At 72.1% G+C, this 113075-nt stretch carries 108 protein-coding genes and 1 pseudogene (1 of these 109 running past the window's edge); 71 read left to right on the top strand and 38 right to left on the bottom strand.

Annotated elements, in window-relative coordinates:
* A protein-coding gene (locus tag ASD90_RS19015) for a 1-acyl-sn-glycerol-3-phosphate acyltransferase (RefSeq protein ID WP_056759922.1) crosses the window boundary here: on the top strand, positions 1 to 359 show its 3' end. 1540 nt of this gene lie to the left of the window's left edge; only the last 359 of its 1899 coding nucleotides appear in the window; the start codon falls outside the window, past its left edge; the stop codon is at positions 357 to 359.
* A gap of 82 nt (positions 360 to 441) precedes the next feature.
* Here ASD90_RS19015 and ASD90_RS19010 read toward each other — a convergent pair whose 3' ends face one another.
* Together ASD90_RS19010 and ASD90_RS19005 are read right to left on the bottom strand one after the other, a co-directional pair.
* A complete protein-coding gene (locus ASD90_RS19010) occupies positions 442 to 1743 on the bottom strand; it encodes a DUF5667 domain-containing protein (RefSeq protein WP_056759920.1) in 1302 nt (433 codons plus the stop codon).
* 347 nt (positions 1744 to 2090) lie between these two features.
* A complete protein-coding gene (locus ASD90_RS19005; RefSeq protein WP_056760292.1) occupies positions 2091 to 2828 on the bottom strand; it encodes an RNA polymerase sigma factor in 738 nt (245 codons plus the stop codon).
* Positions 2829 to 2993: 165 nt separating this feature from the next.
* Here ASD90_RS19005 and ASD90_RS19000 point away from each other — a divergent pair, with 165 nt between their 5' ends.
* The 7 genes from ASD90_RS19000 (at position 2994) to ASD90_RS18970 (ending at position 9613) form a co-directional block, all read left to right on the top strand.
* Entirely contained in the window at positions 2994 to 3296 is a 303-nt protein-coding gene (locus tag ASD90_RS19000) for a glutaredoxin family protein (protein WP_082588867.1), read from the top strand.
* Between the two features lie 143 nt (positions 3297 to 3439).
* Positions 3440 to 4123, top strand: a complete 684-nt coding sequence (locus tag ASD90_RS18995; protein WP_056759918.1) for a redox-sensing transcriptional repressor Rex — start codon at positions 3440 to 3442, stop codon at positions 4121 to 4123.
* Positions 4120 to 5502 carry a glutamyl-tRNA reductase gene (hemA, locus tag ASD90_RS18990; RefSeq protein WP_056759916.1) on the top strand — a complete coding sequence of 461 codons (1383 nt, stop codon included), beginning with the start codon at positions 4120 to 4122 and terminating at the stop codon, positions 5500 to 5502. The genes ASD90_RS18995 and hemA overlap by 4 nt, the downstream gene beginning before the upstream one ends.
* Complete coding sequence (gene hemC, locus ASD90_RS18985) at positions 5499 to 6467, top strand: hydroxymethylbilane synthase (protein ID WP_056759914.1); 969 nt, start codon at positions 5499 to 5501, stop codon at positions 6465 to 6467. The genes hemA and hemC overlap by 4 nt, the downstream gene beginning before the upstream one ends.
* Complete coding sequence (locus ASD90_RS18980; RefSeq protein WP_056759912.1) at positions 6464 to 8113, top strand: bifunctional uroporphyrinogen-III C-methyltransferase/uroporphyrinogen-III synthase; 1650 nt, start codon at positions 6464 to 6466, stop codon at positions 8111 to 8113. The genes hemC and ASD90_RS18980 overlap by 4 nt, the downstream gene beginning before the upstream one ends.
* A gap of 13 nt (positions 8114 to 8126) precedes the next feature.
* Positions 8127 to 9092, top strand: coding sequence for a porphobilinogen synthase (gene hemB, locus ASD90_RS18975; RefSeq protein ID WP_056759910.1), 966 nt, complete (start codon positions 8127 to 8129; stop codon positions 9090 to 9092).
* 59 nt (positions 9093 to 9151) lie between these two features.
* Complete coding sequence (locus tag ASD90_RS18970; protein WP_082588866.1) at positions 9152 to 9613, top strand: MarR family winged helix-turn-helix transcriptional regulator; 462 nt, start codon at positions 9152 to 9154, stop codon at positions 9611 to 9613.
* Between the two features lie 58 nt (positions 9614 to 9671).
* Here ASD90_RS18970 and ASD90_RS18965 read toward each other — a convergent pair whose 3' ends face one another.
* Positions 9672 to 10283: a GNAT family N-acetyltransferase gene (locus ASD90_RS18965; RefSeq protein ID WP_056759906.1), complete on the bottom strand. Its 612-nt coding sequence runs from the start codon at positions 10281 to 10283 to the stop codon at positions 9672 to 9674.
* A 92-nt stretch (positions 10284 to 10375) separates the two neighbouring features.
* Between ASD90_RS18965 and hemL the strand changes: the two genes are divergently transcribed.
* A complete protein-coding gene (gene hemL, locus ASD90_RS18960) occupies positions 10376 to 11713 on the top strand; it encodes a glutamate-1-semialdehyde 2,1-aminomutase (RefSeq protein ID WP_056759904.1) in 1338 nt (445 codons plus the stop codon).
* Positions 11714 to 11909: 196 nt separating this feature from the next.
* On the top strand, positions 11910 to 12530 hold the full coding sequence (locus tag ASD90_RS18955) for a hypothetical protein (protein ID WP_056759902.1): 621 nt from the start codon (positions 11910 to 11912) through the stop codon (positions 12528 to 12530).
* A 12-nt stretch (positions 12531 to 12542) separates the two neighbouring features.
* Here ASD90_RS18955 and ASD90_RS18950 read toward each other — a convergent pair.
* A pseudogene (locus ASD90_RS18950) lies at positions 12543 to 13161 on the bottom strand (LysE family transporter).
* A gap of 198 nt (positions 13162 to 13359) precedes the next feature.
* On the opposite strand from ASD90_RS18950, the gene ASD90_RS18945 reads away from it, so the two are divergent.
* From ASD90_RS18945 to ASD90_RS18920, 6 genes are read left to right on the top strand one after another with little or no spacing between them, the layout of a single operon-like run.
* Positions 13360 to 14028, top strand: a complete 669-nt coding sequence (locus ASD90_RS18945; RefSeq protein ID WP_056759900.1) for a histidine phosphatase family protein — start codon at positions 13360 to 13362, stop codon at positions 14026 to 14028.
* A complete protein-coding gene (locus tag ASD90_RS18940) occupies positions 14028 to 14642 on the top strand; it encodes a TlpA disulfide reductase family protein (RefSeq protein ID WP_082588865.1) in 615 nt (204 codons plus the stop codon). Before ASD90_RS18945 ends, ASD90_RS18940 begins: the two co-directional genes overlap by 1 nt.
* A gap of 9 nt (positions 14643 to 14651) precedes the next feature.
* Complete coding sequence (locus ASD90_RS18935; protein WP_056759898.1) at positions 14652 to 15395, top strand: cytochrome c biogenesis CcdA family protein; 744 nt, start codon at positions 14652 to 14654, stop codon at positions 15393 to 15395.
* 1 nt (position 15396) lies between these two features.
* Positions 15397 to 17130: a cytochrome c biogenesis protein ResB gene (locus ASD90_RS18930; RefSeq protein ID WP_082588864.1), complete on the top strand. Its 1734-nt coding sequence runs from the start codon at positions 15397 to 15399 to the stop codon at positions 17128 to 17130.
* On the top strand, positions 17127 to 18125 hold the full coding sequence (gene ccsB / locus ASD90_RS18925; protein ID WP_056759896.1) for a c-type cytochrome biogenesis protein CcsB: 999 nt from the start codon (positions 17127 to 17129) through the stop codon (positions 18123 to 18125). Before ASD90_RS18930 ends, ccsB begins: the two co-directional genes overlap by 4 nt.
* A 2-nt stretch (positions 18126 to 18127) precedes the next feature.
* Complete coding sequence (locus tag ASD90_RS18920; RefSeq protein WP_056760284.1) at positions 18128 to 18454, top strand: DUF4229 domain-containing protein; 327 nt, start codon at positions 18128 to 18130, stop codon at positions 18452 to 18454.
* 32 nt (positions 18455 to 18486) lie between these two features.
* Here the strand turns inward: ASD90_RS18920 and ASD90_RS18915 are convergent, their stop codons facing one another.
* The 5 genes from ASD90_RS18915 to ASD90_RS18895 all read right to left on the bottom strand — a co-directional run bounded on the left by ASD90_RS18915 (position 18487) and on the right by ASD90_RS18895 (position 23924).
* Positions 18487 to 19716, bottom strand: coding sequence for an NAD(P)/FAD-dependent oxidoreductase (locus ASD90_RS18915; protein ID WP_056759894.1), 1230 nt, complete (start codon positions 19714 to 19716; stop codon positions 18487 to 18489).
* A 114-nt stretch (positions 19717 to 19830) separates the two neighbouring features.
* Positions 19831 to 20706 (bottom strand): 1,4-dihydroxy-2-naphthoate polyprenyltransferase, encoded by an 876-nt coding sequence (locus tag ASD90_RS18910; protein ID WP_056759892.1) that lies wholly within the window; start codon positions 20704 to 20706, stop codon positions 19831 to 19833.
* 18 nt (positions 20707 to 20724) lie between these two features.
* Positions 20725 to 21042 carry a PLD nuclease N-terminal domain-containing protein gene (locus ASD90_RS18905; RefSeq protein ID WP_056759890.1) on the bottom strand — a complete coding sequence of 106 codons (318 nt, stop codon included), beginning with the start codon at positions 21040 to 21042 and terminating at the stop codon, positions 20725 to 20727.
* Positions 21043 to 21054: 12 nt separating this feature from the next.
* A complete protein-coding gene (menE, locus tag ASD90_RS18900; protein WP_056759888.1) occupies positions 21055 to 22239 on the bottom strand; it encodes an o-succinylbenzoate--CoA ligase in 1185 nt (394 codons plus the stop codon).
* Entirely contained in the window at positions 22239 to 23924 is a 1686-nt protein-coding gene (locus ASD90_RS18895; RefSeq protein ID WP_235506796.1) for an MFS transporter, read from the bottom strand. The genes menE and ASD90_RS18895 overlap by 1 nt, the downstream gene beginning before the upstream one ends.
* Before the next feature lie 130 nt (positions 23925 to 24054).
* Here ASD90_RS18895 and ASD90_RS18890 point away from each other — a divergent pair, with 130 nt between their 5' ends.
* The gene (locus tag ASD90_RS18890) at positions 24055 to 25032 is read left to right on the top strand and encodes an alpha/beta hydrolase (RefSeq protein WP_056759884.1); all 978 of its coding nucleotides are present in this window, start codon (positions 24055 to 24057) and stop codon (positions 25030 to 25032) included.
* Positions 25033 to 25056: 24 nt separating this feature from the next.
* Here ASD90_RS18890 and ASD90_RS18885 read toward each other — a convergent pair whose 3' ends face one another.
* Positions 25057 to 26016, bottom strand: coding sequence for a 1,4-dihydroxy-2-naphthoyl-CoA synthase (locus ASD90_RS18885; RefSeq protein ID WP_056759883.1), 960 nt, complete (start codon positions 26014 to 26016; stop codon positions 25057 to 25059).
* A gap of 35 nt (positions 26017 to 26051) precedes the next feature.
* Here ASD90_RS18885 and ASD90_RS18880 point away from each other — a divergent pair, with 35 nt between their 5' ends.
* From ASD90_RS18880 to ASD90_RS18865, 4 genes are all read left to right on the top strand, one after another.
* The gene (locus tag ASD90_RS18880) at positions 26052 to 26552 is read left to right on the top strand and encodes an NUDIX domain-containing protein (protein WP_056759880.1); all 501 of its coding nucleotides are present in this window, start codon (positions 26052 to 26054) and stop codon (positions 26550 to 26552) included.
* A gap of 135 nt (positions 26553 to 26687) precedes the next feature.
* Positions 26688 to 26948 carry a hypothetical protein gene (locus ASD90_RS18875; RefSeq protein ID WP_056759878.1) on the top strand — a complete coding sequence of 87 codons (261 nt, stop codon included), beginning with the start codon at positions 26688 to 26690 and terminating at the stop codon, positions 26946 to 26948.
* 21 nt (positions 26949 to 26969) lie between these two features.
* Complete coding sequence (locus tag ASD90_RS18870; RefSeq protein WP_056759876.1) at positions 26970 to 27974, top strand: o-succinylbenzoate synthase; 1005 nt, start codon at positions 26970 to 26972, stop codon at positions 27972 to 27974.
* On the top strand, positions 27971 to 28711 hold the full coding sequence (locus ASD90_RS18865) for a 3-keto-5-aminohexanoate cleavage protein (protein ID WP_056759875.1): 741 nt from the start codon (positions 27971 to 27973) through the stop codon (positions 28709 to 28711). Before ASD90_RS18870 ends, ASD90_RS18865 begins: the two co-directional genes overlap by 4 nt.
* Before the next feature lie 115 nt (positions 28712 to 28826).
* On the opposite strand, the gene menD is transcribed toward ASD90_RS18865, so the two are convergent.
* The gene (gene menD, locus ASD90_RS18860) at positions 28827 to 30572 is read right to left on the bottom strand and encodes a 2-succinyl-5-enolpyruvyl-6-hydroxy-3-cyclohexene-1-carboxylic-acid synthase (protein ID WP_056759873.1); all 1746 of its coding nucleotides are present in this window, start codon (positions 30570 to 30572) and stop codon (positions 28827 to 28829) included.
* A 10-nt stretch (positions 30573 to 30582) separates the two neighbouring features.
* Positions 30583 to 31878 carry an isochorismate synthase MenF gene (locus ASD90_RS18855; RefSeq protein WP_056759871.1) on the bottom strand — a complete coding sequence of 432 codons (1296 nt, stop codon included), beginning with the start codon at positions 31876 to 31878 and terminating at the stop codon, positions 30583 to 30585.
* Positions 31879 to 31972: 94 nt separating this feature from the next.
* On the opposite strand from ASD90_RS18855, the gene ASD90_RS18850 reads away from it, so the two are divergent.
* From ASD90_RS18850 to ASD90_RS18760, 19 genes are all read left to right on the top strand, one after another.
* Positions 31973 to 32665 (top strand): demethylmenaquinone methyltransferase, encoded by a 693-nt coding sequence (locus ASD90_RS18850; RefSeq protein ID WP_056759869.1) that lies wholly within the window; start codon positions 31973 to 31975, stop codon positions 32663 to 32665.
* A gap of 129 nt (positions 32666 to 32794) precedes the next feature.
* Positions 32795 to 34114 (top strand): geranylgeranyl reductase family protein, encoded by a 1320-nt coding sequence (locus tag ASD90_RS18845; protein ID WP_056759868.1) that lies wholly within the window; start codon positions 32795 to 32797, stop codon positions 34112 to 34114.
* Between the two features lie 128 nt (positions 34115 to 34242).
* A complete protein-coding gene (locus ASD90_RS18840; RefSeq protein ID WP_056759866.1) occupies positions 34243 to 34602 on the top strand; it encodes an NADH-quinone oxidoreductase subunit A in 360 nt (119 codons plus the stop codon).
* Positions 34603 to 34671: 69 nt separating this feature from the next.
* On the top strand, positions 34672 to 35226 hold the full coding sequence (locus tag ASD90_RS18835; protein WP_056759864.1) for an NADH-quinone oxidoreductase subunit B family protein: 555 nt from the start codon (positions 34672 to 34674) through the stop codon (positions 35224 to 35226).
* Positions 35223 to 36005 carry an NADH-quinone oxidoreductase subunit C gene (locus ASD90_RS18830; protein ID WP_056759861.1) on the top strand — a complete coding sequence of 261 codons (783 nt, stop codon included), beginning with the start codon at positions 35223 to 35225 and terminating at the stop codon, positions 36003 to 36005. Before ASD90_RS18835 ends, ASD90_RS18830 begins: the two co-directional genes overlap by 4 nt.
* Complete coding sequence (locus ASD90_RS18825) at positions 36005 to 37393, top strand: NADH-quinone oxidoreductase subunit D (protein WP_056759859.1); 1389 nt, start codon at positions 36005 to 36007, stop codon at positions 37391 to 37393. Before ASD90_RS18830 ends, ASD90_RS18825 begins: the two co-directional genes overlap by 1 nt.
* Complete coding sequence (nuoE, locus tag ASD90_RS18820; RefSeq protein ID WP_056759857.1) at positions 37390 to 38160, top strand: NADH-quinone oxidoreductase subunit NuoE; 771 nt, start codon at positions 37390 to 37392, stop codon at positions 38158 to 38160. Before ASD90_RS18825 ends, nuoE begins: the two co-directional genes overlap by 4 nt.
* Entirely contained in the window at positions 38157 to 39488 is a 1332-nt protein-coding gene (nuoF, locus tag ASD90_RS18815; protein WP_056759856.1) for an NADH-quinone oxidoreductase subunit NuoF, read from the top strand. Before nuoE ends, nuoF begins: the two co-directional genes overlap by 4 nt.
* Entirely contained in the window at positions 39485 to 41926 is a 2442-nt protein-coding gene (locus ASD90_RS18810; RefSeq protein ID WP_056759855.1) for an NADH-quinone oxidoreductase subunit G, read from the top strand. Before nuoF ends, ASD90_RS18810 begins: the two co-directional genes overlap by 4 nt.
* On the top strand, positions 41923 to 43344 hold the full coding sequence (gene nuoH, locus ASD90_RS18805) for an NADH-quinone oxidoreductase subunit NuoH (protein ID WP_056759853.1): 1422 nt from the start codon (positions 41923 to 41925) through the stop codon (positions 43342 to 43344). Before ASD90_RS18810 ends, nuoH (ASD90_RS18805) begins: the two co-directional genes overlap by 4 nt.
* Positions 43337 to 44152, top strand: coding sequence for an NADH-quinone oxidoreductase subunit NuoI (gene nuoI / locus ASD90_RS18800; protein ID WP_082588862.1), 816 nt, complete (start codon positions 43337 to 43339; stop codon positions 44150 to 44152). Before nuoH (ASD90_RS18805) ends, nuoI begins: the two co-directional genes overlap by 8 nt.
* Positions 44149 to 44937: an NADH-quinone oxidoreductase subunit J gene (locus ASD90_RS18795; protein WP_056759851.1), complete on the top strand. Its 789-nt coding sequence runs from the start codon at positions 44149 to 44151 to the stop codon at positions 44935 to 44937. The genes nuoI and ASD90_RS18795 overlap by 4 nt, the downstream gene beginning before the upstream one ends.
* Positions 44938 to 44942: 5 nt before the next feature.
* The gene (nuoK, locus tag ASD90_RS18790; protein ID WP_369793636.1) at positions 44943 to 45233 is read left to right on the top strand and encodes an NADH-quinone oxidoreductase subunit NuoK; all 291 of its coding nucleotides are present in this window, start codon (positions 44943 to 44945) and stop codon (positions 45231 to 45233) included.
* Positions 45234 to 45248: 15 nt separating this feature from the next.
* The gene (nuoL, locus tag ASD90_RS18785; protein WP_082588861.1) at positions 45249 to 47234 is read left to right on the top strand and encodes an NADH-quinone oxidoreductase subunit L; all 1986 of its coding nucleotides are present in this window, start codon (positions 45249 to 45251) and stop codon (positions 47232 to 47234) included.
* Between the two features lie 8 nt (positions 47235 to 47242).
* Entirely contained in the window at positions 47243 to 48844 is a 1602-nt protein-coding gene (locus tag ASD90_RS18780) for an NADH-quinone oxidoreductase subunit M (RefSeq protein ID WP_056759847.1), read from the top strand.
* A complete protein-coding gene (gene nuoN / locus ASD90_RS18775) occupies positions 48841 to 50454 on the top strand; it encodes an NADH-quinone oxidoreductase subunit NuoN (protein WP_056759845.1) in 1614 nt (537 codons plus the stop codon). Before ASD90_RS18780 ends, nuoN begins: the two co-directional genes overlap by 4 nt.
* 34 nt (positions 50455 to 50488) lie before the next feature.
* The gene (locus ASD90_RS18770) at positions 50489 to 51508 is read left to right on the top strand and encodes a polyprenyl synthetase family protein (protein ID WP_056759844.1); all 1020 of its coding nucleotides are present in this window, start codon (positions 50489 to 50491) and stop codon (positions 51506 to 51508) included.
* Between the two features lie 177 nt (positions 51509 to 51685).
* Entirely contained in the window at positions 51686 to 52867 is a 1182-nt protein-coding gene (locus tag ASD90_RS18765; protein WP_056760278.1) for an alanine racemase, read from the top strand.
* A gap of 13 nt (positions 52868 to 52880) precedes the next feature.
* Complete coding sequence (locus ASD90_RS18760; protein ID WP_235506794.1) at positions 52881 to 54203, top strand: D-arabinono-1,4-lactone oxidase; 1323 nt, start codon at positions 52881 to 52883, stop codon at positions 54201 to 54203.
* Positions 54204 to 54224: 21 nt separating this feature from the next.
* Here ASD90_RS18760 and ASD90_RS18755 read toward each other — a convergent pair whose 3' ends face one another.
* Positions 54225 to 54539, bottom strand: a complete 315-nt coding sequence (locus tag ASD90_RS18755) for a hypothetical protein (protein ID WP_056759843.1) — start codon at positions 54537 to 54539, stop codon at positions 54225 to 54227.
* A 117-nt stretch (positions 54540 to 54656) separates the two neighbouring features.
* Here ASD90_RS18755 and ASD90_RS18750 point away from each other — a divergent pair, with 117 nt between their 5' ends.
* Positions 54657 to 55523: a VOC family protein gene (locus ASD90_RS18750; protein WP_056759842.1), complete on the top strand. Its 867-nt coding sequence runs from the start codon at positions 54657 to 54659 to the stop codon at positions 55521 to 55523.
* Positions 55524 to 55580: 57 nt separating this feature from the next.
* Here the strand turns inward: ASD90_RS18750 and ASD90_RS18745 are convergent, their stop codons facing one another.
* Positions 55581 to 56993, bottom strand: coding sequence for an aspartate ammonia-lyase (locus ASD90_RS18745; RefSeq protein ID WP_056759834.1), 1413 nt, complete (start codon positions 56991 to 56993; stop codon positions 55581 to 55583).
* Between the two features lie 150 nt (positions 56994 to 57143).
* Between ASD90_RS18745 and ASD90_RS18740 the strand changes: the two genes are divergently transcribed.
* Positions 57144 to 58883 (top strand): sialidase family protein, encoded by a 1740-nt coding sequence (locus ASD90_RS18740; protein ID WP_157623232.1) that lies wholly within the window; start codon positions 57144 to 57146, stop codon positions 58881 to 58883.
* A 53-nt stretch (positions 58884 to 58936) separates the two neighbouring features.
* Here the strand turns inward: ASD90_RS18740 and ASD90_RS18735 are convergent, their stop codons facing one another.
* From ASD90_RS18735 to ASD90_RS18720, 4 genes are all read right to left on the bottom strand, one after another.
* Positions 58937 to 60499 carry an MFS transporter gene (locus ASD90_RS18735; RefSeq protein ID WP_056759832.1) on the bottom strand — a complete coding sequence of 521 codons (1563 nt, stop codon included), beginning with the start codon at positions 60497 to 60499 and terminating at the stop codon, positions 58937 to 58939.
* A 77-nt stretch (positions 60500 to 60576) separates the two neighbouring features.
* Positions 60577 to 61578 (bottom strand): EamA family transporter RarD, encoded by a 1002-nt coding sequence (gene rarD / locus ASD90_RS18730; protein ID WP_056759831.1) that lies wholly within the window; start codon positions 61576 to 61578, stop codon positions 60577 to 60579.
* Positions 61575 to 62654 carry a 2-oxoacid:ferredoxin oxidoreductase subunit beta gene (locus ASD90_RS18725; protein WP_056759830.1) on the bottom strand — a complete coding sequence of 360 codons (1080 nt, stop codon included), beginning with the start codon at positions 62652 to 62654 and terminating at the stop codon, positions 61575 to 61577. Before ASD90_RS18725 ends, rarD begins: the two co-directional genes overlap by 4 nt.
* On the bottom strand, positions 62651 to 64549 hold the full coding sequence (locus ASD90_RS18720) for a 2-oxoacid:acceptor oxidoreductase subunit alpha (protein WP_056759824.1): 1899 nt from the start codon (positions 64547 to 64549) through the stop codon (positions 62651 to 62653). The genes ASD90_RS18725 and ASD90_RS18720 overlap by 4 nt, the downstream gene beginning before the upstream one ends.
* A 283-nt stretch (positions 64550 to 64832) precedes the next feature.
* Here ASD90_RS18720 and ASD90_RS18715 point away from each other — a divergent pair, with 283 nt between their 5' ends.
* The 10 genes from ASD90_RS18715 (at position 64833) to ASD90_RS18670 (ending at position 74523) form a co-directional block, all read left to right on the top strand.
* Positions 64833 to 65192 carry an NADH-quinone oxidoreductase subunit A gene (locus ASD90_RS18715; protein ID WP_056759823.1) on the top strand — a complete coding sequence of 120 codons (360 nt, stop codon included), beginning with the start codon at positions 64833 to 64835 and terminating at the stop codon, positions 65190 to 65192.
* A 113-nt stretch (positions 65193 to 65305) separates the two neighbouring features.
* Positions 65306 to 65872 (top strand): NADH-quinone oxidoreductase subunit B family protein, encoded by a 567-nt coding sequence (locus ASD90_RS18710; RefSeq protein WP_235506821.1) that lies wholly within the window; start codon positions 65306 to 65308, stop codon positions 65870 to 65872.
* A complete protein-coding gene (locus ASD90_RS18705; protein WP_056759821.1) occupies positions 65869 to 66393 on the top strand; it encodes an NADH-quinone oxidoreductase subunit C in 525 nt (174 codons plus the stop codon). Before ASD90_RS18710 ends, ASD90_RS18705 begins: the two co-directional genes overlap by 4 nt.
* Positions 66390 to 67358: an NADH-quinone oxidoreductase subunit NuoH gene (gene nuoH, locus ASD90_RS18700; RefSeq protein WP_056760274.1), complete on the top strand. Its 969-nt coding sequence runs from the start codon at positions 66390 to 66392 to the stop codon at positions 67356 to 67358. The genes ASD90_RS18705 and nuoH (ASD90_RS18700) overlap by 4 nt, the downstream gene beginning before the upstream one ends.
* Before the next feature lie 270 nt (positions 67359 to 67628).
* Positions 67629 to 68540, top strand: coding sequence for an NADH-quinone oxidoreductase subunit I (locus ASD90_RS18695; protein ID WP_056759819.1), 912 nt, complete (start codon positions 67629 to 67631; stop codon positions 68538 to 68540).
* Positions 68537 to 69112, top strand: coding sequence for an NADH-quinone oxidoreductase subunit J (locus tag ASD90_RS18690; protein ID WP_056759818.1), 576 nt, complete (start codon positions 68537 to 68539; stop codon positions 69110 to 69112). Before ASD90_RS18695 ends, ASD90_RS18690 begins: the two co-directional genes overlap by 4 nt.
* Entirely contained in the window at positions 69109 to 69537 is a 429-nt protein-coding gene (gene nuoK, locus ASD90_RS18685) for an NADH-quinone oxidoreductase subunit NuoK (RefSeq protein WP_157610605.1), read from the top strand. The genes ASD90_RS18690 and nuoK (ASD90_RS18685) overlap by 4 nt, the downstream gene beginning before the upstream one ends.
* Positions 69534 to 71447, top strand: coding sequence for an NADH-quinone oxidoreductase subunit L (locus ASD90_RS18680; RefSeq protein WP_056759817.1), 1914 nt, complete (start codon positions 69534 to 69536; stop codon positions 71445 to 71447). The genes nuoK (ASD90_RS18685) and ASD90_RS18680 overlap by 4 nt, the downstream gene beginning before the upstream one ends.
* Positions 71438 to 72943: a NuoM family protein gene (locus ASD90_RS18675; protein ID WP_056759816.1), complete on the top strand. Its 1506-nt coding sequence runs from the start codon at positions 71438 to 71440 to the stop codon at positions 72941 to 72943. Before ASD90_RS18680 ends, ASD90_RS18675 begins: the two co-directional genes overlap by 10 nt.
* Positions 72940 to 74523, top strand: a complete 1584-nt coding sequence (locus ASD90_RS18670) for a proton-conducting transporter membrane subunit (RefSeq protein WP_056759815.1) — start codon at positions 72940 to 72942, stop codon at positions 74521 to 74523. Before ASD90_RS18675 ends, ASD90_RS18670 begins: the two co-directional genes overlap by 4 nt.
* 54 nt (positions 74524 to 74577) lie before the next feature.
* Here ASD90_RS18670 and ASD90_RS18665 read toward each other — a convergent pair whose 3' ends face one another.
* A complete protein-coding gene (locus ASD90_RS18665; RefSeq protein ID WP_235506790.1) occupies positions 74578 to 75177 on the bottom strand; it encodes a hypothetical protein in 600 nt (199 codons plus the stop codon).
* Between the two features lie 195 nt (positions 75178 to 75372).
* Between ASD90_RS18665 and htpX the strand changes: the two genes are divergently transcribed.
* From htpX to ASD90_RS18645, 4 genes are all read left to right on the top strand, one after another.
* Positions 75373 to 76248: a zinc metalloprotease HtpX gene (htpX, locus tag ASD90_RS18660; RefSeq protein ID WP_056759812.1), complete on the top strand. Its 876-nt coding sequence runs from the start codon at positions 75373 to 75375 to the stop codon at positions 76246 to 76248.
* Positions 76249 to 76318: 70 nt separating this feature from the next.
* A complete protein-coding gene (gene pepN, locus ASD90_RS18655; protein WP_056759810.1) occupies positions 76319 to 78817 on the top strand; it encodes an aminopeptidase N in 2499 nt (832 codons plus the stop codon).
* Between the two features lie 5 nt (positions 78818 to 78822).
* On the top strand, positions 78823 to 79647 hold the full coding sequence (locus ASD90_RS18650) for a hypothetical protein (RefSeq protein WP_056759808.1): 825 nt from the start codon (positions 78823 to 78825) through the stop codon (positions 79645 to 79647).
* Positions 79644 to 80186 carry a GNAT family N-acetyltransferase gene (locus ASD90_RS18645; RefSeq protein WP_056759806.1) on the top strand — a complete coding sequence of 181 codons (543 nt, stop codon included), beginning with the start codon at positions 79644 to 79646 and terminating at the stop codon, positions 80184 to 80186. Before ASD90_RS18650 ends, ASD90_RS18645 begins: the two co-directional genes overlap by 4 nt.
* A 171-nt stretch (positions 80187 to 80357) precedes the next feature.
* On the opposite strand, the gene ASD90_RS18640 is transcribed toward ASD90_RS18645, so the two are convergent.
* The 7 genes from ASD90_RS18640 to ASD90_RS18615 all read right to left on the bottom strand — a co-directional run bounded on the left by ASD90_RS18640 (position 80358) and on the right by ASD90_RS18615 (position 87412).
* Entirely contained in the window at positions 80358 to 80756 is a 399-nt protein-coding gene (locus tag ASD90_RS18640; RefSeq protein ID WP_056759805.1) for a VOC family protein, read from the bottom strand.
* Between the two features lie 198 nt (positions 80757 to 80954).
* The gene (locus ASD90_RS18635; RefSeq protein ID WP_056759804.1) at positions 80955 to 82475 is read right to left on the bottom strand and encodes an SDR family NAD(P)-dependent oxidoreductase; all 1521 of its coding nucleotides are present in this window, start codon (positions 82473 to 82475) and stop codon (positions 80955 to 80957) included.
* A 221-nt stretch (positions 82476 to 82696) separates the two neighbouring features.
* On the bottom strand, positions 82697 to 83983 hold the full coding sequence (locus tag ASD90_RS18630; RefSeq protein WP_056759803.1) for a S1C family serine protease: 1287 nt from the start codon (positions 83981 to 83983) through the stop codon (positions 82697 to 82699).
* Positions 83984 to 84051: 68 nt separating this feature from the next.
* Positions 84052 to 85593, bottom strand: a complete 1542-nt coding sequence (locus ASD90_RS18625; RefSeq protein WP_056759794.1) for a cell wall metabolism sensor histidine kinase WalK — start codon at positions 85591 to 85593, stop codon at positions 84052 to 84054.
* A gap of 4 nt (positions 85594 to 85597) precedes the next feature.
* Positions 85598 to 86320, bottom strand: coding sequence for a response regulator transcription factor (locus ASD90_RS18620; protein WP_082588860.1), 723 nt, complete (start codon positions 86318 to 86320; stop codon positions 85598 to 85600).
* A 51-nt stretch (positions 86321 to 86371) separates the two neighbouring features.
* Positions 86372 to 86548, bottom strand: a complete 177-nt coding sequence (locus ASD90_RS24030; protein WP_200958657.1) for a hypothetical protein — start codon at positions 86546 to 86548, stop codon at positions 86372 to 86374.
* Positions 86549 to 86797: 249 nt separating this feature from the next.
* Complete coding sequence (locus ASD90_RS18615; protein ID WP_056759792.1) at positions 86798 to 87412, bottom strand: hypothetical protein; 615 nt, start codon at positions 87410 to 87412, stop codon at positions 86798 to 86800.
* A 132-nt stretch (positions 87413 to 87544) separates the two neighbouring features.
* Here ASD90_RS18615 and ASD90_RS18610 point away from each other — a divergent pair, with 132 nt between their 5' ends.
* Complete coding sequence (locus ASD90_RS18610; protein ID WP_157623231.1) at positions 87545 to 87793, top strand: hypothetical protein; 249 nt, start codon at positions 87545 to 87547, stop codon at positions 87791 to 87793.
* 126 nt (positions 87794 to 87919) lie between these two features.
* On the opposite strand, the gene ASD90_RS18605 is transcribed toward ASD90_RS18610, so the two are convergent.
* Entirely contained in the window at positions 87920 to 89575 is a 1656-nt protein-coding gene (locus ASD90_RS18605) for a DNA repair helicase XPB (protein ID WP_056759787.1), read from the bottom strand.
* Positions 89576 to 89679: 104 nt separating this feature from the next.
* On the opposite strand from ASD90_RS18605, the gene ASD90_RS18600 reads away from it, so the two are divergent.
* On the top strand, positions 89680 to 90612 hold the full coding sequence (locus ASD90_RS18600; protein WP_056759783.1) for a hydroxymethylglutaryl-CoA lyase: 933 nt from the start codon (positions 89680 to 89682) through the stop codon (positions 90610 to 90612).
* Between the two features lie 52 nt (positions 90613 to 90664).
* Here the strand turns inward: ASD90_RS18600 and ASD90_RS18595 are convergent, their stop codons facing one another.
* Positions 90665 to 91036, bottom strand: coding sequence for a DNA polymerase ligase N-terminal domain-containing protein (locus ASD90_RS18595; protein WP_235506787.1), 372 nt, complete (start codon positions 91034 to 91036; stop codon positions 90665 to 90667).
* Between the two features lie 9 nt (positions 91037 to 91045).
* Entirely contained in the window at positions 91046 to 93463 is a 2418-nt protein-coding gene (locus ASD90_RS18590; RefSeq protein ID WP_056759781.1) for a helicase-associated domain-containing protein, read from the bottom strand.
* A 70-nt stretch (positions 93464 to 93533) separates the two neighbouring features.
* Here ASD90_RS18590 and ASD90_RS18585 point away from each other — a divergent pair, with 70 nt between their 5' ends.
* Complete coding sequence (locus ASD90_RS18585) at positions 93534 to 94475, top strand: aldose 1-epimerase family protein (protein ID WP_056759779.1); 942 nt, start codon at positions 93534 to 93536, stop codon at positions 94473 to 94475.
* Between the two features lie 47 nt (positions 94476 to 94522).
* On the opposite strand, the gene ASD90_RS18580 is transcribed toward ASD90_RS18585, so the two are convergent.
* Positions 94523 to 94999 (bottom strand): SRPBCC family protein, encoded by a 477-nt coding sequence (locus ASD90_RS18580; RefSeq protein ID WP_056759778.1) that lies wholly within the window; start codon positions 94997 to 94999, stop codon positions 94523 to 94525.
* A 156-nt stretch (positions 95000 to 95155) separates the two neighbouring features.
* On the opposite strand from ASD90_RS18580, the gene ASD90_RS18575 reads away from it, so the two are divergent.
* Both ASD90_RS18575 and ASD90_RS18570 read left to right on the top strand, forming a co-directional pair.
* A complete protein-coding gene (locus ASD90_RS18575; RefSeq protein ID WP_056759777.1) occupies positions 95156 to 95551 on the top strand; it encodes a cold-shock protein in 396 nt (131 codons plus the stop codon).
* 4 nt (positions 95552 to 95555) lie between these two features.
* Positions 95556 to 96521 carry a DUF3027 domain-containing protein gene (locus ASD90_RS18570; RefSeq protein ID WP_056759776.1) on the top strand — a complete coding sequence of 322 codons (966 nt, stop codon included), beginning with the start codon at positions 95556 to 95558 and terminating at the stop codon, positions 96519 to 96521.
* A 73-nt stretch (positions 96522 to 96594) separates the two neighbouring features.
* Here ASD90_RS18570 and ASD90_RS18565 read toward each other — a convergent pair whose 3' ends face one another.
* Positions 96595 to 96861 carry a DUF2530 domain-containing protein gene (locus ASD90_RS18565; RefSeq protein ID WP_056759775.1) on the bottom strand — a complete coding sequence of 89 codons (267 nt, stop codon included), beginning with the start codon at positions 96859 to 96861 and terminating at the stop codon, positions 96595 to 96597.
* A gap of 59 nt (positions 96862 to 96920) precedes the next feature.
* Here ASD90_RS18565 and ASD90_RS18560 point away from each other — a divergent pair, with 59 nt between their 5' ends.
* The 4 genes from ASD90_RS18560 to ASD90_RS18545 all read left to right on the top strand — a co-directional run bounded on the left by ASD90_RS18560 (position 96921) and on the right by ASD90_RS18545 (position 101089).
* Positions 96921 to 98417 (top strand): NCS2 family permease, encoded by a 1497-nt coding sequence (locus ASD90_RS18560; protein ID WP_056759773.1) that lies wholly within the window; start codon positions 96921 to 96923, stop codon positions 98415 to 98417.
* 200 nt (positions 98418 to 98617) lie between these two features.
* Positions 98618 to 99067 (top strand): MarR family winged helix-turn-helix transcriptional regulator, encoded by a 450-nt coding sequence (locus ASD90_RS18555; RefSeq protein WP_056759771.1) that lies wholly within the window; start codon positions 98618 to 98620, stop codon positions 99065 to 99067.
* On the top strand, positions 99064 to 100350 hold the full coding sequence (locus ASD90_RS18550) for an MFS transporter (RefSeq protein WP_056759770.1): 1287 nt from the start codon (positions 99064 to 99066) through the stop codon (positions 100348 to 100350). Before ASD90_RS18555 ends, ASD90_RS18550 begins: the two co-directional genes overlap by 4 nt.
* A 208-nt stretch (positions 100351 to 100558) precedes the next feature.
* On the top strand, positions 100559 to 101089 hold the full coding sequence (locus tag ASD90_RS18545; RefSeq protein WP_056759768.1) for a ferritin: 531 nt from the start codon (positions 100559 to 100561) through the stop codon (positions 101087 to 101089).
* A gap of 105 nt (positions 101090 to 101194) precedes the next feature.
* Here the strand turns inward: ASD90_RS18545 and ASD90_RS18540 are convergent, their stop codons facing one another.
* Complete coding sequence (locus ASD90_RS18540) at positions 101195 to 102535, bottom strand: lytic transglycosylase domain-containing protein (RefSeq protein WP_056759767.1); 1341 nt, start codon at positions 102533 to 102535, stop codon at positions 101195 to 101197.
* Between the two features lie 163 nt (positions 102536 to 102698).
* Complete coding sequence (gene serC / locus ASD90_RS18535; RefSeq protein ID WP_056759766.1) at positions 102699 to 103823, bottom strand: phosphoserine transaminase; 1125 nt, start codon at positions 103821 to 103823, stop codon at positions 102699 to 102701.
* A gap of 371 nt (positions 103824 to 104194) precedes the next feature.
* Here serC and ASD90_RS18530 point away from each other — a divergent pair, with 371 nt between their 5' ends.
* Positions 104195 to 104476 carry a hypothetical protein gene (locus tag ASD90_RS18530; protein ID WP_056759765.1) on the top strand — a complete coding sequence of 94 codons (282 nt, stop codon included), beginning with the start codon at positions 104195 to 104197 and terminating at the stop codon, positions 104474 to 104476.
* 70 nt (positions 104477 to 104546) lie between these two features.
* Here the strand turns inward: ASD90_RS18530 and ASD90_RS18525 are convergent, their stop codons facing one another.
* Positions 104547 to 105239 carry a helix-turn-helix transcriptional regulator gene (locus ASD90_RS18525; RefSeq protein ID WP_056759764.1) on the bottom strand — a complete coding sequence of 231 codons (693 nt, stop codon included), beginning with the start codon at positions 105237 to 105239 and terminating at the stop codon, positions 104547 to 104549.
* 126 nt (positions 105240 to 105365) lie between these two features.
* Positions 105366 to 106487: a citrate synthase 2 gene (locus tag ASD90_RS18520; protein ID WP_056759762.1), complete on the bottom strand. Its 1122-nt coding sequence runs from the start codon at positions 106485 to 106487 to the stop codon at positions 105366 to 105368.
* A gap of 95 nt (positions 106488 to 106582) precedes the next feature.
* Here ASD90_RS18520 and ASD90_RS18515 point away from each other — a divergent pair, with 95 nt between their 5' ends.
* Positions 106583 to 107209, top strand: coding sequence for a pentapeptide repeat-containing protein (locus ASD90_RS18515; RefSeq protein ID WP_056759761.1), 627 nt, complete (start codon positions 106583 to 106585; stop codon positions 107207 to 107209).
* Positions 107210 to 107526: 317 nt separating this feature from the next.
* On the opposite strand, the gene ASD90_RS18510 is transcribed toward ASD90_RS18515, so the two are convergent.
* On the bottom strand, positions 107527 to 107931 hold the full coding sequence (locus tag ASD90_RS18510) for a hypothetical protein (RefSeq protein ID WP_056759759.1): 405 nt from the start codon (positions 107929 to 107931) through the stop codon (positions 107527 to 107529).
* A gap of 110 nt (positions 107932 to 108041) precedes the next feature.
* Here ASD90_RS18510 and pdxH point away from each other — a divergent pair, with 110 nt between their 5' ends.
* Positions 108042 to 108758, top strand: a complete 717-nt coding sequence (gene pdxH, locus ASD90_RS18505) for a pyridoxamine 5'-phosphate oxidase (RefSeq protein WP_056759757.1) — start codon at positions 108042 to 108044, stop codon at positions 108756 to 108758.
* Positions 108759 to 109003: 245 nt separating this feature from the next.
* Here the strand turns inward: pdxH and ASD90_RS18500 are convergent, their stop codons facing one another.
* Both ASD90_RS18500 and ASD90_RS18495 read right to left on the bottom strand, forming a co-directional pair.
* The gene (locus ASD90_RS18500) at positions 109004 to 109306 is read right to left on the bottom strand and encodes a hypothetical protein (protein WP_056759755.1); all 303 of its coding nucleotides are present in this window, start codon (positions 109304 to 109306) and stop codon (positions 109004 to 109006) included.
* Positions 109303 to 110475 carry a hypothetical protein gene (locus tag ASD90_RS18495; RefSeq protein WP_056759753.1) on the bottom strand — a complete coding sequence of 391 codons (1173 nt, stop codon included), beginning with the start codon at positions 110473 to 110475 and terminating at the stop codon, positions 109303 to 109305. The genes ASD90_RS18500 and ASD90_RS18495 overlap by 4 nt, the downstream gene beginning before the upstream one ends.
* A 3-nt stretch (positions 110476 to 110478) precedes the next feature.
* On the opposite strand from ASD90_RS18495, the gene ASD90_RS18490 reads away from it, so the two are divergent.
* From ASD90_RS18490 to ASD90_RS18480, 3 genes are all read left to right on the top strand, one after another.
* Complete coding sequence (locus ASD90_RS18490) at positions 110479 to 110817, top strand: hypothetical protein (RefSeq protein WP_057586541.1); 339 nt, start codon at positions 110479 to 110481, stop codon at positions 110815 to 110817.
* 78 nt (positions 110818 to 110895) lie between these two features.
* Positions 110896 to 112161: an MFS transporter gene (locus tag ASD90_RS18485; RefSeq protein WP_056759750.1), complete on the top strand. Its 1266-nt coding sequence runs from the start codon at positions 110896 to 110898 to the stop codon at positions 112159 to 112161.
* Between the two features lie 29 nt (positions 112162 to 112190).
* Positions 112191 to 112886, top strand: coding sequence for a metal-dependent transcriptional regulator (locus tag ASD90_RS18480; RefSeq protein WP_056760267.1), 696 nt, complete (start codon positions 112191 to 112193; stop codon positions 112884 to 112886).
* Positions 112887 to 113075 lie beyond the last annotated feature (189 nt).

Genomic DNA, 113075 nt, shown 5'->3' with positions numbered 1-113075 from the left:
TCGGCCGCGGCGGCTTCGTGTCGGCGGCCCTGCGTGCCGGCGTGCCGATCGTGCCGGTCTCGATCGTCGGGGCCGAGGAGATCTACCCCATCCTCGGCAACATGCCGGCGGTCGCGCGGCTGCTGGGGCTGCCCTACGCCCCGATCACGCCGACGTTCCCGCTGCTCGGCCCGCTCGGCCTGGTGCCGCTGCCGAGCAAGTGGCTCATCGAGTTCGGGCCGCCGATCGAGACGACGAGCTTCGGTCCCGACGCCGCCGACGACCCCATGCTCGTCTTCGACCTCACCGACCAGGTGCGCGAGACGATCCAGCAGACGCTCTACAGCCTGCTCATGCAGCGCAAGTCCGTCTTCCTCTGACCGACGCCGGCCCCGGGTCGTGGCGGCACCGCCGCCGCGTGCTGCGACGGGTCGCCTGGGCCGGTCGCCTCGGCCGGCCGCGTCAGGGCAGGATCTTCGTCGGCAGCGGCAACGGCACCGTGGGGACACCGAGGGTCACCGACGGCAGGGGGACGGTCGCGCCGGGCACCGTGACGCCACCGCCGCCGACGCCGATCGTCGAGGACGTGATCCCCACGCCCGGCAGGCTGACCGTGGCGCCGGGCAGCGTGACCCCGCCGCCGCCGACGCCCACCGAGGAGCTCGTAGCCCTGACGCCGGGCAGGTTGATCGTGCCGCCGGGAAGGGTGACGCCACCCGTGACGGTGACGCCCGGTGCCGGCAGACCGCCGGCGAGCGTCGCCGAGACCACCGGTGGGCGCGGAGCCGAACCCGCCGGCCGGCCGGTCGTGGCGCCGGGCCCGGCCGGCGTGCTGCCCGGGGCGGACGTGCCGCTCACCGGGCTGCTGGGCCGGACCGCGCCGGGCAGTCGGGCCAGGATCTGCCGCGCCTGGGCGGACCGGTCACCGCACACGCCGCAGGCGGCCAGCTCCTTGAGCGTCGCCACCTGGCCCGCACCGAGCAGGTCGCGCAGGCGCTGCCACGACGCGAGGGAGCCGGCCGGCACCCGAGGCCGCATCGCGTCGACCTGAGGAATGGCCCGGGTGTAGAAGTCGGCCAGCTCGGTCAGCGCATCGGCGCGCTGCTCCGTGCGGTAGACCTCCATGAGGATCGTCTGGGCCCGCCCCGTGGCGTCCGTGGCGGCGTCGTACGCGGTGTCGAGGTCGTGCGTCGAGGGGGCGCCACGGTCGATGAGGTCGCGGGCGTCGGCGATGTGCTCCTGCGCCTGGTCGAGGTAGGTCAGGCCCTCGTCGTACCGCGAGCCGGCCAGCTGGACCGCGGCCCGGTCGAGCAGCTCCTTGACGCCGTAGAGCGCGTCGCCGGGGACGGCCGAGCGGGACGCGAAGCCCAGGGCACCGCCGATGACGAGGATGCTGGCGGCCGCGGCGGCGATGAACTTCAGGGGCCCGGCCGCGACGCGCAGCACCGACACCGTGCCGCCCGCGTCGCGGCCGTCACCCTCTGTGGCTCGTTCGTCGGCCGACGGCGTCGGGTCCGTGGGGCCGCCGGCCTCGCCGTCGAGGGGCACGAGCGGCACGGCGGGCACGACGGCGGTCGCGTCGTCGGCGAGCAGCCGGGCGCGCAGGTCGGACACGAACTCGGCCCGCGGCGCCAGGCCGGCCTGGTCGACCGACTGGACGGCGTGCAGCACGGCGACGAGCTCGAGGATGCCGGGCTCTGACACCTGCTCGCCGTCGAGGGCACGCTGGAGGAGCTCGCCGTCGGCGTTCGCACCGAGGTCCATGTCTCCTCCTTCGTCTCTCGAGTCCGTTGGTCCGTCGTCTGGCCTGTGGTCTGGTCTGTCGTGCTGGTCGCGCCCGTCGTGCCGGCCGACCTGTCAGGGGGTGGAGGAACCCCACGCCCGACCCGGCGGCCCCGGGGGGCCGGCGACACGGCATACGCCACGGTCTGCGAGGGGTGGGTGGTGCGGGTCGTTCGCCAGGGGCCGCAGCACCGTCGTCGCTGCCACCCCGCCACCTGCGTTCACGCGGTCCACGGTCGCACCGGTCGGCGCGCCGATCGTCGGTCCGGGCCCACACGCACCGTCCCTACGCCATGAGAACGACACCGCTGCCGGTCGGGTTACGCGCCTCACAGCTCGACTCCGTCGAGCGCCTTGCGCAGGGCCCGCGTCGCCCGCAGCTGGAGCTGCTTGACGGCACCCTCGGACTTGTCGAGCACCCTGGCCGTGTCGGCGAGGCTGAGGCCCTGGAGGAAGCGCAGGGTGATGCACTCGGCCTGGTCGGAGCCGAGCTGCTTGATCGCCGACACGAGCCGCTCGTCGCGCAGCCGCGTGAGCACCTCGGTGTCGGGTGCGTCGACGCGCTCGTCGGCGTCGCGCATGTCGGCGGTCGCGACCTCGAAGCGGAACTTCGCCGACTTCACGTGGTCGGCGATGAGGTTGCGCGCGATGGTGACGAACCACGCCGCGATGTCCTTGCCCTGCCACGTGAAGGAGTCGATGCGGCGCATCGCCCGCAGGAAGGTCTCGGACGTGAGGTCCTCGGCGAGCGCGCGGTTGGCGACCCGGACGAGGACGTAGCGGAAGACGGTGTCGACGTAGACGTCGTAGAGCTGGGCGAACGCCTCCTTGTCACCGCGCTGGGCGAGCTCGACCAGCGCGGCGATGCGGGCCTGCTCGTCGGCGTCACGCTCCGGGTGGCGCCGCGGCCCGGGCCCGGAGCGGGTCAGGGCGCCCCGGTCCGTTCCCTCGTCGGCGAGGGCGGCCCAGAGCGCGTCGAGCGCGGAGCGCCAGGTCGGCAAGGCGTATGCCGTGGGCCCGAGGAGCGCTGGGAGCGTGCCCGCGGCGGCCGGGCGGGCAGGCGTCATCGACACCCGCGCCGAGGCCCTTCCCGGTGCGGGGACAGGTGGGGGCCGGCGGGCCGACGTCCTGTTCGCGCGCATTGCGGACAGTCTGTCGGAATGCGCCCCGGCATGGGACCCCGACGACGTTTTGTGGCGCACCCGACGTGTGGCTCCGTGAGCGTGCCTACAGTGGTTCTCATGACGAGCGAGCAGCCCACCGACGCTCCCGGCGGTCACGACGACCCCGCCGCGTCGGTCCCGCCGCGCGTCGTCCTGCTCGGCCGGGCCGGCTGCCACCTGTGCGACGAGGCCCGGGCCGTCGTCGAGCGGGTGACGGGCGAGCTCGGGGTGGGCTGGCAGGAGCAGTCCGTCGACGACGACCCCGAGCTGCTGCGGCGCTACGCCGAGCAGATCCCGGTGACGTTCGTCGACGGGAGGCGCCACGACTTCTGGCGGGTCGACGAGGCGCGCCTGCGTGCCGCACTCCGGTGACCTGCCTCACGGGTGCATCCCATGCCGTGGTAGGCCGTCGAAGTCAACTTTGTGCATGGGTTCACAAACGTCTAGCCTGATCGGGTCCCCACGTGCTCCACGTGTGGGAGAACGCCTCGTTCGAGAGGAGCCGGTGAGCAAGAGTGTCCGCCGACCCAGCACTGCGTCGAGAGATCCCCGACGCGACCGTCGCGCGGCTTCCCGAGTACCTCCGGACGCTCTCGCGCCTCGCTGAGGACGGCGTCCTGTCGGTCTCGTCGGAAGAGCTCGCGGCCGAGGTCGGGGTGCGCTCCGCGCAGCTGCGCAAGGACCTCAGCCACCTCGGTTCCTACGGGGTGCGCGGCGTCGGCTACGACGTCGAGACGCTCGCCCTCGAGATCTCCCGCGCCCTCGGGCTGACCGAGGACTGGCCCGTCGCCATCGTCGGGATGGGCAACCTCGGGCACGCGCTCGCCTCCTACTCCGGCTTCGTCACCAAGGGCTTCCGCATCGTCGGCCTCTACGACGACGACCCCGCCCTCGCCGACGAGAGGATCGTCGGAGTGGCAATCCGTCCGCTCGCCGAGCTCACCGAGCACCACGCCGTCGACCCGATCGCCATCGGGGTCATCGCGACGCCGGCGCCCGCCGCCCAGGCGGTGTGCGACGCCCTCGTCGGCGCGGGCATCAGCTCGATCCTCAACTTCGCACCCGCCGTGCTCTCCGTGCCGAGCGGCGTGGACGTGCGCCGTGTCGACCTCTCGACGGAGCTGCAGATCCTCGCCTTCCACGCCCAGCGCAAGTCCCTCGCGGCGGGCGACCTCCGATCGGCGGTGGCCGCCCCGTGAGCCTCCTCGTCATCGGCCTGTCCCACCACACCGCCCCGCTGGCGGTGCTCGAAGCCCTGTCCGAGCGCCCCGACCGCGCCGAGGCCATCGCCGCCTCCGTGCTCAGCTCGGCCACGGCCACCGAGGCGGTCGTGCTGTCCACGTGCAACCGTCTCGAGGTCTACGCGTCGGTGCCGGCCTTCCACCCCGCGGTCGCGGCCATCGGTGAGGCGCTCGCGCTCGCTGCGGGCATCGAGGAGCCCGACGGTGCGCGCCGCGTCGCCGAGCTGCCGCCGGGCGACCCGGCCGACGCCCTCGCGGCCCGCGCCGAGGCGCTCGCCGACCACCTCTACGTCCGATACGACGACGCCGCCGTGGCCCACGCGTTCACCGTCGCCTGCGGACTCGACTCGATGGCCGTCGGCGAGGCGCAGATCCTCGGCCAGATGCGTGACTCGCTCGCCGGGGCCCAGGGGCGCGACCAGGTGGGGGAGTCGCTCAACGCGCTCTTCCAGGGCGCCCTGCGCGTCGGCAAGCGCGCCCACACCGAGACCGACATCGACCAGCACAGCGTCTCGCTCGTGCAGATCGCGCTCGAGGAGGCCGCCGCGATCCTCGGCCCGCTCGACGACGTCTCGGCCGCGGTGGTCGGCGCCGGCGGGATGAGCGGTCTGGCGGCCGCGACCGCCCGCCGCCAGGGCGTCGACTCGCTCACCATCGTCAACCGCACGCCGGAACGGGCACAGCGCCTCGCGGCCGCGACGTCGGGCGTGGCCCGTCCCTGGACGGAGCTGTCGGACGTCCTCGCCGAGAGCGACCTCGTCATCACCTGCACCGGCGCCGTCGGGCACGTCATCACCGCCGAGATGCTCGCGGCCAGCTCGGCCCGCCGCGACGGACGGCCCCAGGTCGTCGTCGACCTCGCGCTCCCGCGCGACGTCGAGCCCGTCGTCTCCTGGCCGCACGCCGTGCCGGGGGTGTCGCTCGTCGACCTCCAGTCGCTGGGGCTGCTGCTCGAGGGCCGCGCCGACACGACCCAGGTCGTGCGCGTGCGCGAGCTCGTCACCGGCGAGGTCGCCGACTACCTGACGCGGCGCATGGAGAAGTCCGTCGCGCCCACCGTCGCGGCCCTGCGGGCCCGCGCCGCCGCGCTCGTCGCGACGGAGATGGACCGGCTCGACCAGCGGCTGCCGGGACTCGACGAGACGACCCGCGCCGAGGTCGGCCTCGCCGTGCACCGCATCGTCGAGAAGCTGCTCCACACGCCGACCATGCGGGTCAAGGAGTTCGCGATGGAGGGCAGTGGCGACGACTACGCCGCGGCCCTGCGCGAGCTCTTCGACCTCGAGCCCAAGGACGTCGCCAACGTCTCCACGCCGCCGAAGCGGGCCCAGCCATGACCGCCCTGCGTCTCGGCACGCGCCGCTCGGCCCTCGCCACCACCCAGTCCGGGTGGGTGGCAGACCGGCTGCGCGAGGCCGGTCACGAGGTCGAGCTCGTCGAGATCACGACCGAGGGCGACGTCTCCGGTGAGCTGCTCACCGCCATCGGCGGCACCGGCGTCTTCGCCGCCGCCATCCGGCGCGCCCTGCTCGACGGTCACATCGACGTCGCCGTCCACTCGCTCAAGGACCTCCCGACGACGCCCGAGCCCGGGCTCGTCGTGGCTGCGGTGCCGGTGCGCGAGGACAGCCGTGACGTGCTCGTGGCTCGCGACGGCCTGACGCTGGGCGAGCTGCCGGCAGGCTCGGTCGTCGGCACCGGATCGCCGCGCCGCACCGCCCAGATCGCCGCGCTGGGGCTGGGCATCGAGATCCGTCCGATCCGCGGAAACGTCGACACCCGAATCGGGTTCGTCACCTCGGGCGCGCTCGACGGCGTCGTCCTCGCCCGCGCCGGTCTCGCCCGGCTCGGCCGCCTCGACGAGGCCACCGAGGTCATCGACCCGATCCAGGTGCTTCCCGCGCCCGGTCAGGGCGCCCTCGCCGTCGAGTGCCGGTCCGACCGCGACGACGTCGTGGCCGCCGTCTCCGTGCTCGACGACCCCGACACCCGCGCCTGCGTCGAGGCCGAGCGCTCGCTGCTGTCGACCCTCGAGGCCGGCTGCACCGCACCCGTCGGGGCGCTCGCCGAGGTCGTCGAGGGGGAGGAGGGCCTCGAGCTGTCGCTCCGCGCGTTCGCCGGCTCAGAGGACGGCTCCGTCGAGCTGCGCCGCTCTCTCGTCGGGCCCTACGACCAACCGCAGGCCCTCGGCTCGCGCCTCGCCCGGATCCTGCTGGAGGACGGCGCCGCCGACCTCCAGGTCGCCACGTCAGCTGGACCCGTCCCAGACCACGCCCCACACCAACCGGAGCAAGTTTCGTGACTCCTTCCCGCCAGCCGTCAGAGCAGACGGAATCGACCCCCACCCACGCCACGACGCCGGCGCGTGTCGCCTTCGTCGGCTCGGGCCCGGGCGACCCCGGCCTCATGACGCTCCGCGGCCGCGACCTGCTCGCCGCCGCCGACATCGTGGTCCTCGACCGCATCGCCCGTGACGACGTCGTGCTCGAGCACGCCCGTCCCGACGTCGAGATCATCGACGCCGGCCACGGCGAGCAGGGCCAGGAGCTCACCCACGCAGTGCGCGCCAAGCTCGTCGTCAAGGCCGCGAAGTCGGTGGCCCCCGGCGGCCTCGTCGTGCGCCTCATGGACGGCGACCCCGCGACCTTCAACGGCCTCGTCGAGGAGGTGCGCGCCTGCCGCAAGGCCGGCATCACCTACGACGTCGTGCCGGGTGTCTCGGCGCTCACCGCCGGGCCGACGTATGCCGGCGTGCCGCTGACGTCGAAGTCCACCGGCGCCGTCCACGTCGTCGGGGTCGACCGCTCCGGCATCGACTGGTCCGCCTACGCCGCCGACACCGACACTCTCGTGCTCCTCGGCGGCACCGAGGGCATCCGTGTCGCCCTCGCCGCGCTGCGTGCTGCGGGACGTCCGGCGGACGCCCTCGTGGCGCTGACGGCATACGGCACCACCGTCCGGCAGTCGTCCGTCGCGACGACTCTCGGCGACGCGGACTCGGTCTTCGGCGGCAAGGAGCCGCTCCAGGTGTCGCTCGCGGTCGTGTCGCCCAACGTCGGCCTCCGTGACGAGTTCTCGTGGTTCGAGTCCAAGCCGCTCTTCGGCTGGAAGGTGCTCGTGCCGCGCACGCAGGCCCAGGCCGGCTCGATGGTCGACCGCCTCGCCGGCTACGGCGCGACGGCCGACGTCGTGCCGACCATCTCGGTCGAGCCGCCGCGCACGCCGCAGCAGATGGAGAAGGCCGTCAAGGGCCTGGTCACCGGACGCTACGAGTGGATCGGCTTCACGTCGGTCAACGCCGTGCGCGCCGTGCGCGAGCGCTTCGAGGAGTTCGGGCTCGACGCCCGGGCCTTCGCGGGCCTCAAGGTCGCCGCCGTCGGCGGGGTCACCGCCGCCGCCCTGCGCGAGTGGGGCATCAACCCCGACCTCGTGCCCTCCGGCGAGCAGTCGGCTGCCGGCCTGCTCGAGTCGTGGCCCGAGTTCGACGAGGTCCTCGACCCGATCAACCGGGTGCTGCTGCCGCGCGCCGACATCGCGACGGAGACGCTCGTCGCCGGCCTCCGCGACATGGGCTGGGAGGTCGACGACGTCACGGCCTACCGCACGGTGCGCGCAGCCCCGCCGGCCGCGTCGATCCGCGACGCGATCAAGGGCGGCGACTACGACGCCGTGCTCTTCACGTCGAGCTCGACGGTGCGCAACCTCGTCGGCATCGCCGGAAAGCCCCACGCCGCAACGGTCGTCGCGTGCATCGGACCGGCGACGGCCAAGACGGCGCAGGAGCACGGCCTCCGGGTCGACGTCCTCGCGCCGGAGGCCTCGGCCCTGAGCCTCGTCGACGCCCTCGCCGGCCATGGCGTCGGTCTCGCCGTGGCCGCGGCCGAGGCAGGTCAGCCGGTGCAGCGTCCCAGCGACAAGCGTCCGGCCTCGCGCCGCCGCGCCCGCTGAGCCGAGGCACCCGGTGATCGAGCGTCCCCGTCGCCTGCGGCAGAACCCCGTCCTGCGTTCACTCGTGGCCGAGACCCGGCTGCACCCGCGTGACCTCGTGCTGCCGGTCTTCGTCGGCGAGGGCCTGACGCAGCCGCGACCCATCGCGAGCATGCCGGGCGTCGTCCAGCACACCCTCGAGACGGTCGTCGAGGTGGCCCACCGCTGCGTCGCGGCCGGTCTCGGCGGGATCATGCTCTTCGGCGTCCCGCAGGAGAAGGACGCGACGGGCTCGGGGGCCGTCGACCCCGACGGCATCCTCAACGTCGCGCTGCGCACCGTGCGCGAGGCCGTCGGCGACGACCTCGTCGTCATGGCCGACACCTGCCTCGACGAGTTCACCGACCACGGGCACTGCGGCGTCCTCGACGAGCACGGCCGCGTCGACAACGACGCGACCAACCTCCTCTACGCCGAGATGGCCGTCGCGCAGGCCCGCGCGGGCGCCCACGTCGTCGCGCCCTCCGGGATGATGGACGGCCAGGTCGCCGTCATCCGCGAGGCGCTCGACGCCGAGGGGCTCACCGACACGGTGATCCTCGCGTATTCCGCCAAGTACTCCTCGGCGTTCTTCGGACCGTTCCGTGAGGCCGTCCAGTCGAGCCTGCAGGGCGACCGCCGCACCTACCAGCAGGACCCGGCCAACATCGTCGAGTCGCTCCGCGAGATCGACCTCGACATCGCCGAGGGCGCCGACATGGTCATGGTCAAGCCCGCGATGTCATACCTCGACGTCGTCGCCGCCGCAGCCGAGCGGGCGTCCGTGCCGGTCGCGGCCTACCAGGTGTCGGGCGAGTACTCCATGATCCACGCGGCCGCCGCCAACGGCTGGATCGACCTGCGGGCCGCCGCGATCGAGTCTCTGACCTCGATCCGCCGGGCCGGTGCGCAGGTCGTGCTCACGTACTTCGCGCTCGACGTGACCGAATGGACCGCCTGACACCACTACCATCTGTGACATCGCAGGAGGTTGACATGTCAGGTACAGGGGATGACGGCGTGCAGTGGCTCACTGACGCCGAACAGGCGTCGTGGCGGGCCATCCTGCGCGGCACGAGGCTGCTCGAGCGTGCGCTCGACGACGCGCTCGGCGACGCCGGGCTGCAGCTGAGCGAGTACGAGATCATCTCGATGCTCTCCGAGAGCCAGAACCACCGGCTGCGCATGTCCGAGCTCGCGGCCATGGTCGTCCAGTCGCGCAGCCGGTTGACGCACACGGCGAAGCGCCTCGAGGACCGCGGCTGGGTGACCCGGGAGCAGTGTGCCGACGACAAGCGCGGGGTCGAGCTCGTCCTGACCACCGGTGGGCTGGCCGCCGTCCGCGACATCGCCCGGGTCCACGTGCAGAGCGTGCGCGCCAACCTGGTCGACATCATGACCCCGACGCAGTTCACCGCGATCGGCGACGCCATGGCCATCGTGCGCGACCACCTCGACCCGAACGGCACGAGCGGTCACTGAGCACCCGGCCCGGTCCTCGGGATCCGCGCCGGCGCAGGACCCCCACGGTCCGGTTGTCTCAGAAGGTGATACGCACGACGGCACGCCGCAGGCTGGGACGCAGCACCTCGCTGAAGCCGGCGTCGAGGAAGGTCGACAGCGTGCCGACGTGCAGCTCCTGGAGGATGGCGCCCGTCGTCGTCGTCATCGGATAGCCCTCCAGTGCGTGCGCACCACCGCGGCGGGCGTGGTCCACGGCCGCCAGCACGAGGGCGCGACTGATCCCGCGACGCCGGAAGCCCGCGCGGGTGAAGACGCACGTGACCGCCCAGACGGACCCGTCGGACCGGTCCTCGTCGCGCCCGACCCAGGCCGCCCGGCTCGAGTTGCGCACGAGCCCTTCGTAGGCCGGTCGCGGCTCGACGGCGCACCACCCGACGGGCTCCCCGCCCAGCCGGGCGACGAGACCACTGGTGGACTCGGCGTCGGGGTCGCCGCAGGAGGTCTGCTCGCGCAACCGCCGCGCGCGCTCCTCGACGGGGAAGGACCCGAACGACTCACGCTGTGCCAGCTTGAACCGCTGGCACTGGCAGCCCGAGGCGGGGCCCCGGGTACCGAGGACCGACTGGAGCTCCTCCCACGTGGCCTCGTTGGCCGGCACGACGGAGACCTCGACGTTCGCAGCGCTCATGACGGCCCGTGGTGGTCCTGGTGGCCGCGGCCACCAGGACCACCACGGCCCCGGCGGCGCGAGCACCCAGCCTCGGTTGAGAGACTGGGGGCATGAGCTCGCAGCCTGTCACCGTCCAGACCACCATCGACTCCCCGGCGTCCGCCGCGCTCCTCGCCCGGGCCAGCGAGGTCATCCCGGGCGGCGTGAACTCGCCGGTGCGTGCCTTCCGGGCCGTGGGGGGCACGCCGCGCTTCATGGCGAGCGGGAGCGGGCCGTGGCTCACGGACGCCGACGGCAAGCGCTACGTCGACCTCATCTGCTCGTGGGGCCCCATGATCCTCGGCCACGCCCACCCCGACGTGCTCGCGGCGGTGACCGAGGCCGCCGCACGCGGCTTCTCCTTCGGCACGCCGAGCGAGAACGAGGTGCGCCTCGCCGAGGAGATCGTCCGGCGCGTCGAGCCCGTCGAGCAGGTGCGCCTCGTCAACTCCGGCACCGAGGCGACGATGTCGGCCATCCGGCTCGCGCGCGGCTTCACGGGTCGCGACGTCGTCGTGAAGTTCGCCGGCTGCTACCACGGCCACGTCGACGCCCTGCTGGCCTCGGCCGGCTCCGGTGTCGCCACCTTCGCCCTGCCCGACTCCGCCGGCGTGCCGCGTTCGAGCGCGGGCGAGACGATCGTCCTGCCCTACAACGACGTCCCGGCGCTCGAGGCCGCCTTCGCCGAGCGCGGGCACGAGATCGCCGCGGTCATCACCGAGGCCGCGGCCGGCAACATGGGTGTCGTCCCGCCGGGCCCCGGCTTCACCGAGGCGCTGCTGCGCGTCACGAAGGCGCACGGTGCCCTGCTCGTCTCCGACGAGGTCATGACCGGCTTCCGGTGCAGCGCCTCCGGCTTCTACGGCCTCGAGGGTCCTTATGCCGCAGGGGCGCCCGACCTCTTCACCTTCGGCAAGGTGATGGGCGGCGGCTTCCCGACCGCGGCCTTCGGTGGCCGTGCCGACGTCATGGCGCTCCTCGCACCGCAGGGCCCGGTCTACCAGGCCGGCACGCTGTCCGGTAACCCCGTCGCCTCGGCGGCCGGGCTGGCCACGCTCCAGGGCTGCACGCCTGCCGTCTACGAGCGCCTCGACGTGGTCTCGCACGCGATCGCCGACGCCGTCGCGACCGAGCTCTCTGCCGTCTCGGTGCCGCACACGATCCAGTGGGCCGGCTCGATGTTCTCGGTCTTCTTCCGCGACGGGGCCGTCGCGAACTACGACGACGCGAAGGACCAGGACACCGGCGCCTTCCGCCGGTTCTTCCACGCGATGCTGAGCCAGGGGGTCCACCTGCCGCCGAGCGCCTTCGAGTCGTGGTTCGTCTCGGCCTCCCACGACGACGAGGCCGTCGACCACGTGCTCGCCGCCCTGCCCGCCGCCGCCCGCGCGGCCGCCACCCCGGACTGAGCAGACCACCGCGCTCACGCTCGCCGGTCCGACCCTGACCCCGGGGCGCACCGTCGCCGCGCCCACGTCGAGCGGGCGTCCGGGACCGAGCCACACGGCATACGACAGGGGCATTGTGGCCCCGCCCCTCGTGGAGGAGGCTGGTCGGTGACGGCGGCGCCGTCGGGGTGCCGCCCCGACCGAGGGAGGTGGGGTCGTGCACGCACGCTCCACGACGGTCCTGGGCCGTCCCGGCATGATCGAGAGCGGCATCGCACACGTGCAGGACGTGGTGATGCCGCAGGTCAGGGCGATGGACGGCTGCGTCGGACTGTCCATGGTCGCCGACCGTGTCAGCGGCCAGTGCATCGTGACGACGGCGTGGCGTGACGAGGCAGCGATGCGCGCCACCGCTGACACCGTCGTCCCGCTGCGTCGGCAGGCAGCCGACCTGCTCGGCGGTGAGGCCACCGTCGAGGAGTGGGAGATCGCCTACCTGCACCGTGACCACCGCGTGGCCGACGGCTGCTGCGCCCGGGTGACGTGGACCGACGGCGACCCAGCCATGGTCGACCGGATGCTCGACGCCTTCCGGATGGGCATCATGCCGCGGGTCGAGCAGCTCGAGGGCTTCTGCAGCGCCAGCCTCTTCATCGACCGGCCCTCCGGACGGTCGTGCGTCACCGCGACGTACGACTCGCCGCAGGCGATGATGGCGACCCGGAACGCAGCCATGGGCCTGCGGGCCGACCTCGTGCAGGAGACCGGTATGCGGATCACCCAGATCGGCGAGTTCTCCCTCGCCATCGCGCACCTCGACGTGCCGGAGCTCGTCTGACGCCGAGGCGCCCTAGTGGACGGCGGCGAGGAGCACGCCGACGCCGACGAAGAGCCCGCCGAAGACGCGGTTCAGGGTGCGCCGGCCCGACTCTCGCCGGGTCAGCCGCCCGAGCCCGCGTGCCGCCGCGGCGAAGAAGAACCACATGACGACGACGTCGATGGTGACGACCGTCGCGGCGAGCACGGCGTACTGCGGCAGGAGCGGCTGCTCCGGCCGGATGAACTGCGGCATGAAGGCGAGGAAGAAGACGACGGCCTTCGGGTTGGTGAGGTTGACGAGCAGCCCACGGCGGAACATCGAGAACGCCGGCTCGGGCGCCACGTCCGCGACCCCGGCCGCCGCGGCGCGCGAGCGGAACTGCCGCACCCCGAGAACGACGAGGTAGGCCGCGCCGGCGTACCGGATGACGCCGAAGAGCACGGGCGAGCTCGCCACGAGGACACCGACACCCGCGGCCACGACCGCGATGTGGGCGAGCAGCGCGACCTGCTGGCCGAGGATGCCCCAGATCGAGCGGGTCCAGCCCGACCCGAGCGAGTTGGCCATCGTGTTGACGGGCCCCCGCCCCGGGGGTGAAGGAGATGAGCGCGCCCGTCGCGACGAGCGTGAGCCAGAGTGACCACGACACGTCCCGGAGTGTAGGTCGCGGCGGACGGCCGTCGCCCGGCGTTCCACGAAGGGCGTGACGTCCGCCACCCGCGTCGCGCGGGCTCACCGAGGGCGTACGCGTGGGGCGCGGTGAAGCGGCGTCGCAGCTCGTCACAGGGGGTGCACAGGCTCGGAGGCGGATTCGGTCCTGAGCACGACGTTTGAGAGACTGTCGCGCATGGGTGAGAGCACGAGCGGGGCGGCGCCGGGCGCCGACGACCTCACGGTCGTGCACCTCATGCGACACGGCGAGGTCCACAACCCCGACGGCGTGCTGTACGGCCGCCTCGACGGCTTCCACCTCTCGGCCCTCGGCCTCGAGATGGCGGGCTTCGTCGCGGCCCACCTCGAGGTCAACGACATCACCCACGTCGTCGCGTCGCCGCTCGAGCGGGCCCAGGAGACGGCGGCCCCGATCGCGGCCGACCACGACGTCGAGATCGTCACCGACGCGCGCGTCATCGAGTCCGAGAACGTGTTCGAGGGCCGCAGCGTCAGCTTCCGCGACCTGCTCCACCCGCGCAACTGGCACCTCTTCAGCAACATCACGAAGCCCTCGTGGGGCGAGCCCTACGAGGACATCGCGACACGGATGCTCGCGGCCGTCGCCGACGCGCGCGACGCGGCCCGCGGCCACGAGGCCGTCGTCGTCAGCCACCAGCTGCCGGTCTGGACGGTGCGCAACAAGCTCGAGGGCCGGCGCCTCTGGCACGACCCGCGCAAGCGCGAGTGCACGCTCGCCTCGCTGACGTCGCTGACCTACCGCGGCGACGAGCTCGCCTCGATCGCGTACTCCGAGCCGGCCGCGGCCCTGCTCGCGAGGGCGAGCAAGAGCGTGGGCGCCTGATGGACCACCTCGATCGACGCGCCGCGCTGCGGTGGGGCGCCGTCGCCATGGCCGGAGGTCTCGTGACCTTCGCCGCAGCCTGCTCGTCCGACCCGAACTCCGTTGCGGACCAAGCCCGCTCGGGTGACCGCAAGGGCTACGTCGCCGGCGACGGATCCATCGAGCAGCTGCCCGCCACCGACCGCGGCGAGCCCGTGAAGCTCGAGGGCACGACCCTCGAGGGCAAGCCGTGGAGCAGCGCCGAGCGCCCCGGGACCGTGCTCGTCGTCAACGTCTGGGGCTCGTGGTGCCCGCCGTGCATCGAGGAGACCCCCGCCCTGCAGAAGGCGTGGGAGACCGTGCAGGCCAAGGGCAAGAAGGTCGAGTTCATCGGTCTCGACAAGCTCGAAGGCCCCGAGACCGGGCTCGCCTTCCAGACCGCCAACAAGGTCACCTACCCCTCGCTCGCCTACGACGGCGGCATCCCGATCCTCTCCCTCCAGGGCAAGGCCTCGGCCACCCCGACGACCCTCGTGCTCGACCACCAGGCCCGCATCGCGGCCCGGGTCTCCGGTCCCGTCTCCACGACGACCCTGCTCGGCCTCGTCGACGACGTCCTCGCCGAGAAGGCCTGAGGTCGCGCCGTGGGCACCGAGCTCGCCTCCGGGTCGCTCCTCGCGGCCGCGCTCGTCGCGCTCGTGGCCGGGTTCGTCTCGTTCGCGTCGCCCTGCGTGCTGCCGCTCGTGCCGGGCTTCCTCGGCTACGTCACCGGCCTGTCCGACGTGTCGCTCGAGAAGCGGTCGCGCGGGCGGCTCGTCGTGGGGGCAATGCTCTTCGTCCTCGGCTTCACCGTCGTCTTCCTCATCGCGGCGGCCGCGGTCTCGGCCCTCGGCCTCGCGTTCCGCGAGCACCAGAGCGCGCTGCTGCGCGTCGGTGGCGCCGTCGTCCTCGTCATGGGCCTGCTCTTCCTCGGGCTCGGTCGGTCGTATGCCGCCCCGGTGAGCTGGCGACCGCGTGCCGGACTCGCCGGTGCACCCCTGCTCGGCGCCGCCTTCGCCATCGGCTGGTCGCCGTGCATGGGACCGACGCTCGGGGCCATCCAGGCCATGGCCGCCCCGATCTCCGCCGAGTCCGGCTCGATCGGCCGGGGGCTCGCGCTCGCCGCCGTCTACTCCATCGGGCTGGGCCTGCCGTTCGTGCTCATGGCGGCCCTGTGGGAGCGCGCCGGCACGGCGAGCGACTGGCTGCGCCGCCACCGCCGGGCGCTCCAGAACGTCGGCGGACTGCTCCTCGTCGCCGTGGGTGTGCTCATGCTGACCGGGGTCTGGGAAGACGTCATCGTCTGGATCCAGGTCCGGCTCGTCAACGGCTTCCAGGTGGCGATCTGACATGAGCACCGACACCAACCCCACGACCAGCCCCGCCACCGACCCGGCCACGGCGAAGGGCACGCCGGGCACCGGGGCCGGCGAACGCGTACGCAAGGGGATGCGACCCGACCGGCAGGAGCCGACGCTCCCGACGCTCGGCACCGTCGGGATGCTCCGCTGGGGCTGGCGCCAGCTGACGAGCATGCGCACCGCGCTCTTCCTGCTCCTGCTGCTCTCGATCGCCGCGGTCCCGGGATCGATCTTCCCGCAGCGCAACATCGACGCGGGCCGGGTCGCCGACTACATCGCGCAGAACCCGACGAGCTCGCCGTGGCTCGACAAGCTCGGCTTCTTCGACGTCTACGCGTCGCCGTGGTTCTCGGCGATCTACCTGCTGCTCTTCGTCTCCCTCGTCGGCTGCATCGTCCCGCGCACCAAGGTGCACCTCTCGGCGCTGCGCTCGACGCCGCCGCGCGCCCCCGCCCGGCTCCAGCGGCTCGACGAGCACGCCGAGGTCACCACGACCCTCGCGCCCGACGAGGCGCTCGCCGCCGCGCGGGCCGTCCTGAAGCGCAAGCGGTTCCGGCTCCACTCGCACGACGCGACGAGCGTCTCGGCCGAGTCCGGCTACCTCCGCGAGACCGGCAACCTGCTCTTCCACCTGGCCCTGACGGGCATCATCATCGGGATGGCCGTCGGGCACCTGCTCGGCTGGCGCGGCGACATCATCCTCGCCGAGGGCGACAAGTTCGCCTCGTCCGCCGGCACCTACAACACGATCTCGCCCGGACCCTGGGTCGACACCGAGACGCTGCCGCCCTTCGTGTTGTCGCTCGACAAGCTGCACGTCGAGTTCAACGAGACGCCGGGCCGCTCGTTCGGCACGCCGCGGCTCTTCGACGCGCAGACGACGCTGCAGAGCTCGCCCGGTGCCCCGGCCTCGAGCGAGAACGTCTCGGTCAACCACCCCATCACCGTCGACGGCGCCGACATCTTCCTCCTCGGCAACGGCTACACGCCGGTCATCACGGTGCGCGACGCCAAGGGCGCCGTCCTCTACCGGGAGGCGACCCCGTTCCTCCCGCAGGACGGCAACTACCGCTCGGTCGGCGTCATCAAGGTGCCGTCGGCCTCGCCCAAGCAGCTCGGGTTCACCGGCTTCTTCCTGCCGACGGCCGAGCCCACCTTCACCAACGGGCCGGTGTCGATCTTCCCCGACACCAACAACCCCGAGGTCGCGCTCTCGGTGTGGGAGGGCAACCTCTTCCCCGGCGGCGCGCCGCAGTCGGTCTACACGCTCAACACCGACGAGATGAAGCAGGTGACCAAGGCCGACGGCTCGCCCACCCTGATCCGCCTCAAGCCCGGCCAGACCTACCAGCTTCCCGGCGACCGAGGCTCGATCACCTTCGACAGCGTCAAGCGCTTCGCCGGCCTGTCGGTGCGCACCGACCCCGGGGCTCCGATCAGCCTCGTCAGCGCCATTCTCGCGACCCTCGGCCTCATCCTCGGCCTGACGATCAAGCGCCGCCGCGTCTTCGTCCGCGTGCGCCCGGCCGGGTCGGGTGCGGCGGCGGGTGGCAGCACGCCCGACGGCGGCCTCGACAGCCCTGCCGGCGCCGACGGGCGACCGGCTACCGTGGTCACCATCGGTGGCCTCTCGAAGGACTCCGACCCCGGGCTCGCCGCGATCGTCACCGCGATCGCGGCCGGCGTGCCTGACCGCCTTGCAGAACGGACCGACCGCTCGTGAACCTCGCAGCCAACGCCAACGCCGCGCTGTACGCGTCGATGATCGTCTACACGCTCGCCATGCTCGCCTTCACCTGGCACCTGGCCGCGCGGGCACCCACGGTGGCCGACTCGTTGGCCACGGCCGGGGCCGTGGCCAACGAGCGCGAGGGCGTCCTCGTCGGTGCCGGCGCACCCGCCCCGTCCGAGCGTCGCTCGGCGACGCCGTACGCCGCGGGGCCCGGATTCGAGGAGAGCATCAAGAGCCGCCAGCGCGGCAGCATCGCCCTGATGCTGACCTACCTCGCCTCGGCGCTGCTCGTCGCGTCGGTGCTGATGCGCGGCCTGGCCGTGGGCCGGCCGCCGTGGGGCAACATGTTCGAGTTCGCCACGGCCGCCGCCGCCGCGGTCGGCGCCGCCTACAGCGTGCTCGCCAAGCGCAACAACTGGCAGTGGCTCGGCGTCTTCATCGTCACGCCCATCCTGCTCGTGCTCGGCCTCGCGCTCACCGTGCTCTACACCGAGGCCGGCGAGCTGATGCCGGCCCTCAAGTCCTACTGGCTCGGCATCCACGTCTCGGTGGCCTTCCTCGCCGTCGCCTTCTTCACGCTGGCCTTCGCGATCGGGCTGCTCTACCTCGTGCGACTGCGCCGCGAGGAGAAGCCGCCGGCCAAGCCCAGCTTCATCGAGTCGCTGCCCTCGTCCGCCTCGCTCGAGCGGACGGCGTACAGCCTCAACATGGTGGCCTTCATCCTCTGGACGTTCACGCTCATCGCCGGCGCCATCTGGGCCAAGCAGGCGTGGGGCGCCTACTGGCAGTGGGACCCGAAGGAGGTCTGGACCTTCGTCATCTGGACGGTCTACGCCGCCTACATGCACGGTCGCGCGACCGCCGGGGTCGACCACCGCAAGTCGACGTACATCGCCCTCGCGGGCTACGTCGCCGTCATCATCAACTTCACGCTCGTCAACCTCGTGTCGACCTTCGTGGGCATGCACAACTACTCGGGGATGTGACCGTGGTCCGCTACTCGCTCCTGCGGATCCTGATCTTCTTCGGGTTCCTCTTCCTCTTCTGGCTCATCGGCCTGCGCAACAACCCCGTGCTCCTGCTCGGGGCGTCGGCGATCGCCTCGGCCGCGGCGTCCTACATCCTGCTGCGCGGCATGCGTGACGAGATCACGGCCAAGCTCGTCGAGCGGCACGAGGCCAAGCTCGAGGCGAAGCAGACGGTCGACCCGACGAGCGACGAGTTCGCCGAGGACCTCGAGGACGAGCGGCCGCTCCGCGACGCCGACACCACGGGCGCCGCGGCAACCGAGGACCCCCACAACGCCGACCGCTGACGGGGCGCTCACTCGAGCTGGGGAGGGGCGGGTCAGGCGGGGACGCTCAGGCGGCTCGCGACCCGGGTCGCGGTGACGGCCGCGTCCGCGCCGACTCCGAAGAGCAGCGCCGAGGAGCGCCGGCGCAGGAAGTGGACCCCGACGAAGTGCAGGTCGGGGGCCGCGGTGCTCTCGCCGTCGTCGTGCACCGGGAAGCCCTGCTCGTCGACGAGGCCGGGAACGTCCACCCACGACGCGTAGTCGGGCCGGAAGCCCGCGGCGACGACCACCGACCCGAGCTCGCGCACCGGCACGGACTCGACGCCGCGTCGGGCCAGGGGCGGCGGGTCCGGCAGGTCGGGAGCCTCGATGCCCTCGCGAGCACAGAGGTCGAGGACGAACCCACGGATGAGGCGGTAGCCGTCGTCGCCCGCGGCCACCGACGCGTCGAGGTCGGGCGCGAGCCGCACGACGTCGTCGTCGGCACCGACGAGGTGCCCGCCGAGCCGGACACCGAGACCGGCGAGCGTGCGGTAGTTGAGGTCGTGCCCGCCGGCAGCACCGCTCAGCTGCGGGTTCGCGCCGAAGCGCGCTGCGGGGGTGGGCAGGTCCTCGACGCGTTGATCGAAGAACGGCGTGTCGAGCAGCCACTCGAAGACGTCGCGGTCGCCGGCGCGGCGCGGGAACCACGGCGCCCGCCCGCAGGCCATGACGACGTCACGGCCGGCCAGCGCGAGCTCCTCGGCGACCTGGCACGCGCTCTGGCCGCTGCCGACCACGAGGACCGGCCCGTCGGGCATGGCATCCGGGTTGCGGTAGCCCGCGAGGTCGAACACGGGGAGCCCCTCGGGCAGGCTCGCGCAGGCGGGCGGGCGGTGGGGACGCTGGTACGCGCCGGTCGAGGCGACGACGACGCGGCTGACGACCGTCCCCGCGTCGGTGTCGAGCGCGAAGCCGCCTTCGTCCCGCTGCCGCAGCCGTCGCACGGGGCAGCCTGAGCGCACGGGGGCGCGCAGCCGGCCGGCCCAGGCGTCCAGGTGGGCCGCGATCTCGGTGCGTCCCATGAAGCCCTGGGGGTCGTCGCCGGTGTAGGGCGCGCCGGGCAGCCGGACCGTGTGGTTCTGCCCGACGAGGGTGAAGCCGTCCCACCGGCCGAGCCAGGCGGAGCCCGGCACGTCGGCCTCGAGGACGACGTGCTCGACGCCGCGCTGCTCGAGCTCGTGACTCGTCGCGAGACCGGCCTGGCCGGCCCCGATGACGACGACGTCGATCTCCTCGGCCACCCGTTCACGGTGGCACCTCCGCCCGGCTGCGTCAGCCGAATGCCGCACCCCGGGTGGGTATGCCGTCGCGCCGGGCCGGGAGGGGACCACCTCCACCCAGGGCGGCTCAGCGGGTCAGGCGCGCCCGAGCGCGAGACCGACGGCGAGCAGGAGCGACCAGGCCAGCTGGAACTGCCCCGTGCCGGCCAGCGCCGGGATGAGGCCGGGACCGGTGGCGCGCCCGACGACGGCCTGCATCGGCCGCACGACGAGGGGCGCGGCGAGGAGGGAGAGCAGCGCCCACGGCGAGGTGAGCGACGCCAGGCCGGTCATGACGAACGCCACCGCGACGAGCGCGACGTAGAAGGCACGGGTCCCGCTCTCGCCCATCCGCACCGCGAGCGTGAGCTTGCCGTGCTCGCGGTCGGTCGGGATGTCGCGCAGGTTGTTGGCGACGAGGATCGCCGAGGCCAGCGCCCCCACCCCGATGGCGCCCCACCAGCCGGCGGCGGTGGGCGGTGTCATCGTGGCCATCGTGCCGAGGGTCGCGACGAGCCCGAAGAAGACGAACACGAAGAGCTCGCCGAGACCGAGGTAGCCGTAGGGTCGCGAGCCGCCGGTGTAGTACCAGGCCGCGACGATGGCGGCCGCGCCGATGGGGATCATCACCCAGAGCTGCGACAGGCCGACGAGCGCGAGCCCCATGAGGCCGGCGAAGAAGAAGCAGGCGAACGCCGCGATCTTGACCGACCGGGGTTCGGCGAGTCGCTGGCCGACGAGCCGCACGGGCCCGACGCGCACCTCGTCGGTGCCCCGGATGCCGTCGGAGTAGTCGTTGGCGAAGTTGACCCCGACCTGCAGGGACAGGGCCACGACGAGGGCGAGGACGGCATACGCCCAGACGACGTGACCGGTCTGGTAGGCGGCGCCGGTGCCGACGAGGATGGGGGAGACGGCGGCGGGCAGCGTGCGGGGGCGGGCGCCCTCGATCCACTGGGACAGGGTGGCCATGGAGTCGGGAGGGTCCTTCTACAGCTTGCGGAGGAAGTCGGGGTCGTCGTCGGGGCCCATGGGGCCGCGGGGCCCGGGCGGTCGCCGGCCGGGGCCGCGCGAGGCGGGACCGGGTCCACCCCGGGCGTCGCTGCGCCCGGCAACGAGCCAGAAGATCGGCCCGAGCACGGGAACGAGCACCGCGATGAGCCAGACGGTCTTGGGCATGACCCGCACGAGCCGCCGGTCGGTCTGCAGGCAGTCGACCAGGGCGTAGATCGTGGCGAAGACCACGAGGGCGACGAGCACGACGCGCAGCACGACGACCTCCTTCGGCGACGGGTGGGACACCCTCATCTTGCCACCCGTTCAGGCGGGGCCCTGCACGGCGCGTCGGATGGCCGCCCGATCGGGTTTGCCGGGCCCCCGCTGGGGGATCGCGGCGAGCACGAGCACCCGTCGCGGCAGCGCCGCGTCCGGGAGGATGCCGCGGAGCCGCTCGCGCACCTGGCGGGTCGTCAGGTGCCCGGTCGGGTCGACGAGCGTCACTGCGGCACAGACGGACTCGCCCCACTCGGGGTCGGGCAGCCCCAGCACGACGACGTCGAGGACGTCGTCGAGGTGCCGGGTCATGGCGTCCTCGACGACACCGGGGTTGATCTTGAGGCCCCCGGTGTTGATGACGTCGTCGGCTCGGCCGTCGATGACGAGCAGGCCGTCGTCGTCGAAGTGGCCGAGGTCGTCGGTGCGGAACCAGCGGACGCCGTCGGGGTCGACGGTGAACGCGTCTCGGCTCAGGCGGCCCCCGCCGAGGTAGCCGTGGGCGACGGTGTCGCCGCCGAGCACGACGTGCCGGTCGTTGTCGACGTGGACCCGGCTGACGGGAAGGGGCATCCCGTCGTAGACGCAGCCCCCCGCCGTCTCGCTCATCCCGTACGTGAGGCTGAGGGTGACCCCCAGCGTGCGGGCGCGCTCGACGAGGGCCGGTGGGGTGGCGGCGCCGCCGACCAGGACACCGTCGAAGGCACGCAAGGCCTCGAGCCCGACGGCGTCGTCGACGAGACGGGCCAGCTGCGTCGGCACGAGCGCCGTGTAGCGGCGGGGCGCGGCACTCGTGGGGCGCACCAGGTCGGCGGCCCGCGCGAAGCCCGCGACCGAGAAGCCGTCGCGCAGGTCGAGCACCTCGGGCGTGACCCCCGAGGCCAGGGACCGGAGCAGCACCTGCAGCCCGGCGACGTGGTGCGCGGGCATGGCGAGCAGCCAGGCACCGCTGCCGCCGAGCACCTGGTGGGTGGCCCAGGCGGACCGCTCGAGCGCGTCGGCCGTCAGCAGTGCGCGCTTGGGTCGTCCGGTCGATCCCGACGTGCCGATGGCGACCGCGAGGCCGTCGGGCAGCTCGGCGGGGTCGTGGGACGGCAGGGACGGCGGTGGGTCGTCAGCGGCATACGGCAGCACGGGGGAGCGGCCGGTCAGGGCCGCCTCGAGGTCGGGCAGCACGTCGAGGACGGCGGGCCCGGCGGGGACCGCCAGGGGGCGGGGGGACGGCGCGGCCATCAGGCACGTCTCGCTCTCGGGGGTGCGGTGGGTGCGGTGGGGGTGGCGCGTCGGCGCTGCCGGGCGGCCATGAGGACGGTCCAGACGAGCGCGACGGCGCAGACCGGGAAGCCGATGTGGGGGTTGAGGGGGAGCACGATGCCGAGGGTGCCGCCGACGACCCACAGCACCTGGAGCATGGTCTCGGACCACGCGAAGACCGACGTGCGGACGTTCTCGGGGACCTCGCGCTGCACGAGGGCGTCGAAGCCCAGCTTGGACAGCTGCGCCGACATGCCCTGGACGAAGCCGAGGATCACGAGCGTCCACACGGCGTACCAGAGGCCCGTCGCGATGCAGCAGACCGTGGCCGCGAGCACCGACACCATGGCGATGCGTTCGGGCCGCTGGTCGCGCACGACGTTGCCGACGACGCTGCCCATGCCGTTGCCGACGCCGATGGCGACCGCGATGAAGGCGAGGACGAGCTCGCCGCGGACGCCGTCGATGGGGTGCTCCTTGGCGAGGAACGCCATGAAGAGGATGAGGAAGCCGGTGAGCACGCGCGTGCCGCCCGTCGACCACATGGCGTGCATGACGGGCCACGGGATCGCCTGCTTGCGCCGGCGGAAGCGGCCGACGGGTCCCAGCGAGTCGACCGTGAGCGCCTCGCCCTCCGAGGGCGTATGGCGCCGGGCCGGGTCGTCACCCCAGCCGCGCTGGGTGCCGCGGAGCGAGCTGGGCGCGGGCGCGACGCCGCCGTCGGCGCTGCGCACCGGGATCGGGGTCGTGTCCTCGATGGAGACCTCGCCGAGCGAGCTGTCGACGCGCGCCGGCAGGCGGATCGCCTGGACCGTGCCGACGACGAAGACGACGAAGGCCACGCGCAGAGCCCAGGCCGGGCCGGCGAGCAGGGCCATGCCACCGAGGGCGCCCCCGACGACGGCACCGACGACGCCGGCCATCGAGACGCGCGAGTTGGCCTTCACCAGAGTCGTGCCCGGCGGCAGGAGCCGTGGGACGGCCGCCGCCCGCGTGATGGTGTAGGCGCGGGAGGCGACGAGACAGCCGACCGCGGCGGGGAAGAGCCAGCTGCTGTCGGTGGTGATGGCCTCGGCGAGCACCCAGCAGAGGAAGGCCCGCACCGCGAGCGTCGTGCCGATGGCCCAGCGCCGCCCGTGCGAGAAGCGGTCGAGCAGCGGCCCGATGAGCGGCGCGACGAGGACGAACGGGACCATCGTCAGCAGCAGGAACGTCGCGACGTCGCTGCGGGCCTGAGCCGTCTGCGGGTTGAGGAAGAGCGTGCCGGCCAGGGCCAGCGTCATGATCGTGTCGCCCGCGGTGTGGCTGGCGTGCAGCTCGGTCATCCGCGCCAGGCCGCTCTCGCCGGCCCCGCCCGAGTGGGTGTACGCGTGCGCCTTGGCGGCGGCGAAGCGTCCGGAGCGGGCGGTCAGGCGGGCCGTGCCGGAGGCGGCGCGTCCGAGCCCGCGACCGACGGCGCGCGTCGCGTTGGCCACGGTGGTGCGCGGTGGCTGGCGGAAGTCCGCCGGTCGGCCGCCCTCGGGCACGTCCGGGGTCTCGGGGGCGGGAGGGGGAGCGGCCGAACCGTCGGGCCCGTGCGGGGTGCGCGCCGCGGCGGGATCACGCGGCGCGGAACCGGGCGCGCGACGGCCAGCGCTGGCGCGGCGGTCGTCGCTCGGTTCCACTCCAACATCCTGCCTTGTCCCGGTCCCGGTCGTGCGCCCGACACCGGCTTCGGCACAGTCCGCCGTCCCGCCCACGGAACGGCGGCGTCCCCGCCGCCGCTGGGCCCTGCTCCGTGGTTACCCTCAGGTCGTGACGACCGTGCCGGACGAGGGAGTGACGGGCACCGGTTCGACGGCTCCCCGTCGCCCGCGAGCCCGCTTCACCGTCGTGCTCGGGATCCTGTGGCTGGTCGTGCCCCTCGTGCTCTTCCTCCTCGACCGGTCCGTCCTGCTCGCCGGCAACCCGGCCCAGGTCATCGCGCTCGCCGCGAGCGGCCTGATCGGCGTCGTGCTCCTCGTGCGGGACCGCTCGGACGACCCGCGAAAAGCTCCCGTCCGGCCATGGCTGACGGTCGTCGGTCGGGTCGTGGCGGTGCTCGCGACCGTCGTCGTGCTCGGGGCGCTCATCTGGCTGCGCCCGTTCGGTGCGACGCCCGCAGCGGTGTCCGCGATGTCGGGCAGCGCGGACGTCCGCGTCACCGACGCCCCGGCCCACATCGTCATCGAGCCGACGAGTGGCACGCCCACCCGCGGCCTGGTCTTCCAGCCCGGAGCCCGCGTCGATCCGCGCGCCTACGTGCCCATGCTCTCGGAGGTGAGCCGGCAGGGCGTCATCGTGTTCGTCGTCAAGCCGCCCTTCGGCATCGGCTTCCTCGCCATGACGGCACCCCACGCGTTCATCGACCGCCACCCCGAGGTGACGTCGTGGACCCTGGCCGGGCACAGCCTCGGTGGTGTCGTCGCGGCCACCTTCGCCCACGACCACCCGGGCCTCGTCCGGGGACTGGCCCTGTGGGCGTCCTATCCCGTCGACTCGCTCGCAGACCGCGGCGACCTGGCCGTCGCGTCGGTGAGCGGCACCCGCGACGGCTTCACGACCCCCGCCGACATCGAGGCGAGCCGGCCCCTGCTCCCGGGCGACACGGCATACACCCCCGTCGAGGGGGCCGTGCACTCCTACTTCGGCGACTACGGCGAGCAGCCCGGCGACGGCACGCCGACGGTCAGCCGCCCCGAGGCGCAGCGACAGATCGTCGCGGCCACCGTCGCGCTCCTCGACACCCCCTGACGCCCAGCGGCGCCCACGGGCGCCTCAGAAGTACCAGGGGAACGGCGACCAGTCCGGCTCGCGCTTCTCGAGGAACTGGTCGCGGCCCTCGACGGCCTCGTCGGTCATGTAGGCGAGGCGCGTCGCCTCGCCGGCGAAGACCTGCTGGCCCATGAGGCCGTCGTCGGTGAGGTTGAAGGCGAACTTCAGCATCCGCTGGGCCTGCGGGCTCTTGCCCATGATCTCCGTGGCGACCTGCAGGGCCTCGCGTTCGAGGTCCGCGTGGTCGGCGACGATGTTGACGGCGCCCATCCGCTGCATGTCCTCGGCGGAGTAGGTGCGGCCCAGGAAGAAGATCTCGCGGGCGAACTTCTGGCCGACCATCTTGGCGAGGTAGGCGCTGCCGTAGCCGGCGTCGAAGGAGCCCACGTCCGCGTCGGTCTGCTTGAAGCGGGCGTGCTCGCGGCTCGCGACGGTCAGGTCGCAGACGACGTGGAGCGAGTGGCCACCGCCGGCGGCCCAGCCGTTCACGACCGCGATGACGACCTTCGGCATGGTGCGGATGAGCCGCTGCACCTCGAGGATGTGCAGCCGGCCGCCCTGGGCCTTCGTGCGCGCCGCATCGACGGTGTCGGCCGTCTCGCCCTCGGCGTACTGGTAGCCGGAGCGACCGCGGATGCGCTGGTCGCCGCCGGAGCAGAAGGCCCACTTGCCGTCCTTGGGGCTCGGGCCGTTGCCGGTGAGGAGCACGACGCCGACGTCCGGTGTCATGCGGGCATGGTCGAGCGCGCGGTAGAGCTCGTCGACGGTGTGCGGGCGGAAGGCGTTGAGCACCTCGGGGCGGTCGAAGGCGATGCGCACGACGCCCGACTCCGCGTGCGGGCGGCCGGCCACGGGCCGGCGGCGGTGGTAGGTGATGTCGGTGAGGTCGAAGCCCTCGACGGGCGCCCACTCGCTCGGGTCGAAGATCTCGGACACGGCGCTCTGGCCCGGCTCGCTGCTCACGGACCGACCCTATCGGCGGCGTTAGGGTCGGCCGTATGCCGATCCCTCCCTACGTCTCCCACCTGCGCACCATGGTCGGCACCGAGCTGCTGTGGATGCCGGGCGTCACGGCGGTCGTGCTGCGCGCGGCCGCTGACGGCGCCGACGAGGTGCTGCTCGTCAAGCGCTCGGACAACGGCGCGTGGACGCCGGTCACCGGCATCGTCGACCCGGGCGAGGACCCCCACGTCACGGCGGTCCGCGAGGTCGAGGAGGAGGCGTGCGTCGTCGCCGAGGTGGAGCGGCTCGTGTGGGTCTCGGCGAGTGGTGTGGTGACGCACGTCAACGGCGACCTGGGGCAGTACCTCGACCACACCTTCCGGTGCCGCTGGGTCTCGGGGGAGCCGCGCCCGGGTGACGACGAGTCGACGGACGCGCAGTGGTTCCCGCTCGACGCGCTGCCGCGGATGGGGCAGGTCTTCCACGACCGCATCGCCGTGGCCGTCGACAACCCCACCGACGTCCGCCTCGGCCCCCTCCCCGTCCCCCACGAGTGAGCGCGCCGTCCCGACCCGGAAGGGGTGACATCTGTCAGGGGGAGGTGCTGACAGAGGGACGGGTCCAGCGAGCCGCATCGGGCCTACCGTTGAGGGAGCAGGGGCCAGCCGGTCCCACGGACGGAGGAGACCCACGTGTTCTCGCCACGCAACGTCATGATCGCCGGAGCCGTGCTCGTCGCCGTCGCGCTCGGCTCGTCGGGCCACGGCATCTGGTGGCTGTTCGGCCTCCTGTGGGTGCTGCCCCACGCGGGCCGTCGCGGCCACCGCCACGGGTACGCCTGCGGGGGAGCGTCCCGACGGCGTCAGGACCGTGGGCTCCCGCACGACGAGCCCGTGCCCACGTCGCAGCCCGACCCGACGCAGGACCGGCACCAGGCGTTTCCCGTCCGCTGACCGGTCGGTGAGGATGGGGGCATGACGACGCTGCCCCCTGCCGACGAGCTCGTGGCCCGCGCCCACGTCGTCGCCCTGCCGATGCGGGTCCGCTTCCGCGGCGTCGACGTGCGCGAGGCGCTCCTCATCGACGGCCCGGCGGGCTGGGGCGAGTTCAGCCCGTTCGTCGAGTACGCCGACAGCGAGTCCGCGGGCTGGCTGGCCGCCGGGCTCGAGGCCGCGTATGCCGTGTGGCCGGCTCCCGTGCGCGACGCCGTGTCCGTCAACGCGACCGTCCCGGCCATCGGCCCGGATCGCGTGCCCGAGGTGCTCGCCCGCTTCGACGGGTGCACGACGGCGAAGGTCAAGGTCGCCGAGCGCGGCCAGACCCTCGACGACGACGTCGACCGTGTCGCCGCCGTCCGGTCCGCCATGGGTCCGTCGGCGCGCATCCGCGTCGACGCCAACGGCGGGTGGGACGTCGAGTCTGCCACGGAGGCGCTGAGGCGGCTCACGGCATACGACCTCGAGTACGCCGAGCAGCCGTGCGCGGGCGTCGAGGAGCTCGTCGAGCTGCGAACGGCATTGGCGCACAACGGGATCGACGTCCTAATCGCCGCCGACGAGTCGATCCGCAAGGCCGATGACCCGATCCGTGTCGCGAGACTCGGCGCGGCAGACGTCGTCGTCGTCAAGGTCGCGCCGCTCGGCGGGGTGAATGCTGCGCTCGAGGTCGTCGAGGCGTGTGGCCTCCCCGCCGTCGTGTCGTCCGCGCTCGACACGAGCGTCGGGATTGCGGCCGGGGTGGCCCTCGCCGCGGCGCTGCCGTCGCTCGACCACGCGTGCGGGCTCGGCACGGTCGGCCTCTTCGAGCGTGACGTCTCGGCGACGCCGTGGCGCCCGACGGGCGGACTGCTGACGACGGGACGTGCCGTGCCCGACCCGGAGGCACTCGCCGACCTCGCGGCGCCACCCGACCGGCAGCAGTGGTGGCGCGACCGGCTCGTCCGCTGCCACGCCGTGCTCGAGAGCGGCGGCGCCCCGTGATCAAGGCCTGCCTCAACGGCGACCGCACCCGGGCCCAGCACCGCACGGTGCCGCAGACCCCGGACGAGCTGGCTCAGGCCGCCTCCGAAGCGGTGGCGGCCGGCGCGTCCATGGTGCACGTGCACCCGCGGGACGGGTCCGGCCGCGAGACCCTCGATACGCGGCACGTCGTCGACGCCGTCGTCGCGATCCGCGCCGCGACGCCCGGTCTGCGGGTCAGCGTCTCGACGCGTGACGGCATCGTCGACAGCGCCCGTCGCAAGCTCGCCCACGTCTCGGAGTGGCCGTCACCCGATCTGGGCGGCCCCGACTGCGCCAGCGTCAACTGGCACGAGGACGGCGCCGTCGAGGTCGCAGCGGCCTTGCGTGACAACGGATCCGGTGTCGAGGCCGGCCTCTGGACCCCTCTGGCGGCCAGCAGTTTCGCGGAGACCAGCTGGCCGTGGCAGGTCGAGCGGGTCCTCGTCGAGCTCATCCCCGGCGTGATGCCCGGCTCCGACGGGCCGTGGGCGGCCGAGCGCATCCTTGCCGCGCTCGGCATGTCGCCGGTGCCGGTCCTCGTGCACGGGGAGGGGCGCTGGGCCTGGCGGGTTCTGCGCTGGGCCCAGGCCGCGGGCTACGACGTGCGCATCGGTCTCGAGGACACGCGCTACCTGCCCGACGGCAGGGAGGCGCGGGACAGTGCCGAGCTCGTCGCGGCGGCGGTGCGCTCCGAGCCGAGCGCTGCGTCGCAGTAGCCGGTGCCCGACGCGCCGGGCTGACCACCGCAACACACCGAGCAGGTCGCAACGCACCGCGATCCGATCCCGGTGGGTTGCGACCTGCTCGGTGAGTTGCGGGGTGGCTCCCGACTCAGCCGTGCCCGTCCCCGGGGCGAGGCACGGCCTGCTGGGCCAGCTCACGCAGCCACGCGCCCTCGGCCCGGCGGTCGGCGCGCGAGACCGGGACCTCGAGCACCCTGGTGCCGGAGAACTCCTCGGCCAGTGCCACTCCCAGTCGGCCGAGGTCGTCGACGCGTTCGTATGCCGTGTGGTGCGCCGCGCACAGCGCCCCGAGGTCGGTGCCGTGCGGGGTCGCGAAGACGCGTTCGAAGGCACTCGCATAGCGGCGGTCGCCCTGCTCGAGCGTGCTGAAGATCGCGCCGCCGTCGTCGCTGAGGACGACGAACGTGAGGTCCGGTCGCCCTTCGTCCCGACCGGTCAGCAGGCCGTTCGTGTCGTGGAGGAAGGTCAGGTCGCCGAGGTAGGCGATGGTGCGAGCGGCCCGCGATCGGCTGAGTGCGATGCCGACCGCCGTCGACACCATGCCGTCGATGCCGGCGAGGCCGCGGTTGCCGACGACGAACCGGTGCTCGAGCGGCGCCCATGGAGTCGCCATGACGTCGAGGTCGCGCACGGGGTTCGACGAGCCGACGACGAGCGTGGTGTCGGCTCCCACGGCCGCACCCACGACTGCTGCGACGGCGAGCGGCGACAGTGCCCCGTCACCCGGCGCTCGTGACGGATCTCCTGCTGGCGCAGCGAGTCCCGCATCGATGAGCCGACTCAGGCGGGCGTCGGCGACACGCCACGCGTCGAACCAGGCCGGGTCGTCGGGACGGTCGACCCGCGGCACGACGTCGAGCACGCGGGCGACCCGACCGGGGTCGGTGGCCACGCCGTCGCGACCACGGACGGAGAGGACCTCGAGGCCCGGGTCGCTGATCAGGCTCGTGACGGGGCGCGACAGGGTCGGGTGGCCGACGACGACGACGCGCTCGACGTCGCCACGCAGGGCGGTCCCGAGCAGCAGACGGCCCGTGCGCAGGGCCTGGCGGCCGATCCGCGCCCCCGAGGTGGGCTCGGCGACGAGCGGCCAGCCGGCGGCCTCGGCGAGCAGGCGTGCGGCCGGTCCGGCGTCGTCGCCGGCCACGACGAGGGTGCGTGGCCCGAGCGGCAGGACCTCACCGTCGGTCGGCACCCACACCGACGCCTCGACGTTCCCGTCCTCGCGCGACCCCGTGCCCGGCCGGGACTGCGCCGTGGCGCGGTCGGCGTCGTCGGAGGGGCGCTGCCACCAGGTGTCGGGGCCGCCGGCGGACGGCAGCAGGTCGCCGTCGAGCTGGACGTTGAGCTGGGTCGGCCCCCGCCGCGAGCACGCCTGCGCCACAGCATCGCCCAGGTCGGTGTCAGCCGTCGCGTCCGTCAGGTCGTGGCACGGGGCGAAGACGCCGAAGATCCCGGCCTGGTGCGTCGTCTGGTTGGCCCCCGTGCCCCGCAGCCGGTCGGGCCGGTCGGCGCTGACGACGACGACCCGACGCCCTGTGTGGTGCGCCTCCATGACCGCCGGGAGCAGGTTGCCCACGGCCGTGCCCGACGTCGTGACGACGGCGACCGGTCGCCGCGAGCCGGTCGCGAGACCGAGTGCGAGGAAGCCGGCGGACCGCTCGTCGACGCGCACGTGCAGCCGCAGGTCGCCGTCCCGGTCGGCCGCGTCGAGGGCGAGCGCGAAGGGGGCGGAGCGTGACCCCGGTGCGAGCACGACGTCGCGCACGCCTCCGAGCCACAGCCGTTGCAGCACGTGCAGCGCCAGGTCCGGTGCACTCCGACGACCGGTCACCCTCGCCCCGTCAGTCGCTCGCGAGCGCGTCGCGCATGGGGATGAGCTTGGCGTTGGACTCGGCCACCTCGGACTCGGGGTCGGACCCCGCGACGATCCCGCACCCGGCATACAGCGTGATCTGCGACGGGTTGCCGGCGTCGAAGGCGCCGCTGCGCAGGGCGATGCCCCACGCGCCGTCACCGCTCGCGTCCATCCATCCGACCGGGCCGGCGTAGCGCCCACGGTCCATGTGCTCGAGCTCGCCGATCAGCTCGACCGCGCGCGCCGTCGGCGTGCCGCCGACGGCGGCCGACGGGTGCAGCGACGCCGCGAGCGTCAGGGCCGAGGCGTCGTCGGCGCTCACCGCGGCGACGTCGGTCGCGAGGTGCATGACGTTGGGCAGGTGGAGCACGAAAGGTGCCTCGGGCACGTTCATCGACGAGCAGTGCGGGGCGAGGGCATCGGCGACCGAGCGCACGGCGTACTCGTGCTCCTCGAGGTCCTTGGACGAGCGGGCCAGGGAGGCTGCGAGCGCGAGGTCCTTGGCGTCGTCACCGGTGCGCCGGATCGTGCCGGCGAGCACGCGCGAGGTGATGAGTCCCTGGTCGCGCCGCACGAGCAGCTCGGGCGTGGCGCCGACGAGGCCGGCCACCGAGAAGACCCACGTGTTCTCGTAGCGCTCGGCGAGGCGACGCAGCAGCCAGCGGGGGTCGATGGGTCCGGATGCCGTCGCGACGAGGTCGCGGGCGAGGACGACCTTGTCGACCTCACCCGCCCCGATGCGCTGGACCGCCTCGGCCACGGCATGGGCGTAGTCGGCGGGGGACACCCGGCCGTCGGCAAAGGCGACATCCCGCGGAGGCTCGGGATCGCTTGCGACAGAAGGCTTCTCGAGGAGCGTCAGCTGCGGGTCGAGTGAGACGGTGGTGAGCCACGTCTGGCCGTCGCGGCGGCCGACGATGGTCGACGGCACGACCAGGCGTGCCGCCTCGACCGAGTCCGACGCGAAGGGGAACGAGCCGAAGCACACGAGGCCCGTGCCCGGCCGGCCGACCTCGTCGCGCACCACGGCGTGCTGGCCGATCTCGCGCCACCAGGCCTCGGCCTCGCGGAAGCGGTCGGCGCCGTGGGCCTCGAACGTCAGCGCGGAGCCCCACCCGACGAGGCCCTCGCCGCGGCGCACCCACGACAGCAGCTCGTCGTGCGGGACGTCGGCGGGAAGGTAGGCGAGCAGGGGGTCCGCGGCCTCGAGGGGCACCGTGCGGACGACGACCGTCGGGCCCGCGGCGGGGGACGGCGCTTCGGGGGCGGGAAGCGTGGACATCGGTGGCAACTCTACGGCCGAACCCGAGCGGGCTCGTTCGCGCGGTCGCCGGTGCGACCCGACCCACACCTGTCGTGGGTGCGAGGATGACCGCATGACCCGTGCGCACCTGGACAAGAAGCCGGTCGACGTCGCGTCGATGTTCGACACCGTCGCCGAGAAGTACGACGTGACCAACGACGTGCTCTCGCTCGGCCAGGACCGGCTGTGGCGCCGGGCCGTCGTCAAGGCCGTCGACGCGAAGCCGGGCGAGCGCATCCTCGACATCGCCGCAGGCACCGGCACGTCGAGCGAGCCGTGGGCCAACGCGGAGATCGAGGTCGTCCCTGCCGACTTCTCGCTCGGCATGCTGCGGGTCGGCCGGCGCCGCCGCCCCGACATGGCCTTCACGGCCGCCGACGCGATGAGCCTGCCGTTCGCCGACGAGAGCTTCGACGTCGTGACGATGAGCTTCGGGCTGCGCAACGTCGCCGACGCCGAGACCGCGCTGCGCGAGTTCCTCCGCGTCACCAAGCCCGGCGGGCGCCTGCTCGTCTGCGAGTTCAGCCAGCCGGTCAACAAGGTCTTCCGCACCGTCTACACGAACTACCTCATGCGGGCGCTCCCGCCCGTGGCGCGCCGCACGTCGAGCAACCCCGACTCCTACGTCTACCTCGCCGAGTCGATCCGCGCGTGGCCGCCGCAGGGCGAGCTCGCCCGCGTCGTCGAGGCCGCCGGCTGGCAGCAGGTCGGCTGGACCAACCTCACGGGCGGCGTCGTCGCGCTGCACCACGCCACCAAGCGCTGAGCCTCTCCCCACGGCAGGCTTGTCGAGAGTTAGGCATGCCTTATCTGACAAGCGCGAAATCGCGGGAATAGACTCCCGGAGTTAGTTCGTGAAGATCTTCACAAGCGGTTCGGAAGCGTGCAGGGAGACATGACCAGTTCGAGCGTCGCACCCAGCCCCACGGGGGCTGGCGGTGCACCCGTCGAACGGGCCGACGTCATCGTCGTCGGTGCCGGTCCGGGTGGCAGCGCGACGGCCGCCTACCTCGCGGACCACGGTCTCGACGTCGTCCTCCTCGAGAAGTCCGCCTTCCCGCGCGACAAGATCTGCGGCGACGGCCTGACCCCGCGCGCGACGAAGGAGCTCATCTCCCTCGGCGTCGACACGACGGGCTGGCAGCGCACCAAGGGCCTGCGCATCAAGGGCGGCGGCCACACGCTCCAGCTCGACTGGCCCGAGTCCGACGCCTTCCCGGGCTACGGCATGGTCCGCACGCGTGCCCAGCTCGACGAGACCCTGGCCCGCCACGCGGAGGCCAAGGGCGCCCGCCTGCACGAGCGCACGAGCGTCTCGACCCCGGTCCGCGACTCCTCGGGGCGCGTCACCGGCGTCACGGCCAAGCGTCTCGACGACGCCGGCCGCGCCACGGGCGAGACCGTCACCTACCGTGCACCGGTCGTCGTCGCGAGCGACGGCGTCTCGAGCCGCCTCGCCACCGCGGTCGGCCGGCCCAAGCGCGAGGACCGCGTCATGGGGGTCGCCGTCCGGGCCTACTACACGACGCCGAAGCGCGACGACTACCTCGAGAGCCACCTCGAGCTGTGGAGCCGCGACGACGACGGCAACCGCATCCTCATGCCGGGCTACGGCTGGCTCTTCCCGCTCGAGGACGGCCGCACCAACGTCGGCCTCGGCACCCTCGACACCACGTCCGCCTTCCAGAAGACCGACTACAAGGACGTCATGCGTCGCTGGGTCGAGGACATCTTCCCGGAGTGGGAGCTCGAGCACGACGAGGCGGCCGGGCCGATCCGCGGCGCCGCGCTGCCGATGGGCTTCAACCGCACGCCCCTCTACGCCGACGGCCTGCTCCTCGTCGGCGACTCCGGCGGCATGGTCAACCCCTTCAACGGCGAGGGCATCGACTACGCCCTCGAGGCCGCGCGTCTCGGCGCCGAGCTCGTCGCCCAGGCGATGGCGCGCCCGAGCGACGCTGCGCGCGAGAGGGTGCTCGCGGCATACCCCAAGGTCATGAAGGACGAGCTCGGCGGCTACTTCACGCTCGGTCGCTGGTTCGCCCACGCCATCGGCAACCCCGAGGTCATGCGGCTCGCGACGAAGTACGGCCTGCCCCGCACCAAGCTCATGCCGCTCCTGCTCAAGATCATGGCCAACCTCGCCGACCCCACGAGCAAGGGCGCGAGCGACCGCCTCATCACCACCCTCTCGCGACTGGCTCCGAGCGCATGAGCCCCCCGCCTGTCGGCGCCATTGTGACGCCGAGCACAATCGAAGCCGACGCCCCTAGGATGGGTGCGCCGCGCACCTGCGCCCCATGCTTTGCACGTCAAGCACGACCGAAAGGCACGTGACCTCGGATGAACTCCTACGTCCCGATCCTGTTCATGCTGGGGCTCGGCTTCGCGTTCGCCGCGCTGTCGGTCTTCACCTCGCTCGTCGTCGGGCCCAAGCGCTACAACCGCGCCAAGCTCGAGGCGTACGAGTGCGGCATCCAGCCGTCGCCGCATGCGGCCGGTGGTGGCCGCGTGCCGATCAAGTACTACCTGACGGCGATGCTCTTCATCATCTTCGACATCGAGTCCGTCTTCCTCTACCCGTTCGCAGTGGCCTTCAACAAGCTCGGCCTCTTCGCGCTGGTCGAGATGGTCCTGTTCATCGCCACGGTGTTCGTCGCGTACGCCTACGTCTGGCGTCGCGGCGGCCTCGAGTGGGACTGACGCCGAGGAGCACCCGCAGCAGCGGGCACGCGTCCACCGGGTTCGTCAGGAAAGGTTAAGGAGTAAGCAATGGGTCTCGAAGAGAAGCTCCCAGCCGGGTTCCTGCTCTCGACCGTCGAGGGTCTCGCCGGCTACATGCGCAAGGCCTCGATCTGGCCGGCCACCTTCGGCCTCGCGTGCTGCGCCATCGAGATGATGGCCGTGGGCACGCCCGACTACGACATCGCCCGGTTCGGCATGGAGCGCTTCTCGGCGACCCCGCGCCAGGCCGACCTCATGATCGTGGCCGGACGCGTCAGCCAGAAGATGGCCCCCGTCGTGCGACAGGTCTACGACCAGATGCCCAACCCCAAGTGGGTCATCTCGATGGGTGTCTGCGCGAGCTCGGGCGGCATGTTCAACAACTACGCGATCGTCCAGGGCGTCGACCACATCATCCCCGTCGACATCTACCTGCCCGGCTGCCCGCCGCGCCCGCAGATGCTGCTCAACGCGATCATCGAGCTGCACCACCAGATCGAGACATCGCCGCTCGGCGTCAACCGCGAGAAGGCGGCCCAGGCCGCCGAGGCCGCAGCGCTCTCCGCCACCCCGACGCACCAGATGAAGGGTCTCCTCGCATGAGCGACGGCGAGAAGAAGCACGACGCGAGCTCCGTGAACGCCGACACGACGAAGGACCAGGCCTCGGGCCTGACCCCCGGAGAGGTCGAGCTCGCTCGGCCGGGCGGCCCGGCCGAGCCCGAGGTCGTCGGCGTCCGCCACGGCATGTTCGGGGCGACCCAGGGTGCCGACACGACCGGCTACTCCGGCCTCGTGCGCCCGATCCTCGTCGCAGGCGCCTCCGAGCGCCCCTACGGCGGCTACTTCGACGAGATCGCCGACAACCTCGAGCGCGGCCTCGTCGGCGGCACGGCCTCCTACGCCGAGGCCGTCGACCGCGTCGTCGTCGACCGGGGCGAGATGACGATCCACATCCGCCGCGAGCACCTGCTCGCCGTCGCCCGCGCGCTGCGGGACGACGCGTCGCTGCGCTTCGAGATCGTCACCGGCGTCTCGGGCGTGCACTACCCGAACCGCACCGGCGAGGAGCTCCACGCCGTCTACCACTTCCTGTCGATCACCCACGGCGGCAGGCGGGTCCGCATCGAGGTCTCGTGCCCCGACGACGACCGCCACATCCCGTCGATCGTCTCCGTCTACCCGGCCAACGACTGGCACGAGCGCGAGACGTGGGACATGTTCGGCATCGAGTTCGACGGCCACCCGGCCCTCACCCGAATCCTCATGCCCGACGACTGGCCGGGCCACCCGCAGCGGAAGGACTACCCCCTCGGCGGCATCCCCGTCGAGTACAAGGGCGCCACCATCCCGCCGCCGGACCAGCGGAGGTCGTACAACTGATGAGCACGCACACCGAGTTCACGCAGACAGAGGTGCCGGAGCCCGGCGCCAACGACGTCTACGCCACGTCCGTGGCCGACGAGCAGGCCAGTGAGGGCGCCCACGTCTTCAACGCCGCCGGCGGCGACTGGAACGACCTCGTCGACGAGGCCACCTCGCTCGGCGAGGAGCGCATCGTCGTCAACATGGGGCCGCAGCACCCGTCGACCCACGGCGTGCTCCGCCTCATCCTCGAGATCGACGGCGAGACGGTGACCGAGGCTCGCGCGGGCATCGGCTACCTCCACACCGGCATCGAGAAGAACATGGAGTACCGCACCTGGGTTCAGGGCGTCACGTTCTGCACGCGCATGGACTACCTCACGCCCATGTTCCAGGAGGCCGCCTACTGCCTCGCCATCGAGAAGCTGCTCGGCATCACCGACCAGATCCCCGAGCGGGCCAGCGTCATCCGCGTCCTCATGATGGAGATGACGCGCATCAGCAGCCACCTCATCTGCCTCGGCACGGGTGGCATGGAGATGGGCGCGACCACCGTCATGACGGTCTCCTTCCGTGAGCGCGAGCGGCTGCTCCGCGTCATCGAGATGGTGACCGGCCTGCGGATGAACAACGCCTACATCCGCCCCGGCGGTGTCGCGCAGGACCTCCCGCCCGGCTGCATCGACGCCCTGCGAGAGATGATCCCCGAGGTCCGCCGCGGTCTCGGCGAGCTCGAGGCGCTGCTCAACGAGAACCCCATCCTCAAGGGCCGCACCGTCGACGTCGGCGTGCTCAACCTCGCCGGCTGCATGGCGCTCGGGATCACCGGCCCGGTGCTCCGCTCGACGGGCCTGCCTCATGACCTGCGCAAGCTCGACCCGTACTGCGGCTACGAGACCTACGACTTCGAGGTCAAGACCCGCACGAGCATGGACGCCTACGGCCGCCTGCGGATCCGCATCGACGAGATGTACGAGTCGCTGAAGATCATCGAGCAGGCGACCGACCGCCTCCAGGCCGACGAGGGCCCGGTCATGGTGGCCGACAAGAAGATCGCGTGGCCGGCGCAGCTCGCGCTCGGCAGCGACGGTCTCGGCAACAGCCTCGACCACATCCGCGAGATCATGGGCACCTCGATGGAGTCCCTGATCCACCACTTCAAGCTCGTCACCGAGGGCTTCCGGGTCCCGGCGGGCCAGGCGTACGTCGCCATCGAGTCGCCGAAGGGCGAGCTCGGCTGCCACATCGTCTCCGACGGCGGCACGCGCCCCTACCGCGCGCACTTCCGCGACCCGAGCTTCAACAACCTGCAGGCCGTGGCCGCGATGTGCGAAGGCAGCCAGATCGCCGACGTCATCGTCGCGGTGGCCTCGATCGACCCCGTCATGGGAGGTGTGGACCGTTGAGCGGTCACGACGCTTCAGGCCACCTGCACGTCAGCCCCGAGTCCAAGGCGCCGTATGCCGCCGACGTCCTCGAGCGGCTCCACGTCGACGCCGCCGAGGTCATCTCGCGCTACCCGCAGAAGCGCTCGGCGCTGCTGCCGCTGCTGCACCTCGTGCAGTCGGTCGACGGCTACGTCGCGGGTCGCGGCGTCAGCTTCTGCGCCGAGGTGCTCGACCTCACCGAGGCCGAGGTCAGCGGTGTCGCCACCTTCTACACGCAGTACAAGCGCCACCCCAACGGTGACTACACCGTCGGCGTCTGCACCAACACGCTGTGCGCGGTCATGGGCGGCGACCTCATCTTCGACCGGCTCTCCGAGCACCTCGGCATCGGCCACGACGAGACGACCGAGGACGGCAGGATCACCCTCGAGCGCGTCGAGTGCAACGCCGCGTGCGACTACGCGCCGGTCGTCATGGCCAACTGGGAGTTCTTCGACAACCAGACGCCGGAGAGCACGATCGGCCTCGTCGAGGACCTCCGCGCCGGCAAGGACGTCGCGCCGACGCGCGGCGCCGCCAAGGTCTGCACGTTCAAGGAGGTCTCGCGAGTGCTCGCGGGCTTCGAGGACGGCCGCGCCGACGAGGGCGTGGGCGCCGGCCCGGCGTCCCTGCTCGGTCTGAAGATCGCCAACGACCGCGGCTGGGTCGCCCCCGGCAGCAACGGCGCCCAGCGCGCCGACGCCTCGCACACGTCGCTGGCCGACGGGAAGGACGGATCGCAGTGACCGACACCCTGACCCCGATCCTCACGAAGTTCTGGGACGACCCGCAGTCCTGGACCCTCGCGACCTACGAGCGCCACGACGGCTACAAGGCCCTCACGAAGGCCCTCGACATGGAGCCGCAGGCGATCATCGACGCCGTCAAGGACTCCAGCATCCGCGGCCGTGGTGGCGCCGGCTTCCCGACCGGCATGAAGTGGTCGTTCATGGCGCCGCCCGACGGCGGCCCGCGCTACCTCGTCGTCAACGCCGACGAGTCCGAGCCGGGCACGTGCAAGGACGTGCCGCTCATGATGGCCAACCCGCACGCGCTCATCGAGGGGGTGGCCATCTCCTCGTACGCCATCGGCTGCGAGCACGCGTTCATCTACCTCCGCGGTGAGGTCGTCCACGTCTACCGCCGCCTGCTCCGCGCGGTCGAGGAGGCCCGTGCCGCGGGCTACCTCGGCGACAACGTCGGGGGCAAGGGCGTCACCGTCGACATCACCGTGCACGCCGGCGCCGGCGCGTACATCTGCGGTGAGGAGACGGCGCTGCTCGACTCGCTCGAGGGCCGTCGCGGCCAGCCGCGGCTCAAGCCGCCGTTCCCCGGCGCCGCGGGCCTCTACGCCCGCCCGACGTCGGTCAACAACGTCGAGTCCATCGCCTCGGTGCCCGGGATCATCCTCGAGGGTTCCGACTGGTTCAAGGGCATGGGCACCGAGAAGTCCACGGGCTTCGGCATCTTCAGCCTCTCGGGCCACGTCGCCAACCCCGGCCAGTTCGAGGCCCCGCTCGGCATCACGATGCGCGAGCTCATCGACCTCGCCGGCGGCATGCGCGGCGGCAAGAAGCTGAAGTTCTGGACGCCGGGTGGCTCCTCGACGCCCATCTTCACCGACCAGCACCTCGACGTGCCCCTCGACTTCGACTCGGTCGCCGCGGCCGGCTCGATGCTCGGCACGCGCGCCCTGCAGGTCTTCGACGAGACCGTCTCGGTCGTGCGCGCCGTCGCGCGCTGGACCGACTTCTACGCCCACGAGTCCTGCGGCAAGTGCACGCCGTGCCGTGAGGGCACGTGGTGGCTACGCCAGATCATGAACCGCATCGAGGCGGGCCAGGGCACGCAGGACGACATCGACAAGCTCGTCGACATCTGTGACAACATCCTCGGCCGCAGCTTCTGCGCCCTCGGTGACGCGGCCACGAGCCCGATCACCTCGGCCGTGCAGTACTTCCGCGAGGAGTTCGAGGCCGGCATGCACACGCCGGCCCACGAGCTCTTCCCGCCCGAGAAGTCGGTCCTCTTCGACGTCCAGACCAAGGAGTCCAGCGGGATGGTGTCCGCATGACCGCCACGACGGAGACGAAGGCGCCCGCGGCGCCCGACCACGTCAGCCTCACGATCGACGGCGTGCCCGTCAGCGTCCCCAAGGGCACGCTCGTCATCCGCGCCGCCGAGACCATCGGGGTCGAGATCCCGCGCTTCTGCGACCACCCGCTGCTCGACCCCGTCGGGGCGTGCCGCCAGTGCCTCGTCGACGTCGCCATGCCCGACCGCGAGGGCAATGTCCGCCCCATGCCGAAGCCGCAGGCCTCGTGCACGATGACGGTGTCCGAGGGCATGGTCGTCAACACGCAGGCCACGTCCAAGGTCGCCGACAAGGCACAGCAGGGCGTCATGGAGCTGCTCCTCATCAACCACCCGCTCGACTGCCCGGTCTGCGACAAGGGCGGCGAGTGCCCCCTGCAGAACCAGGCGATGAGCGCCGGCCGTCCGGTGTCGCGCTTCGAGGACGTCAAGCGCACCTACCCCAAGCCGATCAACATCTCCTCGCAGGTCCTGCTCGACCGGGAGCGCTGCGTGCTCTGCGCCCGCTGCACCCGCTTCTCCGACCAGGTCGCCGGCGACCCGTTCATCGCGCTCGTCGAGCGGGGTGCGCTCCAGCAGATCGGCATCTACGAGGACAAGCCCTTCGAGAGCTACTTCTCGGGCAACACCGTTCAGATCTGCCCGGTCGGCGCGCTCACCGGTGCTGCCTACCGCTTCCGCAGCCGTCCGTTCGACCTCGTGTCGACCCCGTCGGTCTGCGAGCACTGCGCGAGCGGGTGCGCGACCCGCACCGACCACCGCCGCGGGGTCGTGCTGCGCCGGATGGCGGCCGAGGACCAGGCCGTCAACGAGGAGTGGAACTGCGACAAGGGCCGCTGGGCGTTCACCTACGCCACGCTGCCCGACCGTGTCGAGCTGCCGATGGTGCGTGACGCCGACGGCGTGCTCCAGGTCGTCGGCTGGCCCGAGGCCCTCGCCGCAGCGGCAGCCGGCCTCGCAGGCAAGAAGGCCGGCGTGCTCGTCGGTGGCCGCGTGTCCGCCGAGGACGCGTACGCCTACGGCAAGTTCGCCCGCGTCGTGCTCGGCACCAACGACGTCGACTTCCGTGCGCGACCGCACTCGGCCGAGGAGGTCGCCTTCCTCGCCGAGCACGTCGCCGCCACGGGACCCGATGGCGGCGCCGTCACGTATGCCGACCTCGAGGCCGCGAAGGCCGTCCTGCTCGTGGGCTTCGAGCCCGAGGACGAGAGCCCGATCGTCTTCCTGCGCCTGCGCAAGGCGTTCCGCAAGCACGGGACGCAGGTGTATGCCGTCGCGTCCCACCCGACGCGCGGCCTGACCAAGGTGGGTGGCACGCTGCTCCCCACCGTCCCCGGCCACGAGGCGGCGGCGCTGGCCGACCTCGGTTCGACCGAGCTCGGTGCGAAGGCCCGCGAGGCCCTCGGTGCCGGCGGCGTCGTGCTCGTCGGTGAGCGCCTCGCCACCTCGTCCGGTGCCCTGCGTGCCGCGGCCGACCTCGCCGCCGCCACCGGCGCCCGCCTCGCGTGGGTGCCGCGTCGTGCGGGGGAGCGCGGAGCCCTCGAGGCCGGTGCGCTCGGTGCGCTCCTGCCCGGTGGGCGCCCGGTCTCCGACGCCTCGGCCCGCGCCGAGGTCGCCCGGGTCTGGGACGTCGACCAGGTCCCGGCCACCCCGGCCCGCGACACGGCCGGCATCATCGCGGCTGCCGCTGCCGGCGAGGTCGAGGCCCTGCTCGTCGGTGGCGTCGACCCGTCCGACCTCGGCGACCCGGCTGTCGCCGCAGCCCTCGAGAGGGCGTTCGTCGTCTCGCTCGAGCTGCGCGAGTCGCCGGTCACCGCCGTCGCCGACGTCGTGCTGCCCGTCGCCCCGCAGTCCGAGAAGACCGGCACCTACGTCAACTGGGAGGGCCGCGTCCGCGCCTTCGAGGAGGCCCTCGAGAGCAACGCGGTCAGCGACCACCGCGCCCTCGACATGCTCGCCAGCGAGATGGGCGTCTTCCTCGAGACCCGCACCCAGCGCGAGATCCACGCCCAGTTCGAGGCCCTCGGCCCGTGGGGCGGCGCCCGTGCCACGAGCGCCCCCGACGGCCAGCGCGTCGCCGCGGCGCCCGACGGCAGCGGCGACTTCGTCCTGTCGAGCTGGGCCACGCTCCTCGACGCCGGCCGGATGCAGGACGGCGAGCCGTTCCTCGCCGGCACCGCGCCGCTCGCCGTGGCCCGGCTGTCCGCGGCCTCGGCTGCCGGGCTCGGACTCGGCGAGGGTGACCACGTCACGGTCTCCGGCCCGGCCGGCAGCGTCACGCTGCCCGCGGTCGTCACCGAGGGCATGGTCGACGGCGTCGTCTGGGTCCCGACCAACGCCAAGGACTGCTCGATCCGCTCGGGCCTCGGCACCGACGCCGGCGGCCGCGTCCACGTCACGAAGGGTGGTGCGGCATGAGCCTCGGCCTGACCGCATACGGGGTGGCAGCTGCGCTGCCCATGAACGAGAACCCCACGGCCGACTTCAGCGACACCCCATGGTGGCTGGCGCTGATCAAGGCCGTCGGCATCTTCGTCTACCTGCTCGTCTCGACGCTGCTCGTCATCTGGTTCGAGCGCCGCGTCATCGGCCGCATGCAGCAGCGCCCGGGCCCGAACCGCAACGGCCCCTTCGGTCTGCTCCAGACCCTCGCCGACGGCATGAAGTCGATGCTCAAGGAAGACATCACGCCGGCCAACGCCGAGAAGCTCATCTACACGCTCGCGCCGCTCCTCGCCGCGACGATGGCCTTCGTGTCGTTCGCGATCATCCCGGTCGGCGGCACCGTGTCGATGTTCGGCCACGTGACGCCGCTGCAGGTCACCGACGTGCCCGTCGCCGTCCTGCTCGTGCTCGCCGTCGCGTCGGTCGGCGTCTACGGCATCATCCTCGCCGGGTGGAGCTCGGGCTCGACCTACCCGCTGCTCGGTGGCCTGCGCTCGACCGCCCAGGTCATCAGCTACGAGATCGCCATGGGCCTCTCGCTCGTCGCGATCTTCCTCTACAGCGGGTCGATGTCGACCTCGGCGATCGTCTCGGCGCAGAGCTCGCTCTGGTACATCCTCCCCGCGTTCTTCAGCTTCGCCGTCTACGTCATCACCATGGTCGGCGAGACCAACCGTCTGCCCTTCGACCTCGCCGAGGGCGAGGGCGAGCTCACCGGTGGCTTCCACACCGAGTACTCCTCGATGCGCTTCGCGATGTTCTTCCTCGGCGAGTACGTCAACATGTTCACGGTCGCCGCCCTCGCCACCACGCTCTTCCTCGGTGGCTGGCAGGCTCCGCCGTTGATCTCGGCGATCAACGACAACATGTTCGGCGGCGGCTGGTGGGGCCTGCTGTGGTTCACCGTCAAGCTGTGGCTCTTCATGTTCGTGTTCGTCTGGCTGCGTGGCTCGCTGCCGCGCGTCCGCTACGACCAGTTCATGCGCTTCGGCTGGAAGTTCCTCATCCCGATCACCCTGGCCTGGGTCGTCGCCGTGGCGTTCATCCGCGGTGCGCAGCTCGGCTTCCTCGGTGACAGCAAGCTGACCTTTGCCGGCCGGGAGCTCTCGGTCGCGACCGTCGTCATCGTCAGCGTCGTCGCCGTCATCGCGCTCGCCGCGGCGTGGATCTGGGACGACAAGCGCGCCGCCCGCGCCGCCGCGGAGGACGAGACCCCGCCCGAGGAGATCGACCCCTTCCAGGACGGCTACCCCGTCCCGCCGCTGCCCGGCCAGCGCCTGACCGAGCCGACCCCGCGCCTGGCCGCGTCGCGCGAGCCCGTGCTCACGACCGCCGGCGCCTCGAGCAGCCCGAGCACCTCGACCGCCGTCAAGGAGGAGGACCATGGCTGACGACACCGTCGGCAAGGACGTGTCGCCCCAGAGCCCCAGCAGCACCACGGGCTCGGAGGTCGGCGCGCCACGCGACCAGCGATCCGGCGAGGACCAGCGCGAGAAGGGCTTCCTGTCCGAGCTCTTCGCGCCTGTGGCCGGTTTCGGGGTGTCGTTCTCCACGATGTTCCGCAAGGTCGCGACCGAGGAGTACCCCGAGAAGCCGCGCCCCACGGCGCCGCGCTTCCACGGTCGCCACCAGCTCAACCGCTACCCGGACGGCCTCGAGAAGTGCATCGGCTGCGAGCTGTGCGCCTGGGCCTGCCCGGCCGACGCGATCCTCGTCGAGGGTGCCGACAACGACGACACCCCGCTCGACCAGGGTGGCAAGGGCCGCTTCAGCCCCGGTGAGCGCTACGGCCGCGTCTATCAGATCAACTACCTGCGCTGCATCTTCTGCGGCCTGTGCATCGAGGCGTGCCCGACGCGCGCCCTGACGATGACGAACTTCTACGAGCTCGCCGACAACGACCGCGGCAAGCTGATCTTCACCAAGGACCAGCTCCTCGCGCCGCTCCAGGGCGGCATGCTCCAGACGCCCTTCCCGATGTCCGACGGGCTCGAGGAGCGCGACTACTACCAGGGCAAGGTCAGCGAGCCGACCGACGCGCAGCGTGCCTACGTCGACGCCCGTGACGCGGTCGACGACGACGAGGACGACTTCGCCGGCGGGCCCGGCAACGTCGGGGCCTCGGTGCCCGGGGTCCACGACCTCGTGCACTCCACCCACCCGACCGCGCCCGAGACCAGGGAAGGGGCCAACCCGTGACCTCCACCGCCGAAGCCGTCGGCTTCTGGGTGCTCGCCCCGATCGCGGTCCTCGCCGCACTGGGGCTGCTCTTCGCGAGGAAGGCCGTCCATGCCGCGCTCGGCATGGCCCTCGTCATGTGCATCCTCGGCGTCTTCTACATCATGCAGAAGGCCGACTTCCTCGGGATCGTGCAGATCTTCGTCTACACCGGCGCCGTGATGATGCTCTTCCTCTTCGTCCTCATGCTCGTCGGCGTCGACTCCTCCGACTCGATGGTCGAGACGATCAAGGGTCAGCGTTGGGCCTCGCTGCTGCTCGTCATCGGCCTCGCCGGCATCCTGATCTTCTCGCTCGGCCAGGTCGTCCTGGACGAGCAGAGCGTGCAGGCCGGCATGGACAAGGTCGTCTCGACCAACACCGACACGGGCAACGTGACCGGCATCGCCGAGCTGATCTTCGGCCAGTACGTCTGGATCTTCGAGGTCACCTCCGCGCTGCTCATCACGGCCGCCCTCGGCGCCATGGTGCTCGCGCACCGCGAGCGACTCACGCCCCGCATCACGCAGGCCGAGTGGGCCGCCAAGCGCGTCCGCGACAACAAGAACGTCGCGGGCCTGCCCGCGCCGGGTGTCTACGCCCGCCACAACGCGGTCGACACCCCGGCGCTGCTGCCCGACGGCACGCCGAGCGCCCTGTCCGTCTCGCGGGTCCTCGTGGCCCGTGACCAGGTCGCGACCGCCGAGGGCCTCAAGGACGTCGAGCGCCACATGGAGCGCGAGATCGAGGAGGGTCGGTCCAAGTGAGCCCGATGCACTACGTCTACCTCTCGGTACTGCTCTTCGCCATCGGCGCGGCAGCCGTGCTGGTGCGCCGCAACGCGATCATCGTCTTCATGGGCGTCGAGCTCATGCTCAACGCGACGAACCTCTCCCTCGTCACCTTCTCCCGGATGCACGGCGCCCTCGACGGGCAGGTCATGGCCCTGTTCGTCATGGTCGTCGCAGCCGCGGAGGTCGTCGTGGGACTCGCCATCATCATGGCGATCTTCCGCGCCCGCCGCTCGGCCTCGGTCGACGACGCCAACCTGCTGAAGCTGTAAGGAGCGCCGGCCAGAATGGGAACTCTCGTCCAGACGCTCACGAGCTCGTCGAGCACGCTGAGCACGTATGCCGCGGGCCTCGCCACGCACGAAGGTGAGGCGCACGCCGCCACCGGGGTGACGGCATACGCGTGGCTGCTCGTCGCGCTGCCGCTGCTCGGTGCCGCCGTGCTCCTCCTCGGCGGCCGCCGCACCGACAAGTTCGGGCCCGTGCTCGCGACCGCCCTCTCGTGGGGTGCCTTCGTCGTCGGCGCACTCGTCTTCCTCGCGATGCTCGGCCGTGGCGCCGAGGACCGCGCGGTCGGCATCGACCTGTTCGACTGGATCGCTGCCGGGTCGTTCAAGGTGAGTGCGGGGCTGCTCGTCGACCAGCTGTCCATGGTCTTCGTGCTGCTCATCACCTTCGTCGGCTCGCTCATCCACGTGTACTCCATCGGGTACATGGAGCACGACCCCGACCGGCGGCGCTTCTTCGCCTACCTCAACCTCTTCGTCGCGGCGATGCTCCTGCTCGTCCTCGCCAACTCCTACCTGCTGCTCTACGTCGGCTGGGAGGGCGTGGGCCTCGCGAGCTACCTGCTCATCGGCTTCTGGAACTACAACCCGGCCTACGCGACCGCGGCCAACAAGGCGTTCGTCGCCAACCGCGTCGGTGACTTCGGTCTGTCCATCGCGATCATGGTGATGTTCTTCCACTTCGGCGCCGTCGACTTCGCGACGGTGCTCGGTGAGGCCGGCAGCAACGCCAACGAGGGCTTCATGACGGCCATCGGCCTGATGCTGCTGCTCGGTGCCTGCGGCAAGTCGGCGCAGTTCCCGCTCCAGAGCTGGCTCGGTGACGCCATGGCCGGCCCGACCCCGGTGTCGGCGCTGATCCACGCCGCGACCATGGTCACGGCCGGCGTCTACCTCGTCGTGCGCTCGGCGCCGATCTTCGAGGCGGCGCCCACGGCGCAGCTCGTCGTCGTCATCGTCGGCGCCATCACGCTGCTCTTCGGCGCGATCGTCGGGTGCGCGAAGGACGACATCAAGAAGGCCCTCGCGGCCTCGACGATGAGCCAGATCGGCTACATGATGCTCGCCGCGGGCCTCGGCCCGGTCGGCTACGCCTTCGCGATCTTCCACCTGCTCATGCACGGCTTCTTCAAGGCCGGCATGTTCCTCGGGGCCGGCTCGGTCATGCACGGCATGAACGACCAGGTCGACATGCGCCGCTTCGGCGGCCTGTCCGGTGCCATGAAGATCACGTGGGCGACGTTCGCCGTCGGCTGGCTCGCCATCCTCGGGGTGCCGCCGTTCTCGGGCTTCTGGTCCAAGGACAAGATCATCGAGGCCGCCTTCATCGGCGAGGGCTGGCGCCCATGGGTCTTCGGCATGGCCGCCCTCATCGGCGCCGGCATCACGGCCTTCTACATGTCGCGTCTGTTCTTCATGACCTTCCACGGCAAGAAGCGCTGGACCGACGACGTGCACCCGCACGAGTCGGGCAGGCTCATGACCGTCCCGATGATCGTCCTCGCGGTGGGCTCGGCCTTCCTCGGTCTCATCCTCGGCCCGACGGGCATGTTCACCACGTGGCTCGAGCCGGTCACCGGCGCCGAGCCCGAGGGTGCCCACCCGGTCATCCCCGTGCCGGTCCTCATGGCCCTGACCCTCGTCCTCGTCGCCGCTGGCGCCGCCCTCGCGTGGCTGCGCTACTGGCGAGACGACGTGCCGGTCACGGCGCCTGCCGGTTCCCTGCTCACGCAGGCCGCGCGCAAGGACCTCTACCAGGACCAGGTCAACGAGGCCCTCCTCATGCGACCCGGCATCCACCTCACGCGCTCGCTCGTCTTCGCCGACAGCAAGGGCGTGGACGGTGCGGCCGGTGGCCTCGCCGCCCTCGTCGGCGGGACGAGCTCCCGACTGCGCAAGCTGCAGAACGGCTTCGCGCGCTCCTATGCCCTGACGATGCTCGCTGGTGTCGTCGCCATCCTCGGTGCTCTTTGGGTGATGTCCTGATGACCGCAATGTCCACCGTCCCCTGGCTGACGATCCTCGGCCTCATCCCCCTCGTGGGCGCGCTCGTCGTCGCCTTCGTGCCGGGCAGCGCCGAGAACGCCAAGCGGATGGCGATCGGGTTCTCCCTCGTCACGCTCGTCGTCGGCATCATTGCCGCGACGCAGTTCGACCGTGCCTCGAGCGCGCAGTTCCAGCTCGGTGAGCAGCACTCGTGGATCCCGCAGTTCGGTGTCAGCTACGCGCTCGGCGTCGACGGCATCGCGCTCGTGCTCATCCTCATGGCGCTCGTGCTGACCCCGATCTGCCTGCTAGCGGCCTGGCACGACGTGCCCGAGGAGGCCGGCGCCCGCGGCGGCCAGCGCGTCAAGACGTACTTCGCGCTCATCCTCGTGCTCGAGACGTTCATGGTCGGGGTGTTCGCCGCCACCGACGTGTTCCTCTTCTACGTCTTCTTCGAGGCCATGCTCATCCCGGTCTACTTCCTCATCGGTCGCTTCGGCGGCCCGCGCAGGCAGTACGCCGCGATGAAGTTCCTGCTCTTCTCGCTGGCCGGTGGGCTCGTCATGCTCGTCGCCGTCATCGCCCTCTACCTGCAGGGCCCGGGCGGCACCGACGGCTTCCTCATCGAGCGCCTCACCGGTCTCTCGCTCGACCCCACCACCGAGCGGCTGCTCTTCGTCGGCTTCTTCTTCGCCTTCGCGGTGAAGGCGCCGATGGTGCCGTTCCACACCTGGCTGCCCGACGCCGCCACCGAGTCCTCGCCCGCGACGGCGACGCTGCTCGTCGGCGTGCTCGACAAGGTCGGCACGTTCGGGATGATCCGCTTCTGCCTCCAGCTCTTCCCGGAGGCGAGCACGTGGGCGACGCCCGTCGTCGTGGCCCTCGCGGTGCTCTCCGTCATCTACGGTGCGCTGCTCGCGATCGGCCAGACCGACATGATGCGCCTCGTGTCCTACACGTCGGTGAGCCACTTCGGCTTCATCGTGCTGGGCATCTTCGCCTTCACCAACGTCGGCCACGCGGGCTCCACGCTCTACATGGTCAACCACGGCTTCTCGACGGCGGCGCTCTTCCTCTTCGCGGCCATGCTCGTACGCCGTCGCGGCAGCAAGCGGATCCCCGACTACGGCGGCTGGCAGCGGATCACGCCTGCCCTGGCCGGAATCTTCCTCGTCGCGGGCCTCTCCGGCCTCGGCCTCCCGGGTCTGGCGACCTTCGTCTCCGAGTTCACCGTGCTCGTGGGCAGCTTCCCGACTCAGCCGGTGGCCACCGTCATCGCGACGACCGGCATCATCCTCGCCGCGCTCTATATCCTGCTCATGTACAAGAGGGTCATGACCGGCCCGAAGCCCGAGGGCCTCGTCGGCGAGCGCGAGCACGACCGGCTCGACGAGCCCGGCCGTCGCGGGCTCACCGCCGTGCGTGACCTGACGACGCGCGAGAAGCTCGTCGCCGCACCGCTGATCGCTGCGTTCGTCGTGCTCGGCGTCCTGCCGAACATCGCGCTCAACGTGATCAACCCGGCCGTCGACAAGACCCTGGCGCACGTCCAGCAAGCCGTTCCGACCCTCAACCCGGCCGGCACCGTGGCCGAAGGGAGCTCGAAGTGACCGCCGTCGCTCCGCTGGCGCTGCCCACGCTTCCCGCAGCGTTCCAGCAGTCGACCGTCGACTACCTCGCGATCCTGCCGTTGCTCATCGTCTTCGGCACGGCCCTGATCGGCGTCCTCGTCGAGGCGTTCGCCGCGCGCGAGCGTCGCCACGCGATCCAGGTGACGCTCTCGGTCGTGGGCCTGCTCGCGGCCGCCGCGTCGATCATCGTCGCGGCCAAGCACCAGGGCCTGACCATGGGTCTGACGGACGGCTCGACCAACCGGCAGCTCTTCGCCCTCGCCGTCGACGGCCCGGCCCTGTTCATGCAGGCTGCGATCCTGCTCATGGGTGTCCTCGGTGTCCTGACGATGGCGGAGCGCTTCGGCGGAGTGGGCCCCGACGCGTTCACCCCGAGCGGGGCGTCGACGCCGGGCTCGGCCACCGAGACGGCGGCCGCCCGTGCGGGTGCGCTGACGTCCGAGGTCTTCCCGCTGACGATGTTCGCGATCTTCGGCATGATGCTCTTCCCCACGACGAACGACCTCATCGGCATGTTCGTCGCGCTCGAGGTGCTCTCACTGCCGCTCTACATCCTCTCGGGGCTGGCCCGCCGCCGTCGCCTGCTCTCGCAGGAGGCGTCGCTGAAGTACTTCCTGCTCGGCGCCTTCAGCTCGGCCTTCTTCCTCTTCGGCACGGCCCTGCTCTACGGCTACGCCGGCTCGGTCTACTTCGGTGACCTGAGCAAGGCCATCGCCTCCGGGCCGCTCGCCATGAACGGCCTGCTCGTGCCGGGCGCGTTCCTCGTCTTCGTCGGCCTGCTCTTCAAGGTCGGTGCGGTGCCGTTCCACGCGTGGACGCCCGACGTCTACCAGGGCGCCCCGACGCCGGTCACCGGCTTCATGGCCGCCTGCACGAAGGCCGCTGCCTTCGGCGCGATCCTGCGCCTGGCCTACGTCGGCCTCGACACCGGTCGCTGGGAGTGGACCAACGCGCTCGTCCTCGTCGCCCTGCTGACGATGGTCGTCGGGTCGGTGCTCGCGGTCACGCAGACCGACATGAAGCGCCTGCTCGCCTACTCCTCGATCGCGCACGCGGGCTTCATCCTCGTCGGTGTGCTCGCCTTCGACCGCAAGGGCGTCGGCGCGGTGCTCTTCTACCTCGTCGCCTACGGCTTCTCGACGATCGCGGCCTTCGCCATCGTCTCGCTCGTGCGACAGAACGGCGCCGAGGCCACGCACCTGTCGCAGTGGGCCGGGCTCGGCAAGCGCTTCCCGGTGGTGGCCGGCGCGTTCGCCTTCCTCATGCTCGCCTTCGCCGGCATCCCGCTGACCTCGGGCTTCGTCGCGAAGTTCGGCGTCTTCTCGGCGGCGATCGGCACGGGTGGCGCGACCGGCACGGTCCTGGCCGTCGTCGGTGTCCTGTGCAGCGCGATCACGGTCTTCGTCTACGCCCGGGTCATCGTCCTGATGTTCTTCAGCGACGCCCCCGACGACGCCGTCGAGGTCGTCATCCCGTCGGTGTCGACGACGTTCTCGATCGCCATCGGCACCCTGGCCACGCTCGCCCTCGGCGTCCTGCCGTCGGCGCTGCTCGACCTGGCCGACCGGGCCTCCCAGTTCGTCCGATGACGGCTCGCGCACGGCTGCACGGTCACGGGGCTCGATGACGACACACGCCACCCCGCCGGTCCTCGGGATCCCCGGGGCCACCGCGGACCTGTCGGCACGCCTGCGTGACGGGCTGGCCCGGGTCGACGCGCTGCTGACGCAGGTCGTCGACCACGACGACCCGTTCATCGCCCGGGCCTCGGGGCACCTCGTCGAGGCGGGCGGCAAGCGGTTCCGGCCGCTGCTGACCCTCCTCGCGGCCGAGCTCGGTGAGGGCATCAACGACGACGTCGTCAGTGCCGCCGCCGGCGTCGAGCTGACCCACCTCGCCTCGCTCTACCACGACGACGTCATGGACGAGGCGAGCGTGCGCCGCGGGGTCGCGTCGGTCAACGCCGCCTACGACAACTCGACGGCGATCCTCGTCGGCGACCTGCTCTTCGGCAAGGCGTCCGAGCTCGTCGCCGGTCTCGGCGCCGAGGCCGTGCTCATCCAGGCGCAGACGTTCGTGCGGCTGTGCTCCGGTCAGATCCGCGACGACCGGGCGTGCCCCGAGGGTGTCGATCCCGTCGACTACTACCTCGGTGTCCTCGCCGACAAGACCGGCGTGCTCATCGCGACGGCCGGGCGCTACGGCGTCATGTTCAGCGGTGGGTCGCCCGCGGCGGTCGAGACCATGCGCTCCTACGGCGAGAAGGTCGGCGTGGCCTTCCAGCTCGCCGACGACCTCATCGACATCGCGTCCGACGCCGACGACAGCGGCAAGATCCCCGGCACCGACCTGCGCGAGGGTGTCGACACGCTCGCCGTGCTGCGCTTCCGGGCCATGGCCGACCGCGACGACGCCTCGGACGTGCGTCTGCTCGAGCTGCTCGACGCCGACCTGTCGACCGACGACGCCGCCCTGGCCGAGGCGCTGGGGCTCCTGCGGGCCCATCCGGCCCTCGCGCTGGCGCGCGACGAGACGTATGCCGTCGCCCGCGAGGCGCAGGCCCTGCTCGACCCGCTGCCCGACAGCGACGCGAAGGCGGCCCTGCAGGCCCTCGCCCTCTCCGTCGTCGACCGCGTCGGCTGACCCACTCGCCTCACACCCCGGGGAGTGAGCGCCCGCCACAGTCGACCGAGCGCTCCGCCACTCGATTGGGACGGGGCGCTCAGCCGAGTGGGACCGGGCGCTCACTCGAGGGGGAGGGAGAAAGAGTGTGGGCGACTCCCAGGTGGGGGTGGGGTGACGCTGGGTAGGGTGCAGGGCATGCATCGTCGCCTGTCGCCGCCGGTCGCGGCGCGCCTCTCGGCGGCGACCGCCGACCTCCCCGGTCCGCTCGCCGTCGTCGACCTCGACGCCTTCGACGCGAACGCCGCCACGCTCGTCGACCTGGCCGCCGGGCTCCCGATCCGGATCGCGACCAAGTCGCTGCGCAGCCGGCCCCTCATCGAGCGGGCGCTCGGGCGCGACGGCTTCCAGGGCCTCATGTGCTACGCCGTGCGCGAGGGGCTGTGGTGGGCGCGTGCCGGCCACGACGACGTCCTCGTCGCCTACCCGAGCGTCGACGTCCCGGCCCTGGCCGAGCTCGCCGCCGACCCGGCGCTGACCCGGGCCGTCATCGTCATGATCGACAGCGTCGAGCACGTCGACTTCATCGCCCGCGAGGTGCCCGGTCACGAGGGGCTGCGCGTGGCGATCGACGTCGACGCGTCGCTTCGGGTCGGCCCGGCCCACCTGGGAGTTCGCCGCTCGCCGACCCGGACCCCCGCGGACGTGGAGACGGTCGTCCGGCGCGCCCAGGAGCGCGGTCTCGTCGTCGCCGGGCTGATGTTCTACGACGCCCAGATCGCGGGCCTGCCCGACTCGTCGCCGGTCGTGCGCCGGATGAAGAAGGTCTCGGACGCCGAGCTGCGCACCCGCCGCGCCGAGGTCGTCGCTGCCGCGCGCTCGCTCGCCGACCTCGAGGTCGTCAACGGCGGCGGCACCGGCAGCCTCCACGTCACCCACCTCGACCCCGCCCTGACCGAGCTCGCCGCCGGGTCGGGGCTCTTCGCACCCACGCTCTTCGACGGCTACGACGCCCTCTCCCTGCGGCCGGCCGCCTACTTCGCCGCCCCGGTCGTGCGCCGGCCCGGCGAGGGGATGGTGACGGCATACGGCGGCGGCTACGTCGCGTCCGGTCCGCCCGGGTGGTCCCGGGTCCCGAGCCCGCTGCCCGAGCACGACCTCGCGCTGATCCGACGGGAGGGCGCCGGTGAGGTCCAGACGCCCCTCGAGGGAGCCGGGGCCGACCGGCTCTCACTGGGTGATCGGATATGGTTCCGGCACGCCAAGGCGGGGGAGCTGGCCGAGCGCTTCACGGAGTTCGCGCTCGTCAGCAGCGACGGAGGCGACCGGGTCGTCGGACGGGCCGCGACCTATCGTGGGGAAGGGCAGTGTTTTGGCTGACAGCGTTGGCGGCGTGACACGTCGCGTCGTACGCAGCATCGACTGGTCCAACTGGGCCGGCACCGAGTCCTCGAAGCTCGCGCGGGTCGCGACCCCGCGCAGCGAGGCGGAGGTGGTCGAGGAGGTCCTGCGGGCCGCCGACCGAGGGCTGCGCGTCAAGGCGATCGGCGCCGGCCACTCGTTCACCGGTGTCGCGGTGACCGACGGCGTCCAGCTGCGCCTCGGCGCCCTCAGCGGCGTCACCTCGATCGACTCGACGCGCGGTGAGGCCACGGTGCGCGCGGGCACGCCCCTGCACGTCCTCAACGAGGAGCTCGCGGCCTTCGGCTACGCCCTGCCCAACCTCGGCGACATCGACCGGCAGAGTCTCGCGGGCGCCACCGGCACCGGCACGCACGGCACCGGACTTCGGCTCACGGGCCTGTCCGCGGGCATCCGGGCACTGCGCATCGTCCTCGCGGACGGCTCGGTGGTCGAGTGCTCTCCGACGCGCGAGCCGGCGCTCTTCCAGGCCGCCCGCCTCGGGCTCGGCGCGCTGGGCATCGTCACCGAGATCACCGTCGCCGTCGTGCCTGCCTTCCTGCTCCACGCCGTCGAGCGCCCGGAGTCGCTGACCGACGTGCTGGCCCACGCGGAGGTGTCGGCGGAGGCCAACGACCACTTCGAGTTCTACTGGTTCCCGCACACCGACCGGGCCCAGACCAAGCGCAACAACCGCGTCCCCGAGGGCACGGCGAAGCGCCCGTTGCCGGGGTGGCGCGAGAAGCTCGACGACGACCTGCTGAGCAACCGCTTCTTCGAGCTGACCAACCGGGTCGCCACCCGGATGCCCCGCTCGACGCGGAGCATCAACGCGATCGCGTCACGGGCCCTGAGCGAGCGGCAGTTCACCGACAGCTCGCACAAGGTCTTCGTCACGCCGCGCGAGGTGCGCTTCATGGAGTCGGAGTGGGCGTTCCCGCGCGCGAGCCTCTCGGAGGTGCTGCTCGAGCTGCGCGAGTGGGTCGACACCCACGACGAGCACATCTCCTTCCCGGTCGAGTGCCGCGTTGCTGCGGCCGATGACGTGTGGCTCTCGACGGCCTACGAGCGCCAGAGCTGCTACATCGCGATCCACAAGTACCACCGGCAGGAGCGGGGCGCCTACTTCGAGGCCTTCGAGGCCATCGCCGTCAACCACGGCGGGCGTCCGCACTGGGGCAAGATGCACACGCGCGACGCCGACTACCTGCGCAGCGTCTACCCGCGGTTCGACGACTTCCTCGCCGTGCGCGACCGCGTCGACCCGGAGCGCCGCTTCGGCAACCCCTACCTCGAGCGGGTCCTCGGGTCCTGAGCCCGTATGCCGTGTGCCGCGTCAGGCGCCGGTGCGCGCCGTGCGTTGCCGCTCCCAGGCGAGGCGCAGGGCGCGCCGGACCGCGTCGGCGTCGCCGGCGAGGTCGGCCTGCAGCTTGGTGTGCGCCTCCCACCGGGGCGGCACGCCGAACGTGTCGGGGTGGGCCGTCACGAGCTCCTCGCGGTCGCGGCCCCCGAGCCGGACGAGCACGGTGCCGGCCTCGTCGGCGCGGGCCACGAGCAACCCGTCGACGTACCACGCGCGGCGGCCGCCGGTGCGGCGGGCACGGCAGCCCTCCAGGGTGGCGAGGTAGGCGTCGACGTCGTCGAGGGTCATCCACCGACCGTAGACCGGGCCGCCGCCGACCTGGGGCTTCGGTCGCGCCGACCCGCGGCGGCTGTCGGCGGCCCTGCCTACGGTGGATGGGGACCGACCGACATCGAGGAGGATGGGATGAACCAGCAGGCAACCGAGCCGAGGACCTACCCCGAGGGCGTGACCTCGTGGGTCGACACCGAGCAGGACGACGTCGATGCCGCCGCGGACTTCTACAGCGGCGTCTTCGGCTGGACCTTCAGCGAGGCGACCCCGCCCGGGGTGCCGTTCCGCTACCTCATCGCCCAGCTCGACGGCCGCGACGTCGGTGGGCTCGGTGGCCCGGCGACGCCTGCCGGCCAGAGCGGTGACGCGGGTCGCGAGAGTGCTGCGCGGTGGCACACCTACGTCGCCGTGGACGACGCCGACGCGACGGCCCGACGTGTCGAGCAGGCCGGGGGAGCGGTGGTCCAGCCGCCGACGGCTGCCGGTGAAGGTGGTCGGTCGGTGGTCGTGCGTGACCCGCAGGGGCTCGAGGTGCGCCTCTGGGAGGCCAAGCGGCGTCTGGGCTCGCAGGTGACCAACGTCCCCGGGGCGTGGAACTTCAGCGACCTGCACACCGACGAGCCAGCAGCCGCGCAGCAGTTCTACGCCCGGGCCTTCGGCTGGGTGTTCGCCGACGTCGGCTTCGCCACGATGATCCGAGTGCCCGGCTACGGCGACCACCTCGCGTCGACGGTCGACCCCGACATCCACGAGCGACAGTCCGGGGCCAAGGTGCCACCGGGCTTCGCCGACGCCATCGGCTGGGTCGTGCCCGTCGCGCCCCGCGCCGAGCCGGGGTGGCACGTGACGTTCACCGTCGCCGAGCGCGACGCGGCGGCCGACCGGGTCGTGCGGCTCGGCGGGTCCCTGGTCCGCACCGGCGACAGCGACTGGACGCGCACGGCTGTCGTCCGCGACCCGCAGGGCGCCGAATTCACGGTCAGCCAGTTCCTCGGGTGACCGCGGGGCCGGGCGCGACCCGGCCCGGCGGCATACGTCCTCGGCGTGGGCGGCCGGTCAGGCGCCGGCGTCCGGCCGCGTCATCGAGAGCACGTCGAGGGCCTCGTCGAGCTGCTGCTCCGTGAGCCTCCCCTCGGCGACGTGACCCTGCGCGACGACGACGTCGCGAATCGTCCGGCGCTCCCGGACGGCCTGCTTGACCACCGCGGCAGCGGCCTCGTAGCCGAGGTAGCGGTTGAGCGGCGTCACGATCGACGGCGACCCCTCGGCGAGGGCCCGGGCGTGCTCGACCTCGGCGGTGATGCCGTCGACGCACCGATCGGCGAGCAGTCTGCTCGTCGAGGCGAGCAGGCCGATCGACTCGAGGATGTTCTTCGCTAGGACGGGCAGCATGACGTTGAGCTCGAAGTTGCCTGCGGCGCCCGCGGTCGTGATGGTGACGTCGTTGCCGATGACCTGCGCGCAGGCCATGAGCGTCGCCTCGGGCACGACCGGGTTGACCTTGCCGGGCATGATGCTCGATCCGGGCTGCAGGTCGGGCAGGTGGATCTCGCCGAGCCCGGTGCGCGGCCCGGAGCTCATCCAGCGCAGGTCGTTGCAGATCTTCGTCAGGCTCACGGCGACGACCTTGAGCGCCCCCGACAGCTCGACGACGGCGTCCTGCGCCGACTGCGCCTCGAAGTGGTTGGCCGCCTCCCGGAACGGGATGCCGGTGACTCCTGACACGCGCTCGATCACCCTGCGGGCGAAGCCCGGTGCCGCGTTGAGCCCGGTCCCCGCGGCCGTGCCGCCCAGGGGCAGCTCGCTCGTCGCCTCGGCGGCGGCGCGCACCCGGCTCGCCCCGAGCTCGACCTGGCGCCGGTAGCCGCCGAACTCCTGCCCGAGGGTCACGGGCACGGCATCCATGAGGTGGGTGCGTCCGGCCTTGACGACGTCGACGAACTCCGCCTCCTTGCGGGCCAGGGCGAGCGCGAGGTGCTCGAGCGCCGGCACGAGGTCGAGCACGGCCGCCGACGTGGCTGCGATGCGCAGGGCGCTGGGGAACGTGTCGTTGCTCGACTGCCCGGCGTTGACGTGGTCGTTGGGGTGCACGTCGAGGTCGCTCGCGAGGTGCGCGAGCCGCGCCACGACCTCGTTGACGTTCATGTTGGTCGACGTGCCGGAGCCGGTCTGGAAGACGTCGATCGGGAACTCGTCGTCGTGGTCGCCGTCGGCGACCTCCCCGGCCGCCTGCGCGATCGCTCGGGCGCGGCCGGCGTCGAGCACCCCGAGCTCGGCGTTGACGTCGGCGGCGGCGGCCTTGAGGCGCGCGAGCGCGTGCACGACGCCGGACGGCACCGGCTGGCCGCTGATCGGGAAGTTCTCGACCGCCCGCGCCGTCTGCGCGCCCCACAAGGCGTCGGCGGGCACCTGCACCTCGCCCATCGAGTCGTGCTCGGTCCGGAAGCCCTGCGCTGCGACGTCGCTCATGCCCCCATCATCCACGGGGCGGTGAGGTGTCGCGCCGTGGACGCCTGTGGCCATTTCGGCTGCGGGCCTTGTCGTACGCCGTGGCGCGGGCGCACTCTGGTGGGTGCGGGCGCCGACGCGATCCTTTGCCGTATCACCTGAGGAGAGGTCATGGCTCACCGTCGAGTTCTCACTGCGTGCATCGTGTCCGTCGCGACCGCCCTCGCCGGAGCGGCGGTAGCGGTGGCCTCGCCGGCGACCGACGGCATCGTCAGCGTCGCCAGTCCGCCCGGGCCCTTCTCGCAGAACAAGCAGAACGAGCCCGCCGTCGCGATCGACGCGCATGAACCGGGCGTCGTCGTCGCCGGGTCCAACGACGAGATCGACGAGGAGTCGTGCGCGGCCGGCGACCCGACCACGTGTCCCTTCACCCCCGGCGTCGGGGTGTCCGGCGTGTACTTCTCGTTCACGGGAGGCTCGAGCTGGACCCAGCCGACGTACACCGGCCTCACGGCTCGCGACTGCCTCGGCCCCGTGGCCTGCACCGCCCACACCGGTCCGATCGGCACCCTCCCGGGATACGCCGCCAAGGGCCTCGTGTCCGACGGTGACCCGGCCGTCGCCTTCGGACCGCGACCGGGCTCCGACGGGTCGTTCTCGTGGGACAACGGCTCACGTCTCTACTACGCCAACCTCACCTCGAACGTGTCGGCGGACAAGGAGTCCGCGACCTTCAAGGGCTTCGAGGCGATCGCCGTGTCCAGGACCGACGACGTGCGTGCCGCTGCTGCGGGCCACGCCAGCGCGTGGAAGGACCCGGTGATCATCTCGAAGCAGTCGTCGACAACCTTCTCCGACAAGGAGCAGGTGTGGGCCGACAACGCGCAGTCGAGCCGGTTCTTCGGCAACGTCTACGTCTGCTGGGCCTCGTTCCGGAGCAACAGCCACGGCAACGCCTTCCCGACGCCGCTCATCGTCGCGCGGTCGACGAACGGCGGAGCCACGTGGACGACGAAGCAGGTCGGTCCCGCCACCGACAACGGGATCAACGGGCAACCTGATGGCTGCACGGTCCGCACCGACAGCCACGGCAACGTCTACGTCTTCGGCATCGGCAGGCGTGCGGGCGCCGATCTCCAGCTCATGTACCGCTCGACCGACGGCGGCGCCCACTGGACGGGTCCGACGATGGTCGCTCCGGTCACGTCGCCCGGGGTCTTCGACCCCGTGCTCGGCCGGCCGACGATGGACGGCATCGCGGGAGCCCGCGTCGACCTGGCCTCCGGGCCGAACGTCGACATCGCCAACGGGGCCCCGAGCGGGGCCGGCGCCACGAACCAGATCGTCATGACCTGGGCCGACGGTGCGTCGGGGCTGGACCACGAGCGGCTGCTGTGGACGAGCTCCACCACGGCCGGTGCCAGCTGGACCGCGCCGGCGGCGCTCGCGCTCCCCACCGGGGACCGCCCGTTCTACACCGCACCGGCGCTGTCTCCTGACGGCACCGACCTCTACGTCGTCGACAACGCCTTCACGACGCCCTTCCGGCACGACACGTCGTCGCCTCGCGGCCTCGTCGGTCAGGTGTGGCACGCGAACGTCGTGGCCGGCGTGCCGAGCGGGTGGTCGTCGCTCGACCGCAGCGCCGTCGGCGACCCGCGCGGGACGAGCCAGAACGGCCTGACCGCCGAGTTCCTCGGCGACTACGTGTATGCCAGCGCGACGCGTGACGCCGTCGTCGGAGTGTGGAACGACGCCTCGCACGCGGCCGACTGCCCGGCGATCGACGCGTACCGCGCCTCGCTCTACACGGCGACGCCGACCAGCCCGCCCAACGTGCTCGTCGCGTGCCCGAACACGTTCGGCAACAGCGACATTCGCGGAGGGAGCTGGCCCGACCCCACACCGTGACGACGGGGCCGGCCGGACACGCTGACTCGCCCCGACTCTCGGCGGGGACGCGCTCAGCGCCCGGCCGGAACCTCGCCCGCGGGCAGGTCGCCGGCGTGGTGGCTCGTGCCCGGGCATCCCTCCGATCCCGCGCACGACCACCCGGCGGGTGCCGTTCGCGTATGCCGTGTGGTGCCCGCTGCGACCGCGCGGCCCTCCCGCTCGGCACCGGTCGCGGCGGCGGCCGACGGCTCGCGGGAGGGGTTGCGGATGAGCAGCCACGACACGACGCCGCCGGCAGCGAGCAGTCCGGCACAGATGAGCATCGCCGTCCGGTAGGCCGACGAGAAGGCCTCGGGGACGGCGTAGTCCGAGCCGCTGAGGCCCACGACAGCCGGTAGTGCGGCGACGGCGAGGAGGCTGCCCGCCCGGGCGACGGCGTTGTTGACCCCGCTGGCGACCCCGGCGTAGCGGTCCGGTGCGGCGGCGAGGACGGTGGCCGTCAGGGGTGCGACGAGCAGCGTGAGCCCGAGGCCGAAGACGGAGATGCCGGGCAGTACGCCGGTCCAGTAGGTCGAGCCCTCGTCGACGCCCGACAGGAGCAGGGCGCCGACGCCGCAGACGACCGGCCCGACCGTCATCGGCAGGCGCGGTCCGATGCGTGACGCGAGCTCTCCGCCCCGGGCGGCGAGGAGCAGCATGAGGACGGTCACCGGGAGCGAGGCCATGCCGGCGAGCAGCGGACCGTAGCCGAGGACCGTCTGGAGCTGGAGGGTGAGGAAGAAGAAGACCGCGCCGAGGGCGGCATACACGAGCAGCGTCATCGCGTTGGCCGCGCTGAACTGCCGGGACGCGAAGAGGGCCGGCGGCACCATCGGGTGCGAGGTGCGACGCTCGACGACGACGAAGGCCGCGCCGATGGCGAGGCCGAGCAGGCCGACGCCGGTGGCGGCCACCGCACCCAGTGGCTCGTGCTGGATCAGGGCGAAGGTCGTCGTGCCCAGGGCGAGCGTCGCCAGCACGGCGCCGGCCACGTCGAACCGGTGGTCGGCCTTCTCGTCGCGCGTCTCGGGGACGTGCAGCTGGGCGATCCACACCGTCGCGGCGCCGAGCGGCAGGTTGACGAGGAAGGCCCAGCGCCAGCTGGCGTACTGCACCAGCCATCCACCGACGAACGGCCCGAGGGCGGAGGCGATGCCGCCGAGTCCCGACCACGTGCCGATGGCCTTGCCGCGGTCGTCGGGACGGAACGAGGCCTGGATCATCGACAGGCTGCCGGGCGTCAGCAGGGCGCCACCGACGCCCTGCAGCACCCGCCCGACGATGAGCTGGACGGGCGACTGGGCGAGGCCGCACGCGGCGGAGGCGACCGTGAACCACACGACCCCGACGACGAAGACGCGGCGCCGCCCGAAGCGGTCACCGAGCGAGCCGCCCAGCAGGATGAGCGAGGCGAGCGCGAGCAGGTAGCCGTTGGTGATCCACTGCAGCTCGGCGAGGCTCGCGCCGAGCTCCTCGCCGATCCGCACGAGGGCGACGTTGACGACGGTCCCGTCGAGCAGGGCCATGCCCGAGCCGAGCACGGCGGCCGCGATGACGAACCGACCGGTGCGGGAGCCGAGGACGATGTCGCTCACACCGGCAGTCTGTCACCGCGGGCGCGCGGCGAACGGCTCCAGCGCGTGCGGCGAACGGCTCCGACGCGTGCGGCTGGTCAGCGCGGGCAGTCGTCGACCGGCAGGTCGCGTCGTGCGGCGCGGGCGCCCCGCAGGCTGACGAGCGAGTCGACCGTGAGCACGATGAGCGCGAGCCAGACGATGCCGAAGCCGATCCACCGCTCGGACGGCATGTGCTCGTCGAGCAGGACCACCGCGCAGAGCAGCTGCATGACCGGGGTGATGAACTGGATGAGCCCGATCGTGACGAGAGGGATGCGGCGGGCGGCGGCGGCGAAGCAGAGCAGCGGCACCGCGGTGACCAGTCCGGAGAGGACGAGCAGCGACGTGTGCACGCCTCCGTGCAGGCCGAACTCGAGGCCGCCCTGCGCGCCGACGACGAGCAGCAGCACGACGGCGACCGGGGCGAGCACGACGGTCTCGACGGTGAGGCCGTGGATCGCGTCGAGGCTGACGCCGACCTTCTTCTTCGTCAGGCCGTAGAGCGCGAAGGACACCGCGAGGGTCAGCGCCACCCAGGGTATGCGTCCACCCGAGACCCCGAGGTAGACACCGGCCACGACACCGATCCCGACGGCCACCCACTGGAGCACGCGCAGGCGCTCGCCGAGCACGACGACGCCCAGCGCCACGGTGACGAGGGGGTTGAGGAAGTATCCGAGGGCCGCCTCGGAGGTGTTGCCCGAGGTGACGGCCGCGACGTAGACGACCCAGTTGACCGCGATGAGCACGGCCGCGACCGCCGTGCCAGCGAGCAGCCGCGGCCGTCGCAGGAGCGGGCGGATCCAGCCGAGGTCGCGCATGACGAGCAGCACGACGACGCAGAAGAGCAGGGTCCAGAGGATGCGGTGGGCGAGGATCTCCCACGGTCCGGCGGGCTTGAGCGCGTCGAAGTAGAGCGGGAAGAGCCCCCAGAGGCCGTATGCCGCGAAGCCGAGGAGGGTGCCCCGCCCGACCTCGCCGTGCGGCGCGCTCGATCCGGCTGCACGCGTGTCGGGCCCGGTGGGCGCGACGGACGAGACGGTCTCGCGGGCGGTCACGCCCCCACGGTCCAGGTGTCCCGACCGGCGAGCAGGGCGTCGATGTCGGCATCGGTGACCTCGCCCGTGCGGGCCGAGGCGATCTGCTCGCGCAGCGAGTCGTCGTAGGTCGGGCGCTGCACGTTGCGGAAGATCCCCATCGGCACGTGGCCGAGGTCGGGGCTGTCGAGCCGCGAGAGGGCGAACGCCGCCGACGGGTCGGTCGCCGAGATGTCGTGGCGCACGATGCGGGCCGGGTCGGCCTCGCCCCGCGGCACGACGTCGAGCGACCCGCGGTCGTCGCGCACGACGACGGTCTCGGCCGTGCCGACCTCCTCGCCGTCGGCGAGGTGCAGGATGCGGGCGGCGGCCTCGGTGCGGTCCTTGAGCACGTCGAAAACGCCGTCGTTGAAGATCGGGCAGTTCTGGTAGATCTCGACCAGCGCCGACCCGCGGTGCTCGGCCGCGGCACGCAGCACCGACGTCAGGTGCTGACGGTCGGAGTCCATCGTGCGGGCCACGAAGCTCGCCTCGGCCCCGAGCGCGAGCGACACCGGGTTGAAGGGCGTGTCGAGCGAGCCGAGCGGCGTCGACTTCGTCACCTGGCCGACGTGCGAGGTGGGGGAGTACTGCCCCTTCGTCAGGCCGTAGATCTCGTTGTTGAAGAGCAGGATCTTGAGGTTGACGTTGCGGCGCAGCGCGTGGATGAGGTGGTTGCCGCCGATCGAGAGGGCGTCGCCGTCACCGGTGACGACCCAGACCGAGAGGTCCTCGCGCGTCGCGGCCAGCCCGGTCGCGATGGCGGGGGCGCGGCCGTGGATCGAGTGCATGCCGTAGGTGTCGAGGTAGTAGGGGAAGCGCGAGCTGCACCCGATGCCCGAGACGAAGACGATGTTCTCGCGCTTGAGGCCGAGCTCGGGCAGGAAGCCCTGCACCGCAGCGAGGATCGCGTAGTCGCCGCAGCCGGGGCACCAGCGCACCTCCTGGTCGGACGTGAAGTCCTTCTTCGTCAGGGCGGTGCCGTCGGTGAGGTGCGGGACGCCCGCGGTGCCGGTGGCACCCGGTGAGCGGGACGGCATACCCAGGTCGGTGGTCACTTCGCGGCCTCCTTCAGGGGCACGTCGGAGACGGACGCCACGGCGGTCGCGATGACGTCGGCGAGCTCGCCGGCCTGGAACGGCAGGCCGCGGACCGACGTGTGGGACTCGACGTCGACGAGGTACTTGGCGCGCAGCAGCATCGCGAGCTGGCCGAGGTTCATCTCGGGCACGATGACGCGCTGGTAGGGGCGCAGGACCTCGCCGGTGTTGGCGGGGAACGGGTTGAGGTGGCGCAGGTGCGCCTGGGCGACGCGGGCGCCGGTGGCCCGCGCGAGGCGTACGGCCGCGGCGATCGGCCCGAAGGTCGAGCCCCAGCCGAGGACGAGCACGTCGGCGTCGCCGGTCGGGTCGTCGACGACGAGCGGCTCGATGGTGTCGGCGATCCCGTCGATCTTGGCCTGGCGCAGCCGCGTCATGTGGTCGTGGTTGTCGGGGTCGTAGGAGATGTTGCCGGTGACGTCGGCCTTCTCGATGCCGCCGACGCGGTGCTCGAGTCCGGGAGTGCCCGGGATCGCCCACGGCCGGGCCAGGGTCTCGGGGTCGCGCAGGTAGGGGTGGAAGGTCGGCTGCCCCTTGTCGTCCACGGCGTTCGGCTCGGTCGCGAACTCCACGACGATGTCGGGCAGCTCGGCCGTGCGCGGCAGCCGCCACGGCTCGGAGCCGTTGGCGAGGTAGCCGTCGGAGAGCACGATGACGGGCGTGCGGTAGGTCGTCGCGATGCGCACGGCCTCGACGGCGATGTCGAAGCAGTCGGCCGGGGTCGCCGGCGCGACGACGGCGACCGGTGACTCGCCGTTGCGGCCGAAGAGGGCCTGGAGGAGGTCGGCCTGCTCGGTCTTGGTGGGCAGACCGGTCGACGGGCCGCCGCGCTGGATGTCGCAGACGATGAGCGGCAGCTCGAGCGACACGGCGAGCCCGATGGTCTCGGCCTTGAGCGCGAGGCCCGGGCCCGACGTCGTCGTGACACCGAGCGCCCCGCCGAAGGACGCGCCGAGCGCGGCGCCGACACCAGCGATCTCGTCCTCGGCCTGCATCGTCGCGACGCCGTAGCGCTTGAGCCCCGCGAGCGTGTGCAGGATGTCGGAGGCCGGCGTGATCGGGTAGCTGCCGAGGAAGAGCGGCAGGTGCGCGCGGTGGGCCGCCGCGACGAGGCCGAGCGACAGCGCGACGTTGCCGGTGACGTTGCGGTAGGTGCCGGCGGGCATCGTGGCCGGCGCGACCTCGTAGGCCACCGCGAAGTCCTCGGTCGTCTCGCCGTAGTTGAAGCCCGCGCGCAGGGCGGCGAGGTTGGCCTCGAGGATGTCGGGCTTGTCGGCGAACTTCGCCTTGAGGAACGCCTCGGTGCCGTCCATCGGACGGGTGTAGAGCCACGACAGCAGCCCGAGCGCGAACATGTTCTTGGCGCGCTCCTTCTCCTTGCGGGTCAGGTCGGTGAACGAGGCGAGGGCTTCGACCGCGATCGAGGTCAGCGCGACCGGGTGCACGTCGTAGCTCCCCAGCGAGCCGTCCTCGAGCGGGCTCTCGGCGTAGCCGACCTTGGAGAGGTTGCGCTTGCTGAACTCGTCGGTGTTGACGATGATCGCCGCACCGCGGGGCAGGTCGCGCAGGTTGGCCTTGAGGGCCGCCGGGTTCATCGCGACGAGCACGTCGGGGGCGTCACCCGGCGTCAGCACGGCGTGGTCGGCGAAGTGCAGCTGGAAGCTCGAGACGCCGGGCAGCGTGCCCTGGGGCGCCCGGATCTCAGCGGGGAAGTTGGGCAGCGTCGACAGGTCGTTGCCGAGCAGCGCCGTCTGCGACGTAAAGCGGTCTCCGGTGAGCTGCATGCCGTCGCCGGAGTCCCCGGCGAATCGGATGACCACGCGATCGAGCTTCTGGACCAGTTTGGCGCTCATGCTCTGCGACGTCCTCGAACTTCCATACGATTCACTGCCCGGGGCCCTGTGCGGCGGGCAACTTCCATGCTATGTCGCTCTGCGAGCACAATTGCGCAGGTTGCCATCACGTGGACAGGCGCGCCGCGCTCGGCCTCGGGCACGCGGCGGCCACCGAGGGCGTATTCCGTCGGCCGCCCCGCCGGAGCCGGCCCGGCACGAAGCGCCCGGCGAGAGCGCGGCTGCGCCAAGCCGCCCCGGGGGACGGCGCCACTCGCGTACCGGCATGGATAGGCTGGCCGTCATGTCCGGGTACGTGGCCGTCGCAGCGGTGCTGGGGGCGGGCGTCCTGCTCGTCACGGCGGCGATGGTCGTGCGACGACTGCTCGCACCGCGCGCTCCGCACGCGGCGAAGCTGACGACGTACGAGTCCGGTGTCGACCCCGTCGGCGAGGGCTGGGCCCAGACGAAGGTCCGCTACTTCGTCTTCTCCTTCCTCTACGTCATCTTCGCCGTCGACGCGATCTACCTCTTCCCGTGGGCGACCGTCATCCGCGACGCCGACCTCGGCCGCGCGAGCCTCGTCGAGATGGGCATCTTCATCGGCGTCATCGTGCTGGGCCTGGCCCACGCGGGACGCCGCGGCCTGCTGAGGTGGGTGTGATGGAGCAGCCGGGACGACCCGACGCACCGGCGAGCCAGCCGGTCAGCCAGCCGGTCAGCCAGCCGGTCAGCCAGCCGGTCAGCCTGCCCATGCCGACCATCGGGCCGGCCTCGATGGGCGTCCTCGGCGGCCACGCGCCCAAGCCGATCAAGGTCGTCCTCAACTGGGGCCGGCGCTACTCGCTGTGGGTCTTCAACTTCGGGCTCGCCTGCTGCGCCATCGAGTTCATCGCCGCCTCGATGGGCCGCCATGACTTCATCCGCCTCGGCGTCATCCCGTTCGCCCCGGGCCCGCGCCAGGCCGACCTCATGATCGTCTCCGGCACGGTCACCGACAAGATGGCCCCGGCCATCCGCCGGCTCTACGACCAGATGCCCGAGCCGAAGTACGTCATCTCCTTCGGCGCCTGCTCCAACTCCGGCGGGCCCTACTGGGACTCCTACTCCGTCACCAAGGGCGTCGACCAGATCGTCCCCGTCGACGTCTACGTGCCCGGCTGCCCGCCGCGTCCCGAGGCGCTGCTGCACGGCATCATCCGCCTCCAGGAGCAGATCGCGACCGAACGGCTCTCGACCCAGAAGCTCAAGGGGAGGTATGCCGGCAACCGCGTCGGCAGCGCCGGTGACGTCCGTCGCCCCCTCCTGCGCCGTGGCGCGAAGCCGGGGGAGGGCGGCCAGTGAAGGTCACCGACGTGCGGGACGTGCCTTTCGGGGAGTGGTCGAGCACCGTGCTGTCGCTCCGCGAGGAGGGCTACGCGTACTTCGACTGGCTGACGGCCGTCGACGAGACCGACCGTGAGACCGACGCGGGCTTCGACATCGTGTGCCACCTGCTCGACACCCGCGAGCCGGGCTCCCTGGCGTCGGTCCTGCTGCGCACCCGGGTCGCCGACGGGCTCCCGGTGCCGTCGCTGACGGGGATCTTCCGCGGTGCGGCGTGGCACGAGCGCGAGACGCACGAGATGTTCGGCATCGAGTTCGACGGCTTCGACGACGGCTCCGGGCTGGGGCTGCGCCCCCTGCTGCTGCCCGACGGCTTCGAGGGCACTCCGCTGCGCAAGTCCTTCGTCCTCGCCGCGCGCGCCTCGAAGGCGTGGCCCGGTGCCAAGGAGCCCGGCGAGGGCCACGACTCCGCCCGCGCGCCGGGCCGTCGGCGCGTGCAGGCGCCCGGCGTCCCCGGCCCCGAGTGGGGGCCGCGATGAGCGACCTGGCGCCCTGGGTCGAGGTGGTGCTGCGCGCCGTGGCCGTGCTCGCCGCCTTCCTCGTGCTGCCGCTGATCGTGGGCCAGACCGAGCACAAGGTCATGGCGCACATGCAGGGCCGGCTCGGGCCGATGTATGCCGGTGGCTTCCACGGGTGGGCCCAGCTCGTCGCCGACGGCGTGAAGTTCGTGCAGAAGGAGGACATCACCCCGGCCCGGGCCGACCGGTGGGTCTTCCGCCTCGCCCCGTTCGTCGCGCTCATCCCCTACCTCGTGGCGCTCGCCGTCATCCCCCTGTCACCGACGGTCGTCGGGGCCGACGTCGACGCGAGCGCGGTGCTCGTGCTCGCCGTCATCGGGGTCGGCATCATCGGCACGCTCATGGCCGGGTGGGCCTCGGCCAACAAGTACTCCCTGCTCGGGGCGATGCGCGCCGGCGCCCAGCTCGTGTCCTACGAGCTGCCGATGGTGCTCGCCGTCGCCTCCGTCGCGCTCGCCGCCGGGAGCCTCTCGCTCGTCTCCATCGCCGAGGCCTGGAAACCGTGGTGGCTGCTGTGGCAGCTGCCCGGCGCGGTCGTCTTCCTCGTCGCCGCCCTCGCCGAGCTCCAGCGTCCGCCCTTCGACATGCCCCTCGCCGACTCCGAGATCGTCTTCGGCGCGTTCACCGAGTACACCGGCCTGCGCTTCGCGTTCTTCCTGCTCGCCGAGTACGCCGGCATCGTCGTCATGTCGCTGCTCTTCGCGGTGCTCTACCTCGGCGGCTGGTCCGGTCCGTTCGAGCAGTGGCTCGGCTGGCTCTGGACGGTGCTCAAGGGCTTCCTCGTCGCCGTCGTCGTCATCTGGCTGCGCGTCTCGTGGCCGCGCATGCGCGAGGACCAGCTCCAGCGCCTCGCCTGGGTGTGGCTCGTGCCGATGGCGCTCCTCCAGCTCGCCCTCACCGCCGTCGGGGTGGTGGTCTTCCCATGACCCCCACCCCCACCCCCCCGAACGTCGAAAGGCCACGTGCGGCCCCCACTCCACCGTCGAGAGGCCAGGTCGTGCCGCCTCCCGCGCGTCGAGAGGCCACGTGTGGGCCCCACTCACCCGTCGAAAGGCCACCTCTGGTCGCCCTCTCGACCCACGGCATACGGCAACACCTGGCCTTTCGACCGCAGGGGCTGGGCCAGACGTGGCCTTTCGACCGCAGGGACTGGGCCAGACGTGGCCTTTCGACGGTGGAAGGGGAGGTGAGGACTCGTGGCTGACGGCATGATCCCCGGGCTCGTCAGGGGGCTCGCGACCACCGCGAGGTCGCTGACGCGGCACACCCACACGGCCGAGTACCCCGACGTCTCGCCCGCCCTGCCTCCGCGGTCGCGCGGCGTCATCGCGCTCACCGAGGAGAACTGCACCTCGTGCATGCTCTGCGCGCGCGAGTGCCCTGACTGGTGCATCTACATCGACTCGCACAAGGAGGAGCTGCCCGCGACGACGCCCGGTGGGCGCGCCCGCCAGCGCAACGTCCTCGACCGCTTCGCCATCGACTTCTCGCTCTGCATGTACTGCGGCATCTGCATCGAGGTCTGCCCGTTCGACGCCCTGCACTGGAGCCCCGAGTTCGAGTACGCCGAGGTCGACATCCGCGACCTGCTCCACGAGAAGGACCGCCTCGGCGCCTGGATGGCCACCGTCCCGGCGCCCCCGGCCCTCGACCCGGGCAGTGCCGATCCCGCCGAGGTGACCGCGGCGGCGAAGCCGGCCCGCGGCTCGGCGGGCGCCGCCGGCGCCGCCGGCGCCGCTGGTGGTACGCGTGGGGTCGGGTTGCCGACCCGCGTGCGCCGCGAGACCGCCACGGCGACGACCCCGCCCGCACCGACTGCTGCTCCGACGGCCCAGCCCCAGCCCGCGACCGAGGCCGAGCCCGCGACCGAGGCCGCGCCCACGACCGAGCCCGCGGGCGATCAGACCCGGGTCATGCCGGCTGCCGAGCGCACGGCGGCGCTGCCCGTCGCCGAGCGCACGGCGACCCTCCCCGCTGCGGAGCAGACCTCGGTCCTGCCGCCGGCCGACGGCGCCGAGGCCGAGCAGGCGGCCGATGAGGCTGCGGCACAAGGGGACTCGACGCAGGTGCTGCCGACCGTGTCCACCGACGAGGAGGGTCGCGAGTGACGACCCGCGACCTCGTCTTCACCGCCGTGGGGGCCGTGACGGCCCTGTCGGCGTTGCTGTCGGTGACGACGAAGCAGGTCGTGCACGCCGCACTGTGGCTGCTCGTGTCGCTCGGCTCGCTCGCGGGTGCCTACCTCGTCCTCGGCCAGGAGCTCGTCGGCCTCGTCCAGCTGCTCGTCTACGTCGGCGCCATCGTCGTGCTCGTCCTCTTCGCGCTCATGCTGACCCGCGCGCCGATCGGTCCCCACGCCGAGATCGACACCCCGGCGTGGCAGCGGGTCGCCGGTGCTCTCCTCGGCGCCGCGACGACCACGCTGCTCGCGTCCCTGCTGCTCCCGCTCTTCGCCGGGGCCACGGCGGACCTCGACACCCCGACGACGACCACACCTCAGGTGGCGCAGGCCGTCTTCGGCACGTGGGTGTGGCCCTTCGAGCTGCTCTCGGTGCTGCTCCTCGTCGCGCTCGTCGGCGCCTTCGCCGTGTCGCGCCTCGTCCTGCACCGTGAGGGCGCCGACCCGGTCAGCCCGCGGCGCACCGTGACCTCGGACGCACCGGCGGGCGGCCGCGGATGATCCACCTGTCGCTGCCCGCCGCCCTCGCGGCCCTGCTCGCCGGGATCGGTGTCTACGGCGTCCTCGCGCGTCGCAACGCCGTCCTCGTGCTCATCGGCGTCGAGCTCATCCTCAACGCCGCCAACCTGCTTCTCGTCACCGCCGGGTCACGCCCCGGTGCGCCCCTCTCCGCCGGCCCGGTGCTGACCCTCTTCGTCATCACCATCGCGGCAGCCGAGATCACCGTGGCGCTCGCGATCATCCTCGTGATGTTCCGCCGCACGGGACACATCGACCTCACGGCGGTCCCCGACCTGACCGACGACCCCGACGAGCCCACGGACGATGGGCGGGCCGACCTGCCCGGCCCGAACGACCCGCCCGAGGCCTCCGAGGCCGCAGACGCCCGACGTGAGCCGGCGGCGGCAGGGGAGGGCGTCTCGTGAGCTGGATCGTGCGGATGATCGTCCTGCTCCCGGCGCTCGCCGCCCTGGTGGGACTGCTCGCGCGGCGCCAGCGCGCCCTGGCGGCAGCCGTCGCCGTCGCGGTCTCTGCCTACGTCGCGATGCTCGGGCTCATCCAGTGGATCGCGCCCTCGCGGACGGCCGACATCGACACCATCGGCAGCCTCCCGCTGGGTGATCTCTCGGTCCCGCTGCACCTGCTGTCCGACCGTGTCTCCGGACTCGTGTCGTTCGTCGTGGCGCTCGTCGTGGTCTGCATCCAGGTCTTCACGGTGTGGTACCTCCGCGACGACCCGCGCTACGGCCAGTTCGCCGCGACCGTCTCGCTCTTCGCGGCCGGCATGCTGCTCCTCGTCCAGTCGGGCGACCTCGTCCTCATGCTCGTCGGCTGGGAGGTCATGGGCTGGTGCTCGTGGCTGCTCATCGGCCACGACAGCGAGCGTGCAGCGGCCCGCCGGGCGGCCTACAAGGCGTTCATCGTCACGCGGGTCGCCGACATCGCCATGGTCGTGGGCATCGTCGCCCTCTCGGCACGGGCCCGCTCGACCGACCTCATGGCGGTGCTCACGGCGACGGGCGACGGCACGCTGCTGACGATCGGGCTCGTCGGCGTCGTCATCGGCGTCGCGGGCAAGTCGGGTCTCGTGCCGTTCCACGACTGGCTGCCCGACGCGATGGAGGGCCCGACGCCGGCATCGGCCCTCATCCACGCGGCCACGATGGTCGCGGCCGGCACCTACGTCATCGCGCGCCTCTTCTCGCTCTACGCCGGGCACGACGGTGCCCGAACGCTGCTCGCCGTCCTCACCGCCGTGACGATGGTCTACGCCGCCCTGCTCGCGCTCGCGCAGACCGACCTCAAGCGGATGCTCGCCTACTCGACCCTGAGCCAGATCGCGATCATGCTCTCGGCGCTGGCCGCGGCACCCGCCGAGCTCGGGCCCGGCGCCGGCATCTCGCACCTCATCGGCCACGCGTTCTTCAAGGCGCTGCTCTTCCTCGGGGCCGGCTGGCTCGCGGTGCTCGCCGGCGCGACGGCCCTCGCCGGCCTCCGCGGCCGGCTGCGGCCGACGGGCGGCCTGCGCTGGTCGATGGGGATCGGCCTCGCCGCCCTGGCCGGGGTGCCGCCGCTCATCGGCTTCTTCACCAAGGACACCGTCATCGACGCCGCGCTCGAGGGTGCGACGGGCGGAGGCGGCCCGCGGGCCTGGATCGTCGTCGTCGCGCTCTTCGTCACCGTCGTGCTCACCGCCGCGTACTGCACCCGCGCCTGGCTGCTCCTCGACACCCCGGTGGCCGCGACGGGCGACCTGCCCGATCCGCATCCCGCCGTCGTCACCGAGGAGGACGTCGCCGTCGTGACCGCCGCAGACAGCGCCGACGACGCCGAGGTCGAGCGCGTCCACGCCCACGGCCACCCGGGCATCACGCTGTCGGCGGCGCTCGTCGTGTCCGTGCTCGCGGCGCTCACCGTCGTCGGCACCCTCTTCCTCACGAGCTTCAGCGGGGGCGTGCATATCGGGCTGTTCAGTGCCCTGCTGTCCATCCTGCTCGTCGCCGGCGCCGCGTATGCCGTGTGGTCCCTCAGCGACCGCGGCCGGGTCGACGTCGCCGACCGTGTCCCGGGCCGCGTCCGGGAGTCAGCGGTGCGCGGCTTCGGCGTCGACACGGCATACGTCGGCTTCGGTCGGGCGGTCACCGCGGTCGCGCGTCTCGTCGTCGCGCTCGACCGTGACGTCGTCGACGCCTACCCGCGGGCGACGGCGGTCGTCGCGCGCGCCGCCGGTCGGGCGGGGGAGCGCGGCCACCGAGCGGTGCCCTCGCTGTCCCTGCTCAGCCTGCTCGTGGGCGTCATGGTCGTCGCCGTCCTGGGGGTGGCCGCGTGGCGCTGACCCTCATGCTCCTGCTGCCCCTGCTCGCGGCGATCGCGCTCATCGCGATCCCCGGCGAGTCGACGGTCGAGCGCGGCATCGCGCTCGGGTCCTCCGTCGTCACGGCGGTGCTCGCCGTCGTCGTGGTCTGGGGCCGCCACGAGGTCGACGTGCCGTGGATCCGCTCGCTCGGCGTTCGGTGGCACTTCGGCGTGGACGGCATCTCGGCCGCGCTCGTGCTCCTCACCGCCCTGCTGACCGTCGCCGTCGTGGCGCACACCCTGTCGGGCCCGATCCCCAAGGGGGGCACCGGTTCGACCTTCCTCGGCTGCATCCTGCTCGTGGAGGCCGGGGCGCTCGCGACCTTCATGGCGCGAGACGCGATCCTCTTCTTCATCGCGTTCGAGGTCGTCCTCGTGCCGATGTGGGTGCTCGTGCGTCGGTTCGGCGACGACCACGTGCCCGACGAGACGCGCGCCGACGCCGCTGGTCGCTTCGTCCTCTTCACGGTGCTGGGCTCGACGCTGATGCTCGTCGGCATCCTCTTCCTCGTCCACCACCAGGGCACGAGCGACCTCACCGTCCTCGCCGAGCGCCACGGCGTCGGCCTGTCCCGCCCGCTGCAGGTCGCGATCGCCGCGATCCTGCTGCTCGGCCTCGGGATCAAGGTGCCCCTGTGGCCGCTGCACACGTGGCTGCCCTCGGCGCACACCATCGCTCCCACCGCCGGTTCGGTGCTGCTCGCCGCGGTGCTGCTCAAGATGGGCACCTACGGCATCGTCAGGCTCGCCGTCGCCACGGTGCCCGTAGGCGTGGCGCAGCTGAGCCCGGTCCTGGCCATGCTGGGCGTCGTCGGGATCCTCTGGGGAGGCCTGGCCTGCCTCGTCGAGCGCGACCTCAAGCGCCTCATCGCCTACAGCTCCGTCGCACACATGGGCTTCGTCGCCCTCGCCATCGCGTCCGGCAGCGAGACGGGCCTGCAGGCCGCACTCTTCGGCAACATCGCGCACGGCGTCGTCGCGGCCCTGCTCTTCTTCGTCGTCGGCGACCTCAAGGAGCAGTGGGGGTCGTCCGACCTGCACGTTGCGCGGGCCGCCCTGCGCGACAAGGCTCCTCGCTTCGGGCTCGTGCTCGTCGTGGGTCTCGCCGCGGCCCTCGGGCTCCCGGGCCTCGTGAGCTTCTGGGGTGAGTTCCTCGCGTTGTATGCCGCGTGGTCGCCCGCGCCCGACCGTCCCGTCACGCTGCTGCGCGTGTGCGTCGTGCTCGGCGCCGTGGGCCTCGCACTCGCGGCCGCCTATGCGCTCCGGGTCGCCCGGATCGTCTGGGCCGGCGAGGGCAGCGATGCCGCGGAGGGGGCCGCGGCAGAGCCGGTGGCCGACGCCCGTGGTGCCCGCTGGGCCGTTGTCATGACGCTCGTCGTCGTCATCGTCACCCTCGGGGTCCTGCCGGGCCTGCTGCTCGGCCTCTCGGACGCCGCGACGACGGGCCTGCTCTCCGGTCTGGGGGTGTCGCCGTGAAGGGCCTCGCCATCGACTACGCGATCCTGCTCCCGGCGCTCCTGCCCGTCGCGGGTCTCGTCCTCGTGCTCGTCGCCGACCTCGTCAACCCGCGCCTGCGGCGCGTGCCCTACGCCATCGCCGGGCTGGCGGCCCTCGGGTCCGCGGCCGCCACCGTGCCGGGGCTCGGGCTGGGTGGTGGGTCGACGCGCGAGACGTTCTGCCTGACCGGCCGCGAGCTCGCCGGGACGGCACCGACCGTCGACGGGCTGCCGCAGGTGTGCCTCTGGCAGGCCGACGCCCTCGGTGGCACCCTCCAGCTGGCGGCGGCGGTCTCCGCCCTCGTCTGCATCGCCCTCGCCTGGCCGGGTGCCCACCGTCGTCGTCCGGCCGACTGCACCCGCGAGCCGGTCGAGGCCGTGCTGCTCCTCGCCGCCCTGGCCGGCACCGTCGTCGTCGCGGCCAGCCGCGACGTCGGCACCTGGCTCGTCGCCCTCGAGCTCGCGACCCTGCCCGTCATCGCGCTGGTCGCCCTCTCGGGCCGGCGGTCGGCGGTCGCGGGAGCGACGCAGCTGCTCGTGACGTCCCTCGTGTCCTTCGCCCTGCTCGTGCTGGGTGTGGCGCTGTGGTTCGCGGCGACGGGCAGCCCGTTCCTCACCCCGGACGCTGCGCTCGCCTCGGGTGGTGCGTTCTCCGCGGCGCCGGGGGCCCCGACGACCGTCGTCTTCCCGTCCGTCTCGGGCGGGGTCGTCGCCCTCGCCACGGTCCTCGTCGTCGCCGGTGTCGGCTTCAAGCTCTCGCTCGTGCCCTTCCACGCGTGGACGCCCACGGCGTACGCCGGCTCGTCGGTGCCCGTCGCGACCTTCCTCGCGACGGTCTCCAAGATCGCCGCGCTCGCGGCGCTGCTCGTCGTGCTCCGGGCGGTCGCCGCCCTCGGGACCCCTGCGCTGCTGTCGATCGCGCTGCTCGCGTCGCTCAGCATGACGCTCGGCAACGTCATGGCCCTGCGCCAGGACGACGTCGTGCGCCTGCTCGCGTGGTCGACGGTCGCGCAGGCCGGCTGGGTCGTGCTCCCGCTCGTCAGCATCTCCGCGCTCGGTGTCGGCGCCAGCGCCACCTACCTGCTCACCTACGTCGTCGCGACGCTCGTCGCCTTCGCCGTCGTCGCGGTCACCGTGCGCGAACGGCCGGGTCAGGGACGCTCCATCGCCGCGTACGAGGGCCTGTGGCAGCGCAGCCCGTGGCGCGCCGGGGCCCTCGCCCTCGCGCTGACGTCGCTCGCGGGGCTCCCTCCCGGCGTCATCGGCCTCGTCGGCAAGATCACGGCGCTGCGGCCCGTCGTCGCCGAGGGCTGGGTCTGGCTCGCGGTCGTCGCCGCGGTCAACGCCGTCATCGGCGTCGCCGTCTACCTGCGCTGGCTGCGTGCGGTGATCACCGCTCCTGCCGCGGCCGTCGGCGCCCCGGCAGGCACTGCCCCTACCGCTGCGCCCGTCGCCGTGGCGCGCCGACGCCCGGTCATGGTGGCCGGGCTCGTCCTCGCCTCGGCCGTGCTCGTCGTCGTCAGCGTCCAGCCCGACCTGCTCCTGCGCCTCCTCGGCTGACGACGACCCCGAGCCCGCGGAGGGATCGGGGTCGTCGTCGGACGGACGATGAGGTCAGACGGTCTGGGGCACCATCGGGGTCTCCGGGGCGGGCTGGGCGCTCACGTCCTCGGCAGTCTTGGCGTGGCGCAGGCCGAGCAGCGAGAGCACGAGCAGGATGGTCGCGCCGATGAGGGAGGCGATGCCGGCGTAGAGGGCGATCGTGCCCATCGTGCCGAAGGCGTAGGCGTTGAGCAGGAGGCCGCGCAGGGTGTTGCCCATGAAGAGGCTCTGGCGCAGGTCGCCGAGCGCCTTGACCTGGGCCGGGTCCGCGTTGGGGTCCTTGACGGCCTTGAGGTACTCACCCGAGACCTCGGAGTAGGTCTTGTTGTTCGACTGGGTGTTCATGTGCACGAGGATGTAGTGGTCGGCGAAGGCCTTGGCCTGGGCGCCGTTCTCCATCGTCTGGCCGGCGTACTGCAGCAGCGCGTCCTTCTGGTCCTGGGTCTCGAGCGCGGCGGCCACCGGCATCGTGATGTTCTGCTGGCTCAGCTGCTCCTTGACGTTGTCGGCCACGAAGCTGCTCGCGTAGATCAGCAGCGCGCCGGCCACGGCCAGCACGACGGCCATGACGAGGCCCGTCCACGAGATCAACCGGTCGAGTGTCTTGCGCATCATTCGCTTCTTTCATCGGATGGGATGTCGGGTTCCCCAACACCGCCAAACTACTACCGCGTGTAGTAGACAAGTTGCCGCTTCAACCGGGTCGGCCGCGAGATGTGGGTCACAGAAGATGCCGAGAGTGCGTCCAGTGGGCTCCCAGCGATCTCTCAGTGGGAACACGCGTTGCGGGCCGGTCGTTCACCCGACATGCACAACCACTTCAACGGGCTCAAGACCGCCGCCCTCTTCGGCGGCATCTGGGCCCTCCTGCTCGGGATCGGCGCGCTCGTCGGTGGCGGGCGCTTCATCTGGCTCTTCGCCCTCATGGGTGTCGCGATGACCTTCTACGGCTACTGGAACAGCGACAAGCTCGCCATCCGCGCCATGCACGCCTACCCGGTCTCCGAGGCCCAGGCGCCCGTCATGTACCGCATCGTGCGCGAGCTCTCCACGGCCGCCGGCAAGCCGATGCCACGCCTCTACATCAGCCCCACCCAGGCGCCCAACGCCTTCGCGACCGGTCGCAACCCGCAGAACGCCGCCGTCTGCTGCACCGAGGGCATCCTCGGCCTGCTCGACGAGCGAGAGCTGCGGGGCGTCCTCGGCCACGAGCTCATGCACGTCTACAACCGCGACATCCTGACGAGCTCGGTCGCCGCTGCGGTCGCCGGAGTCATCACCTCGATCGGCCAGATGCTCATGTTCACGAGCATCTTCGGTGGCGGCGGCTCCGACGAGGACCGGCCCAACCCCTTCGCGCTGCTCGCGATGAGCCTGCTCGCGCCGCTCGCCGCGATGATGATCCAGATGGCCATCAGCCGCACCCGCGAGTACGACGCCGACGAGGACGGCGCGAAGCTGACGGGCGACCCCCTCGCCCTGGCCTCGGCCCTGCGCAAGCTCGAGGCCGGCGTCGCTCGCGCGCCGCTGGCCCCGTCGCAGGACATCGTCAACGCCAGCCACATGATGATCGCGAGCCCCTTCCGGGCTCAGGACGTCACCCGGTTCCTGTCGACGCACCCGCCGATGGACCAGCGCATCGCTCGTCTCGAGAGCATGGCGGGCGGCCCGCTCCACCGCTGATCCCGGCCGTCCGTCGCGCCGAGGGCAACCCGAGCGACGGCGAGCGGCTCCATCTGGCAGGCTCGCCCCTATGCGCAGTCTCACCCTGGCCGAAGCCCGCGAGCGATCCTCGCTGATCACCGTCACGTCGTATGCCGTCGAGCTCGACCTCGACCAGGGCGCGGAGGTCTTCGGCTCGCGCACCCGGGTCCGGTTCTCGTGCGCCGAGCCCGGGGTCGGCTCCTGGGTCGACCTCAAGGCGCGCTCCGTCGAGACGATCTCGCTCAACGGTGCCCCGCTCGACCCGGCCGACGTCGTCGACGGACGCCTCGCGCTCCCGAGCCTCGCCGCCGACAACGAGCTCGTCGTCGCCGCGACGATGGCCTACAGCCACGACGGACAGGGTCTGCACCGGGCCACGGACCCCGCCGACGACCTCGACTACGTCTACGGCCACCTCTTCCTCGACGCCGCCCCGAGCGTCTACGCGTGCTTCGACCAGCCCGACCTCAAGGCGCCCTACGACGTCACGGTCCACACGCCGCTCGACTGGACCGTCATCGGCAACGGCGCCGCCTCGCAGGAGGGCGCCGGCACCTGGACCCTCGCGACGACGAAGCCGCTCGCGACGTACTTCGTGACGGTGTGCGCCGGACCCTACGTCTCCGTCCACGACGAGCACGACGGCATACCGCTGGGCATCCACGCACGGGCCTCGCTCCGCGAGCCGCTCGAGCGACACGCCGCCGAGCTGTTCGACGTGACGAAGCGGTCGTTCGACTACTTCCACGGTCTCTTCGGCATCCGCTACCCCTTCGGGGAGTACCACCAGGTCTTCGTGCCGGAGTTCAACGCCGGCGCGATGGAGAACCCCGGCTGCGTGACCTTCCGCGACCAGTACCTCTACCGGGGCGCCGCGACGCGCGACGAGCTGCTGACGCGGGCCAACACGGTCAGCCACGAGATGTCGCACATGTGGTTCGGCGACATCGTGACGATGAAGTGGTGGGACGACCTCTGGCTCAACGAGTCGTTCGCCGAGTACATGTCGCACCGGTGCCTCGTCGACGCCACCGACTACACCGACGCCTGGGTCGACTCCTCGATCGTGCGCAAGGTGTGGGGCTACGGCGCCGAGCGCTCCCCGTCGACCCACCCGGTCGCCGGCGTGGAGGCGCTCGACGCGCAGAGCGCGCTGCAGAACTTCGACGGCATCTCGTACGCCAAGGGCGCCGCCACGCTGCGCCAGCTCATCGCGTACGTCGGCGACGACGAGTTCATCGCCGGCGTGCGCGCCTACCTGACCGACAAGTCCTACGGGAACGGCACCCTCGCCGACTTCCTCGCCGCCATCGAGACGGCGAGCGGCAAGGACCTCGAGTCCTGGTCGCGGGCCTGGCTGCTCACGGCCGACCGCGACACGATCTCGGTCGAGGTCGAGGAGCAGGCGGGCGTCGTCGAGTCCGCGGTGGTGCACCGCGAGGCGCCGGCCGACCGACCGGCGGACCGGCCCCACGCCTTCGACATCGCGGGGTGGACCGACGGGCGCGAGCTCGGGCGCGTCCGGGTGACCGTCACCGGACCCGAGACGAGCCTCGGCGAGCTCGAGGGCACCCCGGAGCCCGCCGTCGTCGTGCCGAACGCGTCCGACCTGACGTGGGCGCACGTACGCCTCTCCGACTCGACGGTGGCCGCGCTGCCGTCCCAGCTCGGGCAGATCCCCGACGAGCAGGCCCGCGCGGTCGTGTGGTCCGCCCTCATCGACGGCGTGCACGGCTCCACGGTGTCACCGGAGGCCTTCCTCGACGTCTTCGACGCCGCGTGGCCCCGCGAGACGAACTCCTCGATCCTCACCCGGGTGGCGGCCTACGCCGAGCACCGGATCGTGCCCTACTTCGTGCCGCGCGCGTCGCAGGAGGCGGCGACAGCCCGCCTCAACCGGGCCGCAGCCGGGCTCCTCGAGCGCGCCACCGCCGGCACGACGGAGTCGCTGGCCGCGGCGCGTCTCGTCGCCGGCACGAGCGACGACGAGGCGCTGCTGCGCGCCTGGGCCGACGGGCAGGGCCTGCCGGCCGGCCTCGAGGACGACGGCGACTTCCGCTGGATCGTCGTGCGCAACCTCGCGGCGCGCGGGCTCGTCGGTGTCGCCGAGGTCGAGGCGTTCCGTGCCAAGGACGACACCCTCCAGGGCGGCCTCAACGCGCTCATGTGCCGGGCCAGCCTGCCCGACGCGGAGGCCAAGGCCTGGGCGTGGGAGCAGCTGACCGGCCGCCAGGGGCGCTCCAACTACGAGATGGTGCACCTGGCCCGCGGCTTCTGGGTCGCGCCCGACGACTCGCTCGTCGCCGACTACGTGCCGCGCTACTTCACCGATGTGCCGGCGATGTCGGCCTGGGTGGGTGAGGACGCCCTGTCTCGCGTCGTCCTCGTCGCCTTCCCGCGGGTCTTCGCCGACGAGACGGCCCGGCTCAGTGCCGAGACCATCGAGCGCGACGACCTCACCCCGGCGGTCCACCGCTCCCTCGTCGATGCCGACGCCGAGCTGCGCGAGGCCCTCGCGTCGCGGGCGACGTTCGGCGCGGCCGTCTGACGGCGGTGGGCGTCCCGACCCGCGACGAGCTGCCCGACGTCGTCCGCGACGTGTGCGGCTCGCACCTCGCGCTCCTCGACGAGCGCGTGCCGGGGCTGGTCGACGGGCTCTACCTGCACGGCTCGCTCGGTTTCGACGGGGAGTTCCACGGCGGCAGCGACATCGACTTCGTCGCGGTCACCAGCAGGCGTCCCACGCAGGTCGAGACCGACGCGCTGCGCGGGATCCACGCCGAGATCGACAAGCGGTGGCCGGAGCCGCACCACGACGGCTTCTACGTCACGGCCGACGACCTGGCGGGCAGTCCCGACGTCGTGCCCGACGGACCCGGCGTGCTGCACCAGTGGTTCGACGTCGGCACGCACTGCGATGTCAAGCACATCACGTGGCGCGAGCTGCGTGACCACGGGATCACTTTGCGCGGCAAGGACCTTCGTGACCTGATGATCTGGAGCGACGACGCCGCGTTGCACGCGTCGACCCGCGAGAACCTCGACACGTTCTGGCGCTCGCAGCTCGAGGCGATGGAGCACCACCCGCGGGAGGCGTCGTTGCCGCAGGCGGCCGAGTGGGGTGCCCTCGGTGCGCCGCGGCTCGTCCACCTGCTCGTGACGGGTCGGCCCACGTCCAAGAGCGGGGCCGGGCGGTGGGCGCGTGAGGCCTACCCGCACCACCGCGAGATCGTCGAGGAGGGCCTTCGGGTGCGGGAGCGCCCCGACGACCCGTCGACGTATGCCGCCGACCCCGACCGGCGTCGCCGCGACCTCATCGCGTTCATGACGGAGGTCATCGCCGACGGCGTCGCGGTGCCCGGTCCCGCCGAGCGGTGAGCCGGGCGTCCGGGGCCGGGTGGGCCGTCGAGCGCGCCGACGTCGCGTCGGCGGAGTCGGCCGTCCTGCTGCGCGACTACCTCGTCGACGTCAGCGACCGCTGGTTCCGGCTGCACGAGGACCGCGACTCGACACCGGAGGAGATCGAGCAGAGCCTCGCCGAGATGCCGAGCGACGACCTCGCGCCGCCGACCGGTGCCTTCGTCGTCGCCCGGTCCGGCGAACGGCTCGTCGGCTGCGTGGGAGTGCGGCTCGTGCCCGACCGGCCCGACGTCGCCGAGGTCAAGCGGATGTTCGTGCGGCCGGAGGTCAGGGGCTCCGGTCTCGCGGCTGCGCTGCTGGCCGCGGCGGAGGAGGCCGCGCGCGACCTGGGTGCGACGACGGTCCGGCTCGACACCCGGCTCGACCTCGTCGAGGCCCGGGCGTTGTACCTGCGCCACGGCTTCGTCGAGGTGCCGGCCTTCAACGAGGGCGACTACGCCGAGGTCTGGTACGCCAAGCGGCTGGCCGCACCGCGACGCGACGGCTCGCCCGGCTGAGTGTCCACCCGACTCCGCGGCGTCGGACGGCCCGGTCCGTCGGCAGCCGCGCACCATGCGACGTCCACTCGCCGAGGGCCGACGACCCGGCGAGGTCGTGGAGATCCTCCGGCACCAGGCGCCGGCAGATCTCCACGACCCGGCGTCCCGAGATCGTGCGTCCGCGGAAGGTCAGCGGTCGTAGGCGGTGGTGTGGCGGGGCTCGTAGAGCTGGATGTCGTCCGCACCGGGCACCGCCATCATGACGACGAGGCCGTAGCCGTGGTCGGTGGGGTCGGTCGTGAAGACCGCTCCGCGCGAGACGAGCTCAGCCATCGTCAGGCGCAAGTCGTCGCACATGAGCGAGATGGCATGGTGCCGTGGGGAGGTCCACGACGAGCCCTGAGGGCCGCGGGTCGGGTGCACCCCGAGCTCACTCGGACCCGTCCCGAAGATGAGCCAGGCATCGGTGTCGTCGGCCCCGTCCGAGTCGTCGTCGGTGACGAAGGGCCACTGGAGGACGTCGCGGAAGAAGGCCCGCGTCGCCGCCGCGTCGTCGGAGTACACGAGGTTGTGGACGGCAGTGATCATGGACGGGACGCTACGCCCCAAGCGCGCCGGACGGCATACCACTGTCCGGCGGTGCACCGACTGTCGCGTTTGTGGGCGTGCGCGCGCCCCGGCCCTGACATTTCCGGCCCATGGGCGCGGAGCGGGAGGGTGGAGGAGTCCTACCGGCACCGGGTGCCTGAGAAGCTCCACGAACCGTTCAGGTGCCGGAGACGGAAGTCACCAGGGGCTGGGCTCGTAGTCCTTGACGAAGCAGCCGTAAAGATCGTCGCCGGCCTCGCCGCGCACGATCGGGTCGTAGACCCGCGCCGCGCCGTCGACGAGGTCGAGCGGCGCGTGCCAGCCCTCGGCCGCGATGCGCAGCTTCTCGTCGTGCGGGCGCTCGTCGGTGATCCAGCCCGTGTCGACGGCCGTCATGAGGATGCGGTCGGTCTCGAACATCTCGCCCGCGCTCGTGCGGGTCATCATGTTGAGCGCCGCCTTGGCCATGTTCGTGTGCGGGTGGCCGGGCCCCTTGTAGCGGCGGGAGAACTGGCCCTCCATGGCGGACACGTTGACGACGTACGCGCGGCGCGCGCCACCTGCGACCGCGGCCCGCATCGCCGGACGCAGCCGCGAGACGAGGATGAAGGGCGCCGTCGAGTTGCACAGCTGCACCTCGAGCAGCTCGAGCGGGTCGACCTCCTCGACCTTCTGCGTCCACGAGTTCGTCCGCTGCAGGTCGGGCAGCAGGCCACCCGCGTCGACGGCGGTGCCTGCCCGGTGCGCCTCGAGGCTCGCGTGGCCGGCGGTGAGGGCGAGTGCCGTCATCGACGCGGCCGTCTGGGCGGCGATGGCGTGCTCGAGGGACTCGCCGTCGTGGTGCGCGACGGCGTGGGTGCCGAGGGCCCCGGCGATCGAGGCCGGGTGCGCCTCGCTGATCCGGTCGAAGGTCACCATCTCGGGCAGGGCGACGCCGTCGGGGAGCGGCGCCGTCTCGAGCTCGACGAGGTTGCTGTAGGCGCCGGGGGAGCGGCGCACCGTCTGGGCGGCGTTGTTGATGAGGATGTCGAGCGGGCCGGCAGCCGTCACCTCGTCGGCGAGGGCGACGACCTGGGTGGGGTCGCGCAGGTCGATGCCGACGATCTTGAGCCGGTGGATCCAGTCGGCCGAGTCCTCCATGGCGGAGAAGCGGCGCATCGCGTCCTTGGGGAAGCGCGTCGTGATCGTCGTGTGGGCGCCGTCGCGGAGCAGGCGAAGGGCGATGTACATCCCGATCTTCGCGCGGCCGCCGGTGAGCAGGGCGCGCTTGCCGGTGAGGTCGGTGCGCTGGTCGCGCTTGGCGTGCGAGCGGGCCGCGCAGTCGGGGCAGAGCCAGTGGTAGAACGCGTCGACGAGCGTGTAGTCGTTCTTGCAGATGTAGCACCCGCGCGGGTTGACCAGCTCCCCGGCGAAGGCGCCGGTCGCGTTGGACACCAAGGGGATTCCCTTGGTCTCGTCGTCGATCCGCATCGGCGATCCGGTGGCCGTCGACTCGATGACCTGCCGGTCGGCCTTGCGCTCGGCCCACGTCTTCGCGTTGCGCCGGTCCTTCTTGAGCCGCTTGTACATCAGCGACGCGGCCCGCTTCAGGGTCTCGAAGTCCGGGTCGTCGATCTCGAGCGAGGGCGCGAGGGCCAGCACACGCACGGCCGTCGCGACGTCCTCGGGGTCGAGGTGCACGACGGCAGCGGGGTCCAGCTCGTTCTCGGTCTCACTCACCGCGCAAGGGTACGCGGGCGACTCGCTCCCTCCCCAATCCGCGGTCCCGGCCGGGAGACGGCGTATGCCGCCGGGCCGGCGACCGTCCGGGCCACCGGAGTGTGGTGGCGGGGACGGGCGCGAGCCCGACGGCATACGGTTTCGGAGGAGCTGGCCTCGCCCGGGTCACGTCCAGCGTGTCGTCACCCTGTCCGTGTCCCGGTGCGAAGTGGAAGCGTCGGTCAGTTGGAGCTGGCCGGCTTGACCGCGAGCGTCACGGGGACGTCCTGGCGGGCGCCGTCGCGGATCACCGTGAGGGTGGTCTTGTCGCCGGCCGTCATCTCGCGGATCTGGGCGACGAGGGCCGTCGCGGAGTCGATGCGCTGGCCGTCGACGGCGATGATGACGTCGCCGTTCTTGATGCCGGCGTTGGCTGCGGGAGTGCCACTGCTGACCGAGACGACCTGGGCTCCGGCCCGCTTGGCGCTGCCGTCGGAGACGACCGTGTCGCGGGTGCTGACCCCGAGGAAGGCGTGCTGGGCCTTGCCGCTCTTGATGAGCTGGTCGGCGATCGACTTGGCCTCCTTGACCGGGATCGCGAAGCCGATGCCGATGTTGCCGCTCTGGCTGCCGCTCGAGCTCTGTCCCAGCGAGGCGATCGAGCTGTTGATGCCGATGAGCTCGCCCTTGGCGTTGACGAGCGCGCCGCCGGAGTTGCCGGGGTTGATCGCGGCCGACGTCTGGATGGCGTTGGTCACGACCTCGTCACCGGTCGCCTGCTGCTGACCGAGAGGGGACTCGCTCGACGTGCCGGTGCTGACCGGGCGGTTGAGCGCCGACACGATGCCGGTGGTGACGGTGCCCGAGAGGCCGAGCGGGTTGCCCACGGCCATGGCCGGGTCGCCGACCTTGAGGGCCTCGGAGTCCCCGAGGGTGATCGGCGTCAGGTCGCTCGGCCCGTCGGTGAGCTTGATGACGGCCAGGTCGGTCGAGGGGTCCGTGCCGACGATGGTCGCGCCGTAGGTGCGCCCGTCGTTCAGCGTCACGGTGATGGCGCCGTTGCCGGTCGCGTCGCCGACGACGTGGTTGTTGGTCAGGATGTGGCCGCTCTTGTCGAAGACGACGCCCGAGCCGGCGCCCGACCCCTGCTGGGTCGTCACGTCGATGCTGACGACGCTCGGCGTCACGGCGGCGGAGACGGCGGACCAGTCGGGTGCGGTGGCGTTGCCCTGCACGACCGTCGGCGACGATCCCTGGTTCTGGTTCGTCGTCGAGGAGGCGGACGTCGTCGCACTGGCGGTGCCCTGGTCGCCGAGCTGCGTGGCGGCATACGTGCCCCCGCTCGCGAGGACGGCAGCGAGCAGCGCGACGCCGACGGTCTGGCCGAGACGGCTCTCGCGCTTGGGTGCCGGGCGGCTGCCCTCGCCCAGGGGCGGCGTCGGCGGGGCCGGCGGCATGGGGGGTGAGGACTGGCTGTAGTAGCCGCCCTGCGGGATCTGCTGGGTGTGGTCCTCAGGTGCCAGGGTCATGGCTCCTCCTCGCTCTGGTCTGTTGACTCCATGACATCGACCCAGCTTTGGACCCGGTTGTGGTGTTCCTAGGAATCGGCTGTGCCTTGTCGGGCGACCATGTGATGCCGGTCACCCCGGCTGGTGGCAGGCCGCAGCGGGAGCACGACGACGAAGGTCGCCCCACCACCGGGGGTCTCCTGGACCGTCACCTCGCCTCCGTGGGCCTGGACGATCGCCTGCACGATTGCGAGGCCGAGGCCGTTGCCGCCACCCTGGCCGCGACTGCGGGACCAGTCGGCGCGGTAGAAGCGCTCGAAGACGCTCTGCCGGTCCGCCTCCGGGACGCCGACGCCGTGGTCGCGCACGTGAAGGGCGACGTGGGCGACGTCGACGCGGCCGACGAGGATCTCGATCGAGGTGCCGTCTGGGGTGTGGACGCGCGCGTTGGTGACGAGGTTGGTGACCACCTGGCGCAGCTGCTGCTCGTCGGCCTCGAGCTCGGTCGGCTCGATGGGCCCGTTGATGCCGGTCGCGACGACGTGTCGGACGGGCGCGATGGTCCGGGCGTCCTGCGCGGCGTCGGCCGCGAGGACGGCGAGGTCGACGGTCTGCAGCTCGAGCGGGCGCTCGCCGTCGAGCCGCGCGAGGGTCAGCAGGTCCTCGACGAGGCCGCTCATCCGGTGCGCCTCGGACTCGATGCGCCCCATCGCCCCGGTCACGGCGTCGGCCGTCGGCAGCGCACCCTGGCGGTAGAGCTCGGCGTAGCCGCCCACCGCCGCGAGCGGGGTGCGCAGCTCGTGCGAGGCGTCGGCGATGAAGCGGCGCATCTTCGCCTCGTTGGCCTGACGCACGGCGAAGCTCTGCTCGATGCGGGCGAGCATCGCGTTGAGCGAACGTGAGAGGGAGGCGACCTCGTCGTCGGTGTCGGGCACGTCGACGCGCTGGGTGAGGTCGCCGACGGCGATCTGGGCGGCGGTGTCCTCGATGCGGGTCAGCGGACGGAAGGTGCGGGCGACGAGGTACCAGCCGCAGATCCCGGTCAGCAGCAACGTGATGGCACCGATGCCGCCGGCATAGAGGAGGAACTGGTTGACGGTGGCCTCAAGCGGCCTGAGAGGCAGGGCCACGACGACGATGGCGCTGCCTTCATCGTTGGGACGAGCCAGTGCCAGCCACTGGCCCTCGCCACTCGTCGAGCCGACCTCGAACGTCGTCGCGTTGATGACATTTGCGTCGGTCATCTTCGGTACCGGGATCGCGGCAACCGCCGGCTCGACCAAGGCCGCCTCGCCGAGCGAATCGACCACGCCGGTCGAGAGGTCGAGAACGCGCGCGGTGAAGTTCGTGGGCATCCGTGAGCCGGTGAGCTGCAGCTCGGAGAGGTCGACGGATGCGAGGCTCGTGGCGTACACCTCGAGCTCCTGCTCGGTCTGGTTCACGAGGTAGACGCGGAGGAGGGCGCTCACGACGAGCGCGGTCACGGCGAGGGCGGCCGCGACGAGGCCGAGCGTCACCCCGAGCAGACGCCAGCGCAGCGGCATGGCCCGCAGGCGGCTCATCAGGGAACGCCCGCGCGGGCCTCCGTCGGGGCGGGGTGCGTCCTCCGCCGGGGCGGTCAGGTCGGCCATCCGGTCAGGGGGTGGTCAGCTCTGGGGGCACCCGGAGAACGTAACCCACGCCGCGCTTGGTGTGGATGAGCGAGGGACCGTCGGCGTCGATCTTGCGCCGGAGGTAGGAGATGTAGGACTCGACGATGCCGGACTCGCCACGGAAGTCGTAGTCCCAGACGTGGTCGAGGATCTGCAGCTTCGAGAGCACGCGGTTGGGGTTGAGCAGCAGGTAGCGCAGGAGCTTGAACTCGGTGGGGGACAGGTCGATGACCCGGCCGCCGCGACGCACCTCGTGCGAGTCCTCGTTGAGCTCGAGGTCGTGGAAGCGCAGCGTCGCGCCCTCGTCGGCCTGTCCGCGGGTGCGGCGCAGCACGGCCCGGATGCGGGCGATGACCTCCTCGAGGCTGAACGGCTTGGTGACGTAGTCGTCGCCGCCCACGGTGAGGCCCTGGATCTTGTCGCCCGTCGCGTCGCGTGCGGTGACGAAGACGATGGGCTGCTGGCGGCCGCGGTCGCGCAGGCGCCGGGTCACCTCGAAGCCGTCGACGTCGGGGAGCATGACGTCGAGCACGACGAGGTCGGGCTCGGACTCGGCGGCCATGGCGAGGGCGGTCGTGCCGTCGCCGGCCGTCTCGACCTCGAACCCGGCGAAGCGCAGTGACGTCGCGAGCAGCTCGCGGATGTTCGGCTCGTCCTCGACGACGAGCAAACGGGCCTCGGGTGTCGACGCTGTCTGAATGTCCACCGTCCCAGTCTCCGGGTGTTCGCTGGGAGTTCGCTGGGAACGGCTCGGTTCTCAGCGCTTGCGGGCCTTGGCCAAGGCCTTCTTGAAGTCCTTGCCGCACATCGAGGCGCAGTCCTGCGCGCACAGACGCTTGATCACCACGGGGCACTTCGTGCACCGCGGACTGTCCTTGCAGCACTTGGACTTCGGCTTGAGCGTCGCCACGTCCTTGGCCTTGAGCTTGCCCACGACGACGATGGTAAATAGGTCAGGCGCATCTGACCTAATTGAGTCGCTGAATGAGACAGAGCCGAGCTCTTAGAGGTCGTCGGCGCGCTCGGCGACCCGCGCCGGAGCCGAACCACCGTCGGCACACCTGAGACGAGCGGGCGGCCTGTGAACTCCGCCCGGGTGAGCGGTGCTCGCTCACCGGGTCCGGGCGGGCACGAGAGCAGCCCGCCCCGCGAAGCGGGACGGGCTGCTGGGCGATGCGGTGGATCAGCCCATGTACGGGCCGACCAGGGTCTTGTCCTTGGCGATCGCGGCCAAGTCCTTGCCCGTGATGCCAGCGTGCGCAGCACCGGAGACGTACTCGCCGTGGTTGTCCTTGTCGACCACCGGCTCCGTGGCCGCAACGGGGAATTCCGGGGCGGTGAATGTGATCGGCAGCAGGCCACCGGTCCAGGCGACAGCCGTCGCGTAGGAGGTGGTGCCGGCGGTCATCGAGTCGATCGTGCCGTCCATCGGCGCGTCCGTCACGCTCCACTCGAACGTGTAGAGGCCGCTGGTGCGGATCGCTACGAGGGTGACCTCCTTGACGCCGTCGTTGTTCTTGTCGGTGATCTGGCCGCTGACGGTCTCGTTGACTGTGACCATCGTTGCGCCGTCGAGGCCTTTGATCACGTTGGTGCCGCTGAACCCGCCGCCCGCCGCCACGTCCACGTCGTACGTGTGGAGCCAGTTGCCGCCGCTGCCCGAGGGCTGGGTGGCGTGGAAGATCGCATGGCCGGTCGGCACGGCCTGGGCGGTCGTGGCGGCGTTGGCCGAGGAGGCGAAGGCGAGCGGGGTGGCGAGCGCGGCGATGGCCACGAGGCCGAGGATGGTCTTGCGCATGGGTTGACTCTCTAGTTGTGGTTGCCCCGCCGCCCGACTGGCGATCGACGCTGAGATCAGTGTAGACCGCTATATGGTTGCTAACTGACTACTATCAGTGTGATATGAGGCACCTGTGCTACCGTTTGCCAGATGGCCAGACCCTATGGAGACCCGTTAGAGATCGTGACGGCACCTGTCGTAGCACAGTCCCCGTTCATCCCCATCAACGCAAAGATCGTCGTAGGGGCGGTGGCCCCAGCGTCGCCGGACCCGATCCCGATCGTGCTGCTGCCGGGTTTCGAGTACCGCCTTCGCGATTGGCGGGACCCGGACACCCACGAGGCGCACTGGCTGCTGGAGCGGAGAAAGTCCGCTCAGCAGGGCGGCGGCGGCGAGTAGCCCGGGCGAAGCCGCGCGGGCGCACCTCAGACGGGTGCTGGCCACCATCCGCACGCCGCCCGGGGTGCGGTGTCGTGCCTTTGCCCCCGGGCGGTCACCCCAGAACTCGTGAGGTGCGGCAATAGGTCAGATCAGGTCATCCGCATCGACGATCCGGTACGCGTACCCCTGCTCCGCGAGGAAGCGCTGGCGGTGCGCGGCGAAGTCGGCGTCGACGGTGTCCCGGCTCACGATCGTGTAGAAGTGCGCGGTGCGCCCGTCGCCCTTGGGCCGCAGGACGCGACCGAGCCGCTGGGCCTCCTCCTGGCGCGAGCCGAAGGTGCCGCTGATCTGGATCGCGACGCTGGCCTCGGGCAGGTCGATGGAGAAGTTCGCGACCTTGCTGACGACGAGGGTCGTGATCTCGCCGACGCGGAACGCGTCGTAGAGGCGCTGGCGCTCCTTGACCGTCGTCTCGCCGGTGATGACCTCGGCACCGAGCCGCTCGGCCACCTCGTGGAGCTGGTCGAGGTACTGCCCGATGACGAGCGTCGGCTCGCCGGCGTGCTGCTCGGCCAGCTTCTCGATGACGGGCAGCTTCGCGTCGGAGCACGACGCGAGGCGGTAGCGCTCCTCCGGCTCGCTCACGGCATACGCCATCCGCTGGCCGTCGGGGAGGCTGACCCGCACCTCGACGCAGTCCGCGGGAGCGATGTAGCCCTGGGCCTCGATGTCCTTCCACGGCGCGTCGAAGCGCTTCGGGCCGATGAGGCTGAAGACGTCGGCCTCGCGGCCGTCCTCGCGCACGAGCGTCGCGGTCAGGCCGAGGCGGCGGCGTGCCTGCAGGTCCGCGGTCATGCGGAAGATCGGGGCCGGCAGCAGGTGCACCTCGTCGTAGACGATGAGGCCCCAGTCGCGGGCGTCGAGCAGGTCGAGGTGCGCGTAGGCGCCCTTCCGCTTCGTCGTCAGCACCTGGTAGGTCGCGATGGTGACCGGGCGGATCTCCTTGCGGGCGCCGGAGTACTCGCCGATCTCGTCCTCGGTCAGGGTCGTGCGCCTGATCAGCTCGTCCTTCCATTGGCGCGCGCTGACGGTGTTGGTCACGAGGATGAGGGTCGTCGCCTTGGCGGCGGCCATCGCGCCGGCGCCGACGAGCGTCTTTCCCGCACCGCAGGGGAGCACCACGACGCCCGACCCGCCGTGCCAGAAGCCGTCGACGGCGTGCTGCTGGTAGGGCCGCAGGTGCCAGTCGGCCTGGTCGAGGTCGATCGGGTGGGCCTCGCCGTCGACGTAGCCTGCCAGGTCTTCTGCCGGCCAGCCGACCTTGAGCAGCTCCTGCTTCAGGGTGCCGCGCTCGCTCGGGTGGACGACGACGGCGAGGTCGTCGAGGCGCTCGCCCGTGAGCGGCTTGATCTTCTTGTACCGCAGCACCTCCTCGAGCACCGGGCGGTCCGTCGTGCGCAGCACGAGACGGGTCCCCTCCGGGCTGTCGGTGAGGCCCTCCTTGGTGAGGGTGAGGCGCCCGTACCGGTCCATCGTGTCGGCCACGTCGACGAGCAGCGCGTTGGGGACGGCATACCTGCTGTGGGTGATGAGGGCGTCGACGACCTGCTCGGCGTCGTGGCCGGCGGCGCGGGCGTTCCACAGACCGAGCGGCGTGATCCGGTAGGTGTGCACGTGCTCGGGGGCGCGCTCGAGCTCGGCGAACGGCGCGATGGCGCGGCGTGCGGCCTCGGCGTTCGGGTGGTCGACCTCGAGGAGGAGGGTCTTGTCGCTCTGGACGATCAGGGGTCCGTCATTCATCGTGTGGGGACAACTCCGAGCGTGGGTCGAGGTATTCCGTCGGGCCCCGGTGCGAGCCGATACCTCGGCCCGGGGGTGGGGCGTGCTGGTGACAGTATGGGCGCATGCGATCCCCACAGGTCGAGGCGGCGACGGGGCTGCCCCCGAAGGTGACGATCTACGAGGTCGGTCCTCGCGACGGGCTGCAGAACGAGAAGACGGTCGTCCCGGCTGCCACGAAGGTCGAGTTCATCCGCCGCCTCGAGGCCGCGGGGCTCGGCACCATCGAGACGACGTCGTTCGTGCCGGCGAGGTGGGTGCCGCAGATGGGTGACGCCGAGGAGGTGCTCGCCGGCCTCGGCGCCGACGGGCTGGGACGCCGCCGGCCCGCCCTCGTGCCCAACGAGCGCGGCCTCGACCGCGCCGAGGAGCTCGGTCTCACGGCCATCGCGATCTTCGGGTCGGCCACCGAGACCTTCGCGCAGAAGAACCTCAACCGGTCGGTCACCGAGCAGTACGCCATGTTCGAGCCCGTGGTGAAGCGCTCGCTCGCCGACGGCATGTGGGTGCGGGCCTACGTCTCGATGTGCTTCGGCGACCCTTGGGAGGGGCCGGTGCCGATCGACCAGGTCGTCGACACCGCCGAGCGGCTCATGGACCTCGGCTGCCACGAGCTCAGTCTCGGCGACACCATCGGCGTCGGCACGACCGGCCACGTGCACCGGCTCCTCGAGGCTCTCGGGGCGCGTGGCATCGGCACCGACCGTGTCGCCGTGCACTTCCACGACACCTACGGCCAGGCGCTCGCCAACACGATGGCCGCCCTGCGCGACGGCGTCTCGGTCGTCGACGCGGCGGCCGGTGGCCTCGGTGGCTGTCCCTACGCGAAGTCCGCCACGGGCAACCTCGCCACCGAGGACCTCGTGTGGGCCCTGCACGGGGCCGGGGTCGAGACCGGCGTCGACCTCGACGCGCTCGTCGAGACCTCGGTCTGGATGGCTGGTCGGCTGGGCCGTCCGTCGCCGAGCAACGTCGTGCGCGCCCTCGCCGGCGCCTGACCCACCCCAACCGCCGAAGGGCCACGAACCGGGGGAAGTAGGAGGCGGCGCGTCAGGGCCGGGGCTGGTCCTTGGTGAGGTGCAGCAGCCAGTCGCGGTCGGTTCGGATCAGGGCGTAGCGGCGCGAGCTGTCCTGCCCGTGGAGCACGAAGACGATCCGGTGGTCGTCACGCGACTCCTCCTCCCACCACCCGGTGTCGGCGACCGACTTGTGCTCGTCGGTGTAGTCGAGGTGGTCCATGGCGTGGTCGTCGACCGCGACGGCGAGGCGGTCGTGCCGGCTCGTCGTCGGCAGCCCCTTGGGCACCGCCCACGATCGCAGGACGCCGTCCTCCTCGAGCCGCAGGTCGAAGTGCGGCCGCGGCTTCCGGTGGTCATGGAGCACGTATGCCGGCCGGTGGCCTCCGCGGATGTCGTTGCCCACCGAGGCTGCTCAGCTCTCGAGCGTCGCGCCGGTGATGCGGTGCACCGAGAAGGACTTCTCGTGGCCGGACTCGTCGGTGGCCCGCACCCGTCCGCCCTCGACCTTCTGGGGGTGGATGAGGTGGCGGCTCGTGGCCCCGTGGCCGTCGGAGTAGCCGATCCACACGCCGTGCCGGTCGGCGACCGCGTCACGCAGCAACGACAGCGTCACGACCGGGTCCATCGCCAGGATGCGTGGACCAGGACGGGTCTCGTCCTCGACGCGGCGCTGGTCGGCCGTCGCCTCGGCAGCGCGCAGCCCGTCGACGAGCGTCTGCGTGTAGGGCCGGTCGACGGGCGAGACCATCGGGCCGGGGCCGCGGCGGCGTGAACCGGCCCTCCGGCGAGGCGTCTCGGCGTGGACGACAGTGCCGTCCTGCCCCTCGTGCACGGGTGCAAAACCGTTGTCGCGCAACAGGTCGACGAGGACGCGGGGGTCTGCCGACGACACGAGCACGGTGGGCGCGAGACGCCGGAGCCGCAGCGGAGTGAGGTCGCGGGACGCGAGCATCGTGTCGAGGACCGCCTCGTCGTCGGAGCGAATGTAGGCTGCGGCGCCGCCGATGCGTGTCTGGCCGTGCTTGCGGGCGACGTCGGCGACGAGGTACTCGAGCGGCTGCGGGACCGGCGTGCGGCTCGACCGGCGCACCGTCTCGGTGAAGTCGGCCGCGGTCCACCCCGCGTCGAGCGCCCGGCGCACCGACTCGGGGGTGAAGCGGTAGACCGTGGCACCGCCGCGGGACTCGACGTCGGCGGCGAGGCGCATGAACGACCCGAGACCGCCGACGAGCGGCCCGGGGGCGACGGCGGTGAGGTCGGCCTGGACGAGGATGTGGTCGACGGGGGAGGGCAGGTGCGCCGACATCGCCGCGGCGACGCCCTCGGCCACGGCTCCCGCCTCCGGCGGCGTCTGCTCGGTCGAGGTGATGCCGCCACCGGAGCCGCTCCCGCGATCACCTCGACCCCGGGCGGCGCGCTTGCCGTTCGAGGTGTTCCCGCCACCGGCCTGGGTGGCGCGATCACCTCGAACCGCGGGGAGGAGGGGGAGGAGCGGGGCGACGAGGGCGCGGCCGGCCTCGGACAGGGCCCCGCGACCGGTGACCCCGAGCCACTCGGACTCGCGCAGCACCGCCTCGACGGCCTCGTCGAGCACGGCAGCGGACCGGTTCGGCCGCCGCCACGCCAGGCGCTCGCGCAGGGAGGCGTGGTCCGGCGCGCTGCCCGGCTCGAGCGAGGCGAGCTCTCGCAGCACCTCGCGGCGGATCGCACGGATCGCCGGCCACTGGACGTCGGGGCCCAGCGCATTGGCCGGCCCGGTGCCGGTGCCACGTCGCCCCACGAGGTGCGGGGCCCGGGTCGACCCGAGCCAGGCCACGGCCAAGGTCGCCCAGCGGTGCCCGGCCTCGCTCGAGCTCCACTCGTCGATCTCCGACGTGGGAGCCCACACCGGCACGACCTCGCCGTCGTCGGCGACCAGCCCGGCGGCATACGCGAGCTCGACGACGAAGGCGGTGTGCTCGGGGTCGAGGTCGAGGGACATCTGGGTGACGCGGAGGTCTCGGACCGACAGGCCGCCGGCGCGCAGCACCCGGGGCGGGTCGGCGCCCCACGCGGCGGCGAGCTCGTCGACGTGCGTCAGGCACTCGCTGGCGGCACCGCCGGCGGCCGCGTCGACGAGCGACACGGGACGGGCCTCGATGTCGGGCGGGGTCAGCTCGGTCGACCGGTGCAGCCGGCCCTCGCGCAGCACGAGCCCGACCTCGCGGGGCAGCGCGACGCGGTCGGTCGACACGGGGACGAGCAGGTGGTGCTCGAGCAGCCAGCGGGCTGTCGTGCGACCCGGGGCGGCGGCGGGCAGGACGCCGAAGGCGGGCCCCCACGTCATCCGCTCGAGCATGGCGCGCGAGTCGTCGGGCGCCTCGGCGACTGTCGCCCGGATGCGGTCGGGGTCGGCGTGCTCGGGCGGCGACGAGGGGCGCAGCTCGCGCATCGGCGCCCCCAGGCCGGCAACCGCCGTGCCGAGCACCTCGGGCACCGTGCGCACGACGTGGTCGCCGTCGACGCCGCGCCAGACCAGCGCCGAGCGCCAGAGGTCCTGCACGATGGCGTCGACCGTCCCGGCGTCGTCGGTGCCGAGCAGGTGCAGCAGCACGCTGCGCTCGGCGGCGTCGCCCGCGACGACGACGGCCTCGAGCACCTGGAGGTGGCCACGGTCGAGCGCCTCGACGGCGCGCTGCACGCTGGCCCGGGTGCCCGCCCGGGCGGCGAGGCTCGTCAGGTCGGCCGGCGCGGGGCGCGCGAGATCCGGGCGCGCGAGCACGAGGTCGATGAGCTCTGCGTCGCCCCGGCCGCGGATGTCGTCGGCGAGGCTCCGGCTCGGGGTGGCCATCCTCCCAACCTACTGCCCACCTGACGTGGCCTCCGACTCGCTCGGGCGCGTGCCCGCTAGCGTTGCCTCCATGAGCGCGCTCTCACCGGCGTCACCCGCCGAGCCGGCCCCGGCCCACCCGACCGGGCAGCAGTGGACCATCGGGCACGGTCCCTTCGAGGCGACCGTCGTCGAGGTCGGCGGCGGGCTGCGCACGCTGACCCGTGCCGGCGTCGACGTCGTGGCCGGCTATGCCGCCGACGAGACCTGTGCGTCGGGCCGCGGCCAGCAGCTCATGCCGTGGCCCAACCGGATCCGTGGCGGCCGCTACACGTTCGAGGGCACCGAGCACCAGCTGTCGGTCACCGAGGTCGCCCGCGGCAACGCGAGCCACGGCTTGGTGCGCTGGGCGCTCTGGGAGCTCGTCGAGCACGAGGACGACCGCGTGACCGTCGGCTATCGCCTGCACCCGCAGCCCGGCTGGGACCACTTCCTCGACCTGCGCACGACCTACCTGCTCGACGAGTCGGGCCTCGTCGTGACGGCGGCAGCCCGCAACGTCGGACCGACGGCCGCCCCGTTCGGCTACGGCGCGCACCCCTACCTCGCCGTCGGCGACACCCTGCTGCCCGACGTCGAGCTGCGCATCCCGGCCGCGACGTGGGTGCAGGTCGACGAGCGCCTCCTGCCCGCCGCGAACCGCCCGGTCTCGGGCGAGCCCTACGACTTCCGCGAGCGCCGCCCCGTCGGCGGTGCCCGCCTCGACACGGCCTACACCGATGTCCTGCGCGACGCCGACGGCATGTGGCGCGCCACCGTGGCCGCCGCCGACCGCACGACGACGCTCTGGGCCGACGCGGCCTTCCCGTGGCTCCAGGTGTTCACCGCCATCGCCGAGGACCGCAAGGGCGAGGTCGGCATCGCCGTCGAGCCGATGAGCTGCCCCGCCGACGCCTTCAACTCGGGTGACGGTCTCGTCGTGCTCGCGCCGGGCGAGGAGTGGACCGGGACCTGGGGCATCTCCCCGTCCTGACCGGACCGCAGGGCCCGCTCGGAAGGTCGGACCGGCCGCCCGGTGGCTCAGCGGCCGAGCAGCACGTCCGACGTCTGCTCGAGGGCCTGTCGCGCGTAGCCCTGCCACATCCGGCCGACGAGCGGCAGGACGCGGGCGGCATACGTGCTCGTCGGGTGCAACGTCCAGCTCCACGTCACGCGCACGCCCGTGCCCTCGGGCGCGAAGGCCCACCGGCCGTCGACGTGCGACACGAGGGGCCTGAACGCCCCCGTGAAGTCGGTGAGGACGTAGTCGAAGCGCTCGGGCCGCACGACCTCGGTCAGGCGCTCGCGCATCGTGCCGCCGTCGGCCAGGGCGATGGTCCGGGTCTGCCCCACCTCGCCCCACGGTCCGCCCTGGTCGCGCACCTCCCGGATCGGTGGGAGCAGCCCGTAGCGCCGCGACATGAGGTCGGTGAGCGGGTGGGGGAGCAGGCGGTCGTACGCGTCGCCGACCTCGACGGGCACGGCGCGGGACGACTCGAGGTGCAGGGGCGTGGGCATGCCCCAGCGAAGGGCGGCGGCCCGCGCGATCGGGGGCCCGGCGCCTGCGCGGCGGGAAATCCGGCTTGCCCCGAGCCGTTAGGCTGGAGCGGAGCGCAAGGAGCGCCATCGAGTCGTGCCGTGAGGCGGCCGACCGAGATCTGAACGAGGTGGACTGTGCCGACTGGCAAGGTCAGGTTCTACGACGCGGACAAGGGCTTCGGATTCATCTCCGAGGACTCCGGCGCGGACGTCTTCCTGCACGCGAACGCGCTTCCCGAGGGCATCACGACCCTGAAGAAGGGCGTGCGTGTCGAGTTCGGCATCGTCGAGGGCCGCAAGGGTGCCCAGGCGCTGTCGGTCAAGGTGCTCGACCCGGTCCAGTCCGTCGCCGCCAACAAGACCGCACAGACCCGCAAGACGCAGGAGGAGCTCACCGTCATCATCGAGGACGTCGTGCAGCTCCTCGACGGCGTCGGCAACGGCTACCGCGCCGGACGCCGCCCAGACCGCAAGCTCGCCTCCAACGTCGCACGCGCCCTGCGCGGCCTCGCGGACGAGCTGGAGAAGTGAGCTCATGACCGTCACCGCCCCCAAGACGGACGCCGTGCTGCTGGCCGCGTCCGACCTCGCCCGCAGCGTCCTCGAGGAGGTCGCCGAGCCCGCAACCGTCGGCGCGCACCTCGGCATGGACCTGCTCGAGGAGCGCCTCGGCATGCACTGGTTCGAGTGCACCTCGCCGGGCTACCGCGGCTGGCGCTGGGGCGTCAGCGTCGCCCGGGTGTCGCGCGCCAAGGTGGCGACGGTCTGCGAGACCAACCTGCTGCCCGGTCCCGACGCCGTCCTGGCTCCCGAGTGGCTGCCGTATGCCGACCGGCTCGCTCCCGGCGACCTCGGTGCCGGCGACGTGCTGCCCTTCCGTCACGACGACCCCAACCTCGAGGCCGGTTTCGAGGCCACGGGCGAGGAGGACGTCGACCAGATGGCCTTCTTCGAGCTCGGACTCGGTCGTCCCCGCGTCCTGTCGGCCGAGGGTCGCGAGGTCGCCGCGAGCCGGTGGTACGCCGGCGACAACGGTCCGACGGCCGAGATCGCCACCAAGGCGACCGAGCGCTGCACGACGTGCGGCTACTTCCTGCCGATGGCGGGCGCGCTGCGTGCGACCTTCGGGGTCTGCGCCAACGAGTGGAGCCCCTCCGACGGCCGGGTCGTCTCGCTCGACCACGGCTGCGGGGCCCACTCCGAGACCGACATGGACCACCCCGAGCCGCCGCCGATCGGCGAGCCGATCGTCGACGAGTTCGCCGTCGACGTCGAGCCGGCGGAGCGCGCGGCCCAGGCCGGCACGGTCACGGACGAGACGGCCACCAACGAGCAGTCGGTCGACGAGCAGTCGGTCGACGAGCAGTCGGTCGACGAGCCGTCGGCCGACGAGCCGTCGGCCGACGAGCCGGGCGAGCTGCCGGCAGCCGAGCTGGACGAGAAGCCGGCCGAGGCGCCCGCCGAGGAGTCGCACGGCTCGGACGACCCCGTCACCGACTGACAGTCGCCCGACCACGGGACGGCCACCCGGCATACCCGGGTGGTCCGCTGCCGCCCCTGGGCGCGACCGGGTCTCAGGCGGCGTCGCTCGCGTTGCCGCGCCCGCGCCACACGTAGACCCAGCCCATGACGCCCAGCACGAATCCGGCCACGCACGTCCACGGCCACCAGTCGCGGTCACCCTCGTGGAGGGCGGGCACGACGAGGATGACGACGAGCGCGACGACCCACGCAGCCATCCCGACCTCGATGATCCGCAGCATCGGCACGGGCAGCGGGGCGATCTGCTCGGGCGTCGGGTCGGACGCGGGCGGCAGGTCGGGGGTGGTCTCGTCGGTCACGCAGACAGCCTAGGGTCTCGTCACACAGCCGAAACGCGCCGCCACTAGGGTGGTGCGCCATGTCGACGGATACACGCAAAGCGCCCACACAGACCGGGCTCGACGGCTTCTTCAAGATCACCGAGCGCGGGTCGACCGTCGCTCGCGAGGTCCGGGGCGGCTTCGTCACCTTCTTCACGATGGTCTACATCGTGGTCCTCAACCCCATCATCCTCTCGGGCGTCGTCGACGGCTCGGGCACCATGATCGGTGGCACGACCGACCTGACCGAGAGCAAGCTGCTCGTCGCGGTCGGCACGGCGGTCATCGCCGGCGTCATGTCGATCCTCATGGGCCTCGTCGCGAACTTCCCGATCGCGCTGGCCGCCGGGCTCGGCATCAACGGCCTCATCACCGGCATGGTCATCACCCACTCGGCCGACAAGATCACCTTCGCCGACCTCATGGGCCTCGTCGTCATCGAGGGCGTCATCATCCTCGTGCTCGTGCTGACCGGCTTCCGCAAGGCGGTCTTCAAGGCGATCCCCGCACCGCTCAAGGTCGCGATCTCGGTCGGCATCGGGCTGTTCATCGCCTACATCGGTGTCATCGACGCCGGGTTCGCCCGCCGTCCCACGACACCCGGGTCGGTCCCGAGCGAGCTCGGCATCGGCGGCAGCCTCGACGGCTGGCCGACCCTCGTCTTCGTCTTCGGTGTCTTCCTCATCGCGGTCCTGCTCATCCGCAAGGTCAAGGGCGCGATCCTCATCGGCATCGTCGCGGCGACCGTGCTCGCCATGGTCCTCGAGGTGATCTTCGCCATCGGTCCGCGCGTCTTCGACGACAAGGGCGCCCTGACCAACCCGTCGGCCTGGGCCCTCACCGTGCCGAAGCTGCCCGACTCGATCACCAACGCCCCGGACCTCGGCATCCTCGGCCAGTTCAGCCTGCTCGGCTCGTTCGAGAAGATCGGCGTCGTCACGGCCCTCATGTTCGTCTTCTCGCTCCTGCTCGCCGACTTCTTCGACACGATGGGCACGGTCGTCGCGATCGGCACCGAGGCCAAGCTGCTCGACGAGGACGGCAACCCGCCGCACACCGACCGCATCCTCGTCGTCGACTCGGTCGCCGCGATCGCGGGTGGCGCCGGTGGCGTCAGCAGCAACACGTCCTACATCGAGTCGGCGTCGGGCGTCGAGGAGGGCGCCCGCACGGGCCTCGCGTCGATCGTGACCGGCGTGCTCTTCCTGCTCGCGACGTTCCTCGCCCCGCTCTTCGCGGTCGTCCCCTCCGAAGCGGCGGCACCGGCGCTCGTCATCGTCGGCTTCCTCATGATGACCCAGGTGAAGAACATCGACTGGGACGACATGGAGATCGCGCTGCCGGCGTTCCTCACCATCGTGCTCATGCCCTTCACCTACAACATCACCGTCGGCATCGGAGCGGGCTTCATCGCCTGGGTGCTCGTGAAGATGGCCCGTGGCAAGCAGCGCGAGATCCACCCGCTCCTGTGGATCGTCGCCGCGTTCTTCGTCGTCTACTTCATCAAGGCTCCGCTCGAGTCGATGCTCACCTGAGCGACGCTGCCGCACCAGGCGGTCCGCTCGGCCTAACGCCCGAGAACGTATGCCGTGAAGGCCCCCTCCCGCTCGGGAGGGGGCCTTCCGCGTACGACCGTCGTCGCGGCCGGTGCCCGGTCTGTCCAGGGTTGGGAATGGTTAGCCGAGGTAATGAGTTAGGCTAAGTATCACCAGACTGCACTTCCGAGGATCCGCCCTTGACTTCCAAGCACCCGACCAGCCAGCTCTCCAGAGCCGAGCTCGTCTCGCTCTCCAACGACATCCGACTCGCCTGCATGCGCATCTCGCGGCGGGTCCGTTTCGAGTCCGACCGCGAGCTGCCGCCGCACCAGTTCTCGGTGCTCTGCCGGCTCGAGAGCACGGCCCGCACCAACAGCGAGCTCGCCGACATCGAGCGTGTCTCGGCCCCGAGCATGAAGCGCACGACGAACATGCTCGTCGAGCGTGCCTACGTCTCCCGGGCCGACGACCCCACCGACGGGCGGCAGGTGATCCTGTCGCTGACCCCCGAGGGCCGCAAGGCACTCAAGCGGATCCGCAGGCACCGCGACGAGTGGATGCTGTCGCGCTTCGAGCAGCTCACCGACGAGGAGCGGGAGCTGCTCCAGCGGGCCGCCGACGTGCTGGCCAAGGTGGCCAGCGAATGAGCCCCACCTTCCACTCCCTCTCCATTCCGAACTACCGCATCTACGCCTCCGGCGCGATCGTCTCCAACGTCGGCACGTGGATGGGCCGCGTGGCCCAGGACTGGCTCGTCCTCACGGTCCTGACCGACCACTCGTCGACGGCGCTCGGCATCGTCACGGGACTGCAGTTCCTGCCCTTCCTCATCCTCGCGCCGTTCGCGGGGATGCTCGTCGACCGCTTCCCCAAGCGGCGCATCCTCTTCCTCACCCAGACCGCGCTGCTCGTCACGGCGCTGCTCCTCGCGGTGCTCACCGCGGCCGGCGTCGTCGAGCTCTGGCACGTCTACGCCCTCGCGTTCCTGCAGGGCGTCGCGACGGCCGTCGACAACCCGGCCCGGCAGACGTTCGTCTCCGAGATGGTCGACACCGAGCACCTGCCCAACGCGGTCGCCCTCAACAGCGCGTCGTTCAACCTCGGCCGACTCGTCGGCCCCGCCGTCGCCGGCCTCGTCATCGCGTGGTTCGGCATCGCTCCCGCGCTCTACGTCAACGCCGCGACGTTCGTCTTCGTGCTCGTGGCGCTGCTGCGGATGAACACCAGCCTGCTGACGCCCTCACCGCGCGCCCGCGGCAAGGGCCAGATCCGCGAGGGCCTGCGCTACGTGAAGGGCCGGCCCGACCTCGTGCTCATCATGGCGCTCGTCTTCGTGCTCGGGACGTTCGGCATGAACTTCCAGCTCACGATGGCCCTGATGGCCACGAAGGTCTTCGACAAGGGCCCGGGGGAGTACGGCCTGCTCGGCTCGATCATGGCCATCGGCTCGCTCACCGCCGCCCTGCTCTCGGCCCGGCGCGCCCGGCCCCGGATGCGGGTGCTCCTCGTCGCCCTCGCCGGCTTCACCGTGTCGACGGCCCTGCTCTCCACGGCGCCGAACTACGTGATGTTCGCCGTCTACCTCGTGCCGACGGGCCTCGCCGCCCTGACGGCGCTGACCACGGCCAACGCCATGGTCCAGGTCAGCGTGGACCCCATGATGCGTGGGCGGGTCATGGCGCTCTACATGGCGATCTTCATGGGTGGCACGCCCGTCGGTGCACCGGTCATCGGCTGGATCGGTGACGCCTGGGGGCCGCGCTGGACGATCGCCATCGGCACCATCGCCGTGGGCCTCAGCCTCGTCGCGGTTGGCCTCTGGGTCGCACGTCGGCAGAATGTCGCGGTGACCATCCAGACCCAGCGGCGCCCCCGACTCCGGATCCAGCTCGCCTCGGTGGTGCCCGCCACCTCCGAGGTGACCAAGTGAACTTCAAGTTCCGCCACCGCATCACCGTCGCGGCGCTTGTGCTCTTCATCGCGATCGCTGTCATCGCCGCGTTCGTCAACCGCTGACCGACCGGCCGATGGGGCGGGCGGTGGGCGGCCGGCGGGTGGGCGGCCGGCGGACCAGTCGGCGCCGCGTCCCTAGGATGGGCGTCTGCCCCACCCGTCGAGACCAGTGCGGAGGAGCCACCATGGCCGCCCAGAGGTTCGTCGACCTGCTCAACGAGCAGATCGGCCACGAGTACGCCGCCCACCAGCAGTACGTCGCGATCGCGGTCTACTACGACACCCTGACGATGCCGCAGATGGCGGCGCTGTTCTACCGTCAGGCGCTCGAGGAGCGCGACCACGCGATGATGATGGTCCAGTACCTCCTCGACACGGACTCGACCGTGGCGATCCCAGGGGTGGGCGCACCGACCAACGCCTTCGCCGACATCGTCGAGCCGGTCGAGCTGGCCCTGGCCCAGGAGAAGCGAGTCACCGACCAGATCAACGCGCTGACCGCCGTCGCCCGCGAGGAGCACGACTTCGCGTCCGACCAGTTCATGCAGTGGTTTATCAAGGAGCAGGTCGAGGAGGTCAGCTCGATGTCCGACCTGCTGACCGTCGTCCAGCGCAACCGTGCCGACGTCGAGAACATCGAGGAGTACCTCCGTCGTGAGGCGAGCAGCGCGGGTGCGGACGCCTCGGCGCCGCCGATCGCGGGCGCCGGCGCCTGAGCCCGCCCGCCCCCAGAGACAGGCCAACGGAGACGACGGAAGCAGCCGCCCGGACGGGTGGCCGCTTCCGCGTGAGCGGTGCTGCTCGACCGACGGGGGCCCCGGTCAGCCGAGCAGACCTCCGGTGGGACACGTCACGACCGTGGCGTCGAGGACGCAGACGACCTTGGCCGTCAGCGGGTCGAGCACCCGGACGAGGTCCTTCGGGTCGCCGCTGAGCAGCGGCAGGTGCGGCAGCGCTAGCAGCCGCACGATCTCGGCCGGCAGGGTCGGCGCGGGCAGCTTCGTCACGGACGGGAGCGGCACCGTGAGCGAGGGGAGCGGCACGCCGGGCACCGACGGCAGCGGGATCGGCAGACCGGGGGATCCGGGCTTCGGCTTCGGCTTCGCCGGTGCCGACGGCTTCGGTGAGGCTGAGGGCTTGGAGGTGCTGGACGGCGCGGGTGACGGCTTCGCCGAGGAGCTCGGTGTGGGGCGTGCGCTCGGCGAAGCCGTCGAACGGGGAGCCGGCGAACCGGCATACGCGAAGCCCGAGCCATCGGGGGTGGCCGAGCCGCTTCCGGCGGCGGGGCGGGCGGCGGGGATCGCGCTCATCGGCACCACGGTCACGCCGCGGCGGTACGCGTCGGCGATGGAGAGGACCGTGCGCACGTAGGAGTCGGAGTGGTTGTAGCGCAGCACGGCGCGGTAGGCCGCACCCGGCTGTCGCAGGTCGGTACCGCCCGAGCACAGCAGCACTCCCGCGCCGGTGACGGCGTCGGTCAGGCTCTGCGGGTTGGCGACGCCGTCACCGTCGCCGTCGCGACCGGCCATCGACCACGACGTCGGGATGAACTGCATCGGGCCGACGGCGCGGTCGAAGACGGCGTCGCGGTCGAGGGCCCCGCCGTCGGTGTCGGTGATGCGGGCTGTCCCGCGCGAGCCGTCGAGCGGGATGCCGATGATGCCCGGGCGGGCGATGCCGCTCGCGTCGAGGACGTTGCCACCGAAGCGTGCGTGGTTGCTCTCGACCCGACCGATGGCGCCGAGCACCGCCCAGTCGATGCCGCACCCGGGCTTGATGCTGCCGAGCACGCCGGCCGCGCGCTGGTAGGCCGTGACGGCCACCGCCGGTATGCCGTTGGCGTCCAAACGGACCGGGGCGAGAGAGTCGATGGCCGAGATGGCACCGCGCGACGCCGCCCGGACGTCCACTCGGGCGTAGTCCTCGGTGAACGTCTGGTAGATCGGGGGCAGCTGCATCGGCGCCGGCGCGGGACCGGCCTGCGGGTAGAGCGGGCTGCCGTCGGTGATGGCCTTGTCGGGCACGGTGATCGCCGACGTCGGGGTGACGGTGTCGGTGCCGCGGGTGGCGGCGAACGCGATGCCGGCCGTGGCCAGGGCGATGACCGGCACGGCTGCAGCGACCCGGCGCGCGGTGGTGCCTGCGCGGACGATGCGGACCATGGTGACTCCTCGGATGCGACGCCGCCCCCATTGGCGGTCTGCCGGGATCAACGAGGGACGTCCCGAAAGGTCACGCGTCGGTGCGGCGCGGCCGTGCGAGAGGGCCGGCCCCCCACACGGAAGCCGGCCCTCTCGGGACGAGCTGGGCGACGCGGCCCGGGACTCAGCCCAGGGCGGCGACGACGTGGTCGATGGCCTGCGTCAGCTTCGTGACGTCCTCGGGGTCGACGGCCGGGAACATCGCGACGCGCAGCTGGTTGCGGCCGAGCTTGCGGTAGGGCTCGACGTCGACGATGCGGTTGGCGCGCAGCGTCTTGGCCACGGCCGCGGCGTCGATGGAGTCGTCGAGGTCGATCGTGCCGACGACCTGCGAGCGGGCGGCCGGGTCCGCGACGTACGGCGTCGTCCAGTCGGTCTGCTCGGCCCAGCCGTAGAGGCGGCTCGAGGAGTCCCGGGTGCGGCCGGTCGTGAACTCGAGCCCGCCGTTGCCGTTCATCCAGTCGAGCTGGCTCTTCATCAGCGCCAGCGTCGAGAGGGCGGGCGTGTTGTAGGTCTGGTTCTTCAGTGAGTTGTCGACGGCCGTCGGCAGGCTGAAGAAGTCGGGGACCCAGCGGCCCGTCGCGGCGATCTCGTCGACGCGGGCGAGCGCGGCGGGGGAGAAGGCGGCGAGCCAGAGGCCACCGTCGGAGGCGAAGCACTTCTGTGGGGCGAAGTAGTAGACGTCGGTCTGCGTGATGTCGACCGACAGGCCGCCCGCACCCGACGTGGCGTCGATGAGGACGAGGGCGTCGTCGTCGGCGCCCTCGACGCGCTGGACCGGCGCCATGACGCCGGTCGAGGTCTCGTTGTGCGGCCACGCGTAGACGTCGACGCCGGCCTCGGCCCGCGGCGTCGCGAGCGTGCCAGGGTCGGCCTTGATGATCGTGGGGTCACCGAGGAAGGGGGCGGCCGCGGTCACGTTGCCGAACTTGCTCGAGAACTCGCCGAAGGCCAGGTGCTGCGACCTTTCGCGGACGAGGCCGAAGGCGGCGATGTCCCAGAACGCGGTCGAGCCGCCGTTGCCGAGGATGATCTCGTAGCCGTCGGGCAGGGAGAAGAGGTCGCGCAGGCCCTGGCGGACCTCGCCGACGAGGTTCTTGACCGGTGCCTGGCGGTGCGACGTGCCGAGGACCGTGCGACCCAGCGAGCTGAGGTAGTCGAGCTGCTCGGGGCGGACCTTCGAGGGTCCGGAGCCGAACCGTCCGTCGGCGGGCAGGAGCTCGGCCGGGATGGTGATGGGCTGGGTCACGGCTGGTGCTTCGGTCACGGATTCACCCTTGCGAAGTGCGGCCACGTTACGGGCACGTGGCGGACGTGTTGAGGTCGGATGACGCCGTTGTCACCGCCGCCATTGAACCTCACGTGCCCACCCCTTGGACATCGCTGCTCGGTGTGTGGACGCCCACACGGCGGGCAGGGGTGTGTGCGCGGACGGCTTCGCAGAGCCGGTCGACGACCGGCAGTACGCGGAAGGTCGTATTCCCCTCGGTTGCGGGCCGGGCGCACGCTCGATGAGTGGCGGGATGGGGGGACCAGCCGTCACCGGCGCGAGGAGCGCCGGCGTGGACGTCGGGGGATCGCGGGCGTGGAGCACACGTCCCCATAGGAGAGAAGCAGATCATGTTCAAGCACCACGTTCTACGCCTGGTCGCAGCGATCAGCGCAGTCCTCGCGGGGTCGGTCGTCGGCGCCACGCAGGCGTTCGCAAGCAAGTTCCGCGACGAGTCGCGAGGTCGCTCGGGTCTGTGGCCGGACGCGGGCACGACGTCAACCGGACCCGCGGCCGACAGCGGGTCGGTGAGCTGGATGCTCGTGCTGGCGCTCGCCGTCGCGGTGGTCGCGGCCGCGGGCCTCGTGTACTCCGTCGCCTGGCGGCACAGCCACCACCACCTGCCAGCCTGATCGTCGGTGGGGGCAGCGGTCCGGCGCCCGCTGCCCCGGACATCGCCGATCGCCCGGTCGTGCCGTCCTCTCAGTGCGGGAACACCATGTTCACGGCCTCCATCCGGCTCGAGACCTCGAGCCGGACGAAGACGTTCTCGAGGTGCTTGCGCACCGTTCCCTCGGCGATGCCCATCTGGTGCGCCACCTGCGCGTTGGTCGCGCCGGTGGCCACGAGGCGCATGATGGCCCACTGCCGGGTGGTCAGGCGCGGCGCCCCGCGCTGCTCCGAGACCCGGCGCAGGTGCAGCTCGGCGAGGTGAGGGCGGGCCAGCCGCAGGAGGTCCTGCTCACGGTCCGAGAAGACGGGTCCGCCGTGGCGGAAGAACAGCGAGCGGCGGTCGAACTCACCGAGCGGCGACATGAAGGCGATGAGCTCGTGAACCGGACCGGTCGAGCCGGCATCGGTCTCGCAGGTCACCCCCGTGTAGCCGTGGACCGCCGACAGGGCACCGCATCCGTCGGGCCCGAACAGGGGGTCGTTCGCGATGTCCTCGACCTGGATGGAGTACTGGTCACGTTGGCCTGACGAGACCTCGACGAGCGAGCCGAAGCCTCGATGCCAGGCATTGACCTGGAACGTCACCTGGTCCGCTGGGACGAGCTCGCTGATCTCGTCGAGGACGGATGCATAGAACAGGTCGTCCGCGTCCAGCTCGTGGGCGTCCTCGAGGATTTCGAGCAGACGCTTGACGTCGCGATCGTGGACGAATGAGTCGGGCATGGCGGCACCTCGGGTGGCCACGACGTTGGCAGACGGACGGCCGCAGCCTGCTTCCCAGCATAGGAGCGTGGGTGCACGACGTCCCGGCTACGCTCGAGACGGCATACGGCCCCCGAGGGCGTGCCCTCAGTGGGAGATGTCGGGCGTCCAGCCGGCGACGTCCTCGGGCTTGCGCGGACCTTCGCCGATGTAGCGCGAGGACGGCCGGATGAGCCGGCCGGTCTGCTTCTGCTCGAGGATGTGCGCCGACCAGCCGGCCGTGCGCGCACACGTGAACATCGGCGTGAACATCGACGGCGGCACCTCGGCGAAGTCCAGGATGACCGCGGCCCAGAACTCGACGTTCGTCGCGAGCACGCGGTCGGGCCGGCGGGCGTGCAGCTCGTCGAGGGCGGCCTTCTCGAGCGCCGCGGCGGCCTCGTAGCGCGGTGCCCCGAGACGCTCGCAGGCGGACCGGAGCACACGGGCGCGCGGGTCCTCGGCGCGGTAGACGCGGTGGCCGAAGCCCATCAGGCGCTCGCCCTTGTCGAGGACGCCCTTGACGTAGGCCGTCGCGTCGCCCTGCTGCTCGACCCCGTCGAGCATGTGGAGCACCCGCGAGGGCGCGCCGCCGTGCAGCGGGCCGGACATCGCACCGACGGCGCCGGAGAGCGCGGCGGCGACGTCGGCGCCCGTCGAGGTGATGACGCGGGCGGTGAACGTCGAGGCGTTCATGCCGTGCTCGGCGGCCGAGACCCAGTAGGCGTCGACGGCCTCGACGTGCCTCGGGTCGGGCTCGCCGCGCCACCGGATCATGAACCGCTCGGTGATGGTGCGGGCCTTGTCGACCTCGCTCTGCGGCACCATCGGCTTGTCGAGCCCCCGGGCCGACTGCCCGACGAACGACAGGGCCATGACCGCGGCGCGGGCGAGGTTGTCGCGCACCTCGTCGGCGTCGATGTCGAGCGTCGGCTTGAAACCCCACACCGGCGCGAGCATGGCGAGCGCGGACTGGACGTCCACGCGTACGTCCCCGGTGTGCACCGGCAGGGGATAGGGCTCGGCGGGCGGCAGCCCCGGGTCGAACTCGTTGTCGACGAGCAGGCCCCAGACGTGGGCGAAGTCGACGTGCCCGACGAGGTCGTCGATGTCGACGCCGCGGTAGCGCAGCGACCCACCCTCCTTGTCCGGCTCTGCAATGGTCGACTCGAAGGCGATGACACCCTCGAGGCCGGGCTTGAAGTCGGGGTCGGGCGTGCTGTCTGCCATGAGGGTCCTTGCTGTGCAGGCGGTACCACCGCGGTGTGGAGGCCGCAGCCGGGACGCGGAGGATGGGCGTCGGTCCCGGCTGACAGACTCACCGTATGCCGTCAGCCGCCGACCAGACCGTCTTTCGTGACGCCGTGTTCAGCACCCGAGACCAACATCACGACGCCGTCCGCTTCGAGGGCACCGACTTCACGCGGGCCCACGCCGAGGGTCACACGTTCCTCGAGTGCTCGCTGCTCGGTGGCACGCTCGACGAGTCGCACCTCGAGGGCTCGCGCTGGTCGGAGTGCGAGTGGGAGCGCGTCGGGGGCGTCGGGCTGACCCTGGCCGAGGCGAGCCTCGTCGAGATGACTATCGAGGGGTGCCGGCTCGCGGCCGTGTCCGCGTGGGGCTCGACGTGGCGTGACGTCACGGTGCGCGGCGGCAAGGTCGACTTCCTCAACCTGCGCGGAGCCCGGCTCAAGGACGTCGCCTTCGTCGACTGCGTCGTCGTCGAGCTGGACCTGCAGGAGGCGACCGTCGACGGGCTGACCTTCGAGGGCTGCACGCTCGTGTCGCCGACCTTCGGTCGCGGGAGGTATGCCGCCCTCGACCTCTCCGGGGCCACGCTCCGTTCGCCGGTCGGCCTGTCCGGGCTCAAGGGCGCGACGATGAGCCGCATGCAGGTCATCGACCTCGCCGACGCCCTCGCCCTCGAGCTCGGCATCGTCATCGCCGACTGAGCGCCCGCGGCCCGCCCAGGCCCTCGGCGAGCCCCACGTCACTGCTGCACGGGGTGCAACAGTGACGTAGCGAGTGGGCCTGGTCACCCGGCGGGCGGTGGGGGTCTGACGGCTACGTCACTGCTGCATGGGGTGCAACAGTGACGTAGCGGGTGGGTCTGGTCACCCGGCGGGCGGTGGGGGTCCGGCGGCTACGTCACTGCTGCATGGGGTGCAACAGTGACGTAGCGGGTGGGTCTGGTCACCCGGCGGGCGGTGGGGGTCTGACGGCTACGTCACTGCTGCGTGGGGTGCAGCAGTGACGTAGGGCGTGGCGGTCAGTTGATCTGGTTGGGCTTGGCCCGGCGCAGGGCCGCGGTGGCGGCGTCCTTGGCGCGGTCGGTGGCCTTGACCTTGTCGTCGGGGCGGATCCGCTTCGTCAGGTCGGCGCGCTCGACGAGGGCCGGGAGCAGCATGTCGGTCTCGGGGTGCACGCCGACCGCCTCGTCGCCGCTGAAGACGACCCAGTGGGCGGCGTCGCCCTTGTAGACCTTGAGGATGCTGCCGTCGGCGAGCGACTTGGCGTGCGCCATCGCCTGGCGCCGGGCGCGTTCGCTCGAGATCGCCTTGTTGGCCGCCTCCTTGGCGGGCTCGCGCAGAGCCTGCGTGGCCACCCAGATCTGGGGGCCGTACTTGATGCCGAGCTTGACGGTCTGGGTGACGAGCTTGCCCTTGCCTGCCATCGTTGGTGACTCCTCACAGCGCCCCGGGCGGCCGGGGCTGTCGCCGGGCCCGCGCGCGCCGTGGCCTGACGTCCGCGCGGACCTTCTCGGGTCAACCCTAGTGTGGGGTCATGGACAGCTCACCCCGCCAGCCGGCCCGGGAGGGCCTCGCCGCAGTGCGTCGCGTCGACTACTCCGGCGAGGGCCTCGTCGAGTCCGACGTGGCCGCGTCGCCCTACCTGCAGGCCAAGGCCTGGGTCGATGCCGCTCTCACCGCGGCCGACGACCGCGACGACGTGCCCGAGCCGACCGCCATCTCGGTGGCCACCGTCGATGCGACGGGCACCCCCGACGTGCGCACCGTCCTCATGCGCTTCTTCGACGAGCGGGGTCCGGGCTTCGTCACCAACCTCGGCTCGGCGAAGAGCGAGCACCTCCGGACCAACCCTCGCGTCGCGGCCGCCCTCACGTGGCCGGCCATCTACCGGGCGATCCGCTTCCGCGGCACCGCCGAGCTCGTCGGGCGCGACGAGGTCGAGGCCTACTTCGACTCCCGGCCCTACGGCTCGCGCCTGTCGGCCTGGGCGTCCGACCAGTCGCGCCCGGCGGCCGACCGGGCCGAGCTCGAGCGCAGGTGGCAGGAGGTGCTCGAGCGCTTCCCCGACACGGGCAGCGACCACGACGTGCCGGTGCCGGACTTCTGGGGCGGGTGGCGCATCGTGTGCGACGAGGTCGAGTTCTGGGCGGGGCGGCGCAACCGCCTGCACGACCGGATCGTCTTCCGCCGCACGGGTGACGGCGACCTCGCCGACCCCGACTCGTGGACGCGACTGCGCCTCCAGCCCTGACCCACTCCCGGCCGGCCCACCGCCCCGAAAGCTGCGTTCGACTGCTGGGTGGACCCGTCCGGTGAGGGACACGGAACAGGGCAGCCCGACGTGTCGGACTGCCCTGCTTCATCCCTGGGTGTGGATGGGGACGCGGCTATCGCGTGGCCACCTCACACGCTCCGGAAGAAATCACTTCTCGGATCACCTCCCTTCGGTTTCGATGCCACGACCGTACGTCGGGCCCCGAGCGGCGGCAAGACCTTTTACACCGAGGGCTTGTCGGGGTCCTGCGGCCCGTCCGGAGCCGGGTCGGTGGGCAGAGGGTCGCTCGTCGTCTCGTCCGCCGGCCCGGTGTCGGCGCCCTCGTCCGCGACCTCGCCCGCGACCTCGTCCCCCGCGCTGCCACGGACCTCCCCGGACGATCGCCGTCGCGTGATGCGGCCGAGGGCGACGATCACCGCCACGATCGCCAGGACGACGAGCGCGACGACGAGCATCGGACCCCAGGCGTTCTCGGGCGGCGCAGCGGCGTCGGCCGGTGCGGCCATGAGCACGCCCGGTGTCACGGACCCACCTCGGGCTCCGGGGCGACCGCGGCGGTCGCCTCGGGCCGCAGGTCGGCGCCACGCGACCCGCCGCCGGCCGGCGGCAGCGGCGTGGGCGGGGTCGGCGGAGTTCCGGAGCCGGCACTGTCGCGACGCGGACCGGCACTCCCGGCCGGCGCGGACAGGCTCCGCGCCCCGACGAGCAGGGCCAGCAGCACCGGGAGCTCAAGGTAGGCGTGGTAGCTCGCCAGGGCGGCATACAACGCCTTGCCCTGGGCGAAGTCGAGGCCGAAGAGGACGGCGAAGAGCGCGGCCGCCACGAAGCCCGCGGCCCACAGCCGGGGTCCGGTCACCCACGGCACGCGCGCCTCGAAGGCCGCCGACGCGTCCGGCGCGACGCGCGGCAGCAGGGCGACCCACACGACGTAGTGCATCGTCTGCATGAACGCGAAGACGGTGAGGAAGCGCATCCCGAGCACCGTCGCCGAGGCGCTCGGCGGGGAGCTCGCCGCCAGGACCGTCTGCCCGTCACCGACGACGCTGCGCACGATCCCGGGGTCGGCGCTCAGCGACCCGTCGAGCAGCCCGAGCAGGATCACGGCCGGGATCGCGACGACCCACAGCAGCTGGACGGCGCGGAACGCCTGGCGTCCCCGGCGGGAGGTGATGCGACGCGACCACTCCCAGAGGAAGAAGAGGGGCACGACGTTGTGGAGGTGGGTCAGGACGACGAAGTAGTACGTCGGGAAGCTCAGCGAGACGGCCGCCGCGGCTCCGATGACGGCCCACGCCGCGACGCGTCGCCGGCCGTCCAACCCGTGGCGGGCGGCGGCCGCGAGGATGGCGTAGCCGAGGACGATCTCGGCGAGCTGTGCGGGTCGCCCGATGACTCCCGCGAGGAGCCGGCAGACCACGATGCCGCTGATGAGCGCGAGGAGCAGCTCGAGGAACGGCCGGCCGAGGAGACCCGAGAAGCGGCCCATGACGTAGCGGATCTCGAGGAGGTTGTGCAGGATGCCGAAGAGGATGAGGCCGATGACGGCGGTCGCGATGGGCGCCCCGAGCGCGATCGCGAGCGAGAGGCCGACGGCTGTCAGCACGAGGAGCGTGATGGTGCCGGAGCGATGCACGGCCACGGACGGGGCGGGCGTGTCGGACACCGAGCCACCCGGCCGGGTCTCGGCGGTCACGAGGTGAGCCTCCCGGCCCTACAGGCCCTCGTGCTGACGTTCGCCGTCGAAGTGCCGGTGCTCGTCGCGTTCGCACGGGCCGCGGGCTGGGCCGGTTGGGGCCGCGCGCTCGTCGGCGCGGTCGGCGTCAACGTCGTGACACACCCCGTGCTGTATGCCGTGTCGACCGGCTTCGGGTCGCCGTGGCAGCTCGCGGGGGCGGAGGTCGTCGTCGCCGTCGTGGAGACGGCGCTGCTCTGCTGGTGGTGGCGCGTGAGGGGTCGCGAGGACGCGGTGACGCTGGCACTCGCGGTCATCGCCGCCAACGCCGCCTCCACCGCCCTCGGTCTGCTCGTCCTCTGAGTCCTGGCCACGCCCCAATGCTTTCGTCGGCTGGTCGGCCCGGCCACCCGAGTAACCCGATCGTTAGGGTCCTGTGGCGTGACCGAGATTCGGGGGGACGGTGCGCAGGGGCGCCGGGGCAGCCTGCGCGCCATCGCCCTGTCGGCCTACGGGCCGACGCTTCTCGGTTCGACGGGGGCCGGCGCCGTGTCGCCGATCATCGCCGTCTCGGCGCGCGAGCTCGGCGCCTCGGTCGGGGTGGCCGCGCTCCTCGTCGCGATGCTGGGCGTCGGCCAGCTGCTCGGCGACCTGCCGTCGGGTGCGCTCGCGGCGCGCATCGGTGAGCGGCGGGCGCTGCTCGTCGCCGCCGTCATCGAGGCAGTCGGCATGCTCGTGGCGGCGCTCGCGGGCGGTCTCGTCATGCTCTTCGCCGGCGTGCTCGTCATCGGCCTCGCCGGCTCCCTCTTCGGCCTGGCCCGGCAGGCCTACCTCACGGAGGCCGTGCCGGTGGCGATGCGTGCGCGGGCGCTGTCGACGCTCGGCGGCGTGCACCGGATCGGCTACTTCGTCGGGCCCTTCATCGGTTCGCTCGTCATCGTGCGGTGGGGCACGGAGGCGGCGTATGCCGTCGGCGCGGTCGCGAGCCTCGCCGCGTTCGTCCTCGTCCTCCTCGCCCCGGACATCACCGGGTCGGCGCACCGGGTAGCCGGCGGCGGCCCGCCCCGCAGCGTGGCCTCGGTGCTCCTCCAGCACCGGCACGTGCTCCTGACGCTCGGCACCGGGGCGATGTGCGTGGCTGGTGCGCGTGCCATCCGCGAGGCCCTCGTCCCGCTGTGGGCCGAGTCGGTCGGCTTCACCCCGGCGCAGACGTCACTCGTCTTCGGCGTCGCCGGCGCGCTCGACATGGCGCTCTTCTACCCGTCGGGCTGGCTCATGGACCGCCACGGCCGAGTCGCGGCAGCCGTGCCGAGCATGCTCGTGCTCGGCCTCGGGATGATGCTGCTGCCGCTCGCGACGAGCCTCGTCGCGGTGACGGCCGCGGCCGCGGTGCTCGGCCTCGGCAACGGTCTCGGCGCGGGGCTCATCATGACCCTGGGAGCCGACGCGTCGCCCTCGGACGGACGGGCGCAGTTCCTCGGCGGCTGGCGCCTCTGCGCGGACGTGGGAAGGGCGGCGGGCCCTCTGGCGTTGTCAGGGCTGAGCGCCATCATGTCGCTCGGCGCCTCCGCCGTCGTGCTCGGCGTGGGGGCCGTCGTCGGGGCGGGCTGGCTGCGCATCTGGGTGCCGCGGCACGACCCGACCCGGGGCCCGAGGACCGGCCCCACGACCGGGCCCGCGACAGGACCGGCCACGAGCGGTCCCTGACCGCTCTCCGACTCTGAGAAGGTATGACCGTGACGGACCTGATCGACACCACCGAGATGTACCTGCGCACCATCTTCGAGCTCGAGGAGGAGGGCATCGTTCCCCTCCGCGCGCGCATCGCCGAGCGTCTCGGCCACTCGGGCCCCACCGTGTCGCAGACCGTCGCCCGCATGGAGCGTGACGGTCTCGTCGCCGTCTCGGGCGACCGGCACCTCGAGCTGTCCGACCACGGCCGGCTGCTCGCGACCCGGGTCATGCGCAAGCACCGCCTCGCCGAGCGGCTCCTCGTCGACGTCATCGGCCTCGAGTGGGAGTACGCCCACGACGAGGCGTGCCGGTGGGAGCACGTCATGTCCGAGAAGGTGGAGCGCAAGATCCTCGGGCTCATCGGCGAGGGCCTCGAGTCGCCCTACGGCAACCCGATCCCCGGTCTCGAGGAGCTCGGGGTGCGTCAGGACGAGGACTTCCTGACGGGCCTCAGCACGCTGACCGCCGCCGTCGGCGACGCCCCGGCCGTGGTGACGATCCGCCGCATCGGCGAGCCCGTGCAGGTCGACCCCGAGGCGCTCGCGCTGCTGACGAGCGCCGGTGTCGTGCCCGGGGCGCGTGTCGAGGTCGTCCGTGACGGTGGCCGGGTCCTGGCCGTCCGCGAGGGCAGCGAGCCGTCCACCGGCGTGTCCCTGCCCGACGACGTCGCCGTCCACGTCTTCTGCCAGGCGGCCTGAACACGCCGTGTCCGGCAGGGTTTGCCCCGGTCTGCGGGGTCGTTTTGGCATGCCTTGCCACACCTCGTCCGAGCCCTTCCTGGCGTCGCTGAAATTTCTTTGACTTCCGGGAACTCGAAGGTGACAAGGCCCATGGACTTGGGTACGGTGGGCGAACTTGCTCTCCCCGTCGAGTGAGTGCCCCGGGTC

This window comes from Terrabacter sp. Root181, from assembly GCF_001428505.1.
Taxonomy (GTDB): Bacteria; Actinomycetota; Actinomycetes; order Actinomycetales; family Dermatophilaceae; genus Terrabacter.
Note: the sequence above shows the minus strand (reverse complement) of the source record. Positions and strands in the feature narration are given on the sequence as shown.

Coding starts and splice junctions, on each gene's coding strand:
- ASD90_RS19010 (WP_056759920.1), bottom strand. CDS start 1,743: ATGGACCTCGGTGCGAACGCCGACGGCGAGCTCCTCCAGCGTGCCCTC.
- ASD90_RS19005 (WP_056760292.1), bottom strand. CDS start 2,828: ATGACGCCTGCCCGCCCGGCCGCCGCGGGCACGCTCCCAGCGCTCCTC.
- hemC (WP_056759914.1), top strand. CDS start 5,499: ATGACCGCCCTGCGTCTCGGCACGCGCCGCTCGGCCCTCGCCACCACC.
- ASD90_RS18965 (WP_056759906.1), bottom strand. CDS start 10,283: ATGAGCGCTGCGAACGTCGAGGTCTCCGTCGTGCCGGCCAACGAGGCC.
- hemL (WP_056759904.1), top strand. CDS start 10,376: ATGAGCTCGCAGCCTGTCACCGTCCAGACCACCATCGACTCCCCGGCG.
- ASD90_RS18945 (WP_056759900.1), top strand. CDS start 13,360: ATGGGTGAGAGCACGAGCGGGGCGGCGCCGGGCGCCGACGACCTCACG.
- ASD90_RS18940 (WP_082588865.1), top strand. CDS start 14,028: ATGGACCACCTCGATCGACGCGCCGCGCTGCGGTGGGGCGCCGTCGCC.
- ASD90_RS18930 (WP_082588864.1), top strand. CDS start 15,397: ATGAGCACCGACACCAACCCCACGACCAGCCCCGCCACCGACCCGGCC.
- ASD90_RS18910 (WP_056759892.1), bottom strand. CDS start 20,706: ATGGCCACCCTGTCCCAGTGGATCGAGGGCGCCCGCCCCCGCACGCTG.
- ASD90_RS18905 (WP_056759890.1), bottom strand. CDS start 21,042: ATGAGGGTGTCCCACCCGTCGCCGAAGGAGGTCGTCGTGCTGCGCGTC.
- menE (WP_056759888.1), bottom strand. CDS start 22,239: ATGGCCGCGCCGTCCCCCCGCCCCCTGGCGGTCCCCGCCGGGCCCGCC.
- ASD90_RS18880 (WP_056759880.1), top strand. CDS start 26,052: ATGCCGATCCCTCCCTACGTCTCCCACCTGCGCACCATGGTCGGCACC.
- ASD90_RS18870 (WP_056759876.1), top strand. CDS start 26,970: ATGACGACGCTGCCCCCTGCCGACGAGCTCGTGGCCCGCGCCCACGTC.
- ASD90_RS18855 (WP_056759871.1), bottom strand. CDS start 31,878: ATGTCCACGCTTCCCGCCCCCGAAGCGCCGTCCCCCGCCGCGGGCCCG.
- ASD90_RS18850 (WP_056759869.1), top strand. CDS start 31,973: ATGACCCGTGCGCACCTGGACAAGAAGCCGGTCGACGTCGCGTCGATG.
- ASD90_RS18845 (WP_056759868.1), top strand. CDS start 32,795: ATGACCAGTTCGAGCGTCGCACCCAGCCCCACGGGGGCTGGCGGTGCA.
- ASD90_RS18840 (WP_056759866.1), top strand. CDS start 34,243: ATGAACTCCTACGTCCCGATCCTGTTCATGCTGGGGCTCGGCTTCGCG.
- ASD90_RS18835 (WP_056759864.1), top strand. CDS start 34,672: ATGGGTCTCGAAGAGAAGCTCCCAGCCGGGTTCCTGCTCTCGACCGTC.
- ASD90_RS18830 (WP_056759861.1), top strand. CDS start 35,223: ATGAGCGACGGCGAGAAGAAGCACGACGCGAGCTCCGTGAACGCCGAC.
- ASD90_RS18825 (WP_056759859.1), top strand. CDS start 36,005: ATGAGCACGCACACCGAGTTCACGCAGACAGAGGTGCCGGAGCCCGGC.
- ASD90_RS18810 (WP_056759855.1), top strand. CDS start 39,485: ATGACCGCCACGACGGAGACGAAGGCGCCCGCGGCGCCCGACCACGTC.
- nuoH (WP_056759853.1), top strand. CDS start 41,923: ATGAGCCTCGGCCTGACCGCATACGGGGTGGCAGCTGCGCTGCCCATG.
- nuoI (WP_082588862.1), top strand. CDS start 43,337: ATGGCTGACGACACCGTCGGCAAGGACGTGTCGCCCCAGAGCCCCAGC.
- nuoK (WP_369793636.1), top strand. CDS start 44,943: ATGCACTACGTCTACCTCTCGGTACTGCTCTTCGCCATCGGCGCGGCA.
- nuoL (WP_082588861.1), top strand. CDS start 45,249: ATGGGAACTCTCGTCCAGACGCTCACGAGCTCGTCGAGCACGCTGAGC.
- ASD90_RS18780 (WP_056759847.1), top strand. CDS start 47,243: ATGTCCACCGTCCCCTGGCTGACGATCCTCGGCCTCATCCCCCTCGTG.
- ASD90_RS18770 (WP_056759844.1), top strand. CDS start 50,489: ATGACGACACACGCCACCCCGCCGGTCCTCGGGATCCCCGGGGCCACC.
- ASD90_RS18765 (WP_056760278.1), top strand. CDS start 51,686: ATGCATCGTCGCCTGTCGCCGCCGGTCGCGGCGCGCCTCTCGGCGGCG.
- ASD90_RS18755 (WP_056759843.1), bottom strand. CDS start 54,539: ATGACCCTCGACGACGTCGACGCCTACCTCGCCACCCTGGAGGGCTGC.
- ASD90_RS18750 (WP_056759842.1), top strand. CDS start 54,657: ATGAACCAGCAGGCAACCGAGCCGAGGACCTACCCCGAGGGCGTGACC.
- ASD90_RS18745 (WP_056759834.1), bottom strand. CDS start 56,993: ATGAGCGACGTCGCAGCGCAGGGCTTCCGGACCGAGCACGACTCGATG.
- ASD90_RS18740 (WP_157623232.1), top strand. CDS start 57,144: ATGGCTCACCGTCGAGTTCTCACTGCGTGCATCGTGTCCGTCGCGACC.
- ASD90_RS18720 (WP_056759824.1), bottom strand. CDS start 64,549: ATGAGCGCCAAACTGGTCCAGAAGCTCGATCGCGTGGTCATCCGATTC.
- ASD90_RS18715 (WP_056759823.1), top strand. CDS start 64,833: ATGTCCGGGTACGTGGCCGTCGCAGCGGTGCTGGGGGCGGGCGTCCTG.
- ASD90_RS18710 (WP_235506821.1), top strand. CDS start 65,306: ATGGGCGTCCTCGGCGGCCACGCGCCCAAGCCGATCAAGGTCGTCCTC.
- nuoH (WP_056760274.1), top strand. CDS start 66,390: ATGAGCGACCTGGCGCCCTGGGTCGAGGTGGTGCTGCGCGCCGTGGCC.
- nuoK (WP_157610605.1), top strand. CDS start 69,109: ATGATCCACCTGTCGCTGCCCGCCGCCCTCGCGGCCCTGCTCGCCGGG.
- ASD90_RS18665 (WP_235506790.1), bottom strand. CDS start 75,177: ATGCGCAAGACACTCGACCGGTTGATCTCGTGGACGGGCCTCGTCATG.
- htpX (WP_056759812.1), top strand. CDS start 75,373: ATGCACAACCACTTCAACGGGCTCAAGACCGCCGCCCTCTTCGGCGGC.
- pepN (WP_056759810.1), top strand. CDS start 76,319: ATGCGCAGTCTCACCCTGGCCGAAGCCCGCGAGCGATCCTCGCTGATC.
- ASD90_RS18640 (WP_056759805.1), bottom strand. CDS start 80,756: ATGATCACTGCCGTCCACAACCTCGTGTACTCCGACGACGCGGCGGCG.
- ASD90_RS18630 (WP_056759803.1), bottom strand. CDS start 83,983: ATGACCCTGGCACCTGAGGACCACACCCAGCAGATCCCGCAGGGCGGC.
- ASD90_RS18625 (WP_056759794.1), bottom strand. CDS start 85,593: ATGGCCGACCTGACCGCCCCGGCGGAGGACGCACCCCGCCCCGACGGA.
- ASD90_RS18615 (WP_056759792.1), bottom strand. CDS start 87,412: ATGCGCAAGACCATCCTCGGCCTCGTGGCCATCGCCGCGCTCGCCACC.
- ASD90_RS18610 (WP_157623231.1), top strand. CDS start 87,545: ATGGCCAGACCCTATGGAGACCCGTTAGAGATCGTGACGGCACCTGTC.
- ASD90_RS18605 (WP_056759787.1), bottom strand. CDS start 89,575: ATGAATGACGGACCCCTGATCGTCCAGAGCGACAAGACCCTCCTCCTC.
- ASD90_RS18600 (WP_056759783.1), top strand. CDS start 89,680: ATGCGATCCCCACAGGTCGAGGCGGCGACGGGGCTGCCCCCGAAGGTG.
- ASD90_RS18590 (WP_056759781.1), bottom strand. CDS start 93,463: ATGGCCACCCCGAGCCGGAGCCTCGCCGACGACATCCGCGGCCGGGGC.
- ASD90_RS18585 (WP_056759779.1), top strand. CDS start 93,534: ATGAGCGCGCTCTCACCGGCGTCACCCGCCGAGCCGGCCCCGGCCCAC.
- ASD90_RS18580 (WP_056759778.1), bottom strand. CDS start 94,999: ATGCCCACGCCCCTGCACCTCGAGTCGTCCCGCGCCGTGCCCGTCGAG.
- ASD90_RS18570 (WP_056759776.1), top strand. CDS start 95,556: ATGACCGTCACCGCCCCCAAGACGGACGCCGTGCTGCTGGCCGCGTCC.
- ASD90_RS18560 (WP_056759773.1), top strand. CDS start 96,921: ATGTCGACGGATACACGCAAAGCGCCCACACAGACCGGGCTCGACGGC.
- ASD90_RS18550 (WP_056759770.1), top strand. CDS start 99,064: ATGAGCCCCACCTTCCACTCCCTCTCCATTCCGAACTACCGCATCTAC.
- ASD90_RS18545 (WP_056759768.1), top strand. CDS start 100,559: ATGGCCGCCCAGAGGTTCGTCGACCTGCTCAACGAGCAGATCGGCCAC.
- ASD90_RS18540 (WP_056759767.1), bottom strand. CDS start 102,535: ATGGTCCGCATCGTCCGCGCAGGCACCACCGCGCGCCGGGTCGCTGCA.
- ASD90_RS18530 (WP_056759765.1), top strand. CDS start 104,195: ATGTTCAAGCACCACGTTCTACGCCTGGTCGCAGCGATCAGCGCAGTC.
- ASD90_RS18525 (WP_056759764.1), bottom strand. CDS start 105,239: ATGCCCGACTCATTCGTCCACGATCGCGACGTCAAGCGTCTGCTCGAA.
- ASD90_RS18520 (WP_056759762.1), bottom strand. CDS start 106,487: ATGGCAGACAGCACGCCCGACCCCGACTTCAAGCCCGGCCTCGAGGGT.
- ASD90_RS18515 (WP_056759761.1), top strand. CDS start 106,583: ATGCCGTCAGCCGCCGACCAGACCGTCTTTCGTGACGCCGTGTTCAGC.
- ASD90_RS18510 (WP_056759759.1), bottom strand. CDS start 107,931: ATGGCAGGCAAGGGCAAGCTCGTCACCCAGACCGTCAAGCTCGGCATC.
- pdxH (WP_056759757.1), top strand. CDS start 108,042: ATGGACAGCTCACCCCGCCAGCCGGCCCGGGAGGGCCTCGCCGCAGTG.